The 110,776-nt window shown below is 70.1% G+C and carries 117 protein-coding genes and 2 tRNA genes (2 of these 119 cut by a window edge); 69 read left to right on the top strand and 50 right to left on the bottom strand.

Features of this window, described 5'->3' with window-relative positions; translation table 11 throughout:
• Window positions 1-667, bottom strand: the 5' portion of a protein-coding gene (locus ACTU3I_RS16145) for an AAA family ATPase (RefSeq protein ID WP_442926730.1). It extends 95 nt beyond the left edge of the window; 667 of the gene's 762 nt are visible here — the first part of the coding sequence; it begins with the start codon at window positions 665-667; its stop codon lies beyond the left edge, outside the window.
• 4 nt (window positions 668-671) lie between these two features.
• The gene (locus ACTU3I_RS16140; RefSeq protein ID WP_442926729.1) at window positions 672-2,258 is read right to left on the bottom strand and encodes a dolichyl-phosphate-mannose--protein mannosyltransferase; all 1,587 of its coding nucleotides are present in this window, start codon (window positions 2,256-2,258) and stop codon (window positions 672-674) included.
• Between the two features lie 23 nt (window positions 2,259-2,281).
• Here ACTU3I_RS16140 and rsmI point away from each other — a divergent pair, with 23 nt between their 5' ends.
• From rsmI to ACTU3I_RS16125, 3 genes are all read left to right on the top strand, one after another.
• Complete coding sequence (gene rsmI / locus ACTU3I_RS16135) at window positions 2,282-3,100, top strand: 16S rRNA (cytidine(1402)-2'-O)-methyltransferase (protein WP_442926728.1); 819 nt, start codon at window positions 2,282-2,284, stop codon at window positions 3,098-3,100.
• A gap of 51 nt (window positions 3,101-3,151) precedes the next feature.
• Window positions 3,152-4,729, top strand: a complete 1,578-nt coding sequence (gene metG, locus ACTU3I_RS16130; protein ID WP_442926727.1) for a methionine--tRNA ligase — start codon at window positions 3,152-3,154, stop codon at window positions 4,727-4,729.
• Between the two features lie 73 nt (window positions 4,730-4,802).
• Window positions 4,803-5,681 carry a TatD family hydrolase gene (locus ACTU3I_RS16125; RefSeq protein ID WP_442926726.1) on the top strand — a complete coding sequence of 293 codons (879 nt, stop codon included), beginning with the start codon at window positions 4,803-4,805 and terminating at the stop codon, window positions 5,679-5,681.
• Window positions 5,682-5,777: 96 nt separating this feature from the next.
• On the opposite strand, the gene ACTU3I_RS16120 is transcribed toward ACTU3I_RS16125, so the two are convergent.
• The gene (locus tag ACTU3I_RS16120; protein WP_442926725.1) at window positions 5,778-7,238 is read right to left on the bottom strand and encodes a sugar porter family MFS transporter; all 1,461 of its coding nucleotides are present in this window, start codon (window positions 7,236-7,238) and stop codon (window positions 5,778-5,780) included.
• A gap of 71 nt (window positions 7,239-7,309) precedes the next feature.
• On the opposite strand from ACTU3I_RS16120, the gene rsmA reads away from it, so the two are divergent.
• Window positions 7,310-8,167, top strand: a complete 858-nt coding sequence (rsmA, locus tag ACTU3I_RS16115; protein WP_442926724.1) for a 16S rRNA (adenine(1518)-N(6)/adenine(1519)-N(6))-dimethyltransferase RsmA — start codon at window positions 7,310-7,312, stop codon at window positions 8,165-8,167.
• Between the two features lie 99 nt (window positions 8,168-8,266).
• On the top strand, window positions 8,267-9,202 hold the full coding sequence (locus tag ACTU3I_RS16110; protein ID WP_442926723.1) for a phosphodiesterase: 936 nt from the start codon (window positions 8,267-8,269) through the stop codon (window positions 9,200-9,202).
• On the opposite strand, the gene ACTU3I_RS16105 is transcribed toward ACTU3I_RS16110, so the two are convergent.
• Window positions 9,153-10,736 carry a stealth family protein gene (locus ACTU3I_RS16105; protein WP_442926722.1) on the bottom strand — a complete coding sequence of 528 codons (1,584 nt, stop codon included), beginning with the start codon at window positions 10,734-10,736 and terminating at the stop codon, window positions 9,153-9,155. The two genes, ACTU3I_RS16110 and ACTU3I_RS16105, sit on opposite strands and share 50 nt — an antisense overlap.
• Window positions 10,737-10,865: 129 nt before the next feature.
• On the opposite strand from ACTU3I_RS16105, the gene ACTU3I_RS16100 reads away from it, so the two are divergent.
• Both ACTU3I_RS16100 and ACTU3I_RS16095 read left to right on the top strand, forming a co-directional pair.
• The gene (locus ACTU3I_RS16100; protein ID WP_442926721.1) at window positions 10,866-11,930 is read left to right on the top strand and encodes an aldo/keto reductase; all 1,065 of its coding nucleotides are present in this window, start codon (window positions 10,866-10,868) and stop codon (window positions 11,928-11,930) included.
• Window positions 11,909-12,856 (top strand): 4-(cytidine 5'-diphospho)-2-C-methyl-D-erythritol kinase, encoded by a 948-nt coding sequence (locus tag ACTU3I_RS16095; protein WP_442926720.1) that lies wholly within the window; start codon window positions 11,909-11,911, stop codon window positions 12,854-12,856. Before ACTU3I_RS16100 ends, ACTU3I_RS16095 begins: the two co-directional genes overlap by 22 nt.
• Before the next feature lie 6 nt (window positions 12,857-12,862).
• Here the strand turns inward: ACTU3I_RS16095 and ACTU3I_RS16090 are convergent, their stop codons facing one another.
• Complete coding sequence (locus ACTU3I_RS16090; RefSeq protein WP_442926719.1) at window positions 12,863-13,273, bottom strand: SRPBCC family protein; 411 nt, start codon at window positions 13,271-13,273, stop codon at window positions 12,863-12,865.
• A 64-nt stretch (window positions 13,274-13,337) separates the two neighbouring features.
• Between ACTU3I_RS16090 and ACTU3I_RS16085 the strand changes: the two genes are divergently transcribed.
• The 6 genes from ACTU3I_RS16085 to ACTU3I_RS16060 all read left to right on the top strand — a co-directional run bounded on the left by ACTU3I_RS16085 (window position 13,338) and on the right by ACTU3I_RS16060 (window position 17,811).
• Window positions 13,338-14,138, top strand: coding sequence for a helix-turn-helix domain-containing protein (locus ACTU3I_RS16085; RefSeq protein ID WP_442926718.1), 801 nt, complete (start codon window positions 13,338-13,340; stop codon window positions 14,136-14,138).
• A gap of 136 nt (window positions 14,139-14,274) precedes the next feature.
• Window positions 14,275-14,577, top strand: coding sequence for a DUF427 domain-containing protein (locus tag ACTU3I_RS16080; RefSeq protein WP_442926717.1), 303 nt, complete (start codon window positions 14,275-14,277; stop codon window positions 14,575-14,577).
• A 19-nt stretch (window positions 14,578-14,596) separates the two neighbouring features.
• A complete protein-coding gene (locus tag ACTU3I_RS16075) occupies window positions 14,597-15,421 on the top strand; it encodes an ABC transporter ATP-binding protein (RefSeq protein WP_442926716.1) in 825 nt (274 codons plus the stop codon).
• Complete coding sequence (locus ACTU3I_RS16070) at window positions 15,418-16,107, top strand: ABC transporter permease (protein WP_442926715.1); 690 nt, start codon at window positions 15,418-15,420, stop codon at window positions 16,105-16,107. Before ACTU3I_RS16075 ends, ACTU3I_RS16070 begins: the two co-directional genes overlap by 4 nt.
• Window positions 16,104-16,841 carry an ABC transporter permease gene (locus ACTU3I_RS16065; protein ID WP_442926714.1) on the top strand — a complete coding sequence of 246 codons (738 nt, stop codon included), beginning with the start codon at window positions 16,104-16,106 and terminating at the stop codon, window positions 16,839-16,841. The genes ACTU3I_RS16070 and ACTU3I_RS16065 overlap by 4 nt, the downstream gene beginning before the upstream one ends.
• 46 nt (window positions 16,842-16,887) lie before the next feature.
• Window positions 16,888-17,811, top strand: a complete 924-nt coding sequence (locus tag ACTU3I_RS16060; protein WP_442926713.1) for an ABC transporter substrate-binding protein — start codon at window positions 16,888-16,890, stop codon at window positions 17,809-17,811.
• Between the two features lie 49 nt (window positions 17,812-17,860).
• On the opposite strand, the gene ACTU3I_RS16055 is transcribed toward ACTU3I_RS16060, so the two are convergent.
• Together ACTU3I_RS16055 and ACTU3I_RS16050 are read right to left on the bottom strand one after the other, a co-directional pair.
• Window positions 17,861-18,073, bottom strand: coding sequence for a KTSC domain-containing protein (locus ACTU3I_RS16055; RefSeq protein WP_442926712.1), 213 nt, complete (start codon window positions 18,071-18,073; stop codon window positions 17,861-17,863).
• A gap of 29 nt (window positions 18,074-18,102) precedes the next feature.
• On the bottom strand, window positions 18,103-18,993 hold the full coding sequence (locus tag ACTU3I_RS16050) for an AraC family transcriptional regulator N-terminal domain-containing protein (RefSeq protein WP_442926711.1): 891 nt from the start codon (window positions 18,991-18,993) through the stop codon (window positions 18,103-18,105).
• A 145-nt stretch (window positions 18,994-19,138) separates the two neighbouring features.
• On the opposite strand from ACTU3I_RS16050, the gene ACTU3I_RS16045 reads away from it, so the two are divergent.
• The 6 genes from ACTU3I_RS16045 to ACTU3I_RS16020 all read left to right on the top strand — a co-directional run bounded on the left by ACTU3I_RS16045 (window position 19,139) and on the right by ACTU3I_RS16020 (window position 25,453).
• On the top strand, window positions 19,139-19,897 hold the full coding sequence (locus ACTU3I_RS16045; protein ID WP_442926710.1) for an SDR family NAD(P)-dependent oxidoreductase: 759 nt from the start codon (window positions 19,139-19,141) through the stop codon (window positions 19,895-19,897).
• 59 nt (window positions 19,898-19,956) lie between these two features.
• On the top strand, window positions 19,957-21,789 hold the full coding sequence (locus tag ACTU3I_RS16040; protein WP_442926709.1) for an ABC-F family ATP-binding cassette domain-containing protein: 1,833 nt from the start codon (window positions 19,957-19,959) through the stop codon (window positions 21,787-21,789).
• 105 nt (window positions 21,790-21,894) lie between these two features.
• Window positions 21,895-22,809, top strand: a complete 915-nt coding sequence (locus tag ACTU3I_RS16035; protein WP_442926708.1) for an ABC transporter ATP-binding protein — start codon at window positions 21,895-21,897, stop codon at window positions 22,807-22,809.
• 1 nt (window position 22,810) lies between these two features.
• Window positions 22,811-23,551, top strand: coding sequence for an ABC transporter permease (locus ACTU3I_RS16030; RefSeq protein ID WP_442926707.1), 741 nt, complete (start codon window positions 22,811-22,813; stop codon window positions 23,549-23,551).
• Between the two features lie 4 nt (window positions 23,552-23,555).
• Entirely contained in the window at window positions 23,556-24,827 is a 1,272-nt protein-coding gene (locus ACTU3I_RS16025; protein ID WP_442926706.1) for a sensor histidine kinase, read from the top strand.
• Window positions 24,824-25,453, top strand: coding sequence for a response regulator (locus ACTU3I_RS16020; RefSeq protein WP_442926705.1), 630 nt, complete (start codon window positions 24,824-24,826; stop codon window positions 25,451-25,453). The genes ACTU3I_RS16025 and ACTU3I_RS16020 overlap by 4 nt, the downstream gene beginning before the upstream one ends.
• A 31-nt stretch (window positions 25,454-25,484) precedes the next feature.
• Here ACTU3I_RS16020 and ACTU3I_RS16015 read toward each other — a convergent pair whose 3' ends face one another.
• Window positions 25,485-25,994 (bottom strand): hypothetical protein, encoded by a 510-nt coding sequence (locus ACTU3I_RS16015; RefSeq protein ID WP_442926704.1) that lies wholly within the window; start codon window positions 25,992-25,994, stop codon window positions 25,485-25,487.
• The gene (locus ACTU3I_RS16010; RefSeq protein ID WP_442926703.1) at window positions 25,991-26,488 is read right to left on the bottom strand and encodes a MarR family winged helix-turn-helix transcriptional regulator; all 498 of its coding nucleotides are present in this window, start codon (window positions 26,486-26,488) and stop codon (window positions 25,991-25,993) included. The genes ACTU3I_RS16015 and ACTU3I_RS16010 overlap by 4 nt, the downstream gene beginning before the upstream one ends.
• A gap of 182 nt (window positions 26,489-26,670) precedes the next feature.
• Here ACTU3I_RS16010 and ACTU3I_RS16005 point away from each other — a divergent pair.
• From ACTU3I_RS16005 to ACTU3I_RS15980, 6 genes are all read left to right on the top strand, one after another.
• A tRNA-Gln gene (locus tag ACTU3I_RS16005) sits at window positions 26,671-26,742 on the top strand.
• A gap of 1 nt (window position 26,743) precedes the next feature.
• On the top strand, window positions 26,744-28,204 hold the full coding sequence (glmU, locus tag ACTU3I_RS16000) for a bifunctional UDP-N-acetylglucosamine diphosphorylase/glucosamine-1-phosphate N-acetyltransferase GlmU (protein ID WP_442926702.1): 1,461 nt from the start codon (window positions 26,744-26,746) through the stop codon (window positions 28,202-28,204).
• Window positions 28,179-29,213 carry a ribose-phosphate diphosphokinase gene (locus ACTU3I_RS15995; protein WP_442926701.1) on the top strand — a complete coding sequence of 345 codons (1,035 nt, stop codon included), beginning with the start codon at window positions 28,179-28,181 and terminating at the stop codon, window positions 29,211-29,213. Before glmU ends, ACTU3I_RS15995 begins: the two co-directional genes overlap by 26 nt.
• A gap of 96 nt (window positions 29,214-29,309) precedes the next feature.
• Window positions 29,310-29,759, top strand: a complete 450-nt coding sequence (locus ACTU3I_RS15990; protein WP_442926700.1) for a hypothetical protein — start codon at window positions 29,310-29,312, stop codon at window positions 29,757-29,759.
• Window position 29,760: 1 nt separating this feature from the next.
• Entirely contained in the window at window positions 29,761-30,633 is an 873-nt protein-coding gene (locus ACTU3I_RS15985; protein WP_442926839.1) for an FAD:protein FMN transferase, read from the top strand.
• Window positions 30,630-32,186, top strand: a complete 1,557-nt coding sequence (locus ACTU3I_RS15980) for an FAD-dependent oxidoreductase (RefSeq protein WP_442926699.1) — start codon at window positions 30,630-30,632, stop codon at window positions 32,184-32,186. Before ACTU3I_RS15985 ends, ACTU3I_RS15980 begins: the two co-directional genes overlap by 4 nt.
• On the opposite strand, the gene ACTU3I_RS15975 is transcribed toward ACTU3I_RS15980, so the two are convergent.
• The 3 genes from ACTU3I_RS15975 to ACTU3I_RS15965 form a co-directional block, all read right to left on the bottom strand.
• A complete protein-coding gene (locus tag ACTU3I_RS15975) occupies window positions 32,180-33,583 on the bottom strand; it encodes a sensor histidine kinase (RefSeq protein ID WP_442926698.1) in 1,404 nt (467 codons plus the stop codon). The two genes, ACTU3I_RS15980 and ACTU3I_RS15975, sit on opposite strands and share 7 nt — an antisense overlap.
• 47 nt (window positions 33,584-33,630) lie before the next feature.
• Window positions 33,631-34,359, bottom strand: a complete 729-nt coding sequence (locus tag ACTU3I_RS15970; RefSeq protein ID WP_442926697.1) for a response regulator transcription factor — start codon at window positions 34,357-34,359, stop codon at window positions 33,631-33,633.
• 70 nt (window positions 34,360-34,429) lie between these two features.
• Complete coding sequence (locus ACTU3I_RS15965) at window positions 34,430-34,948, bottom strand: Lrp/AsnC family transcriptional regulator (protein WP_442926696.1); 519 nt, start codon at window positions 34,946-34,948, stop codon at window positions 34,430-34,432.
• 111 nt (window positions 34,949-35,059) lie between these two features.
• Between ACTU3I_RS15965 and ald the strand changes: the two genes are divergently transcribed.
• Window positions 35,060-36,160, top strand: a complete 1,101-nt coding sequence (gene ald, locus ACTU3I_RS15960) for an alanine dehydrogenase (protein ID WP_442926695.1) — start codon at window positions 35,060-35,062, stop codon at window positions 36,158-36,160.
• On the opposite strand, the gene gndA is transcribed toward ald, so the two are convergent.
• On the bottom strand, window positions 36,161-37,597 hold the full coding sequence (gene gndA, locus ACTU3I_RS15955; protein WP_442926838.1) for an NADP-dependent phosphogluconate dehydrogenase: 1,437 nt from the start codon (window positions 37,595-37,597) through the stop codon (window positions 36,161-36,163).
• Between the two features lie 227 nt (window positions 37,598-37,824).
• On the bottom strand, window positions 37,825-37,947 hold the full coding sequence (locus ACTU3I_RS15950; protein ID WP_442926694.1) for a hypothetical protein: 123 nt from the start codon (window positions 37,945-37,947) through the stop codon (window positions 37,825-37,827).
• Window positions 37,948-38,195: 248 nt separating this feature from the next.
• Here ACTU3I_RS15950 and ACTU3I_RS15945 point away from each other — a divergent pair, with 248 nt between their 5' ends.
• Window positions 38,196-38,837, top strand: a complete 642-nt coding sequence (locus ACTU3I_RS15945; protein ID WP_442926693.1) for a 50S ribosomal protein L25/general stress protein Ctc — start codon at window positions 38,196-38,198, stop codon at window positions 38,835-38,837.
• Window positions 38,838-38,915: 78 nt separating this feature from the next.
• Window positions 38,916-39,497, top strand: a complete 582-nt coding sequence (gene pth / locus ACTU3I_RS15940; protein ID WP_442926692.1) for an aminoacyl-tRNA hydrolase — start codon at window positions 38,916-38,918, stop codon at window positions 39,495-39,497.
• A 100-nt stretch (window positions 39,498-39,597) separates the two neighbouring features.
• On the opposite strand, the gene ACTU3I_RS15935 is transcribed toward pth, so the two are convergent.
• Window positions 39,598-40,089, bottom strand: coding sequence for a hypothetical protein (locus ACTU3I_RS15935; RefSeq protein WP_442926691.1), 492 nt, complete (start codon window positions 40,087-40,089; stop codon window positions 39,598-39,600).
• Window positions 40,090-40,192: 103 nt separating this feature from the next.
• Between ACTU3I_RS15935 and mfd the strand changes: the two genes are divergently transcribed.
• Window positions 40,193-43,792: a transcription-repair coupling factor gene (mfd, locus tag ACTU3I_RS15930; protein ID WP_442926690.1), complete on the top strand. Its 3,600-nt coding sequence runs from the start codon at window positions 40,193-40,195 to the stop codon at window positions 43,790-43,792.
• On the opposite strand, the gene gdhA is transcribed toward mfd, so the two are convergent.
• Window positions 43,785-45,143 (bottom strand): NADP-specific glutamate dehydrogenase, encoded by a 1,359-nt coding sequence (gene gdhA, locus ACTU3I_RS15925; protein ID WP_442926689.1) that lies wholly within the window; start codon window positions 45,141-45,143, stop codon window positions 43,785-43,787. The genes mfd and gdhA overlap by 8 nt on opposite strands.
• A gap of 139 nt (window positions 45,144-45,282) precedes the next feature.
• On the opposite strand from gdhA, the gene ACTU3I_RS15920 reads away from it, so the two are divergent.
• Window positions 45,283-45,882 (top strand): gamma carbonic anhydrase family protein, encoded by a 600-nt coding sequence (locus ACTU3I_RS15920; protein ID WP_442926688.1) that lies wholly within the window; start codon window positions 45,283-45,285, stop codon window positions 45,880-45,882.
• Window positions 45,883-46,012: 130 nt separating this feature from the next.
• Here the strand turns inward: ACTU3I_RS15920 and ACTU3I_RS15915 are convergent, their stop codons facing one another.
• Window positions 46,013-48,682, bottom strand: a complete 2,670-nt coding sequence (locus tag ACTU3I_RS15915; protein WP_442926687.1) for a phosphoenolpyruvate carboxylase — start codon at window positions 48,680-48,682, stop codon at window positions 46,013-46,015.
• Between the two features lie 127 nt (window positions 48,683-48,809).
• Here ACTU3I_RS15915 and nhaA point away from each other — a divergent pair, with 127 nt between their 5' ends.
• The 12 genes from nhaA (at window position 48,810) to ACTU3I_RS15855 (ending at window position 59,522) form a co-directional block, all read left to right on the top strand.
• On the top strand, window positions 48,810-49,955 hold the full coding sequence (nhaA, locus tag ACTU3I_RS15910) for a Na+/H+ antiporter NhaA (protein WP_442926686.1): 1,146 nt from the start codon (window positions 48,810-48,812) through the stop codon (window positions 49,953-49,955).
• A complete protein-coding gene (locus ACTU3I_RS15905) occupies window positions 49,919-50,671 on the top strand; it encodes a MazG family protein (protein ID WP_442926685.1) in 753 nt (250 codons plus the stop codon). Before nhaA ends, ACTU3I_RS15905 begins: the two co-directional genes overlap by 37 nt.
• 31 nt (window positions 50,672-50,702) lie before the next feature.
• A complete protein-coding gene (locus ACTU3I_RS15900) occupies window positions 50,703-51,980 on the top strand; it encodes a histidine--tRNA ligase (RefSeq protein ID WP_442926837.1) in 1,278 nt (425 codons plus the stop codon).
• A gap of 83 nt (window positions 51,981-52,063) precedes the next feature.
• Window positions 52,064-52,891 carry an SGNH/GDSL hydrolase family protein gene (locus tag ACTU3I_RS15895; RefSeq protein ID WP_442926836.1) on the top strand — a complete coding sequence of 276 codons (828 nt, stop codon included), beginning with the start codon at window positions 52,064-52,066 and terminating at the stop codon, window positions 52,889-52,891.
• A 31-nt stretch (window positions 52,892-52,922) separates the two neighbouring features.
• On the top strand, window positions 52,923-53,603 hold the full coding sequence (locus tag ACTU3I_RS15890; protein WP_442926684.1) for an O-methyltransferase: 681 nt from the start codon (window positions 52,923-52,925) through the stop codon (window positions 53,601-53,603).
• An 80-nt stretch (window positions 53,604-53,683) separates the two neighbouring features.
• Entirely contained in the window at window positions 53,684-54,964 is a 1,281-nt protein-coding gene (eno, locus tag ACTU3I_RS15885) for a phosphopyruvate hydratase (RefSeq protein ID WP_442926683.1), read from the top strand.
• Between the two features lie 23 nt (window positions 54,965-54,987).
• On the top strand, window positions 54,988-55,473 hold the full coding sequence (locus ACTU3I_RS15880; RefSeq protein WP_442926682.1) for an FtsB family cell division protein: 486 nt from the start codon (window positions 54,988-54,990) through the stop codon (window positions 55,471-55,473).
• 12 nt (window positions 55,474-55,485) lie between these two features.
• Window positions 55,486-56,004 (top strand): DUF501 domain-containing protein, encoded by a 519-nt coding sequence (locus tag ACTU3I_RS15875; protein ID WP_442926681.1) that lies wholly within the window; start codon window positions 55,486-55,488, stop codon window positions 56,002-56,004.
• Window positions 56,001-57,272, top strand: coding sequence for a S8 family serine peptidase (locus tag ACTU3I_RS15870; protein WP_442926680.1), 1,272 nt, complete (start codon window positions 56,001-56,003; stop codon window positions 57,270-57,272). The genes ACTU3I_RS15875 and ACTU3I_RS15870 overlap by 4 nt, the downstream gene beginning before the upstream one ends.
• A 26-nt stretch (window positions 57,273-57,298) precedes the next feature.
• Window positions 57,299-58,702, top strand: coding sequence for an NAD(P)/FAD-dependent oxidoreductase (locus ACTU3I_RS15865; protein ID WP_442926835.1), 1,404 nt, complete (start codon window positions 57,299-57,301; stop codon window positions 58,700-58,702).
• Window positions 58,703-58,727: 25 nt separating this feature from the next.
• A tRNA-Leu gene (locus ACTU3I_RS15860) sits at window positions 58,728-58,800 on the top strand.
• Between the two features lie 179 nt (window positions 58,801-58,979).
• Window positions 58,980-59,522 carry a DUF6790 family protein gene (locus tag ACTU3I_RS15855; RefSeq protein ID WP_442926679.1) on the top strand — a complete coding sequence of 181 codons (543 nt, stop codon included), beginning with the start codon at window positions 58,980-58,982 and terminating at the stop codon, window positions 59,520-59,522.
• On the opposite strand, the gene ACTU3I_RS15850 is transcribed toward ACTU3I_RS15855, so the two are convergent.
• Genes ACTU3I_RS15850 through ACTU3I_RS15840 form a run of 3 tightly spaced genes read right to left on the bottom strand, consistent with a single transcriptional unit; the run spans window position 59,523 to window position 61,107 of the window.
• The gene (locus tag ACTU3I_RS15850) at window positions 59,523-59,795 is read right to left on the bottom strand and encodes a DUF6510 family protein (RefSeq protein ID WP_442926678.1); all 273 of its coding nucleotides are present in this window, start codon (window positions 59,793-59,795) and stop codon (window positions 59,523-59,525) included.
• A complete protein-coding gene (locus tag ACTU3I_RS15845) occupies window positions 59,795-60,517 on the bottom strand; it encodes an FAD-binding oxidoreductase (protein ID WP_442926834.1) in 723 nt (240 codons plus the stop codon). The genes ACTU3I_RS15850 and ACTU3I_RS15845 overlap by 1 nt, the downstream gene beginning before the upstream one ends.
• Window positions 60,514-61,107 (bottom strand): sulfite oxidase-like oxidoreductase, encoded by a 594-nt coding sequence (locus ACTU3I_RS15840; protein WP_442926677.1) that lies wholly within the window; start codon window positions 61,105-61,107, stop codon window positions 60,514-60,516. The genes ACTU3I_RS15845 and ACTU3I_RS15840 overlap by 4 nt, the downstream gene beginning before the upstream one ends.
• Window positions 61,108-61,236: 129 nt before the next feature.
• On the opposite strand from ACTU3I_RS15840, the gene ACTU3I_RS15835 reads away from it, so the two are divergent.
• The 3 genes from ACTU3I_RS15835 to ACTU3I_RS15825 all read left to right on the top strand — a co-directional run bounded on the left by ACTU3I_RS15835 (window position 61,237) and on the right by ACTU3I_RS15825 (window position 64,415).
• Complete coding sequence (locus ACTU3I_RS15835) at window positions 61,237-62,454, top strand: alanine racemase (RefSeq protein ID WP_442926676.1); 1,218 nt, start codon at window positions 61,237-61,239, stop codon at window positions 62,452-62,454.
• Window positions 62,451-63,764, top strand: a complete 1,314-nt coding sequence (locus ACTU3I_RS15830) for a D-arabinono-1,4-lactone oxidase (RefSeq protein ID WP_442926675.1) — start codon at window positions 62,451-62,453, stop codon at window positions 63,762-63,764. Before ACTU3I_RS15835 ends, ACTU3I_RS15830 begins: the two co-directional genes overlap by 4 nt.
• An 81-nt stretch (window positions 63,765-63,845) precedes the next feature.
• Window positions 63,846-64,415 (top strand): LemA family protein, encoded by a 570-nt coding sequence (locus tag ACTU3I_RS15825; RefSeq protein ID WP_442926674.1) that lies wholly within the window; start codon window positions 63,846-63,848, stop codon window positions 64,413-64,415.
• A 9-nt stretch (window positions 64,416-64,424) separates the two neighbouring features.
• Here the strand turns inward: ACTU3I_RS15825 and ACTU3I_RS15820 are convergent, their stop codons facing one another.
• Together ACTU3I_RS15820 and ACTU3I_RS15815 are read right to left on the bottom strand one after the other, a co-directional pair.
• A complete protein-coding gene (locus ACTU3I_RS15820) occupies window positions 64,425-65,333 on the bottom strand; it encodes a hypothetical protein (protein WP_442926673.1) in 909 nt (302 codons plus the stop codon).
• Window positions 65,330-66,574, bottom strand: a complete 1,245-nt coding sequence (locus ACTU3I_RS15815) for a winged helix-turn-helix domain-containing protein (RefSeq protein WP_442926672.1) — start codon at window positions 66,572-66,574, stop codon at window positions 65,330-65,332. The genes ACTU3I_RS15820 and ACTU3I_RS15815 overlap by 4 nt, the downstream gene beginning before the upstream one ends.
• A gap of 140 nt (window positions 66,575-66,714) precedes the next feature.
• On the opposite strand from ACTU3I_RS15815, the gene ACTU3I_RS15810 reads away from it, so the two are divergent.
• Window positions 66,715-67,506, top strand: a complete 792-nt coding sequence (locus ACTU3I_RS15810; RefSeq protein ID WP_442926671.1) for an SDR family NAD(P)-dependent oxidoreductase — start codon at window positions 66,715-66,717, stop codon at window positions 67,504-67,506.
• Complete coding sequence (locus tag ACTU3I_RS15805) at window positions 67,503-68,639, top strand: CaiB/BaiF CoA transferase family protein (RefSeq protein ID WP_442926670.1); 1,137 nt, start codon at window positions 67,503-67,505, stop codon at window positions 68,637-68,639. The genes ACTU3I_RS15810 and ACTU3I_RS15805 overlap by 4 nt, the downstream gene beginning before the upstream one ends.
• Before the next feature lie 35 nt (window positions 68,640-68,674).
• On the opposite strand, the gene ACTU3I_RS15800 is transcribed toward ACTU3I_RS15805, so the two are convergent.
• The 8 genes from ACTU3I_RS15800 to ACTU3I_RS15765 all read right to left on the bottom strand — a co-directional run bounded on the left by ACTU3I_RS15800 (window position 68,675) and on the right by ACTU3I_RS15765 (window position 77,340).
• Complete coding sequence (locus ACTU3I_RS15800) at window positions 68,675-69,430, bottom strand: enoyl-CoA hydratase/isomerase family protein (RefSeq protein WP_442926669.1); 756 nt, start codon at window positions 69,428-69,430, stop codon at window positions 68,675-68,677.
• On the bottom strand, window positions 69,427-70,611 hold the full coding sequence (locus ACTU3I_RS15795; protein ID WP_442926668.1) for a thiolase family protein: 1,185 nt from the start codon (window positions 70,609-70,611) through the stop codon (window positions 69,427-69,429). The genes ACTU3I_RS15800 and ACTU3I_RS15795 overlap by 4 nt, the downstream gene beginning before the upstream one ends.
• Entirely contained in the window at window positions 70,608-71,618 is a 1,011-nt protein-coding gene (locus ACTU3I_RS15790; RefSeq protein WP_442926667.1) for an LLM class flavin-dependent oxidoreductase, read from the bottom strand. The genes ACTU3I_RS15795 and ACTU3I_RS15790 overlap by 4 nt, the downstream gene beginning before the upstream one ends.
• A 34-nt stretch (window positions 71,619-71,652) precedes the next feature.
• Window positions 71,653-72,621 carry an NADPH:quinone oxidoreductase family protein gene (locus ACTU3I_RS15785; RefSeq protein WP_442926666.1) on the bottom strand — a complete coding sequence of 323 codons (969 nt, stop codon included), beginning with the start codon at window positions 72,619-72,621 and terminating at the stop codon, window positions 71,653-71,655.
• 31 nt (window positions 72,622-72,652) lie between these two features.
• Window positions 72,653-74,236, bottom strand: a complete 1,584-nt coding sequence (locus ACTU3I_RS15780; protein ID WP_442926665.1) for an AMP-binding protein — start codon at window positions 74,234-74,236, stop codon at window positions 72,653-72,655.
• An 82-nt stretch (window positions 74,237-74,318) separates the two neighbouring features.
• Window positions 74,319-74,891 carry a TetR/AcrR family transcriptional regulator gene (locus tag ACTU3I_RS15775; protein WP_442926664.1) on the bottom strand — a complete coding sequence of 191 codons (573 nt, stop codon included), beginning with the start codon at window positions 74,889-74,891 and terminating at the stop codon, window positions 74,319-74,321.
• Window positions 74,892-74,939: 48 nt separating this feature from the next.
• Window positions 74,940-75,752, bottom strand: a complete 813-nt coding sequence (locus ACTU3I_RS15770; protein WP_442926663.1) for an enoyl-CoA hydratase/isomerase family protein — start codon at window positions 75,750-75,752, stop codon at window positions 74,940-74,942.
• Window positions 75,753-75,810: 58 nt separating this feature from the next.
• Window positions 75,811-77,340 (bottom strand): aldehyde dehydrogenase family protein, encoded by a 1,530-nt coding sequence (locus ACTU3I_RS15765; RefSeq protein ID WP_442926662.1) that lies wholly within the window; start codon window positions 77,338-77,340, stop codon window positions 75,811-75,813.
• 242 nt (window positions 77,341-77,582) lie between these two features.
• Between ACTU3I_RS15765 and ACTU3I_RS15760 the strand changes: the two genes are divergently transcribed.
• Together ACTU3I_RS15760 and ilvA are read left to right on the top strand one after the other, a co-directional pair.
• Window positions 77,583-78,770: an AI-2E family transporter gene (locus ACTU3I_RS15760; protein WP_442926661.1), complete on the top strand. Its 1,188-nt coding sequence runs from the start codon at window positions 77,583-77,585 to the stop codon at window positions 78,768-78,770.
• Window positions 78,767-80,023, top strand: a complete 1,257-nt coding sequence (ilvA, locus tag ACTU3I_RS15755) for a threonine ammonia-lyase (RefSeq protein ID WP_442926660.1) — start codon at window positions 78,767-78,769, stop codon at window positions 80,021-80,023. Before ACTU3I_RS15760 ends, ilvA begins: the two co-directional genes overlap by 4 nt.
• On the opposite strand, the gene greA is transcribed toward ilvA, so the two are convergent.
• Together greA and ACTU3I_RS15745 are read right to left on the bottom strand one after the other, a co-directional pair.
• Window positions 80,024-80,515 (bottom strand): transcription elongation factor GreA, encoded by a 492-nt coding sequence (greA, locus tag ACTU3I_RS15750; RefSeq protein WP_442926659.1) that lies wholly within the window; start codon window positions 80,513-80,515, stop codon window positions 80,024-80,026.
• 29 nt (window positions 80,516-80,544) lie between these two features.
• Complete coding sequence (locus tag ACTU3I_RS15745; RefSeq protein ID WP_442926658.1) at window positions 80,545-80,940, bottom strand: DUF4307 domain-containing protein; 396 nt, start codon at window positions 80,938-80,940, stop codon at window positions 80,545-80,547.
• A 64-nt stretch (window positions 80,941-81,004) separates the two neighbouring features.
• Here ACTU3I_RS15745 and ACTU3I_RS15740 point away from each other — a divergent pair, with 64 nt between their 5' ends.
• Window positions 81,005-81,280 (top strand): hypothetical protein, encoded by a 276-nt coding sequence (locus tag ACTU3I_RS15740; RefSeq protein ID WP_442926657.1) that lies wholly within the window; start codon window positions 81,005-81,007, stop codon window positions 81,278-81,280.
• Between the two features lie 4 nt (window positions 81,281-81,284).
• Here the strand turns inward: ACTU3I_RS15740 and trhA are convergent, their stop codons facing one another.
• Window positions 81,285-81,977, bottom strand: coding sequence for a PAQR family membrane homeostasis protein TrhA (trhA, locus tag ACTU3I_RS15735; RefSeq protein WP_442926833.1), 693 nt, complete (start codon window positions 81,975-81,977; stop codon window positions 81,285-81,287).
• Between the two features lie 77 nt (window positions 81,978-82,054).
• Here trhA and ACTU3I_RS15730 point away from each other — a divergent pair, with 77 nt between their 5' ends.
• The gene (locus ACTU3I_RS15730; RefSeq protein WP_442926656.1) at window positions 82,055-82,840 is read left to right on the top strand and encodes an isoprenyl transferase; all 786 of its coding nucleotides are present in this window, start codon (window positions 82,055-82,057) and stop codon (window positions 82,838-82,840) included.
• A 179-nt stretch (window positions 82,841-83,019) separates the two neighbouring features.
• Window positions 83,020-84,387: a PhoH family protein gene (locus ACTU3I_RS15725; protein WP_442926655.1), complete on the top strand. Its 1,368-nt coding sequence runs from the start codon at window positions 83,020-83,022 to the stop codon at window positions 84,385-84,387.
• Between the two features lie 279 nt (window positions 84,388-84,666).
• On the opposite strand, the gene ACTU3I_RS15720 is transcribed toward ACTU3I_RS15725, so the two are convergent.
• The 7 genes from ACTU3I_RS15720 to xseA are packed head-to-tail and all read right to left on the bottom strand — an operon-like array spanning window position 84,667 to window position 91,025.
• Window positions 84,667-85,323, bottom strand: a complete 657-nt coding sequence (locus ACTU3I_RS15720; protein WP_442926654.1) for a response regulator transcription factor — start codon at window positions 85,321-85,323, stop codon at window positions 84,667-84,669.
• Window positions 85,320-86,747, bottom strand: coding sequence for an ATP-binding protein (locus ACTU3I_RS15715; protein ID WP_442926653.1), 1,428 nt, complete (start codon window positions 86,745-86,747; stop codon window positions 85,320-85,322). Before ACTU3I_RS15715 ends, ACTU3I_RS15720 begins: the two co-directional genes overlap by 4 nt.
• Before the next feature lie 15 nt (window positions 86,748-86,762).
• On the bottom strand, window positions 86,763-88,157 hold the full coding sequence (locus tag ACTU3I_RS15710) for a class II fumarate hydratase (protein WP_442926652.1): 1,395 nt from the start codon (window positions 88,155-88,157) through the stop codon (window positions 86,763-86,765).
• Window positions 88,158-88,194: 37 nt separating this feature from the next.
• Window positions 88,195-88,857, bottom strand: coding sequence for a carbonic anhydrase (locus ACTU3I_RS15705; protein WP_442926651.1), 663 nt, complete (start codon window positions 88,855-88,857; stop codon window positions 88,195-88,197).
• The gene (locus tag ACTU3I_RS15700; RefSeq protein WP_442926650.1) at window positions 88,854-89,483 is read right to left on the bottom strand and encodes a DUF4245 family protein; all 630 of its coding nucleotides are present in this window, start codon (window positions 89,481-89,483) and stop codon (window positions 88,854-88,856) included. The genes ACTU3I_RS15705 and ACTU3I_RS15700 overlap by 4 nt, the downstream gene beginning before the upstream one ends.
• On the bottom strand, window positions 89,483-89,710 hold the full coding sequence (locus ACTU3I_RS15695; RefSeq protein WP_442926649.1) for an exodeoxyribonuclease VII small subunit: 228 nt from the start codon (window positions 89,708-89,710) through the stop codon (window positions 89,483-89,485). Before ACTU3I_RS15695 ends, ACTU3I_RS15700 begins: the two co-directional genes overlap by 1 nt.
• Window positions 89,711-89,720: 10 nt before the next feature.
• Window positions 89,721-91,025, bottom strand: a complete 1,305-nt coding sequence (xseA, locus tag ACTU3I_RS15690; RefSeq protein ID WP_442926648.1) for an exodeoxyribonuclease VII large subunit — start codon at window positions 91,023-91,025, stop codon at window positions 89,721-89,723.
• 47 nt (window positions 91,026-91,072) lie between these two features.
• On the opposite strand from xseA, the gene ACTU3I_RS15685 reads away from it, so the two are divergent.
• From ACTU3I_RS15685 to ACTU3I_RS15665, 5 genes are read left to right on the top strand one after another with little or no spacing between them, the layout of a single operon-like run.
• Complete coding sequence (locus tag ACTU3I_RS15685) at window positions 91,073-92,134, top strand: 4-hydroxy-3-methylbut-2-enyl diphosphate reductase (RefSeq protein ID WP_442926647.1); 1,062 nt, start codon at window positions 91,073-91,075, stop codon at window positions 92,132-92,134.
• Window positions 92,131-92,685, top strand: a complete 555-nt coding sequence (locus ACTU3I_RS15680; protein WP_442926646.1) for a DUF6264 family protein — start codon at window positions 92,131-92,133, stop codon at window positions 92,683-92,685. Before ACTU3I_RS15685 ends, ACTU3I_RS15680 begins: the two co-directional genes overlap by 4 nt.
• Window positions 92,686-92,726: 41 nt before the next feature.
• Window positions 92,727-93,230, top strand: coding sequence for a sigma-70 family RNA polymerase sigma factor (locus tag ACTU3I_RS15675; protein ID WP_442926645.1), 504 nt, complete (start codon window positions 92,727-92,729; stop codon window positions 93,228-93,230).
• A complete protein-coding gene (locus ACTU3I_RS15670) occupies window positions 93,227-93,910 on the top strand; it encodes an anti-sigma factor family protein (protein ID WP_442926644.1) in 684 nt (227 codons plus the stop codon). The genes ACTU3I_RS15675 and ACTU3I_RS15670 overlap by 4 nt, the downstream gene beginning before the upstream one ends.
• A gap of 23 nt (window positions 93,911-93,933) precedes the next feature.
• Window positions 93,934-94,482 carry an MOSC domain-containing protein gene (locus tag ACTU3I_RS15665; RefSeq protein ID WP_442926643.1) on the top strand — a complete coding sequence of 183 codons (549 nt, stop codon included), beginning with the start codon at window positions 93,934-93,936 and terminating at the stop codon, window positions 94,480-94,482.
• Between the two features lie 77 nt (window positions 94,483-94,559).
• On the opposite strand, the gene fbaA is transcribed toward ACTU3I_RS15665, so the two are convergent.
• Complete coding sequence (fbaA, locus tag ACTU3I_RS15660; RefSeq protein ID WP_442926642.1) at window positions 94,560-95,591, bottom strand: class II fructose-bisphosphate aldolase; 1,032 nt, start codon at window positions 95,589-95,591, stop codon at window positions 94,560-94,562.
• Window positions 95,592-95,777: 186 nt separating this feature from the next.
• Here fbaA and glpX point away from each other — a divergent pair, with 186 nt between their 5' ends.
• Both glpX and ACTU3I_RS15650 read left to right on the top strand, forming a co-directional pair.
• On the top strand, window positions 95,778-96,767 hold the full coding sequence (gene glpX / locus ACTU3I_RS15655) for a class II fructose-bisphosphatase (protein WP_442926641.1): 990 nt from the start codon (window positions 95,778-95,780) through the stop codon (window positions 96,765-96,767).
• Between the two features lie 235 nt (window positions 96,768-97,002).
• The gene (locus tag ACTU3I_RS15650; RefSeq protein ID WP_442926640.1) at window positions 97,003-97,212 is read left to right on the top strand and encodes a UDP-N-acetylmuramyl pentapeptide phosphotransferase; all 210 of its coding nucleotides are present in this window, start codon (window positions 97,003-97,005) and stop codon (window positions 97,210-97,212) included.
• 132 nt (window positions 97,213-97,344) lie between these two features.
• Here the strand turns inward: ACTU3I_RS15650 and ACTU3I_RS15645 are convergent, their stop codons facing one another.
• Together ACTU3I_RS15645 and ACTU3I_RS15640 are read right to left on the bottom strand one after the other, a co-directional pair.
• Window positions 97,345-98,628, bottom strand: a complete 1,284-nt coding sequence (locus ACTU3I_RS15645; RefSeq protein ID WP_442926639.1) for a DNA recombination protein RmuC — start codon at window positions 98,626-98,628, stop codon at window positions 97,345-97,347.
• 33 nt (window positions 98,629-98,661) lie between these two features.
• A complete protein-coding gene (locus tag ACTU3I_RS15640; RefSeq protein ID WP_442926638.1) occupies window positions 98,662-99,261 on the bottom strand; it encodes an exonuclease domain-containing protein in 600 nt (199 codons plus the stop codon).
• A gap of 178 nt (window positions 99,262-99,439) precedes the next feature.
• Between ACTU3I_RS15640 and ACTU3I_RS15635 the strand changes: the two genes are divergently transcribed.
• Entirely contained in the window at window positions 99,440-100,189 is a 750-nt protein-coding gene (locus ACTU3I_RS15635) for a class I SAM-dependent methyltransferase (protein ID WP_442926637.1), read from the top strand.
• 194 nt (window positions 100,190-100,383) lie between these two features.
• Window positions 100,384-101,457, top strand: coding sequence for a redox-regulated ATPase YchF (gene ychF / locus ACTU3I_RS15630; protein WP_442926636.1), 1,074 nt, complete (start codon window positions 100,384-100,386; stop codon window positions 101,455-101,457).
• Window positions 101,458-101,480: 23 nt separating this feature from the next.
• Here the strand turns inward: ychF and ACTU3I_RS15625 are convergent, their stop codons facing one another.
• A complete protein-coding gene (locus ACTU3I_RS15625) occupies window positions 101,481-102,236 on the bottom strand; it encodes an alpha/beta hydrolase (protein WP_442926635.1) in 756 nt (251 codons plus the stop codon).
• 187 nt (window positions 102,237-102,423) lie between these two features.
• Here ACTU3I_RS15625 and ACTU3I_RS15620 point away from each other — a divergent pair, with 187 nt between their 5' ends.
• Window positions 102,424-102,828, top strand: coding sequence for a VOC family protein (locus ACTU3I_RS15620; RefSeq protein ID WP_442926634.1), 405 nt, complete (start codon window positions 102,424-102,426; stop codon window positions 102,826-102,828).
• A complete protein-coding gene (locus ACTU3I_RS15615; RefSeq protein WP_442926633.1) occupies window positions 102,825-103,109 on the top strand; it encodes a winged helix-turn-helix transcriptional regulator in 285 nt (94 codons plus the stop codon). The genes ACTU3I_RS15620 and ACTU3I_RS15615 overlap by 4 nt, the downstream gene beginning before the upstream one ends.
• A 19-nt stretch (window positions 103,110-103,128) precedes the next feature.
• On the opposite strand, the gene ACTU3I_RS15610 is transcribed toward ACTU3I_RS15615, so the two are convergent.
• On the bottom strand, window positions 103,129-103,788 hold the full coding sequence (locus ACTU3I_RS15610) for a Type 1 glutamine amidotransferase-like domain-containing protein (protein ID WP_442926632.1): 660 nt from the start codon (window positions 103,786-103,788) through the stop codon (window positions 103,129-103,131).
• Between the two features lie 31 nt (window positions 103,789-103,819).
• Entirely contained in the window at window positions 103,820-104,233 is a 414-nt protein-coding gene (locus ACTU3I_RS15605; protein WP_442926631.1) for an arsenate reductase ArsC, read from the bottom strand.
• A 144-nt stretch (window positions 104,234-104,377) separates the two neighbouring features.
• Between ACTU3I_RS15605 and ACTU3I_RS15600 the strand changes: the two genes are divergently transcribed.
• Window positions 104,378-104,626 (top strand): DUF4287 domain-containing protein, encoded by a 249-nt coding sequence (locus tag ACTU3I_RS15600; RefSeq protein ID WP_442926630.1) that lies wholly within the window; start codon window positions 104,378-104,380, stop codon window positions 104,624-104,626.
• A 7-nt stretch (window positions 104,627-104,633) separates the two neighbouring features.
• On the opposite strand, the gene ACTU3I_RS15595 is transcribed toward ACTU3I_RS15600, so the two are convergent.
• The gene (locus ACTU3I_RS15595) at window positions 104,634-104,774 is read right to left on the bottom strand and encodes a hypothetical protein (protein WP_442926629.1); all 141 of its coding nucleotides are present in this window, start codon (window positions 104,772-104,774) and stop codon (window positions 104,634-104,636) included.
• A gap of 135 nt (window positions 104,775-104,909) precedes the next feature.
• On the opposite strand from ACTU3I_RS15595, the gene ACTU3I_RS15590 reads away from it, so the two are divergent.
• Together ACTU3I_RS15590 and ACTU3I_RS15585 are read left to right on the top strand one after the other, a co-directional pair.
• Window positions 104,910-105,617 (top strand): haloacid dehalogenase type II, encoded by a 708-nt coding sequence (locus ACTU3I_RS15590; protein WP_442926628.1) that lies wholly within the window; start codon window positions 104,910-104,912, stop codon window positions 105,615-105,617.
• A gap of 52 nt (window positions 105,618-105,669) precedes the next feature.
• Window positions 105,670-106,134 carry an aromatic ring-opening dioxygenase LigA gene (locus tag ACTU3I_RS15585; protein ID WP_442926627.1) on the top strand — a complete coding sequence of 155 codons (465 nt, stop codon included), beginning with the start codon at window positions 105,670-105,672 and terminating at the stop codon, window positions 106,132-106,134.
• 13 nt (window positions 106,135-106,147) lie between these two features.
• On the opposite strand, the gene ACTU3I_RS15580 is transcribed toward ACTU3I_RS15585, so the two are convergent.
• Window positions 106,148-106,723 carry a methyltransferase family protein gene (locus ACTU3I_RS15580; protein ID WP_442926626.1) on the bottom strand — a complete coding sequence of 192 codons (576 nt, stop codon included), beginning with the start codon at window positions 106,721-106,723 and terminating at the stop codon, window positions 106,148-106,150.
• A gap of 24 nt (window positions 106,724-106,747) precedes the next feature.
• Window positions 106,748-107,077, bottom strand: coding sequence for a hypothetical protein (locus tag ACTU3I_RS15575; RefSeq protein WP_442926625.1), 330 nt, complete (start codon window positions 107,075-107,077; stop codon window positions 106,748-106,750).
• 190 nt (window positions 107,078-107,267) lie between these two features.
• Here ACTU3I_RS15575 and ACTU3I_RS15570 point away from each other — a divergent pair, with 190 nt between their 5' ends.
• From ACTU3I_RS15570 to ACTU3I_RS15560, 3 genes are all read left to right on the top strand, one after another.
• A complete protein-coding gene (locus tag ACTU3I_RS15570) occupies window positions 107,268-108,503 on the top strand; it encodes a M23 family metallopeptidase (RefSeq protein WP_442926624.1) in 1,236 nt (411 codons plus the stop codon).
• 34 nt (window positions 108,504-108,537) lie between these two features.
• Window positions 108,538-109,302, top strand: a complete 765-nt coding sequence (locus ACTU3I_RS15565) for an alpha/beta fold hydrolase (protein WP_442926623.1) — start codon at window positions 108,538-108,540, stop codon at window positions 109,300-109,302.
• An 84-nt stretch (window positions 109,303-109,386) separates the two neighbouring features.
• Window positions 109,387-109,605 carry a PLDc N-terminal domain-containing protein gene (locus tag ACTU3I_RS15560; protein WP_442926622.1) on the top strand — a complete coding sequence of 73 codons (219 nt, stop codon included), beginning with the start codon at window positions 109,387-109,389 and terminating at the stop codon, window positions 109,603-109,605.
• Between the two features lie 107 nt (window positions 109,606-109,712).
• Here the strand turns inward: ACTU3I_RS15560 and ACTU3I_RS15555 are convergent, their stop codons facing one another.
• A protein-coding gene (locus ACTU3I_RS15555) for a low temperature requirement protein A (RefSeq protein WP_442926621.1) crosses the window boundary here: on the bottom strand, window positions 109,713-110,776 show its 3' portion. Its footprint extends 127 nt past the window's final position; 1,064 of the gene's 1,191 nt are visible here — the last part of the coding sequence; its start codon lies beyond the right edge, outside the window — the gene reads right to left on this strand; its stop codon occupies window positions 109,713-109,715.

Raw genomic sequence — 110,776 nt, 5'->3', positions numbered from 1 at the left:
TGCCCCACTCGCCGAATTCGAGGATGGTCGCTCCGGGCAGGGCGGCGAGGACCGGGGAGTGTGTGGCGCAGATCACCTGGGTGCCCCGCGCCCGCATCCGATCCAGCGACGCCAGCCACCGCAGCGTCGACGAGAACGACAGTGCCGCCTCCGGCTCGTCCAGGCACGCCAGACCGGTGCGGTACCGCGGATGGTCGAGCTTGTCGTCGAGAAGAGCGTTGAAGGACTCGCCGTGGCTGAGGGTGTGCAGGCTCGGCGGCGACCCGGGCAGGTCGTCGAGGTAGGAGTAGTAGCCGTGCATCGTCTCGGCACGGAGGAAGAAACCCCACCGCGGCGCGCGCGGACTCCGCTCGATCCGCAGCCAGGATGCCAGCGGTGAGACGCTTCGCGCCGTCTCGGTTCCGCCGTTGATCGTGCCGCCCTCGGCGGGGAGCCCGAACGCCTCGGCGATGCCCTCGAGGAGGGTCGACTTCCCCGAGCCGTTCTCGCCGACGAGGAAGGTGACGCCGGGCGCGAACTCCCACCCGCCCCGCCGCGCCTGAGCGAGGAACTGCGCGACGGCGGGCACGGTCGTGGGCCACGTCTGCTCGTCGATCGGAGCGTCGGCGTAGACGCCCACGCGCTGGATCGGCCGCTCGTCGTTCAGCCACTCGTCGGTGCGCGCCACGGAGTCAGACCCAGGTCGGCAGCCAGTTGTGCAGGCGCCAGAACTCGTACGGCACCGGCAGGCCGGTCCACACCGGGTACCAGAAGGCCGAGACGAGGACGACGACGATGAGGAACACCGCGACCACGCGTTGTCCACTGGCGCGGCGGATCGGATCGGGGGAGGCGGGCGCGGCGATGTCCCGCAGCGCGAAGGCGACCGCGAGCACGAGGAACGGCAGGAGCACCACCGTGTAGAACTGGAAGATCGTCCGTTCGGGGTACAACAGCCACGGCACGTAGGTCGCCACGACGCCCGTCAGGACGAGGGCGACGGATGCCCGCCCCTCCGCGCGGCGGACCAGGCGCACGATCAGATAAATCACCGCCGCGACCCCGGCCCACCACAGGATCGGGTTGGGAAGGCTCGAGATCGCTTCGGTGCATCCGCCGGGCAGGGTGCAGCCGTTGTCGCCGACGGCATCCTGATGCCACCACATGGAGGTGGGACGCAGCAGGAGCGGCCACTGCCACGCCGGGCTCTGATAGGCGTGCGGCGTCGTGAGACCCACGTGGAAGTTGTAGATCGACTGGTGGTAGGCCCACAGGTTCTGAAGCGGCAGCGGCACCCACGCCCACACACCCGACGCGGGCGACGCATCCACGACGTGCCGCGAGTACCCGCCGTCGGTGAGCAGCCACCCGCTCCAGGAGACGAGGTACACCGCGGCGGCGACGGGGACGAGGAGCAGGAACGACACCGGACCCTGCCGGAGCACGGCATCCGCGGGCCACTGCCGGATGCCGGCGCGACGGCGTTGGAGCGCGTCGGAGACGACGACGAAGATGCCCAGCGCCGCCAGCACGTACAGGCCCGACCACTTGACGGCCGTCGCCGCGCCCGCGGCGGCACCGGCCGCGATCAGCCAGGGCCGCGCCCACAGCACCGGTCCCCACGACCTGCGATCGCGGTGCACGACGAGCGCGGCGAGCCGGTCGGCCGATCGCCGTCGATCCAGGGCGACGAACCAGAACGCCAGCACCACGAAGAACGTCAGGATCCCGTCGAGCAGGGTGATGCGGCTCATCACGATCGCGAGGCCGTCGATGGCCAGGAGGAACGCGGCGAGTGTCGCGAACGCCCGCGAGCCGGTGAGCGTCCGGGCGAACAGGTACAGCACGAGCACCGTGGCGGTGCCGAACACCGCCACGGCCACGCGCCATCCCGTCAGGGAGTCGGCACCGAACAGCGCCATTCCCGCACCGATGAAGAAACGCGCAAGCGGCGGATGCACGACATAGCTGCCGACCGAGCGGAAGATGTCGCTCTCGCCTGCGAGGAACCGAGGGTCGGCCTCGTCGGGCCACATGGCCGGGTATCCGAGGGCCCACTGGCTCCACGAGTCCTTCACGTAGTAGGTCTCGTCGAACACGATCGCGTGCGGGTGCCCGAGGCCCGCGAAGCGCAGGATCCCCGCGAGGAGCGTCACCAGCGTCGGAGCGAGCCAGCTGTACAGCCGTACGTGGCGGGCGTCGGCGCCCACCCGGGCCCGCCAGCGGTCCCACCGCGTGACGGCCGCCAGCGTCCGCGGGCTCTCGGCGGTCGACGTCACGGCCCCCAGCCTATGCTGGGGCGGTGATCATCCTCGGCGCGACGCCGATCGGCAACCTCGGCGACGCGTCCCGGCGCCTCGTCGAGACGCTCGCCACGGTCGAGGTCGTCGCCTCGGAAGACACCCGGACCACGCAGCGCCTGCTCGCGGGCCTCGGCGTCGCGCATCGGCCGCGCCTGGTCGCCCTGCACGATCACAACGAGAAGGAGCGTGCCGGCGAGATCGTGGAGCTCGCCCGCGAACGCGACGTGCTGGTGCTCAGCGACGCGGGGATGCCGACCGTCAGCGACCCGGGCTACGGCCTCGTGTCCGCCGCGGCAGCCGCCGGCGTGCGCGTCACGGCGCTTCCCGGCCCGAGCGCGGTGCTCACGGCGCTGGCGGTGTCCGGGCTCCCCACCGATCGCTTCGCCTTCGAGGGCTTCCCGCCGCGCAAACCCGGAGAGCGTCGCTCAGCATTCACGGCGCTCGCGGCGGAGCAGCGCACGCTGGTGTTCTTCGAAGCCCCGACGCGGCTGGCTGCGACGCTCGACGACCTGGCGGCGACCTTCGGCGCCGACCGGCCGGCGGCGATCTGCCGCGAGCTGACGAAGCTCCACGAGGAGGTCGTGCGCGGGACGCTGGGCGAACTGGCGGCGTGGGCGAGAAGCGGCGTGCGCGGCGAGATCGCGCTCGTCGTCGGCGGCGCCGCTCCCCGGGTGACGGTGTTCGCGGATGCCGTGGCGCAGGTGCTCGCGCTCGTCGTGAGCGGAGCGCGGCTCAAGGCCGCCGCATCCGAGGTCGCCGGTCAGACCGGCCACTCGTCCCGCGAGCTGTATCAGGCCGCCCTCGCGGCGCGCGCCTAGGCCGGCGTCACACGGCGCGGGAGCGCCCGGCCGCGCCCGTAGAATCCTGGGGTGAGCACCGGCCGATCCTTCTACATCACGACGCCGATCTACTACCCCAGCGACGTGCCCCACATCGGCCACGGGTACACGACCGTGGCCGTGGACACGCTCGCGCGCTGGCACCGCCAGGCCGGTGACGACACCTGGATGCTCACCGGCACCGACGAGCACGGTCAGAAGATGATGCGCGCCGCCTCGGCCAACGGCGCGACGCCGCAGGAGTGGGTCGACAAGCTCGTCAGCGAGTCGTGGTTCCCGCTCCTGACGACCCTCGACGTCGCCAACGACGACTTCATCCGCACGACCCAGGAGCGCCACGAGGAGCGCGTGAAGCAGTTCGTGCAGGCGATCTACGACCGCGGCTACATCTATGCCGGCGAGTTCGAGGCGCTGTACTGCGTCGGTTGCGAGGAGTTCAAGACCGAGGCGGAGATCGTCGACGGCACCGGCCCCTTCGAGGGCCTCAAGGTCTGCGCCATCCACTCCAAGCCGCTGGAGCTGCTGCAGGAGAAGAACTACTTCTTCAAGCTCAGCGAGTTCCAGGACCGCCTCGTCGAGCTGTACACGTCGGTGCCCGACTTCGTGCGGCCAGAGTCGGCGCGCAACGAGGTGCTGTCGTTCGTCAAGAGCGGGCTGAAGGACCTGTCGATCTCCCGGTCGACGTTCGACTGGGGCATCCAGGTGCCGTGGGACGAGAGTCACGTCATCTACGTCTGGGTCGACGCCCTGCTCAACTACGCCACCGCGGTCGGCTACGGCTCCGACCCCGAGCAGTTCGCGCGGCGCTGGCCCGCCTACCACGTGGTCGGAAAGGACATCCTCCGCTTCCACGCCGTCATCTGGCCCGCCATGCTCATGGCCGCGGGCGTCGAGGTGCCCCGCGGGGTCTTCGCGCACGGTTGGCTCCTCGTCGGCGGCGAGAAGATGTCGAAGTCCAAGCTCACCGGCATCGCCCCGACGGAGATCACCGACGTGTTCGGCTCCGACGCGTACCGCTTCTACTTCCTCTCGGCGATCGCCTTCGGGCAGGACGGGTCGTTCTCGTGGGAGGACCTGTCCGCCCGCTACCAGGCCGAGCTCGCGAACGGCTTCGGAAACCTCGCCTCGCGCACCGTCGCGATGGTCGAGCGGTACCTCGAAGGGATCGTGCCCCCGCCGGGGGAGTACACCGAGGCGGACCTGCAGATCCAGCGGACTGTCGCGGATGCGGCATCCGCCGCCGACGCGGCGATCGAGCGGTTCCGGATCGACGAGGCCATCGCGGCGGTCTGGCGGATCGTCGATGAGCTCAACGGCTACATCACCGAGAACGAGCCGTGGAGCCTGGCCAAGGACGACACGCGCCGCGAGCGGCTGAACACCGTGCTGTACACGGCATCCGAGGGCCTGCGCGCCCTCGCGGTGCTGCTGTCGCCGGTCATGCCGATCGCGACCGAGAAGCTGTGGGTCGCCCTCGGCGCCGCCGAGAGCCTCGGTCGCCTCGTCGACCAGCCGATCCGCGAGGCGGGTGCGTGGGGAGCGCTGCGACCGGGAACCTCGGTCAACGGGCTCGCGCCGCTGTTCCCGCGCGTCGAGCAGGACGCGTGACCCCTCGTCACATGCGTGAATCGGCGGGAATTCCGCGCGATATGGCGACCGATTCACGCAAGAGGGGGCGAGGATGACGGGGGATCCGTCGCAATACGTGCGGCAGCGCGAGAAGGGGTCCCGCGACGTCTCCTACCCCGACCCGCCGGAGCCGCTGACCGTTGCGGTCTACGACAACCATGCGCACCTCGAGATCGAGGACGGCGAGGGCCTGCCGCTCGAGGAGCACCTCGAGCGGGCAGCAGCCGTCGGGGTCGCGGGCGTGGTGCAGGCCGGGGGCGACATCGACTCCTCGCGCTGGTCGGCGGAGGCCGCCGCGCAGCATCCGCGGGTTCTCGCCGCGGTGGCGATCCACCCGAACGAGGCGCCGGCGTACGACGCGGCCGGTGAGCTCGATGCCGCCATCGCGGTGATCGACGACCTGGCCGCCCAGCCGCGGGTCCGGGCCATCGGCGAGACCGGCCTGGATTTCTTCCGCACCGACGAGGAGGGCCGCCCCGCGCAGTTCCGCTCCTTCGAGGCGCACATCGCGCTGGCGAAGAAGCACGGCATCGCGATGCAGATCCACGACCGCGACGCCCACGAGGCGGTGCTGGACACGCTGGAGCGGGTCGGTGCTCCGGAGCGGACGGTGTTCCACTGCTTCTCGGGCGACGAGGCGATGGCACGCATCGCCGCCGATCGCGGCTACTACCTCTCGTTCGCCGGGAACGTGACGTTCAAGAACGCGCAGAATCTCCGCGACGCGCTCGCCGTGACCCCGCGCGAGCGGATCCTGGTCGAGACGGATGCCCCGTTCCTCACGCCGACGCCGCTGCGCGGCCGGCCGAACGCGCCTTACCTCGTGCCGGTCACGGTGCGGTTTCTCGCGGCCGAGCTCGGCGAAGACCTCGATGAGCTGTGCGCCCAGCTCGCCGCGAACACCGTCGAGGTGTACGGCTCCTTCGACTGACCCGTTCCCCTGCCGTTTCGGGGCGGCGGATGTGTTTCGGGGCGACCGTTGTGCGCCCCGAAACACATCCAGCGCCCCAAACCCGCTGCGCGGCGGCTAGGAGCGGCTGGGCTCCTTCGGCTTCTGCACGAACAGCGCGCCGGTCTGCTCGAGCTCGACGCCCTTAGTCTCGGGGATCTTCCACCACACGTAGAAGAACGACAGCGCGGCGAACGCGGCGTACATCGCGTAGGTCAGCGGCAGCGACCATCCGGACATCGGCGGGAAGGTCACGGTGATGAGGAAGTTCGCAAGCCACTGCGCGGCGGCGGCGAGCCCCAGTGCCTTGCCCCGGATGCGGCTCGGGAAGATCTCGCCCAGGAGCACCCACACCAGCGGGCCCCACGAGGCGCCGAACCCGACCACGAAGAGGTTCGCGGCGATGAGCGCGATGGTGCCCCAGGGCGCGGGCAGGGTGACGTCCTTGCCGGTCCCCTCGGCGAAGGCGAACGCGAGGGCCATGGTCCCCAGCGACAGCGCCATGATCACCGAACCCGTCAGCAGGATCGGCTTGCGCCCCACCTTGTCGACGAGCCAGATCGCGATGAGGGTCACGACGACGTTCGTCACCGAGGTGATGACGCTCGACAGCAGCGCGTTGCTCTCGTCGAACCCGACCGCGCGCCACAGCGTCGTGGAGTAGTAGAAGATCACGTTGATGCCGACGAACTGCTGGAACACCGACAGGATGATCCCGATCCACACGATCGGCTGCAGCCCGAGGGCCTTTCCGCGGATGCTGGCACCCGCCGACTTGCGGTCCGACTCGATCGCGTCGGTCAGCTCCTTCATCGTGCTGTCGAGGTCGTCCGGCGGCACCAGGCGCGCGAAGATGGCCTTCGCCTCGTCGACGCGCCCCTTCGCGATGAGGTAGCGGGGAGACTCCGGCACCGTGAACGACAGGATGCCGTACACCGCCGCCGGCACGACGCCGATGAGGAACATCCAGCGCCACGCCTCCATGCCGAGCCACAGCACGTCGGACGCGCCGCCCGCGGTGTTCGCCAGCAGCGCGTCGGACAGGAGCGCGGTGAAGATGCCGAGCGTGATCGCCAGCTGCTGGAGCGACGCGAGCGCCCCGCGCACCTGCCGCGGCGCGATCTCGGCGATGTACGCCGGCGCGACGACGGAGGCGATCCCGATCCCGAGGCCGCCGATGACGCGCCACAGGATCAGGTCGGGGACGCTGAAGGTCAGGGCCGAGCCGATCGAGGACACGAGGAACATCACCGCGCCCAGCAGCATGACCCGCAGGCGCCCCCAGCGGTCGGACAGGGCGCCGGCGATCATCGCCCCGACGGCGCATCCGAGCAGCGCGACGGCCACGACGAAGCCCGTCAGGAAGTCGTTCAGTGCGAAGTGCCCCTCGATGGAGTCAACGGCGCCGTTGATCACCGAGGAGTCGAATCCGAAGAGGAAGCCGCCCACGGCGGCGGCCACGGACAGCCCGATCGCCCGGCGCCCGTAGGGGCTGCGAAGCGAGAACGCGTTGTCCGCGGTGGTTCCGGGTGTGCTCATGGGGGACACCGTACCGCTCGCCGCGCCCGCCGCGCAGGAGGCGTGCGCATCGATCTGGCTACAGTGAAAGGATGCCCGTCACCCTCCTCGGCGCCGCCGACATCCGCCGCCTCGCCGCGGAGCTCGACGTGGTCCCCACCAAGAAGCTCGGGCAGAACTTCGTCGTGGATGCCAACAGCGTGCGCAAGATCGTGCAGACGGCGCGGGTGAGCGCGGATGACCGCGTGGTCGAGATCGGCCCGGGCCTGGGCTCGCTCACCCTGGCGGTGCTCGAGACGGGAGCCGACGTCGTCGCCGTCGAGATCGACTCCCGGCTGGCCGCGCGACTGCCGCAGACCGCCGCCGAGCGCGGGGTCCCCGACGGCGCGCTCACGGTCGTCGCCGCCGACGCGCTCCGCGTGACGGAACTGCCCGGCGATCCGGACGTGCTCGTGGCCAATCTGCCCTACAACGTGTCCGTGCCGGTGCTGCTGCACTTCCTTGAGACGTTCCCGGCGCTGACGCGCGGCGTGGTGATGGTGCAGGCTGAAGTGGGGGAGCGGCTCGCCGCCCCGCCCGGCTCGAAGGTGTACGGATCGCCGAGCGCGAAAGCCGCCTGGTACGGCCCGTGGCGCCTGGCGGGCACGATCTCCCGGCAGGTCTTCTGGCCGGTGCCCAATGTCGACTCGGTGCTCGTCGCGTTCTCACGCGACGCTGCGCCGCGCGGCACGGAGGACGAGCGCCTTCGCACCTTCGCGATCGTGGACGCCGCGTTCCAGCAGCGGCGCAAGATGCTCCGGCAGGCGCTGGCAGGAGTGCTGGGCGGATCGGCGGCGGCCTCGGCGGTGCTGGAGCGGGCGGGGGTCGCGCCGACCGCGCGCGGTGAGGAGCTGTCGATCGACGACTTCCAGCGCGTCGCGCGCGTTTCGGCGGATTCCGAGGATTCATGACGAATCTCCGCTCCGTTCACGAAACATGCCGGTAACATTTCTCCCCGGACGCCACACTGGAATATCCATGCGCCGCACCGTGCGGCGCCAGGGAGAGCCATGCGCTACGCGGAATACCCGAAAGCCGAACGCATCATCCTCCATCTGAGCGACACGCACCTCCTCGCTCAGGGGGCACGCCTCTATGACAGCATCGACGCCGAGGCGTACCTCGCTCGCGCGCTCGCGGCGATCGAGTCGTCGGGGGTGACGCCCGACGCACTCATCTTCACGGGCGACCTCGCCGACCACGGCGAGCCGGAGGCGTACGACCGCGTCCGTGGCCTCGTCGAGCCTCTCGCCGAGCGGCTGGGGGCCGCCGTCGTCTGGGTCATGGGAAACCACGACGACCGCGCCGCGTTCCGGGCCGGGCTGCTGCCCGCCGACATCGGCGCGCCCACCGCACCGGTGGACCGGGTCGACGAACTCGACGGCCTCCGTGTCGTGACGCTCGACACGACGGTCCCGGGCGCCCACCACGGCGAGGTCTCCGACGCCCAGCTGACGTGGCTCTCACGGGTGCTCGCGACGCCCGCGCCGCTGGGTACGATCCTCGCGCTTCACCATCCGCCCGTCCCGAGCGTGCTCGACCTGGCCGCCTCCGTCGAGCTGCGCGATCAGAAGCGCCTGGCCGACGTGCTCCGCGGATCGGACGTGCGCGCGATCCTCGGCGGGCACCTCCACTACTCCACGTTCGCGACGTTCGCCGGGATCCCCGTGTCCGTGGCCTCGGCCACCTGCTACACGCAGGACCTCACCGTGCCCATCGGTGGCACGCGCCCGCGTGACGGAGCGCAGGGGTTCAACCTCATCCACGTCTACGACGAGACGATCGTCCACTCCGTCGTGCCACTGGATGCCGCGGCGCCCCTGCAGTACGTCGACGCTGCGGCATCCGCCTCGCGGCTGCGGGACGCCGGCATCGAGGTGCGCGCAGCCGGCGAGATCAGCGCGCGGACTGCGCCGCCGACTGCTCCTCTTCCCATCCTGCACTGACATCGTCGCGCTCCCACGGAGCGCGGATCGGGAACGCGCGCTCCAGGCACGAGCGCAGCGCCCGTACGCGCATCTCCTCCGGCATCTCGGGGACGCTGCCGTCGTTGAGGCAGAACATGTCGGTGTCGCGCCGTCGCACCAGGCGCTCCATGACGCGAAGCGACTCCAGCTGCGTCGTCTGCACGTACTGCACGCGCGGCTCGCGGGTCACGACGGCGCGGCCGGTCAGCAGCGCGTAGTAGTGGTACAGGCTGTTCGTCACCGAGATGTCGGTGGCGGATCGGAAGCGGCTCGCCGCGGTCCGGGCGTAGTCGTCGGCGAACTCCCGTTCGAGCTCGGCGGCGACCGAGCGGCGCATCGGCACGGCGCAGTGTTCCAGGTCGTGCGTGATCGCTCGCCCGAAACGCTCCTGCAGGAGCGCGCGGTTCACCCGCAGGCCGTTGTCGTGACCGGAGCGCCCGACATGGGGCGCGCCGGTGCCGATGCGCACCCCGCTCTCGACGAAGCGACTGACGCCGCCGCCGCTGAAGAACAGCTCGGGCGACACCGGCCGCCCGAAGAACATGTCGTCGTTGCTGTAGAGGAAGTGCTCCGCGAGCCCCGGGATGCGGTGCAGCTGCGCCTCCACGGCGTGCGAATTGTGCGTCGGGAGCGATGCGGTGTCGGCGAAGAACTCCTCGCTCGGAACGATCGTGACGCCGGGATGCTCCGCCAGCCAGTCCGGCCGCGGAGAATCGGTCGCGATGAAGATGCGCCGCACCCACGGCGCGTACATGTGGACGCTCCGCAGCGCGAAGCGCAGCTCGTCCACCTGCCGGAACCGGGCGGGGGAGTCGTCGCCGTCCCCCACGACGTACCCCTTCATCCGGGCCGCCCGCTGCCGCTGGAACTCGCTGGATGACCCGTCGACCCACGAGAAGACCATGTCGATCTCGTCGGTCACCTCGTTGGGGTGCGGGTCGAACATGCCCGCCACCGAGCGCCAGGGGCGTCCGTAGCGCTCCACCGTCGTCGGTGCGAAGTCCTCACGCGGGATCACCCGGCGGGTGAGGACCGTCGGCCGTGGCGCCTCGACGAGCGCCTCCCCGAATCGCCAGAACTCCAGGCGCGGCGCGAGCGATGCGCCGTAGCGGTAGGCGCCGTTGCTGCTCGTGCGAGGGCGGTACACCGTGTAGGAGGCGAGCGCACCGGCCTCGAGTTCCAGGCCGTGCATCGGGATCGGGTCATCGCCCCGGGCCTTGAGATAGAACGGCTCGTCGCTGCGTGCGGACTGGAGGGCGGCGAGTGCGCGAGGGGCGTCATCGGCATCGGCCACCAGGGTGGGGCGGCGGTTGCTGTCGCGGACCAGCATCACGTCGATGCCGGCGTCTTCGAGGGCGGTCGCGACGTCGATCAGGTCTGCGGTCAGAGCCTCGGCGGGGGCGACCTCGTCGGTGATGAGATGCAGGACTCCGTCCACGAGGCGGACGTCCTCGCGGGCCAGCAGGGCCCGCCACGGGTCGATCTCGATGGGGAGGGGAACGATACGGCGCACGGTGCTCTCCTTCCTGGTTTCCGGGGGACCGCCGGATGGCGCGTTCGCCCACGGTAAGGGGTGTTCGTTACGGCGGCATTTCGCCGCGGGGGGAGGTGGACGACAGGACGTGAGCGCTAGGGTCGGAGGGTGACCGACCGACCGCGCTTCCGCCCGGACGTGAAAGACATCCATCGCCCGTACACCGCGTCCGACGATCGCTACGCGGCGGCCGGGTATCGGCAGGTGGGCTCCTCTGGATTGTACCTCCCGCCGATCTCTCTCGGGCTGTGGTGGAACTTCGGCGACAACGTCGCCTTCGATGCGCAGCGCACGCTCCTGCGGCACGCGTTCGACCGCGGCATCACGCACTTCGATCTGGCCAACAACTACGGGCCGCCGTACGGCTCGGCCGAGACGAACTTCGGCCGGATGATGCGTGAGGACTTCGCGCCGTATCGCGACGAACTCATCGTCTCGTCCAAAGCGGGCTGGGACATGTGGCCCGGCCCGTACGGCGATCTCGGCTCGCGCAAATACATCCTCGCGAGCGCCGAGCAGTCGCTGCGGCGGATGAGCCTCGATCATGTCGACATCTTCTACTCCCACCGCCCCGACCCCGTGACGCCCATCGAGGAGACGATCGTGGCGCTGGACACCCTCGTCCGCCAGGGGAAGGCGCTGTACGTCGGGATCTCGCAGTACGACGAGCGCCAGACCGCCGTGGCCGCCGCCGTCGCCCGGTCGCTCGGAACTCCGCTCGTCATCCACCAGCCGTCGTATTCGATCCTCAACCGCTGGATCGAGGACGGTCTCACCCGGGTGCTCGCGCAGGAGGGGATGGGGGCGATCGCCTTCACACCGCTCGCCCAGGGCGTGCTGACGGACAAGTACCTCGGCGACGGCCGGGCTCAGCGCTCCCAGAAGCGTTCGTCGCTGCCGCACACCGCGTTGCCGCACGCCGCCATCACGGCGCTGCGCGGCCTTCACATCGTCGCGAAGGAGCGCGGTCAGTCGCTCGCTCAGATGGCGATCCAATGGGTGCTCCGCGACGCCACCGTCACCTCGGCCCTCATCGGCGCTTCGCGCGTCGAGCAGCTCGACGACAACCTCGCTGCCCTCGGCGGTCCGGCCTTCGACGCCGAGGAGCTGGAGCGGATCGACGCGCTCGCCGAGAGCATCGACCTCGACCGGTGGGCGGAATCGGCCCCGTGAGCCTGGCCGCATCCGACGACGGCGTCCGCGTTCGCGCCCCCGGCAAGATCAACGTCTTCCTCGAGGTGGGCGACGTCGACGACGAGGGCTACCACGAGGTGGCCACCGCATATCAGGCCGTCTCGCTGTACGAGGAGGTCTGGGCGACGGAGGACGACGAGATCACCGTCGAGGTGACCGGCACCGTCGTCCTCGGCGACGTACCGGTCGACGATCGCAACCTCGCCGTCCGGGCGGCGCGTCTGCTCGCGCAGACCACGGGCGTGCGCACCGGCGTCCGCCTGGAGATCCGCAAGACGGTGCCGGTGGCCGGCGGGATGGGCGGGGGATCCGCGGATGCGGCCGCCACCCTCGTCGCGTGCGACGCGCTCTGGGGCACGGGGCTCGGTTCCGCCGAGCTGCAGCGCCTGGCCGCGCGCCTCGGCGCGGATGTACCGTTCGCCCTGCAGGGCGGAACGGCGATCGGCACGGGGCGCGGCGACGAGCTGAGCCCGGCGTTGGCGCGCGGCCGTTTCGACTGGGTGCTCGTGCCGCACGAGGAGGGGATGTCCACGCCGATCGTCTACGGGGCGCTGGATGAGCATCGGCGACGCCACGCGGTCGACATCGCTCCGCGGCGTCGCCAGCCGGCCGTCGACGCGGACGTGCTGCACGCGCTGCGGCAGGGTGACGCCGGGATGCTGGCTGCGGCGCTTCGCAACGATCTGCAGGCTCCGGCGTTGCGGCTGCGCCCCGACCTCGCCGCCATCCTCGAGACCGGCGAGCGCGCCGGTGCGCTGGCGGGCATCGTGTCGGGTTCGGGGCCGACGCTGGCGTTCCTGGCCGCGGACGAGGCATCCGCGATCGATCTGCGGGTGACCCTCAGCGCGGCCGGGCTCCACGCCCTGCACGTGCATGGGCCCGTGCAGGGGGCCCGCACCATCTGACCCGCGTCAGAGCAGTCTCGCCAGGCGCTCGAGCTGCGCGCCGTCCTCCGCGGCGATCGCTCTGCGGATCACCGGGCCCAGAAGGCGCATCGGACCACGAGTCTCGATGTCGGCTGCGAGCTCGACAGCTGTGCCCGCATCGACGGGAGCGAGAGCATATCGATAGTCGGCCCGGACTCCGGGCTGCCGGCTGGTCAAGGTCAGCGTGCGCCCGGGCTCGACCGCGGAGACGGTCGAGGTTCTCGCCCTGCCGCGGGCGGTGAAATGCACGACCGTGCCGACGGCGAGCGGTCCGTCGGCGCGCATGTCACTCACGCCGGGCAGCCACTGCGGCCCGCGCGGCCAATCGGTGAGGAGCTGCCACACCGCATCCGGCGAGGCGGGGAGAAGTCGTCGATCGGAGAAGGCGAGGGTCATGGCGCCACGGTACGGACGGACGAAGGCGCCGTATTGGATATATTCGGCACGATCGGGAGGCGGGATGGAGTACCTCGAACGCGCACCCGCGGCGGCTCTCGCCGATGTCGCGACGGTGTTGTGGGGAGTGCGGGTTGTTCCGCCCCGGCGCACGGAGCGCATCTTCCCGACCCCGGCACTGCACCTCGTGGTCAATGGCGGCGGGGCGTATCGCACCGTCGACGTCGCCCGCGGCACCTCGACCGTCGTCTCGCGGGTCTTCTGCTCGGGCCTGCAGACCTCGGCGTTGCGGAACGAGCTTCCCGAGGCCATCGACAACATCGGCGTGAAGCTGAGTCCGGATGCGGCGGGGGTGCTCGGGCTCGACGCGCGCCTGCTCGCCGGGCGCGTCGTCGAGGTGGGGGAGCAGTTCCCCGAGCTCGCGCGACTCGGTGACGAGCTGCCCGGCCTGTCTCTCGAGACGGCGATCTCCCGCCTCGAATCGGCGTTGACGCGGCGCCGGAGCGGCAGCCCGGATGCCGTGGCCCGCCGTTTCGTCGAGGCCGTGTCCGAGGACCCGGGGCGGCCGGTCCCGGAGCTGGCAGCGCTCGCCGAGGTGTCCCACGACGCGCTGATCTCCGCGGTTCGTGCCGGGATCGGCGTGACGCCGAAGGCGTTCGCCGACCTGGTGCGCTTCGACCGATTCGTCGACCTCGCCGGCCGAGCCGCGGAGGTGGGCTGGGCGGCGCTGGCCGTCGAGGCCGGGTTCTACGACCAGTCCCACCTCATCCGGGTGTTCCGCCGGTTCACCGGGCTCACGCCGGCCGCATATGTCCGAGCCGTGCGGCAGGCTGGGCCGCAGGCCGCGCGATTCCTGCCGGAATGAGCGCGGCGGGAATGTACAGGAGGCCTGCGGTGATGACAACATATGACACCCCCGCGTTCCGTGTCGGAGCGCTCGGGTAGCGTGACAGCCACTGACGGCCGCCGCTGTGCGACGCGCCGACACCCCGGGAGGAACCATGAAGGCAGTACTCGACGGCACCGTGATCGCGGAGGCCGACCGGCAGGATCTCGTCTCGATCGAGGGGAACTGGTACTTCCCTCCGCAGAGCGTGCGTGAGGGTGTGCTCGTCGACAGCCCCACGCCCTACACGTGCCCGTGGAAGGGGGCGTGCCAGTACTACACCGTCAGCGTGGGCGACACATCACTGCCCGACCGCGCGTGGGCCTATCCGGAGCCCTATCCGACGGCGATCGAGCGCGTGGGCAAGGACTTCTCGGGATACGTGGCCTTCTGGAAGGAAGTCGAGGTCGTCGACTGAGTCGCCGGCCCCTCCCGACATGATCGAATTCGACCGCGTCGCGAAGGTCTTCCCCGACGGCACGCACGCGGTGGACGACTTCAGCCTGATTCTCCCGCCGCGCAAGACGACGGTGCTGGTGGGCTCGTCCGGGTGCGGCAAGACCACGCTCCTGCGCATGATCAATCGCATGGTCGACGCCACGGCGGGCACCATCTCGATCGACGGCGACGACATCACCGGGCGCAACCCGGTCGAGTTGCGCCGGAGCATCGGCTACGTCATGCAGAACTCCGGACTGCTGCCGCATTTCACCGTCGCCGACAACATCGCCACCGTCCCCGTGCTGCGCGGCGTCAAGCGCAAGCTCGCTCGCGAACGCGCACTGGAGCTGATGGACACCGTCGGGCTCGACCGGGCCATGGCCGATCGCTACCCCGGTCAGCTCTCCGGCGGGCAGCAGCAGCGGGTGGGTGTCGCGCGCGGGCTCGCGTCCGACCCCAACATCCTCCTCATGGACGAGCCGTTCGGCGCCGTCGACCCGATCGTGCGCGCCGAGCTGCAGCAGGAGCTCCTGCGCCTGCAGCGGGAGATCGGCAAGACGATCGTCTTCGTGACGCACGACATCGACGAGGCCTTCCTCCTCGGCGACCAGGTCGTGATCCTGCAGAAGGGCGCCCGCATCGCCCAGGTCGGCACACCCGAAGAGATCCTCGAGAACCCCGCCGACGACTTCGTCGCGAGCTTCATCGGGGCGGACAAGGGCAGGCGCGCGCTCCACCTCAAGCAGACGGCCACGGGCACCGTCGTCGTCGATGCGGATGGCCGCACGCAGGGGGCGCTCGTCGCGGGGCCGGAGTCGTGAACTGGGTCGGGAACAATCTCGACCTCATCGCGGAGCTGACCCTTGTTCACCTCCGTCAGAGCCTCATCGCGTTGCTGCTGGGATTCGTCGTCGCCGTCCCGCTCGGCTGGGTGGCGTGGCGTTATCGTCTGGTGCGCAGCGGCGTGATCACGATCACCGGTCTGCTCTACACGATTCCTTCGCTCGCGCTGCTGATCCTGCTCCCCAGCGCGACCGGCTGGTACGCGATCACGAGCGAGACGAACCTCATCGTGGCCCTCACGATCTACGCGGTGGCGATCCTGGTGCGCTCCGTCGCTGACGGTCTCGAATCCGTCGACGACGGTGTCCGGCAGGCCTCCACCGCGCTCGGATACGGATCGTTCCGGCGGTTCTGGGCGGTGGAGTTCCCCCTCGCCGGGCCCGTCATCCTCGCGGGACTCCGCGTGGCCTCGGCCAGCACGATCGCGCTGGCCACCGTGGGCATCCTCGTCGGGATCACCAACCTCGGCTACCTCTTCACCAACGGCCTGCAGCGGCGGATCGTTCCCGAGGTCCTCGCCGGCGTCGTCGCCGTCGTCGTCCTCGCCCTCGTGCTGGACCTGTTGCTGGTGCTCGCCGGACGCCTCCTCCTGCCGTGGACGCGACGCGTTCCGCGTTCGCGCGCGCGTCGCAGCGCCGTACTGCCGGTGGAGGCGAGCGCATGAACCTCTTCACCGACGCGCTGGCGTGGCTCTTCTCCGGCGACACCGGACGGATGGACCCCATCCCGGTCGCGATCCTCCAGCAGCTGGTCTACACGGCGGTCTCCGTCGCGTTCGCCGCCGTGGTCGCCGTCCCCCTCGGGTGGTACATCGGGCACACCGGTCGCGGGCGCGAGATCGCCGTCGCCGTGTCCGGCGCGGCGCGCGCCGTCCCCTCCTTCGGTCTCCTCGTCCTGCTGACCCTTCTGCTGGGTGTGCTGCACAAGCCGGAGGCGGCCGTCATCACGTTCGTGGTCCTCGCCATCCCGTCGCTCCTGGCCGGCGCCTACACCGGGCTCGAGGCGATCGACCGTCGGGTGGTCGACGCCGGCCGGGCGATGGGAATGACCGAGTGGCAGATCCTCTGGCGCATCGAGGTGCCGCTCGGGCTGCCCCTGCTGCTCGGCGGGATCCGTGCCGCCACGCTCCAGGTGGTCGCGACGGTCACGATCGCCGCGTACATCGGCCTCGGGGGCCTCGGTCAGTACATCATCGCCGGACTGGCTCTCCGCCGGATCGAGGTCATCATCGCCGGCGCCATCCTCGTCGCGGTGCTCGCCCTCGTGCTCGACGGGCTGTTCGCCCTCGCTCAGCGCGCGTCCGTCCCCCGCGGGGTGCGCCTGGACCCATCCGTCCGCCGCCGCGCGACGAAGACCGTGCGAGCGCCGCGCGCCGAGGCGGCTCCCGCTCCGTCCTGATCTCCCTCCCGAGGCATCCGACTCCCACCAGAAAGAGAAGAATCACATGTTCACAGCACGTATCCGGAAGGGCCTCGTCGGCGTCGCCGGTGTGGCCGTCGCCGCACTCGCACTCGCGGGCTGCGCGTCGAGCAACCCGCTCGAGGACGACAACTCTGCCGGCGGAGAGAACTCCGGCAGCAGCGAGACCATCGTGGTCGGTTCGCAGGCGTACTACTCGAACGAGATCATCGCGGAGATCTACGCGCAGGCGCTCGAGGGTGCCGGGTTCGACGTGGAGCGGCAGTTCAACATCGGTCAGCGCGACGCCTACATCCCGCTGCTCGAAGACGGCTCGGTCGATCTCTTCCCCGAGTACAGCGGCAACCTGCTGCAGTACTTCGACCCGGAGACCGAGGCCCGCACCGCGGAGGACGTCTATGCAGCCCTCCCCGATGCCCTTCCCGAGGGTCTGGAAGTGCTGGACCAGTCCACGGCATCCGACCAGGACTCCTACACCGTGACCGCGGACTTCGCCGAGCAGTACGACCTCACGACGATCGCCGACCTGGCCAACGTCGACGTCCCGCTCACTCTCGGCGGTCCGGCCGAGCTCGCCGAGCGACCCTACGGTCCGCAGGGGCTGCTCGACACGTACGGGGTCGAGGTCGGGTTCTCGCCCACCGGTGACACGACAGTCGAAGACCTCGTCGCCGGCACGGTCAACGTCGCCAACGTGTACACAGCCGACCCGTCCATCCAGACCCAGGACCTCGTCGTCCTCGAGGACCCCGAGGGGCTGTTCCTGGCATCGAACGTCGTGCCGGTGGCCTCCGCCGACGTCGCGGCGGACATCGCCGAGGTGATCAACGCCGTCAGCGCCAAGCTCACTCCCGAGGCGCTCGTCGCCCTCAACGTGCAGAGCACGGTGGACGAGGAATCGCCGGAGGACATCGCCACGCAGTGGCTCGAGGAGAACGGCCTGAGCTGAGTTCTCGCCACCGAAGCGGGTCGCCGGCATCCGGCGGCCCGCTTCTGCGTCACTGCACCTGCTGCATCGGATACACCTCGCGGATGCGGTCGCGGAAGAACCGTCCGGCGCTGTCGGCGGCGAGCAGCCCCCGGTGGATCGACGGCGGCACAGCGAAGTACCGGTAGACGTCGCCGCTGACGAACTCCAGCTCGAGGACGGCGGTCGACGGGTCGTAGCCGGCGGAGGCGATCGCGCTGGAGGGGAGCGGAGTCCGCTTCATGCCGCCACGCTACGCGGTCCTCAGGCACGTCAGACGTCGACAGTCCGAAGCCAGCGGGCATGCTCCCGCGGCGGGGCGCCGAAGCGCGCGCGGTAGTCACGGCTGAACTGGGAGGCGCTCTCGTAGCCGACATCGTGCGCGACGCCCGCGACGTCGGTGCTGTCCACCAGCAGCCGGGCGCGGGCGTGTTGAAGACGCAGCTGCTTCTGAAACTGGATGGGGCTGAGAGCGGTGACCTGCAGGAAGGCCCGGTGGAAGGCGGACGGGCTCATCGCGGACATCCGCGCCAGGTCCTCCACCCGCACGGCCTCGCGGTAGTGATCCTGAAGCCAGCGCACGGTCTCCCCGAGGCGCGTCAAGCGGCTGCCGGCGAGCCCGAGCTGACGCACCAGAGGGCCGGCGGGTCCCCGGAGGAGCAGCCAGTGGATCTCCCGCTCGACGAGCGGGGCGAGCACTGCCTCATCCTGCGGGCGCTCGGCGAGCCCGACCCGACGGGTCGTGGCGTCGACGAGCTCCTCCGAGGCGCGGAAGACGCTCAGCCCCGCCAGCGACGTCGTCGCCGCACGCGGGGACAGCGACGTCTGCGCGGCGGGATCCAGCAGGAGCTCGGCGATGACGGACGACTGAAGCGCCATCGAGAACCCGAGGGACGGAGCCGCCTCGCTCGCCTCGATGAAGCTGCCCGTCGTGGGCAGATCGAGGGGGGCGATGAGGGCGTCGCCGTCACGGTAGGTGTAGGCGCGGTCGCCGAGCACGAGCTCCTTGGCGCCCTGTACGAGCAGGACGAAGAGCGATCCGGTGCTCGAGAACTCCGGCGGTCCGGTGCGGTCGATGCGGGAGATGTGGACGCGGTCGGAGAGCGCGGTGATCTCGCTGCGGGCGTTCCGCTCGATCAGTGTCCGGAGCCGCTCGACCGACATGACGTCAGTCAACCAGACCGATGCCCGCCCGCGACCTGGATCGACAGGAACGGGCAAGAGACGGCGGCGAACGTTCTACCACCACGCTCGTGGGAAGGCTTTGCTGGACGTGCCGGCCACAACGGTCCGGGGGAGGAATGTGACAATGCCTGTTGCCGTCATCATCGGTGGAAGCGCCGGAATCGGACAAGCCGCGGCGATGGATCTCGCCAGGCGCGGCTTCGGTGTGATCGTGACGTACCGCCGTCACCCCGAGGGGGCAGCCGATGTCGTGACGGCTGTCGAGGAGTGGGGCCTGCGGGCCGCCGCGCTGCCGCTGGACCTCGCCGACGCATCCGCTTTCCCGGCGTTCGCCGATCGGGTCCGGGAGGTGCTTTCGGAGGTCTGGGATGCCGGGGCGTTCGAGGTGCTCGTGCACAACGCGGGTGTGGGCGGGGCGGAGATGCTCGGGGAGATCACGCAGGAGCGCTACGAGCTGCTCCACCGTGTCCTGCTCAAGGGGCCGGTGTTCCTGACACAGGCGCTCGTCCCGATGCTGGCCGACGGCGGGTCCGTGATCTACACCACGAGCACGTCGACCAATGCCGCGGGGATCTCCCCGGGATACGCCGTGTACGGCGCGATGAAAGGCGGCTTGGTCGTGCTGACCCGGTACTTCGCGAAGGAGCTCGCGCCCCGCGGGATCCGCGTGAACTCCGTCTCGCCGGGTCCCACCAGGACGAGGTTCGGAGATGACGCCTACGAGCGCTTCCCGGAGGTTGTCGCCCCGCTCGCGGAGCGCTCGGTGTTCGGGCGACTCGGGGAGCCCGACGACGTCGGCGCCGTCATCGCCTTCCTCGCCGGCCGCGAGAGCCGGTGGATCACCGGACAGGACATCGACGCCTCCGGCGGATACGACCTCTGACCGGGTCCGGAGCTCGCGCGTCCCGTCGACGCGCCCGCGCCCCGTAGCCTGGAAAGGACATGGCGCATCTTCTCGGGGCCGAGGCCCTGCATCTGGAATACCCGACGACCGTCGTCTTCGACTCCGTCTCTCTCGGCGTGAACGAGGGAGATCGCATCGGCATCGTGGGGCGAAACGGCGACGGCAAGTCGAGCCTCCTCGCGCTGCTCGCGGGCAGGCGGCAACCCGACTCGGGGCGCGTGACCGTGCGAGGCGGAGTGACAGTCGGCGTGCTCGATCAGGCGGACACTCTGGACGATGCGGACACGATCGGGCACGCGGTCGTCGGTGACCGGCCCGAGCACGAGTGGGCGGGCGACCCACGCGTGCGGGACGTTCTCGCCGGGCTCCTCGGCGACCTGCCGTGGGATGCCGAGCTTCGCACCCTCTCCGGCGGTCAGCGTCGCCGTGTCGCGCTGGCGCGTCTTCTCGCGGGGGACTGGGACGTGCTGTTCCTCGACGAGCCGACCAATCACCTCGACGTCGAGGCCATCACCTGGCTCGCCGAGCACCTGAAACGCCGCTGGGCGCCGAACGACGGGGGGCTCCTCGTCGTCACCCACGACCGGTGGTTCCTCGACGAGGTGTGCACGATGACGTGGGAGGTGCACGATCGCATCGTCGAGCCGTTCGAGGGTGGCTACGCCGCGTACATCCTTCAGCGGGTGGAACGTGATCGGCAGTCCGCGGCGATCGAGGCGCGGCGACAGAATCTCGCGCGGAAGGAGCTCGCGTGGCTTCGCCGGGGTGCGCCGGCGCGTACCTCGAAGCCGAAGTTCCGTATCGACGCCGCCAATGCCCTCATCGCCGATGTCCCCGACATTCGTGACCGCGTCGCGCTGCAGTCCCTCGCCGTGACCCGCCTGGGAAAGGATGTCGTCGACCTCCTCGACGCCTCCGTGAGCTACCCCTCGCCGAGTCCCGGGTCGGGGTCGACCGCCGCGGTCGGGACCAGGGAGGTGCTCCACCGCGTCGAGTGGCGCATCGCGCCGGGGGAGCGGACGGGGATCCTCGGGGTCAACGGTGCCGGGAAGTCCACCCTCCTCGGTCTGGTCGACGGAAGCGTGCACCCCACAGAAGGACGGGTGAAGCGCGGGAAGACCGTGCGTGTCGCCACGCTCACGCAGCGTCTCGACGAGCTCGAAGAGCATCTGGACGACCCCGTGCGCGTGGTGATCTCGGGTCTTCGTACGAGCTATACGCTCGGCAGCGGCTCGAAAGCGCAAGAGCTGACCCCCGGCCAGCTGCTCGAGCGGCTGGGATTCTCCAGCGCCCAACTGTCCACGCCGGTCAAAGACCTCTCCGGTGGTCAGAAGCGCCGGCTGCAACTGCTGCTCATCCTGCTCGACCAGCCCAACGTGCTGATCCTCGACGAGCCGACCAACGATCTCGACACCGACATGCTCGCGGCGATGGAGGATCTGCTGGACTCCTGGGCCGGGACGCTCCTCGTCGTCTCGCACGATCGGTACTTCCTCGAGCGCGTCACGGACCAGCAGTACGCCATCCTCGACGGCAGGCTCCGGCATCTGCCCGGCGGTGTCGATGAGTACCTGCGGCTGCGGCAGCTTGAGCAGCGGTCACCCCGACCCGCGGCATCCGCGGCGGACGCACCGGCCGAGGCGGGTCTGAGCGGCGCCGACCTGCGAGCCGCCCAGAAGGAGGCTGCCGCGCTGGAGCGGCGGATCGCGCGACTGGAATCGGAGATCGCGACGGCACGGGCCGCGCTGGTGGACCACGACCAGTCGGACTATGAAGGGCTCGGCTCCGAGATGCAGCGCATCGGCGGTCTCGAAAGCGAGCGCGACGACCTCGAGCTGCGGTGGTACGAGCTGGGCGAGCGCATCGGCTGAGGCAGCGCATCCACCGATCGGTGGATCGGAGCATCCTCCGGATGCGTGCGCCGGTGTCGCCGTGCGGTCGATGACGCCCGAGCGTCGCTCGGCGACGCTGGAGGCATGACGATCATCGAGGTGGAAGACCTCGTCAAACGCTATGGCGAACGCACCGTGGTTCACGATGTCAGCTTCACCGTCGCGGAAGGCGAGATCTTCGGGATTCTGGGACCCAACGGGGCGGGTAAGACCACGACGGTCGAGAGCATCGAGGGATTGCGGCGGCCCGACGGCGGCCGCATCCGCGTCGACGGGCTCGATCCGGTGCGCGACCGCACCACCCTGCCGTACCGGCTCGGCGTCCAGCTCCAGTCGAGCGAGCTGCCCGGCAAGCTGACCGTGCGCGAGGCTCTGCGGCTCTACGGATCGTTCTACCCGGCACCGGCCGACGCGGCGGACCTGATCGAGTCGCTCCGGCTGGCCGACACCGTCGCCCGGCAGTACCGCCGGCTGTCGGGTGGGCAGAAACAGCGATTGTCGATCGCCCTTGCGCTCATCGGGAATCCGCGCGTCGTGGTGTTGGACGAACTGACGACCGGACTGGACCCGCAGGCGCGACGCGACGTGTGGGACCTCATCGAGAGGGTCCGCGATCGAGGCGTCACCGTGCTCCTGGTGACACATTCCATGGAGGAGGCGGAGCGGCTCTGCGATCGTCTCGCCGTCATCGATTCCGGCCGCGTGGTGGCGATAGACACGCCCGCTGGGCTGGTCTCCCGGGTATCCGACGGCACCCGGTTGCGGTTCCGGGCCGCCGCCCCGCTCGATCGTGCCGCGCTGGCGGCGATGCCCGAGGTGCGCGAGCTTCGCGCATCCGGCGAGGACCTCGTGGTCACCGGATCGGAGAACGTCGTGGCAGCGGTGACGGGATACCTCGCCGCGCGTGGCATCGTCGCCGAGAACCTCCGCATCGAGCGTGCCACTCTCGACGACGCGTTCGTGGCACTCACCGGTCGCCTTCTTCACGAGGAGGACTGACATGTCGGCCCTGTCCTCGCTCACGACGACCGAGATGAAGCTGTTCTTCCGCGAGCCGACGATCTGGGTGTTCGCGCTCGTCGTGCCGCCTTTGCTGCTCATCGTCTTCGGCAGCATCCCTCCCTTCCGCGAATCCGACCCCGATATCGGAGGCGTACGCGTCATCGATCTGTACGCACCGATCCTCGTGGCGATCGGGGTCGCGATCCTCGCGGTCAACACGGTTCCGGCGCAGTTCGCCGCGTACCGCGAAAGGGGAGTGCTGCGCAGAATGCGTACGACGCCGGTGCAGCCCGCCCTGCTTCTCGGCGCACAACTGATCATGTTCGCGGTGCTCTCGGCGGGCGTCAGCATCCTGGTGCTGGCGATCGGCCGCATCGCGTTCGCGGTGCCCCTTCCGGCGAACCCGCTGGGTTATCTCATCGCGTACACGCTCAGCACGCTGGCCATGCTCGCGATCGGACTGCTCGTCGCCGCCGTCGCGCCCACCGCGGCCGGCGCCAGTGCTCTCGGGTTGGTGCTGTTCTTCCCGCTGGTCTTCTTCGCAGGGCTGTGGATCCCGCGGGAGTCGATGCCGGAGGTCCTGCGCACCGTCAGCGACTTCACCCCGCTCGGCCCCGCCGTGCAATCATTGCAAGACGCCGCGGCGGGCGGCTGGCCGTCCTTCTTCTCCCTCGCCGTCCTTGCCGGATGGACGGTCGTGGCGGGGGGATTGGCGGCCCGGTACTTCCGCTGGGAGTAGGCGAATGAGCATCGAAACCGACCTCCGAGTGGAGCTTGCCCGCGGGGAGCGCCGAGAGCATCTGTTCTACGCGGTCCTCCCCTACGTGCTCCTCGCCGCCAGCACGGTCATCACCCTCTCTCAACCCATTCGCGACACCCCGGTCAGCATCCCCGGCGTCCTCGCTCTGTCGCTGGCCACCGCGCTATGGCTCTCCTGGATGTCCTTGCTGCCCGTGCAGCGCCGGAGCGGCGTCGTCGTGGGGCTGTACTACGCGGGGCTCATGGCCGCGGCGGCGGGGTTGGTCATCCTGGCGCCGTGGTACGGGATCTTCGCCTTCGTCGGCTACATCTCCGCGTTCCTGCTGTTGTCGGGAGGGTGGCAGTACCTCGGGGTGGCGCTCACCTCGTGGATCATGGCCGTCTCCTACGTCGGCGGGTGGAGCCAGGTCACCGGCGGCGAGTGGGGCCTGTGGGTCGTGATCGCCTCCGTGACGATGCTCTTGGCCGCCGCATCGTTCTACTTCGCTCAGTCGACCCGGTGGCAGGGTGATCGACAGAAGCGGGCGCTGACCGAGCTGCACGAGGTCAACCTCAAGCTGGAGAGTGCGCTCGAGGAGAACGCGGCGCTGCACGCACGGCTCCTCGTCCAGGCGCGCGAGGCCGGCGTCCTCGACGAGCGCCAGCGCATCGCCCGCGACATCCACGACACCCTGGCCCAGAGCCTCGCCGGTATCCTCACCCAACTGCAGGCCGCCGAGGAGACAGCGGACGAAAGCACTCGCCGCCGCAGACTCGAGGTCGCTGTCTCGCTCGCCCGCGACAGCCTGATCGAGGCACGGCGGACCATACACGCTGTCGCACCCTCCGTGCTTGCCGAGAGCTCCCTGCCGGAGGCTCTCCGCGACGTCGCCCACCGATGGTCGCAGGACGCCCGCATCGACGCGGAGCTGGCCGTCACCGGCGACGCCCGGCCGCTCCACCCGGATGTAGAGGGGACGCTGGTGCGTGCCGCGCAGGAGGCGCTGACCAACGTCTCAAAGCACGCGCGCGCCCGTCGCGTCGGGCTGACCCTTTCGTACATGGGCGATCTCGTCACCCTCGATGTGCGGGACGACGGCATCGGATTCGCGCCCGACGCGCCCCGTGTCCCCTCCGCGACCGGCGGGTTCGGACTGACCGGCATGCGGCAGCGGGTGCAGCGACTGGCGGGTCGCCTGGTGGTCGAGTCCGAACCCGGCGGTGGCACGGCTCTGTCGGCATCCCTCCCCGCGATCCCCGCCGGAGGGCGGTCGTGATCTCGGTGCTTGTCGTCGACGATCACCCCGTCGTGCGGGACGGACTGCGCGGCATGTTCAGCGCGGACCCGCGATTCACCGTCGTCGGGGAGGCGGCCGACGGCGCGGCGGCGATCGCCGCCGGTGAGGCACTGCGTCCGGACGTCATCCTCATGGACCTGCGGATGCCGGGCACCGACGGCGTCGCTGCCCTTCGCGGCCTCCAGGAGCGGGGCGTGCCCTCGCGCGTCCTCGTGCTGACCACTTATGACACCGATGTCGACGTCCTCCCCGCCATCGACGCGGGGGCGGCCGGCTACCTGCTCAAAGACGTGGCCAGGGAGGAGCTGTTCCGCGCCGTCGAGGCTGCCGCCTCCGGTCAGCCCGTCCTGGCACCGACGGTCACCTCCCGGCTGATGGGGCGGATGCGCGCGCCAGCGGCCGAGCCGTTGTCGCCGCGTGAGCTCGAAGTCCTCACGCTCGTCTCGCGCGGAGCGACCAATCGTGAGGCGGCCAGAGAGCTCTTCGTCAGCGAGGCGACCGTCAAGACCCACCTTCTCCACGCTTACGCCAAGCTCGGGGTGAATGACCGCGCGGCCGCGGTCGCGACCGCCTACGCGCGCGGCTATCTGCGCGTCGACGGATGAGGTCGCGCGACGCGGGCTGTGCTGCGCCTTGTTAGTGGATGGAATACTCCAGCGCCACGATGATGAGGCCGAGGACGGCTGTTCCGAGCGCTCCCAGCAGACGCACGACGAGGTGCGCTCCGCGACGCCAGTAGGCGACATAGCCGAGGATGGCCAGCACGACGAGCGTCACCCACGTGGTGGCCTCGTACACGTCATCCGCCGGTGCACCCTGGATGCCGCCGATGATGAGCACGATCGTGGAGGGGATCGCGGCGTACAGCATCCCGGCCGAGTGCTGTATCGAGTGCCACGTCGCGGGACCGAGTCCGCGCGCCCCGTGATCGGTGAGCGTGTGCGCGAAGACGTGGGCGAGAAAGAACACCACGAGGCTCCACGCCGAGGTGTCGAGCATGTCCCACGCGTCTTCGGCGTGGTCGGAGCTGATGGCCAGGAAGGCGGAGAAGACGATGAGGCCGTAGATGGCCGCCGCGCTTGCGAACCGAGCGTTCAGCCACGCGGTGAAGCCGTGCATCCGTCCGCCGGTCTCGGGGGCGCTCACGCGTCGAACCCGAGGCTCAGCTTGCGCAGCAGACCGGCCAGGCGTTCGCGGTCCGCCCGGGAGAGGGTGTCCAGCAGCAGGGCTTCGGCATCGACCAGGCGCGTGATGGCGGCATCGACGCGCGTACGACCGTCGGCGGTGAGGGTCACCAGGACGCTGCGTCCGTCCCCCGGGTCGGCCTCGCGGCGCACCAGCCGGCGCCCGACGAGACGGTCGATGCGGTTCGTCATCGTTCCGCTCGAGACGAGCGTCTGCTGCAGCAGCTGCTTCGGGCTCAGCTGGAACGGCTCGCCCGCGCGCCGGAGCGCCGACAGCACGTCCCACTCCCAGGGCTCGAGGTCGCTGCGCCGGAAGGCCTCCTTGCGGGCGCGGTCGAGGTGCCGCGACAGCCGATCGACGCGCGAGAGCACCTCGAGAGGAGAGAAGTCGAGATCGGGGCGCTGCCGGATCCACGCTTCGACGATACGATCCACCTCGTCGTTTCCCGGGCTCACGGGTCCATTATCGCGGGCGGGCGCGCGCTCACCCGCACGCCCCGACACAACTCCTCAGGATCGGGCCGTATGCCGAGTCACAACAGCCCGAAGGCCGGAAGGTGAGGAGTTGTGTCTGGGGTGGTCCGAGTGCGGTCGGCGGGGGACGCGTCTGGCAGACTGAAGCGGCGCCTCGGGCGCGGTCCGCCGTGGTGTAACGGCAGCACGACAGCCTTTGGAGCTGTGAGGTTCAGGTTCGAATCCTGGCGGCGGAGCATGAGTACTCCTGATCTCGCCGTCGTCATCCTCGCCGCAGGGCAGGGGACCCGCATGCGCTCGCGGCTGCCCAAGGTCCTGCACGCCGTCGGGGGGCGCCCCCTGGTGGGCCATGTGCTGGACACCGCCACCGCGCTCAACCCCGTGCGCATCGAGGTGGTCGTCCGTCATGAGCGCGATCGTGTCGTCGAGGCGGTGCAGCACCTCGCGCCCGACGCTCGAGTCGTCGACCAGGACGAGATCCCCGGCACCGGGCGCGCCGTGCAGGTGGCCCTCGACGACCTCGGCGACTTCGGTGGCGACGTGCTCGTCCTGAGCGCCGATGTGCCTCTTCTGGAGGCGACGACCCTCGCCGACCTTCTCGCCGCCCACCGCGCGAGCGGCGCGGCCGCCACGGTGCTGAGCGCGCGCGTGGATGACCCGCACGGCTACGGCCGCGTCATCCGCGACGCCTCCGGCACGGTGCAGCGCATCGTCGAGCAGAAGGACGCCACCGAGGACGAGGCCGCCGTCGCGGAGATCAACGTCGGCGTGTACGTCTTCCAGGCAGCGCCCCTGCGCACCCACCTCGACCTCATCGGCACGGCCAATGCCCAGGGCGAGCGCTACCTCACCGACGTGGTCGGACTGCTCCGCGACTCGCGCCACATGGTCGCCGCATCCGAAGCCCCCGACGCCACCGCCGCCCTCGGGGTCAACGACCGGGTGCAGCTGTCGGAGGCGGCGCGCACGCTGAACGCCCGCACGGTCCGCAAGTGGCAGCTGGCCGGGGTGACGATCGTCGATCCCGCGACCACGTGGATCGACGTCGACGCGACGCTCGCCCCGGATGTCACCGTGCTGCCCAACACCCACATCCTGCGCGCCACGACCGTCGCCACCGGCGCCACCGTCGGGCCCGACACGAGCCTCGTCGGCTGCGAGGTGGGGGAGGACGCGACAGTCACCCGCACCGACGCCACCTTCGCCGTCATCGGCCCGCGGGCGACGGTGGGGCCGTTCGCCTACCTCCGCGCCGGGGCGACGCTGGCCGAGGGCGCCAAGGTCGGCACCTACGTCGAAGTGAAAAACTCGACGATCGGCGCCGGGAGCAAGGTGCCGCACCTGTCCTACGTCGGCGACACGACGATCGGACAGGGCGTGAACCTCGGCGCCGGAGCGATCACCGCCAACTACGACGACCTGACCAAGCACCGCACCGAGATCGGCGACGAGGTGCACACCGGCTCGCACAACGTGTTCGTGGCGCCCGTTAGGATCGGAGACGGTGCCAAGACCGGTGCGGGTGCGGTCATCCGTAAAGACGTGCCCCCGGGTGCGCTGGCGCTGAGCGTTGCCCCCCAGCGAAACGTCGAGGGGTGGGTCGAGAAGAACCGACCGGGCACGAAAGCCGCGGATGCCGCGGCGCGGGCTCGGACTGCACAGGAAGCGGGCGATGGGTCGCAAGAAGAACACGGTTGATCTCGACAGGGACAACGGCATCGCCCCAGGTCTCGTGGCCAAGACGAAGAAGCGCCTCGTCGTCGCCGCAGGACGGTCGCACCCCGAACTCGCCGCGCAGGTCGCCGCGCAGCTGGGCACGGAGCTCGCTCCGACCGAGCACCGCACCTTCGCATCCGGCGAGATCTACACCCGTTTCGAGGTGTCGATCCGCGGATGCGACGTCTTCGTCGTGCAGTCCTTCGGGCCGCCGGTCAACGAGTGGCTGATGGAGCTGCTCATCATGCTCGACGCGCTCAAGCGCGCCTCGGCCAAGCGCATCACCGTGGTGGCGCCGTACTTCCCCTACTCGCGTCAGGACAAGAAGGGCCGGGGTCGCGAGCCGATCAGCGCGCGGCTCGTCACGGACCTCCTCACCACGGCCGGTGCCGATCGGATCATGAGCGTCGACCTCCACGCGGCGCAGATCCAGGGCTTCTTCGACGGTCCCGTCGACCACCTGTTCGCCAAGCCGGTTCTGCTGGAGCACTTCGAGCAGAACCTCGACCCGGTCGACCGGGAGACCCTGACCGTGGTCTCGCCGGACATGGGGCGGGTGCGCGTCGCCGACACGTGGTCGGACAGTCTGGGCGCGCCGCTGGCGATCATCCACAAGCGCCGCGATCCGAAGGTGGCGAACCAGGTCACCGTCCATGAGATCGTCGGCGAGGTGGCGGGGCGCACCTGCCTCCTGGTGGACGACATGATCGACACAGGCGGCACGATCGTGAAGGCCGCGCAGGCTCTGAAGGATGCCGGCGCCCGCAAGGTCATCGTCGCCGCGACACACGCCATCTTCAGCCCCCCGGCCACCGAGCGGCTGCAGAACATCGCCATCGACGAGGTGGTGGTCACCGATACCGTGCCCATCCCCGCCGACGAGAGGTTCGACAAGCTCACCGTGCTTCCCATCGCACCCCTGCTGGCGCGCGCCATCCACGAGGTCTTCCAGGACGGGTCGGTCACGAGCATGTTCGGCGGCGAGGCCTGATTCCGACGCGGTCGTCGTGTCGGTGAACCGGACGGCGTGCGCGCTCGTGTCACTCGAGATGACACCCCGTCCGGGCACAGCCGAAGGAGGACCCTCATGATCCGCACCACCGCCGTACCCCGCCCGCTTCGCATCGGCGCCGCCCTCGCGGGCGTCGCCGGAATGATCACGCTCGCCGGGTGCGCCGGCACCGATGCCGCGACGGGAGGGTCGTCGGGCACCGATGAGGCCGCCTCGTCGGGCGAGGCGTCGTACGCCGACGGCTCGTACACCGCCGAGGGCACGTACCAGACCCCGGAGACGACGGAGACCATCGAGGTGACCGTCACGCTCGAGAACGACGTCGTCACCGCCGTCGAGGTGGCCGGAGACCCGCAGGCGCCGCAGACGGAGCAGTATCAGGGCCGGTTCATCGGCGGAATCTCGGACGAGGTCGTCGGACGGGACATCGACGAGATCTCGGTGAGCCGGGTGGCCGGGTCGTCGCTGACGAGCGGCGGGTTCAACGCCGCCCTCGAGACGATCAAGTCCGAAGCCGCGGCCTGACATCGTGACGACGCGCACGAGCGCGGCGTGGACGTTCGAGGCGATCGGGACGACCTGGACCGTCGAGACGGAAGCGCCGCTTCCTGACACGGTGCGAGGCGACATCGCGGGGCTGATCGACGACTTCGACCGCGCGTGGTCGCGATTCCGAGACGACTCCGCCGTAACGCGTCTCGCATCCTCGGGCGGCAGGGTCCCCTCGCCACCGGATGCCGAGGCCATGCTGTCGCTCTATGACGAACTCGACCGCGCGACCGGCGGCGCAGTGAACCCCCTCGTGGGAGACTCCCTCGCCCGGCTGGGATACGACGCTCGATACTCGCTCGTCGCCGGCGTGCCGCAGGGCGCGCCCGAGCAGTGGCGCAAGATCCTCGCCTGGACCGACGAGACGATGACGCTGCGCGAGCCGGCGTCGATCGACGTCGGGGCGCTGGGCAAAGGGCGGCTGGTCGACCTCGTGTTCCACCGCATCCGGGGCCGGGTGCCCGGCGACATCACCGTCGATGCGAGCGGAGACCTCGTCGCGCACGGTGCGACGCAGCGTGTGGGTCTGGAACACCCGTTCCGGCCCGGTCAGGCGATCGGCGTCATCGAGGTTACGGACGCAGCCCTCTGCGCGTCGGCCGTGACCCGGCGGGCGTGGGGCGACGGGCTGCACCACGTGCTCGATGCGCGCACCGGCATGCCGGTCGAGGCATACGTGGCGACGTGGGTGACGGCACCCACGGCGATGCTGGCCGACGGCCTGGCTACGGCGCTCTTCTTCGACGGGGGCCCGGAGCTGGCCGCGGCGAAAGCCGCGCAGTGGGTGCGGATGCGCACCGACGGGCGCGTGGAGTGGTCACCCGGCTGTACGGCAGAGTTGTTCTCGTGATCGGCGCACTCACCGCGGGCTCCACCCGCGTCCTCGGCGTTCTCGGACACTTCTCGATGTACCGCCTGGCGATGATGTCGCTGGCGGCTCTCGCCGTCATCGCCGTCATCCTGTCGCTGTTCTCCCTCGTCGGCCCCGGCCCGCTGGAGCTTGTCGCCACCGCCGCCGTGCTGGCGGTGGTGTGCGTGGCCGCCGACGTGCTCGCGCAGAGCGTGCTGCGGCTCCCGCGACGTATCGAGTCGTCCTTCATCACGGCCGCCATCCTGCTCTTCGTCCTCTTCCCCACGACCGATCCGCGGGGCCTCGCCGGCATCGCGGTGGCGGCCGTTGTGGCCTCGTGGTCGAAGTACCTCCTGGCCTGGCGCGGGCGGCACATCTTCAACCCCGCCGCCGTCGGCGCGGCCGTGTTGACGCTGATCAGCATCGCCGTGCCGGCACTCGGCGCCTCGGCGTGGTGGGTGGGCACGCCGGCGATGGCCCTCCCGGTCTTCGTTCTGGGGCTGGCGGTGCTGTGGCGCACCGAGAAGCTGCGGATGGTCGCCGGCTTCTGGGTCATCGCCGTCGGGATCGCCTTCCTGCGCGCGGCCGCGTCGACCAGCGCGGCGGGGCTCGAGGTCGACGCGGCGGGAATCCTCGGCCAGGTCGCGCTGAGCTCGCCCTATCTCTTCCTCGGGGCGTTCATGCTGTCCGAGCCGTTGACGATGCCGCCGCGACGCTGGCAGCAGTTCGCCGTCGCCGTCGTGGTCGGTGTGCTCGCGGCATGGCCGATCCACGTCGGGGCCTTCACCCTGGGGCAGGAGTTCGCGCTGCTCCTGGGGAACCTGCTGGCCTTCGCCTTCACCGCGCGCTCGGCGGTGAGGCTGGTCCTGGAGGACAGCGCCGAGGTCACTCCGACGGTGCGGGAGCTCACCTTCCGGGCCCGGCGCGCCTTCCCCTTCCGGCCCGGTCAGTATCTCGAGCTCGATGTGCCGCATCGGCATCCGGATGCCCGCGGCACCCGGCGGGAGTTCTCTCTCGTCTCGGCGCCGGAGGATCTGCCGCGGGTGCGCATCGCGTTCAAGAGCGGGTCCTCGTCGTCCTACAAGCGGGCGCTGGCCGAGGTGCCCGTGGGGGGAACGCTGGCCGTCACCGGTGTGTGGGGGGATTTCCTCCTGCCGGCGAAGACCACCGCGCCGCTGCTGCTCGTGGCGGCCGGGATCGGGGTCACGCCGTTCGTGTCGCAGCTTCGTCACCTGGTCGCCACGGATCAGGATCGCGACATCGTGCTGGTGTACGTCGCGAGCGATTCGTCGGAGCTGGCGTTCCGCGACGACCTCGCCGCCGCGGGCATCCGAGTCCTGATCTTCACCCGGGACGAGCCGGACGGCCTTCCGTCGAACTGGGCGTGGGCCGGTCGCGGGGTGCGGCTGGACGCGGACGGGCTGGTGCGGACGGTGCCCGACCTCGCTGCCCGTCACGCCTACATCTCGGGCCCGCCAGCGCTGATCGCCGACCTCACCCCCGCACTCGAGCGCGCGCGATCGCTGACCACCGACGCTTTCGCGGGCTACTGAGCAGCCATTTCCGGATCGGCCGGACGCGCGGGCAGTCGCACCTCGAACGTGGTGTCGCCGGGCGTGCTCTGCACCGTGAGGGCGCCGCGATGCGCCTGGACGATGGCGCGGGCGATGGAGAGCCCGAGTCCGGTCCCGCCCGTACGGCGAGCGCGGGAGGCGTCGCCGCGCGAGAACCTCTCGAACAATTCCTCGGCGATCGCCGGATCCACGCCCGGACCGTCGTCGTGCACGCGGAGCTCCGCCTCGTCGCCGTCGCGTCGCACCGAGACCGTCACGGTCGTTCCCCCCGGGGTGTGCGTTCGGGCGTTGGCGAGGAGATTCGCTATCACCTGCTGCAGACGCGACGCGTCGCCGGCGAGGACGACCGGATCGTCGTCGACATCGAGAACCCACCGGTGCTCGAGACCCGCCGGTCGCGCGTCGCCCACGGCCTCGATGACGAGCTGGGTCAGATCGACCGACCCGTAGACGAGCTCGGTGCCCTCCTCCAGCCGCGCCAGCAGCAGCAGATCCTCCACGAGCGCCGTCATCCGCAGCGACTGCGCTTGGATCCGCTCCAGCGCGGCGTGGGTGTTCTCGCCCAGCGTGGCGTCCCGCAGCGACAGCTCGGAGTACCCCCGGATGGAGGCGAGGGGGGTGCGCAGCTCGTGGCTGGCATCCGCCACGAAACGCCGCATGAGCTCTTCGTTACGCTGGCGGGCCGACAGCGACGCGTCGACGTGCTCGAGCAGCGAGTTCAGCGCCGCCCCCACCTGCCCGATCTCGGTGCTCTCGTCGGTCTGGTCCGCCGGGACCCGCTGGGTGATCGAGACGTCGCCGGAGTCCATGCGCACGTTCGCCACGCGCGTGGCCGTGTCGGCGACCGCCCGCAGTGGCCGCAACCCGATCCGTACGACGATGGCGATGATCGACGACAGCAGGAGCAACCCGCCGGTCGTGACGAGGGCCACGGTGATGAGGATCTGCGAGATGGTGCTGGTGATCTCGCTGAGGGGAAGCCCCAGGACGGCCACGGCCTCCTGGCCCGAGACCGTCAGACTCTGGATGCGGTAGTCGCCGAGCTCGGGGATCTCCACCGTGTCGGAGGAGCTGTCTCGCACCGACGTGATGATCGCGCTGATCTCGTCGTCGGTGAGCGTGCGGACGGTGTTCCCGTCGACGTAGGCGCCGGTGGTGCCGCCGATCACCGTCTGGGTGACCAGGAGTGTTCCGTCCGCGAAAGGACCCGACCCCAACACGCCCTGCGCAGTGCTGTCGAGACCGAGCCGCACGTACGACACGGCCTCGCGGACGCTCTTGTCGAGGTTGTCCTGCAGGACCTGTCCGAGGATGGCGCCGGTGGACAGCGCGATGATCGCGAGGATGACCGCGACCATCCCGATGATCGCGGTCATCAGGCGGGCTTGAAGACTCCACGCGCGGCGGCGGAGGGAGGGAGCGGTCACTGTGGCGCTTTGATGAGGTAGCCGACGCCGCGGACCGTGTGGATGAGCGGTTCGCGACCGGCGTCGATCTTCTTGCGGAGATAGGAGATGTAGAGCTCGACGACGCTCGAGCGCCCCCCGAAGTCGTAGTTCCACACGCGGTCGAGGATCTGGGCCTTCGAGACGACGCGCCGCTGATTTCGCATGAGGTAGCGCAGGAGCTCGAACTCGGTCGCGGTCAGTTCGATGGAGTCGCTGCCGCGGAAGACCTCGTGGCTGTCTTCGTTCAGGGAGAGGTCTCCCACGCGGAGGATCGGCTCGGCCTCGCCCGTCATCGCGGTACCCGCGCGGCGCATGAGGCCTCGCAGCCGGGCGACCACCTCCTCGAGACTGAAGGGTTTCGTGACGTAGTCGTCGCCGCCCGCGGTCAGCCCCGCCACGCGGTCTCCGACGGCGTCCTTCGCCGTGAGGAAGAGCACGGGGACGTCGTTGCCGGAGGAGCGCAGCCGCTGCAGCACCGCCATGCCGTCGAGGTCGGGCATCATGATGTCGAGCACCATCGCGTCGGGTTCGAAGTCGCGTGCGGCCTGCAGGGCCTGGAGACCGGACGACGCGGCGCGCACGTCCCAGCCCTCCATGCGCAGGGCCATGGACAGCAGGTCCGTGAGCATCTGCTCGTCGTCGACGACGAGCACCCGCACCGGCGTGCCGTCGGGTCGGGTGAGAGCGGGAGCGGGCGTGGTCATGGAACTCATTCTGATCCGTCAGCTATGAAGTTCCTATGGTGCCGGCTATGCGCCCGCTGTGAGCGACGCCTCAGCCGAACGACGACGCCACGCCGTTGCGGTGGTACTCGAAGATGATGCTCGTCCGAGTGGAGGCGACGTTGCGATGCGCCGAGAGGTTGTCGACGACGAATTGGCGCAGCGCCGAGGAGTCGGGCACCGACACGTGAAGGAGGAAGTCCTCCGTACCGCCGACGAAGAAGAGCTGGAGCACGGCGGGGAGGCGCCTCATCTCCCCGGCGAAGTCGCTGATGCTCTCCTGTCGGGCGGCGGGACGCAGCATGACGCCGATCATCGCCTGCAAGCCGTGCCCCACGGCCGCCTGGTTCACGGCCGCGTGGAAGCCGCTCACCACACCCGCGCGCACGAGGGCGCGGAGACGCCCGTGCGCCGTGGAGGGTGCGACGCCCGCCCGCGCGGCGAGCTCGGCGTTGGTCATCCGCGCATCCGCCGCCAGCAGGTCGATGATGCGACGGTCCAGATCGTCCCACGGACGCGGAAGATCGTTCGGCGCGGCCGTTCGCGGGCTCGGATCGATCGAACCTGTCATCGACTTCTCCTTCTCTCGCCGAAGGATCTTCGGAGTACTGCCGAAAACGACGACGTTCGTGCAAACTTATCGCGTTCCGCAACCCTGTCGACGATCCGCGAGGAGGATCTCATGACCCGCATCGGTGTCCCTCTGGAGATCAAGAACAACGAGGGCCGCGTGGCCGTCACCCCGGCGGGGGTCGACGCCCTCGTCGCCCGGGGGCACGAGGTGCGCGTCGAGCGCGGCGCCGGCGCCGGCTCGGGCATCGCCGACGACGCGTACGCTCGGGCGGGCGCCATCCTGGTCACGGATGCGGCAGAGGTGTGGGCGGAGTCGGACCTGGTCGTGAAGGTCAAAGAGCCGATCGCCTCGGAGTACGGGCATTTCCGGGACGGCCTCACGCTGTTCACGTACCTGCACCTCGCCGCGGCGCACGATCTGACCGCGGCGCTGGTCGACTCCGGCACGACGGCGGTGGCGTACGAGACGGTGCGGGCGGCCGACGGTTCGCTTCCGCTGCTGACTCCCATGAGCGAGGTCGCCGGCCGCTTGTCGATCACCGTCGGCTCCTACTTCCTGCTCAGCGCGAGCGGCGGCCGCGGAAAGCTCCTCGGCGGGATCGCCGGCACCGACAAGGCCAAGGTCGTCGTGATCGGCGGCGGTGTCGCGGGCGAGCACGCGGCCGCGAACGCCCTCGGCATGGGGGCGCGGGTGACCGTGCTGGACATCTCCCTGCCGCGACTGCGCGAACTCGAGCATCGCTACGGCGGCGCGCTGCAGACACGATCGTCCACGCGGTGGGAGATCGCCGAGCAGGTGGCCGACGCCGACCTCGTCATCGGGTCGGTGCTGATCCCCGGGGCGAGCGCGCCCAAGCTCGTGACCGACGCGATGGTGGCCACGATGAAGCCGGGCGCCGTTCTCGTGGACATCGCGATCGACCAGGGTGGATGCTTCGAGGGGTCCCGACCGACCACGCACGACGCGCCGACCTTCGCCGTCCACGACACGGTCTACTACTGCGTCGCCAACATGCCCGGCGCGGTCCCCGACACGTCCACGCCGGCGCTCACGAACGCGACCCTTCCCTACGTGACCGCGATCGCCGACAGGGGCTGGGATGCGGCGGCAGAGGCCGACCCGGGTCTCGCGGCGGGGCTCAACATCCGCGGCGGCGAGATCGTCAACGCCGGCGTCGCGGCGGCGTTCGCCGCGCGCCCGGGCGCCTGATCAGTGGGTGTCTTCTGCTTCGATCTCACTCCGGTCGCCTGACCACAGCGTGTGAAAGGTGCCGGGCTTGTCCACCCGCCGGTACGTGTGGGCGCCGAAGAAGTCGCGCTGGCCCTGGATGAGCGCGGCAGGGAGCCGCTCGGCACGGAGACCGTCGTAATAGGCCAGCGAGGACGAGAACGCCGGGGCGGGGATCCCCGCGCCGGCGGAGGTCGCGACGACGTCGCGCCACGACGACTGCGCACGCTGGAGGGCCTCGACGAAGTACGGCGCGGTCAGCAGCACCGGCAGGTCGGGCTCGGACGCATAGGCGTCGGTGATGCGGTTGAGGAACTGTGCACGGATGATGCAGCCGCCGCGCCAGATCGCGGCGACCTTGCCGAGGTCGATGTTCCAGCCGTACTCCGCCGCGCCCGCGCGGATCTCGTCGAATCCCTGCGAGTACGCGACGATCTTCGACGCGTAGAGGGCGAGGCGGATCTTCTCGATGAAGGCGTCGGGGTCCGCCACGGTCAGCGATTCCGCGGGGCCGGGCAGTCCGCCGGAGACCTCCCGCTGCTCCGGATGCGACGACAGGGACCGCGCGAACGTCGCCTCCGCGATGCCCGACACCGGAACTCCGAGCGAGAGGGCCGTCTGCACCGTCCACGCGCCGGTGCCCTTGGCGCCTGCCTGGTCGACGATGACGTCGACGAGCGGCTGCCCGGTGGCAGCATCCGTCTGGCGGAGCACCTCCGCGGTGATCTCGATGAGATACGACTCCAGCTCGCCGCGGTTCCAGTCCGCGAACACGTCGGCGATCTCGGCGGGAGTCTTGCCGGTTCCGCGGCGGATCAGGTCGTAGGCCTCCGCGATGAGCTGCATGTCGGCGTACTCGATGCCGTTGTGCACCATCTTCACGAAGTGGCCGGCGCCGTCGGAGCCGACGTGCGTCACGCACGCCTCACCCTCGGCCACAGCCGCGATCGAGCGGAGGATCGGACCGAGCGTCACCCACGACTCATCCGACCCGCCCGGCATGAGCGACGGGCCGTTCAACGCGCCCTCTTCGCCCCCGGACACGCCCATCCCGACGAAGTTGATGCCGGTCTCTCGCACCGCCTTCTCGCGCCGGATGGTGTCGGTGAACAGCGCGTTCCCGCCGTCGACGATGATGTCTCCCGGCTCGAACACCTGCACGAGCTCGTCGATGACGGCGTCGGTGGCGCCGCCGGCTTTGACCATGATGATCGCCGTCCGCGGCACCGTGAGGGCCGCCGCGAACTCCTGATACGAGAAGGCGGGGACGAACTCGGCCTCCGGGTGGGTCCCGACCAGCTCATCGGTCTTCGAGCGCGACCGGTTGAACACCGCGACGGTGTTCCCCTCCCGGCTCGCGAGGTTGCGGGCGAGGTTCGATCCCATGACCGCCAGGCCCACGATGCCGATGTTCGCCACACCGCCGCGCGCGTCAGGGCTGGAGATGCCGGGCTCCGTCGTCGGTCGTGACACGTCTTCGGCGCCGGGGGCCCCTTCGTGCTCGACGGTGGCCTCGTGCGGAGCCTGGGACTGATCGGTGGAAACGCCGGTGGTGGTGGGCGGGTTCGAAGACACGGAGAAGCTCCTTCGGGCGACGGGTCGCCTTCAGGCTATCGCGTGCGGGGAGGCGAGCTGTGGCGGCCGCTTCAGTCCTTGCGGTAGCCGGCGCGGCCCATCGACCAGACCGCCCCCACCGTGCCGATGAGCCCGACCGCGGCGATGGCGCCGGCGATCCACAGCATGAGGTGTGAGAAGAATTCGGCGGGCATGGCTCCTCCTAGTCGACGGCGTCTTCATCGTATCCGCGGCGCTGGTAGACTTCGAAACCGTAACTTCGGCGAGGGATGCGCACGCTCCGGCGGGACATCCGTGATCGACGCGGTGGCAGGCTCCCGGCTTTCCTCACGCGCTCGCGTTCGAGTCGAATCCAGACCCCACGGCGAGCGGCCTCCGCTCGCCGCACAGCACGCGGGCCCCGCCCGCCGACAGTACGGGCCGTGTGCCCGCAAGGAGAATCATGTCGGAAGACAACAAGGTCCACGCCGAGGTGCGTGAGAGCTTCGGCAAGGGCCACGCCCGTCGCCTCCGCGCCGCAGGCAAGATCCCCGCCGTCATCTACGGCCACGGGGCCGAGCCGCAGCACGTGGCACTCCCCGGTCACCAGGTGTCGCTGCTCATCCGCCGCGCCAACGCGCTGCTCGACCTCGACATCTCGGGCACCTCGCAGCTCGCGCTCGTCAAGGACGTGCAGAAGGACCCGGTGCACCAGGTCATCGAGCACATCGACCTGCTCGTCGTACGCAAGGGCGAGAAGGTCTCCGTCGACGTCCCGATCGTCGTCGTCGGTGAGCCCGCGCCCGGCACGCTGGCCAATCTCGACGCCACGACTGTCGCGATCGAGGCGGACGCGACCGCGCTGCCCGAGTCGATCGAGGTCGACGTCGAAGGCCTCGAGGAGGGCACGCACATCACCGCGGCCGACCTGAAGCTGCCGAGCGGATCCGTCCTTCTCGCCGACCCCGAGACCCTCGTGGTCGCCGTGTCGGTTCCCGCTTCGACGCTGGCTGCCGAGGACGAGATCGCCGAGGCCGACGCCGCCACCGCCGAGGAGCAGTCCGAGGAATCGGCCGAGGCTGCGGGCGCATCCGACTCGGAGTGATCCCGCTCCGCACTTCCCCGAAGGGGCGCCCCGTGCGCCCCTTCGGCGTCTGCGGGCCCGATCGGCAGGAGAGGGGCCATGGCTGAGACGTGGCTGGTGGTGGGCCTCGGCAATCCGGGCCCCCGGTACGAGGCGACGCGCCACAACGTGGGGCAGATGGTGGTCGATGAGCTCGCCGCACGGCGTGGCGAGCGGTTCGCCGCGCACAAGGCGCACGCGCGGGTCGCGGAGACGTGGCTGAGGCCGGGGGCGGCCAAGCTCGTGCTCGCGAAGCCGAACAGCTTCATGAATGTCTCGGGCGGCCCGGTGGCCAACCTCGCGAAGTACTACGGCGTCGAGCCCGAGCGCGTGATCGTCGTGCACGACGAGCTCGACATCCCGTTCGACACCCTCAAGCTCAAGACGGGCGGCGGGCACGGCGGCCACAACGGCGTGCGCGATGTGGCCAAGGCGCTGGGCACGGCCGACTTCCCGCGGGTGCGGGTGGGGATCGGGCGACCGCCGGGCCGCCAGGACCCGGCGGACTGGGTCCTCGACCCGTTCGCAGCGACCGAGCGCGCCACGCTCCCGAGCCTCCTCGGCGACGCGGCGGATGCGGCAGAGCTGCTGGTGAGCGATGGTCTCGTGGCCGCGCAGCAGCGCTTCCACGCCCCCCGCTGACACGCCGACCCGACCGGGAACAGGAATAACGCCGGAAACAGGCCGGCCGGGGATGCAGCGGCGTGTTTCCGGCGATCCTCCTGACTTCGGGCGCCCCGTGTCAGGAGGCGTACGGCGCGATGCCGACGACGATCCCGGCGCCATACAGCACCGACACGGCGATGACGCCCAGGACCGCGAGGACGAGGGCGAAGATGCCCCACACCCGGCCGCGGTTCTTCACGATCGCGACGATCCCCTGGATGAACGCCCACAGCGCCAGCACGCCCCAGACGGCGAATGCCGCGAGGGTGAGCGCGCCACCGAGGATGAGGATCTGCTGACCCTCGGGCGGCAGGGAGTCGGCCGTGATGCTCACCGAGTTGCCTTCGGTGGTCGTCTCGGCGAACTGGGCGAGACTGCCGATCTGCACGCCGGCGATGTAGGCGAGCACACCGCCCGCGATCCCGCCGACCAGGGCCACCACGAACGCGACGACGCCGAGACCGGCCGGACCCTTCTCGCGCCGCGCGGGGCGGTCCTCACCCGGCGGGGGAGAGTAGGCGGGAGGGGGAGTGGGCTGGTGCTGCGGTTCCGGCGGGGTGGTGCTCATGGCGTCTCCTTCGCTGTTCCGGCGATGAGCGCCTCAGTCTAGAGCGGGCCTCCCAAGCGGTCCACCGGGCCGTGGTGTCCGACGCCGCACGTAGACTCGTTCGGTGACAGTTCCCGGGATCGTGCGCGCCCTCGAGCAGGCTGAGTCGTTCCAGGATGCGGCGTCGCTGGCGATCGCCGACGTGGACCTGTCTGCCGTCGACGGTGTCGACGCGGCGGTGCTCGCAGGCCTCGTGGCCCGCCGCCAGGCGGGCGGCAAGCCCGCCGCGCTGCTGATCGTCGCCCCGACCGGGCGGCGCGCGGAGAGCATCGGGCCGGCGGTGTCGGCCGTGCTCCCCGACGCGCGCGTACTGCACTTCCCGGCGTGGGAGACCCTCCCGCACGAGCGCCTCAGCCCGAGCGCCGAGACCGTGGGCCGTCGCATCGCGGTGCTGCGCGAGCTCGCCACCTGGCGCGGCGAGCACCCGCTCGTCATCACCGCGTCGGTGCGCAGCGCCCTGCAGCCGATCGCTCGGGGACTCGGTGAAGCCGAGCCCATCGAGCTGTCCGTCGGAGGACGCGGCTACGACCTGGAGCGGGTCGCGGTGCGACTGGTCGAGCTGGCATACCACCGCGTGGACATGGTGTCGCGCCGCGGCGAGTTCGCCGTTCGCGGCGGCATCCTCGACGTCTTCCCGCCGACGGCCGACCACCCCTTCCGCGTGGAGTTCTTCGGCGACGAGATCGACGCCATCCGCGCCTTCTCCGTCGCCGATCAGCGCTCGCTGCCCGGCGACGTCCCGGCGGTGTCGCTCGTCCCCAGCCGCGAGCTCCTGCTCACCGACGACGTCCGGGCGCGCGCTGCAGGGCTGCGTGACGAGCTCCCCGGCCTGCGGTCGATGCTCGAGCGGATGGCCGAGGGCATCCCCGTCGAGGGCATGGAATCACTCCTTCCGGTCCTCGTCGACGGCCTCACGCCGCTCGTCGGGTTCTTCCCGGCGGAGTCGGCCGTCGCTCTCGTCGATCCCGAGCGCGCCGCCACGCGGGCGGCCACGCTGGGGGAGACCAACCGCGAGTTCCTGGATGCGGCGTGGTCGGCGGCGACCGCCGGCGCGCACATGCCGATCGACCTGGGAGCCGGCGACTTCCTCACTCTGGCCGAGCTGCGCGACGCCGCCCATGAGCGCGACAGCGTGTGGTGGACCCTGTCCTCGTTCGACTCCGGAGCTGCTGACGCGTCGGCGGAGGGCCTGGACGTCGGCGACGACGCCGTCGTCCGCATCCGCGCCGATGCCGTGCCGTCGTTCCAGGGGAACGTCGAGGGAGCCACGGCGCACGTCGGAGCGCTCGTCGCCGAGGGATGGAGCGTCGTGGTCGCCGCATCCGGCGCCGGACTCGTCGACCGTGCGCGGGACGTCCTCGCCGACCGCGGCATCGCCGCGAGGCGCGAGGACGATCTTCCCGACGCGCCGGAAGGCGGCGTCGTGCACCTGGTGATCGCGCCGCTGGAGCGCGGGTTCCAGCTTCCCGAGGTCCGGCTCGCCGTGCTGACCGAGACCGAGTTCTACGGGCGCACCATCGGCGGCGATTCGCGCGTCGTGAAGAAGCTCGCCTCGCGGCGGCGCAACGTCGTCGATCCGCTGCAGCTCAAGCCCGGCGACTTCGTCGTGCACGCCACGCACGGCATCGGGAAGTTCACCGAGCTCGCCCAGCGCGAGGTCTCCAGTGGCGGACGCAACCCCGTCAAGACGACGCGCGAGTACGTCGTGCTGGAGTACGCGCCCTCCAAGCGCGGCTATCCCGGCGACAAGCTGTTCGTGCCCACTGATCAGCTCGATCTGCTCTCGAAGTACGTGGGCGGGGAAGCGCCCACGCTGTCCAAGATGGGCGGCAGTGACTGGGCGCAGGCCAAGGGCCGGGCGCGCAAGGCGGTGCGCGACATCGCCGTCGAGCTCGTGAAGCTCTACTCGGCGCGGATGGCGTCGAGAGGCCATGCCTTCGGCCCCGACACGCCGTGGCAGCGGGAGCTGGAAGAGGCGTTCCCGTTCGCCGAGACCCCGGATCAGCTGCAGACCATCGACGAGATCAAGGCCGACATGGAGAAGCCGATCCCGATGGACCGGTTGCTCTCCGGCGACGTCGGCTTCGGCAAGACCGAGGTCGCGGTGCGCGCGGCGTTCAAGGCCATCCAGGACGGCAAGCAGGTCGCCATGCTCGTGCCGACGACGCTACTGGTCAAGCAGCACCTCGACACCTTCGCCGAGCGTTTCGCCGGCTTCCCGGTGCAGGTGCGCCCCCTGTCGCGGTTCCAGACCGACAAGGAGGCGCGCGAGACGCTCGCCGGCGTCGCGGACGGCACGGTCGACATGGTCATCGGCACGCACCGCATCCTGACCGAGAAGGTGGCGTTCAAGGACCTCGGGCTCATGATCATCGACGAAGAGCAGCGCTTCGGGGTCGAGCACAAGGACTCGCTGAAGAAGCTCAAGACGAACGTCGACATCCTCGCGATGAGCGCGACGCCCATTCCGCGGACGCTGGAGATGGCCGTCACCGGCATCCGAGAGATGTCGACCCTGCAGACCCCGCCCGAGGACCGGCACCCGATCCTCTCCTACGTCGGGCCGCGCAACGACAAGCAGATCGCCGCCGCCATCCGTCGCGAGCTCCTGCGCGAGGGGCAAGTGTTCTTCGTGCACAACCGGGTGTCGTCCATCCAGCGCGTCGCCGCGCAGCTGGCGGAGCTGGTCCCCGAGGCCCGCATCGCCGTGGCGCACGGCCAGATGGGGGAGAACGCGCTCGAGCACGTCGTCGACGACTTCTGGGAGCGGCGCGCCGACGTGCTGGTGTGCACCACGATCGTGGAGACCGGGCTCGACATCTCCAACGCGAACACGATCATCATCGACCGCGCCGACAAGTACGGGCTCTCGCAGCTGCATCAGCTGCGCGGGCGCGTCGGCCGGGCGCGCGAGCGGGCCTACGCCTACTTCCTGTACGACGAGAACAAGCCGCTGTCGGAGACGGCCGCCGATCGCCTGGAGACGATCGCGGTGAACAACGACCTCGGAAGCGGGATGCAGGTGGCGCTGAAGGACCTCGAGCTGCGAGGCGCGGGCAACCTCCTCGGCGCCGAGCAGGCCGGGCACATCGCCGGCGTCGGATTCGACCTCTATCTGCGCATGATCGGGGAGGCCGTGGCGACCTTCCGCGGCGAGGAGGCGGAGGGGCCGGCGGAGCTGCGTCTGGAGCTTCCCGTGGACGCGCGGCTTCCGGAGTCGTACATCGACAGCGAGCGCCTGCGGCTGGAGGCCTACCAGAAGCTCTCCGCCGCGGCATCCGCGACGGCGAAGGACGACGCCATCGACGCCGTGGTCGAAGAGCTCACCGACCGCTACGGCGAACCGCCACGCGAGGTCGAAGGCCTCATCGCGGTAGCGCGCCTGCGCCGGCGGGCGGCCCGTGCGGGCCTTGCGGACGTGGTGGCCATGGGACCGAATCTGCGGGTCGCGCCGGCGAACCTGCCCGATTCGATGCGGGTGCGCCTGCAGCGGCTGCATCCGAAGGCCAAGGTCGTCGCCGGCGGCGACGCGCTGGTCGTGCCGCTACCCGCTGTCGACTCCGACGCGGAGCTGATCGCGTGGGTGGCGCAGCTGCTCGACCAGCTGTGGCCCGCGCCCGTGGCGGATGCCGAGGCGGCGACCGAGGCCGCCGCGGCTAGATGACCCCCTGCGCGAGCATCGCGTGCGCGACGCGCTCGAACCCTGCCGCATTGGCCCCGACGACGTAGTCTCCGGGGTGGCCGTAGCGTTCTGCGGCACGGAACGCCGCGTCGTGCACGTCGCCCATGATCGAGCGCAGCTTGTCTTCGCTGTCGGCGAAGCTCCACCGCTGGCGTGACGCGTTCTGACTCATCTCCAGCGCCGACGTCGCGACACCGCCGGCGTTGGCGGCTTTGCCGGGCCCGAAGAGGACGCCCGCGTCCCGGAACGCCGCGACAGCGGCCGGAGTGGAGGGCATGTTGGCCCCCTCGGCGACCGCGCGCACGCCGCTCGCGATGAGCGCCGCCGCATCCTGCTCGTCGAGTTCGTTCTGCGTGGCCGACGGGAGGGCGATGTCCACCGGCACGGCCCACGGGCGCGCCCCCTCGACGAACCGGGCGGAGCGTCGCCGCGTCACGTACTCCGAGATGCGGGCGCGCTGCACCTCCTTCACCTCGCGGAGGAGGTCGACGTCGATGCCGGCGTCATCGACGATGTAGCCGGAGGAATCGGATGCGGTGACGGGGATCCCGCCCAGCTGCCGCACCTTGTCGATCGCGTAGGTGGCGACATTGCCGGAGCCGGAGACGGCTACCCGCCGCCCGTCGAGGGACTCGCCGTGCACGGCGAGCATGTTCTCGACGAAGAACACCGCGCCGTATCCGGTCGCCTCGGTGCGCACCTCGGCGCCGCCCCATTGCACGCCCTTGCCGGTGAACATCCCCGACTCGTGGCGGTTCGTGATCTTGCGGTACTGCCCGAACAGGAACCCGATCTCGCGCGCACCGACGCCGATGTCGCCGGCGGGCACGTCGGTGTGCTCGCCGAGGTGACGATAGAGCTCGCTCATGAAGGACTGGCAGAACCGCATGACCTCGGCATCCGACTTGCCGTGCGGGTCGAAGTCGCTGCCGCCTTTCGCGCCGCCGATGCCTTGACCGGTGAGCGCGTTCTTGAAGATCTGCTCGAAGCCCAGGAACTTCACGATCGACAGGTTGACCGTCGGATGGAAGCGCAGTCCGCCCTTGTAGGGGCCCAGGACCGACGAGAACTGCACGCGGAATCCGCGGTTGACCCGGAGCCGTCCCGAGTCATCGACCCACGGCACCCGGAAGACGATCTGGCGCTCGGGTTCGACGATGCGCTCGACGATCCCGCCCTCGACGAAGGCGGGATGGCGCTCCAGGACCGGGACGATCGCGGAGAGCACCTCGTGCACAGCCTGCTGGAACTCCGGCTCGTGGGGGTCACGAGCCCGCACGGTGTCGAAGGTCCCACGGACGGCGGACGGGAGGGCAGCGAAGGCATCGGTCACGGCGGTGGAGCTCTCTTGCCGGTGCGCGCGACGGAGCGCCGCACGACGGGATCGGGAGTTTTCAGCCTAACGCGCGCGGATGCCCGGCTCCGGCCGTGCGCGGACACCGCGCTACGCTGGCGCCAGTCGAGGAGGACCCATGAGATTCGAGCACCTCGGGGCAGCGCCCCGCATCCATCCGGATGCCGTCGTGGCGTCGACGGCCGTGATCAGCGGCGACGTCGAGATCGGCGCCGACTGCCAGATCCTGCACGGCGCGGTGATCACGTCCGAAGGCGGGCCGGTGACGCTGGGGTCCTCGGTGATCGTGATGGAGAACGCGCTCGTGCGGGCGACGTCGACCAACCCCGTGCACATCGCCGATCACGTGCTGGTCGGTCCGATGGCGAGCGTCTCGGGCGCGACGATCGAGGAGGAGGTGTTCCTCGCGACGGGGACGCGCGTGTTCAACGGCGCGCGCGTGGGGGCCCGGAGCGAGGTGCGCATCAACGCCGTCGTCCATCTGCGGACGACGCTTCCTCGTGACAGCGTCGTGCCGATCGGCTGGGTCGCCGTCGGCGATCCGCTGCAGATTCTCTCGCCCGACCGGCAGGAGGAGATCTGGGCAGCCCAGCGGGAGCTCGACTTCCCCGGATACGTCTTCGGTCTCGACCGCGAGACCCCCGACCTTCTGGTGCAGCTCACCGAGCGATACGGGCGCTCGCTCGCGCGGCACGCCGACGATCGCCGCGTCGACTGACCCTCCGGCCGGCCCGGTGGACACAACTCCTCAAGATTCGTGGCGCACGGGCCCGGGGAGCGGGGTTACGGGCCGATCGTGAGGAGTTGTGCACGGTAAGGGCGGGCGGTGGGGCACCGAGCGCGACCGCTCAGCCGGTGTTCTGAAGGCCCGCCGCCACGCCGCTCACCGACAGGAGCAGCAGCCGCTCGTGTTCGGCGTCGCGCGGGGCCTTCGCATCGGCATCCCGCAGAGCTCGCAGCGCGCGCAACTGCAGGAGCGACAGGGCGTCGACATAGGGGCTTCGCATCTTCACCGCGCGCTGCAGCACCGGCTTCGTCGCGAGCAGTTCGTCTCCGCCGGTCACACGGATGGTCCACTCCCGGGTGAGACGCATCTCGGCCATCACGAGATCGGCGAGGTCGTCGCGGTCGCCGAGGTCGAGGTAGTGGCGTGCGATCCGCTCGTCGGCCTTCGCCAGGCTCATCGCGACATTGTCGATGAGGGTGCGAAGGAGCGGCCACTCCCGATAGCCCGCGCGCAGGCGCTCCTCGTCGCCCACGGCATCCAGCGCGGTGCCGAGCCCGAACCAGCCGGCGAGGTTGATGCGCGCCTGCGTCCACGCGAACACCCAGGGGATGGCACGGAGGTCGGCGAGCGACTCGACCGAGAGGCCCCGTCGCGCCGGGCGGGAGCCGAGCGCGAGGGCGCCGATCTCCTCCATGGGCGTGACCCGCGCGAACCACGGCGCGAACCCTGGCGCCTTCACGAGCGAGAAGAAGCGCTCGCGGGAGGCGGTGTCCATGGTCGCCGCGACGTCGGCGTAGCGCTCGGCGGCTGATCTGTTGCGCTCCTCGTTGGAGGGCGAGGAGGCCAGGAGGATCGCCGCGCCGACCTGATCGATGTGGCGCATCGCGATGGCGGGATCTGCGTACCGGGCGAAGATCACCTCGCCCTGTTCGGTGAGTTTGAATCGTCCGTCGACCGAGTGGGGCGGCTGGGCGAGGATGGCGGAGTTCGCCGGTCCGCCGCCGCGCCCGAGCGCCCCGCCCCGGCCGTGGAACAGCGTCAGCTCGATGCCCACGCGCTGCGCCCACGCGGCGATCTCCGCCTGCGCCTCGTACAGGGCGAGGTTCGCCGCGACGGGGCCGACGTCCTTCGAGGAGTCGGAGTACCCCAGCATCACCTCGAGGCGCCGCCCGGTGGCATCCAGGCGGGCGGCGAAGTCGGGATGATCGACGATCTCCGCGAGGATCCCCGGCGCCGCCCGCAGGTCGGCGAACGTCTCGAACAGGGGGATCACGTCGAGGACGGGGGGTGTGCCGTCCTCGCCGACGGCGTACCTCGCGAGGCGATGGACAGCGGCGAGGTCGTCGGCGGACTGGGTGAAGGAGACGATGTAGCGCCCCGCCGCACGCGGGCCGAAGCGCTCCTGGATGAACGCGATCGCCCGGAACACCTCCAGCACCTCCTCGGCGCGCTCGCTGCTGGTGCCCGCGTCGAGCTCCGCAAGCACGGCGGCGTGCACGGCCGAATGCTGGCGCACCTCGAGCTCGGCGAGGTGGAATCCGTAGGTCTCGACCTGCCAGAGAAGCTGCTGCAGGTGCCCGTAGGCCTGCCGGGCCGCGCCGGCGGATGCGAGCGAGTCCTGCACGATCCGCAGGTCGTCTCGCAGATGCTCCGGGTCGCGGTAGGCGAGGTCGGCGTCGCGCGTGCGGGTCGCGGCGATCTTCCTCGCGAGAAGCAGCAGGATGCGGCGGTGCTGTTCGTCCGGCGACCGTTGGGCGATCTCGGCGGCTGCCTCCTCGTCCGCGGCGCGCAGACGCTGCCACAGCGACACCAGTGCTCTGCTCGGGGGAGTGGAGGCGGCGTCGAGGGTCAACCCGCGCCCGATCCGCAGCGCCGTGCGCTCGAGTCCGCGGAGAACGTGGTCGCTCGCGATCGCCGCGGCCTTACGGGTCACTGTGGCGGTGACGAACGGGTTGCCGTCGCGGTCGCCGCCCACCCACGAGCCGACGCGTACGAAGGGGCGCACCAGCGGAGGCCGCGCGCCGCGACCCTCCTCCTGAAGCGCATCGTCGACCCGGCGGTACACGTGCGGCACGGCGGTGTAGAGCGTCTCGTCGAACACCGCCATCACCGCCCGCACCTCGTCGGTGGGCGACGGCTTCTCGGCGCGCAGCGGCGCGGTGCGCCACAGCACGTCGATCTCCTCGAGCATGCGGCGCTCGGCCCGCCGCTGGGCGGTTCCGGCACGCTCCGACGCGTCGTACTCGTCAAGCAGCTCGGACAGGCGACGGATGCTGGACGACACGGCCCGACGACGCGCCTCGGTGGGGTGAGCGGTGAAGACGGGGTGGAAGCGCAGACCTTGCAGGCGGGCGAGGGCGGTGTCGTGCCCGACCTCGTCGGCCAAGCGGGAGAAAGCTGCCGCGATCGAGTCCGTCGCATCCTGCGAACCGGGGCGGCCCTCCCGCTCGCGCAGCGTCCGCACCCGCTGGTGCTCCTCGGCGAGGTTCACCAGGTGGAAGTAGCACGTGAACGCCCGCGCGACCTCGTCGGCGCGGGCGATCGTGAACCCGTCGGCGATGCGGGCCGCTCGTGCGAACGCCTCGGCGGTCTCGTCGGTGTACGCGTGGATCGTCGCGGTGCGGAGGCGCTCGACGTCTTCGTAGAGTCCGGGGGAGCCGCTCTCCTGCAGGACGCGGCCCAGGAGCGCCCCGAGGAGGCGGACATCCGCGCGCATCTTCTCGGGGAGTTCCTGCCCGGCTTCGAAGCGTCCGACGAGGTCGAGCGCCTCTGTCTGAGTGAATTCCTGCACCCAGACAAACTATCGGCGCGCGCCGGCTTCCCTCGCCACACCGGATGCGGCGGCGTGACACCGTAGGCTGTGTCCCGGGTGTGCCGGGAAGTCTGGTCGGCGTCTGTCCGACGACCCCGAAGGTGCCATGTCTCTCCTGCGATCCGCTCGTTTCCCCGCTCTCGTGCTGCTGACCGCCGCAGCTCTCGGCCTCTTCATCGCCAACTCGCCGGCCGGACCGCTGGTCGAGGAGATCTCACACTTCCCCATCGGCATCCCAGGGGTGTTCGAGCTGTCCGTCGACCACTGGATCGCGGACGGTCTGCTGGCGGTGTTCTTCTTCGTCGTCGCCGTGGAACTGCAGTACGAGTTGACGAACGGTCAGCTGAACTCGGCGCGCCGGGCCCTTCAACCGGCGATCGCCGCCGCTGGCGGGGTGGTGGTGCCGATCGGCATCTTCCTGTTCTTCGCGGCAGGTTCCGACAGCGCACGGGGATGGCCGATCCCCACCGCGACCGACATCGCCTTCGCCCTGGGCGTCCTCGCCGTCTTCGGCCGGGGCCTGCCGCCGGCAGTGCGCGTTTTCCTCCTGGCGCTGGCGATCCTCGACGACATCGTGGGGATCGTCTTCATCGCCGTGCTCTTCACGCAGGAGGTGAACGTGCTCCTTCTCGTGGCCGCGGTCGTCGCCGTGCTCGTCTTCGCCCTGGTCAGTCGCCGTCTCGGCGAGGGCCGCGACGGGCCACGCGTCATCGTGCTGGTGCTCCTGGCTCTGACGACCTGGGTGCTGGTCTATCTCTCGGGCGTGCATGCGACGATCGCCGGCGTGGGGTTGGGGCTGGTGATGGCCCAGCAGCCTGCCCTCCGGATGCGCCACCTGCTGGAGCCGTGGGTCAACGGTGTCGTGCTGCCTCTGTTCGCGTTCGCCGCGGCGCTGGTGGTCGTGCCAGCCGTCTCCCCGACGCAGCTCTCGCCCGCGTACTGGGGCGTCCTGGTGGCGCTCCCCGTGGGGAAGATCATCGGCATCACTCTGTTCGGGTGGATCGCGCAGCGTGTGGCCGGCACCGGTGTCCGGCTGCCGGTCGCCGACGTGCTGGCCGCGGGCGCCCTGGGTGGGATCGGGTTCACCGTCTCGCTCCTGCTCTCGGAACTGGCGTTCGGCGGTTCGCCCGAGCTTCGCGACCAGGCGACGCTGGGCGTTCTCGCCGGCTCCGTGTCGTCGCTCGTCCTGGCCGCACTCCTCGTATCGTGGCGGGCATGGCACTACCGGCGAACGGCTCGCGCGACGACGTAGGCGACGGCCCCGACCCTCTCCGAGAGGCGGCGCTGACGATGCGGACGGTCCGTGACCGGTGCGTGTGGACGCAGCAGATCGATCACCGCGACCTGGTGCCGTACCTCGTGGAGGAGAGCGCTGAGGTGATCGACGCTGTCGAGGCGGGATCGCGCGCCGAGCTGCGGGAGGAGCTCGGCGATCTGCTGTGGCAGGTGCTCTTCCACGCCGAGATCGCCTCCCGCGACCTCGACGACCCCTTCGACATCGACGACGTCGCGCGCGGGCTCACGGAGAAGATGGTCCGGCGGCATCCGCACGTCTTCGGCGACGCAATCGCCACGACGCCGGAGGAGGTTCTCGTCCACTGGAACGCCGCCAAGGCGGCGGAGAAGCACGCTCGTCGAAGCGTGCTCGACGGCGTCTCGGATCATATGCCCTCCCTCGCGCTCGCTCAGAAGCTCGTGGGCAAGGCCGCGCAGGTGGGCGTTCCCGCGGGACGCGGCGACACCGACGAGATTCCCGGCGGTGTCGTCCGTGTCGTCCGGGCAGCCGTGTCGCGCGACGGGGACGACGCACTCACCAGCGAAGCCGAACTCGGCGAGGCGCTGCTCCAGCTCGTCGCGGGCGCGGCGCGGAACGGGTGGGACGCGGAGCGGGCGCTGCGCGAACGGCTGCGGATGCTGACGGCCGACATCCGCTCGACCGAAGCCGCCGCGCGCGGACTGGAACAATAGTCCCGTGCCCTCCGTCACCCCACCGCGCGGCATGCGCGACTTCCTGCCCGCCGACAAGGCCCGTCGCGAGCGTGTGCTCGCCGTCATCCGTGAGCGCTACCGCGCGCACGGGTTCGACGAGATCGAGACCCCCGTCATGGAGGAGTACGCGCGGCTGCACGCCGGCATCGGCGGCGACAACGAGAAGCTCGCCTTCAACGTGCTCAAGCGCGGGCTCGATGCCGACGCCGTCCGCGCCGCCGCCGACGACCCGGCGGCGCTCACCGACCTCGGGCTCCGCTACGACCTCACGGTGCCGCTCGCCCGCTTCTACGCCAGCCACCGCGCCGAGCTGCCCGCGGTGTTCCGTGCCGTGCAGATCGCCCCGGTGTGGCGCGCCGAGCGTCCGCAGAAGGGCCGCTACCGCCAGTTCGTGCAGTGCGACATCGACATCATCGGCGACGCGACCGCCCGTGCCGAGGCCGAGCTCATCGTCGCCACCCTCGACGCCGTGGACGCGCTGGGGCTGGAGGGCGGCAGCATCCGGATCAACGACCGGCGAGTGCTGGACTGGATGCTCGACGCCTTCGGCGTGGACCCGGGCGCCCGCCCGGGCGTGCTCATCACGCTCGACAAGCTCGACAAGAAGGGTCGCGCCGGCGTCGTCGAGGAACTGGCCGACAACGGACTCGACGCCGCGGTCGTCGGACGCATCGACGACTATCTCGGGGGTCTCCTCACCGACCGCGACGGTGTCGAGTCGACGTCCGCGTCGATCCCCCTCGACATCGGCGCCATGCGCGAGGCCCTCCCCGCCGCGGCGACGCCGGCGCCGCTGGACTCGCTCGTCGCCATCGCCGCGGCGGTCGCCGCCGCACGCTCCGGACCCCTCCCGCTCGTCTTCGACCCCTTCCTCGTGCGAGGGATGGGGTACTACACCGGCACGATCTTCGAGCTCGCCCACCCGTCGGTGCCGTATTCGCTCGGCGGCGGGGGACGCTACGACGGCATGATCGGGCGCTTCCTCGGCACCGACGTCCCGGCCGTCGGCTTCTCGATCGGGTTCGAGCGCATCGCCGATCTGGTCGCCGGACGCGAAGACGCGGCATCCGCAGCGATCGTGCTCGTGCACGATCGCGACATGCCCGTGGCCGAGCTGGTGGCGATCAAGGCGGCCCTGGTCGCCTCGGGAACGCGGGTACGCCTCGAGCAGCGCACGAAGAACCTCAAGGCTCTGCTGGAGCGGGCGGCGGCCGACGGCTACACCTCGTTCGCGACGGTGTCCGCCGGTGCGGATGCCGCCGCGCTGGAGGTCCGCCCCCTCGACTGACCTCGAGCACGCGGCCGGTGATTCACCGCGGGTTCACCTGGACCCGCTGGAGTCGGGGCGTGCAGAAGCGGCCAGCTCGGGCGATGCGCGTGCCCCTCGTCGTGAGCGGCGCGGTCGCGGGGGCGGCACTCCTCCTCGCCGGAGGACGAAGCGTGCTCCAGCGCCAGGCGGCACTCGCGCGACAGCGCATCGGCAAGCCGCTCGGTGAGACAGCGGTGGACGCCGACCGGGTGTGGCGCCGACGCGAAAGCGGTACGCCGCTGAACCTGCTGATCCTGGGCGACTCCATCGCGGCGGGTCTCGGGGCGGACAGGCGCAAGGACACGCTCGGCGCCCGGCTCGCCAAGGGTCTCGGACGTCAGGCGCGGCGCCCGGTGCGCCTGCGCACCGCCGCCGTCGTCGGGTCGGAGTCCGCCGCGCTCGCCGCGCAGATCGACGGGCTCCCCGACGGCTACCGTCCGGATGTCGCGGTGGTGGTCGTCGGAGGCAACGACGTCACGCACCGGATCCCCGTGGCCGTCGCCACGGCGCACCTGGCCACCGCCATCACGCGACTGCGAGAAAGGGGCGCCGCCGTCGTGGTCGGCACGTGCCCCGACCTCGGAGCGCTTCGCGCCGTGCCGCAACCGCTGCGCTCTCTCGGCTCGCGCATGTCCCGGACGCTCGCGGACGCGCAGGCGCAGACTGCCGAACGGCTCGGCGCGTTCGCGGTCTCGCTGCGCCGAGCCGTCGGCCCGTTCTTCGCCGCGGCTCCGGAGGAGATGTTCAGCCTCGACCGGTTCCATCCGAGCGCCCTCGGATACCGGCGCACGGCGGAGGCTCTGCTGCCGGCGATCCTCACCGCTCTGTCGGCGGGGACTCCGTCCGTCGGCAGCGAAGCATCCGGATATCGCAGCGAAGCGACGCCTTGACGGCGGAAGCGGGCGCCGATTAGCTGAGGCGGTGCCCGAACTGACGCCGGAGTCCTCCCTCGCCCTCGACCGCTACCTCACCGACACGCTCATCGGGTCGGACCCTGCCCTCGACCAGGCGGTCGCCGACCAGGCTGCGGCAGGCCTCCCCGCCATCGAGGTGGCACCCCTCAACGGCAAGCTGCTGTCTCTTCTGGCACGCATCGCCGGCGCCCGCCGGGTGCTGGAGATCGGGACCCTTGGCGGCTACTCCACGATCTGGCTCGCGCGGGCGGTCGGGGCCACCGGTGCGGTCGTGACGATCGAGGCCGAGCCCGCGCACGCCGCGGTCGCCCGACGCAACCTCGAACGCGCCGGCGTCGCCGATCGCGTCGAGATCCTCCAGGGCATCGCCGCCGACCTCCTTCCCGCTCTGGCCGGCGGCGACCCCTTCGACTTCGTCTTCATCGACGCCGACAAGGAGTCCAACACCGTATACCTCGACTGGGCCGCGCGCCTGGGCCGACCGGGCACGGTCGTCGTGATCGACAACATCGGGCGCTCGGGCGCCGTCGCCGAGGCCGACAGCACCAGCGCGCAGGTGCAGGGTGTGCGGCGCGGGCTCGAGATGCTCGCGTCCGACGCGCGCTTCGACGCCACCGCGCTGCAGACACTGGACCGCAAGGGCTGGGACGGGATCGCGGTGGCGCTGGTGACCGATCCGGCCCTGTGATCGCGACCACGCTTCACTAGACTCGACGCGGACCGACGACGCTCCGCACACCTCACACCCAGCAACCGAGGGAGTCCTTCGTGGCACTTATCGAGGCCGTCAACGCACGCGAGATCTTGGATTCGCGCGGCAACCCGACCGTCGAGGTGGAGGTGCTCCTCGACGACGGCATCGTCCAGCGGGCGGCAGTCCCGTCTGGCGCATCCACGGGCGCCTTCGAAGCGTACGAACTGCGCGACGGCGACAAGTCGCGCTACGGGGGCAAAGGCGTGCTCAAGGCCGTCGCCGCGGTCGTCGACGAGCTCGGCCCGGCCCTCGAGGGTGTCGAGGCGAGCGAGCAGCGCATCGTGGACGAGATCCTCATCGAGACCGACGGCACGGAGAACAAGTCGCGCACGGGCGCGAACGCGATCCTCGGCGTGAGCCTGGCCGTCGCCAAGGCGGCCGCCGACAGCGCCGACCTCCCGCTGTTCCGGTACCTCGGCGGCCCGAACGCGCACCTGCTGCCCGTGCCGCTGTTCAACGTCATCAACGGCGGCGAGCACGCCGACAACGGCATCGATTTCCAGGAGTTCTTCCTCGCGCCGATCGGCGCGGACACCTACGGCGAGTCGCTTCGCTGGGGAACCGAGGTCTATCACGTTCTCAAGGGCGAGCTGAAGGCGGCCGGGTTCGCAACGGGTCTGGGCGACGAGGGCGGTTTCGCTCCCGATCTGCCCAGCAACCGCGAGGGCCTGGACTTCCTCGTCCGCGCGATCGAGAAGGCTGGCTTCACCCCCGGTCGCGACATCGCCGTGGGACTCGACGTCGCCGCGACGGAGTTCTACTCCGACGGCGTCTACACCGTCGAGGGCAAGCCCTGGAGCGTCGACGACCTCATCGGATACTTCACCGACCTCGTCGCGAACTACCCGATCGTCACGATCGAAGACGCGCTCGCCGAAGACGACTGGGACGGCTGGAAGTCGCTGACCGACGCCATCGGCTCGAAGGTGCAGCTCGTCGGCGATGATCTGTTCGTCACCAACCCGACGCGCCTGGCACAGGGCATCCAGCGGGGGGTGGCCAACGCGCTCCTGGTGAAGGTCAACCAGATCGGCACGCTCTCCGAGACGCTGGACGCCATCGCGCTCGCCACGCGCTCGGGCTACGCCTCGATGCTGTCCCACCGCTCCGGCGAGACCGAGGACACCACGATCGCCGACCTCGCCGTCGCGGTCAACGCCGGTCAGATCAAGACCGGCGCGCCCGCTCGCAGCGAGCGCGTCGCGAAATACAATCAGCTTCTGCGCATCGAGGAAGAACTGGGCGACGCGGCGGAATTCGCCGGCCGCTCGGCGTTCCCGCGATACACCGCGTAACAGCTCGACGAGAGGGGGGAACCGTGGCCAGACCGACGGTTCCCCCCTCTCGCACGTCCGGCCGCCCCGACCGCGTCGACGTGCGCGGCTGGCTCGGCGGCATCCGCCTGTCGGGTTTCATGGTCATCATGCTCGGCCTCGTGGTGCTGGCGGCGTTCGTGCTGGTGCCCACCGTCGGCACCTACGTCGATCAGCGTCAGCAGATCGCCGCGCTCGAGCAGGCCGTGACGGTCAGCGAAGACCAGGTCGCCGAGCTGGAGTCGCAGCGGGAACGGTGGAGCGACCCGGCGTACATCACGACGCAGGCGCGGGAGCGGCTGTATTACGTGCGCCCCGGTGAGGTGGTGTACCTCGTCGACAACGACCTGCCGGCCTCGCAGCAGCCGCAGGAGGAGGCGCCCGTCAGTGACGAGGTCGCACAGACCCGCACCGATTGGATGTCGCAGCTCGTGCGCTCGGTCGCCACGGCCGGCCTCGCCCAGACGGCGACTCCCAGCCCGGGCGGGTAGCCTGGCACGGTCATGAGCACGCCTCCTTTGCCCTCCGCGACCGATGCCGATCTGGCGGTTCTCCGGGAGCAGCTCGGGCGTTCGCCCCGCGGCGTGGTCGGGATCGCGGCCCGCTGTATCTGCGGCAACCCGGTGGTCGTCGCGACCGCGCCGCGCCTGGATGACGGCTCGCCCTTCCCCACGTTCTACTACCTCACTCACCCCGGTGCGACCGCCGCGATGTCGACGCTCGAGGCCGACCACGTCATGCGTGAGCTCTCCGACGAACTCGAAGCCGACGCAGAGCTTCGAGAGGCCTATCACCGCGCCCACGAGGCGTATCTGCGCGATCGCGCCGCGTACGGCGAGCCGGAGGAGATCGCCGGGATATCCGCTGGCGGCATGCCGACGCGCGTGAAGTGCCTGCATGCGCTCGCCGGTCACGCGCTGGCGGCCGGCCCCGGAGTGAACCCCATCGGCGACCGCGCTCTGGCGCGGTCGAGCTGGTCGATCACGCGCTGCGCGTGCGCCTCCCCCGGGACGGCCGGATGAGGCGGATCATCGCGGCGACAGCGGCACTCGCCCTCACGGCCGTGCTGAGCGGTGCGGCGGTGGTTGCCGACGACCCGACCGATCCCGTGCGAGCGGGGGAGTACTGGCTCGACCAGTACGGGATCCGTGAGGCCTGGAACACCACGCGCGGAGCGGGCGTGCGGATCGCCGTCATCGACACCGGGATCGGGCGCAACCCCGTCGAATTCGCCGGCGTGGTGGACGGAACCGATGTGTCGGGGCTCGGCAGCCCCGACGGCCGGAGCCCCGTCGGCGGCGGGAACGGCAACCACGGCAGTTGGGTCAGCTCGCTGGCCGCCGCGCGGGGGACCACGCCCGGCCGCGGAATGATCGGGGTCGCACCGGAGGCCGAGCTGATGTCGATCTCGATCGACATCGAAGGCACCGTCGTCCCGGTGAAGGATCAGATCGTCCAGGCGATCCACTGGGCCGTCGATCACGGCGCCGGCGTGATCAACATGTCGTTGACGACGAACACGCTGGAGTGGGACCCGTCCTGGGACGAGGCGTTCTCGTACGCGTTCGCGCACGATGTCGTCATCGTCGTGGCCGCCGGCAATCGGGGGAGCGGCACCACGCGCGTCGGAGCACCTGCCACGATCCCCGGCGTGCTGACGGTGGGCGGGGTGGACCCCGACGGGGTGGCCAGCGTCGGGGCCTCCACGCAGGGCATCACGATCGGTGTCTCCGCGCCCAGCGAACGTCTCATCGGCGTGTCGGCGGACGGCACGCTCGTGCAATGGAACGGCACCAGCGGGGCGGCCCCGATCGTCGCCGGGATCGCCGCGCTGGTGAGGTCGGCGCATCCGGACCTCGACGCCAACAATGTGCTGAACCGCATCATCCGCACGGCCAAGCCCGCGCCGGGCGCCGGTTCTGGACAGGACCTGCTGTACGGATACGGCCTCGTCGACGCCGCGGGCGCGGTGAACGCGCAGGTCTCCGCCGTCACCGCGAATCCGATGGGAGACCTCGCCGAGTGGATCCGGTTGTACCGACGCGCCGACACCGTGCCGGTGCCGCAGCCGTCGTCGGCCCCCGTTGAGATCGAGGCTCTCCCGCCGGCAGACGCCGTCACGGAGGCCGGAAGTCCCCTTCTTCCGTCCGCCGATACGCTCCGCTTCGGCACCCTCCCGCTGACCGCCGCCACGGTGGCGGCTATAATGGTGATGCTCGGCCTCACCGCTGCTGCCAGGCGAATCCGATTGGCCCGCGAGTCTCGCACGCCGAGTAGCCCATCCACCTAGGAGCCCGTCCCACCGTGACCACCACCGTGCCCCGAATTCTCATCGTCGGCGGCGGCTACGCGGGTTTCTACACCGCGTGGAAGCTCGAGAAGCTCCTCCGCCGCGGCGAGGCCGAAGTCACGATCGTCGACCCGCTGCCGTACATGACGTACCAGCCGTTCCTCCCCGAGGTCGCCGCCGGGTCGATCGAGGCCCGCCACTCGGTGGTTGCCCTCCGTCGTCACCTCGAGCGTACGTCGGTGCTCGCGGCCAAGGTCACGGGCATCGATCACGCACGCAAGGTCGCCACGCTCACCCCCGTCGCCGGCGAGCCGTGGGAGCAGGAATACGACCAGATCGTCGTGACCGCCGGCGCCGTCTCGCGCACCTTCCCGATTCCGGGCATCGCCGACAATGCGGTGGGACTGAAGACGATCGAAGAGGCCGTTTACATCCGCGACCAGCTGCTCACGAACTTCGACAAGGCCTCGGTGCTGCCCCCCGGGCCGGAGCGCGAGCGCCTCCTGACCGTCGTCGTCGTGGGCGGCGGTTTCGCCGGCATCGAGGTGTTCGCAGAGCTCCGCTCGTTCGCTTCGTCGCTGCTGAACAAGTACCCGTCGCTGTCTTTCGACGAGACGCACTTCCACCTCATCGAGGCGATGGGGCGCATCATGCCCGAGGTGTCCCTCAAGACCAGCGAGTGGGTCCTGAGGGATCTCGCCAAGCGCGGCGCCTACGTGCACCTCGACACGCAGGTCACCGGAGCCGTCGGCGGCAACATCGAGCTGTCCACCGGCGAGACCATTCCCAGCGATCTCATCGTCTGGACCGCCGGGGTGATGGCGAACCCGACCGTGGTGCGCGGCAGCGACCTGCCGGTCGAGGAGCGCGGGCGCATCCGTACCCGCCCCGACCTGCGCGTGGGAACGGCCGAGGAATTCGTGGCGGGCGCCTGGGCCGCGGGCGACGTCTCGGCCGTCCCGGACCTCACCGGCGGTGGTGTCGGCGGGTACTGCGTGCCGAACGCGCAGCACGCGGTGCGCCAGGGGAAGCTCCTGGCGAAGAACATCGTCGCCGTGCTCCGGGGCGAGGAGCCGAAGGAGTACGTCCACAAGAATCTCGGCGCCGTCGCCGGACTGGGCCTTTACAACGGTGTCTTCCAGTCGGGGAACCTTGCGCTCAAGGGGCTCATCGCCTGGTTCGCCCACCGTGGCTACCACGGCCTGGCCATGCCGACGTGGGAGCGCAAGCTTCGCGTGGTCGGCGGATGGGTGGCGAACTTCTTCCTCGGACGTGACATCGTGAACCTCGAGGCCGTCCAGACGCCGCGCTACGTGTTCGAGGAATTCGCGGCCCGCCCGCGGCCGCCGCAGCCCGCCTCCGTCGAGGCGAAGAAGCCCGCCGCGAAAGCGACGAAACCGAAGGTGCCGAAGGTCGCTGCCGGGGGCTGACCGCTACGGTGGGAGCGGAGCATCCGCCCCCGTAGCCCAATGGCAGAGGCAGGCGACTTAAAATCGCTTCAGTGTCGGTTCGAGTCCGACCGGGGGTACCGCGGATCACTGCCCGATGCGTGTGAGCATCACATCGGCCAGGACCGCCTGGCGACGGCGAGCGTGGCCCCTGAACCGTCCCCGCTCGCGCGGCGTGGCGGACCCTCCCGCTCGGCACGCGTGGCGATAGCGTTCTGCCCGAGCGTCATACGCGCGATCGGCGGTCGGAGGGGGCGGCATGGAATCGATCATCTCGGGCGTGCTATGGGTGGTGATTGGCGATTCGCTCATGACGTTCGCCGTGATCGGCCTGATCATCGGGCTCATCACGTCGGCCGTGCACCGACGGCGCGGGGTGCACGATCCTTGGCAGACGCTGCTGGACTGGTTCACTCTGTGGGGACTCGGCATCTCGTTCGTCTATAACTTCATCATGCACAGCGTGTTCGGCGACTTCACCGCCCAGACGATCGGATGGGCGCAGTCGCCGTTTCAGCTCGAACTGGCCTTCGCCAGCCTGGGTATCGGCATCGTCGGGGTGATCGCCTTCCCGAGACGCACGGGGATGCTGGCGAAAGTGCTCGCACTGATCGCCCCGGCGGTATTCCTCTGGGGCGCGGCAGGCGGCCATATCTACCAGAGCATCGCCAACGACGACTTCGCGTTCTCCAATGCCGGTCCGATCCTTTACACCGACATCCTGCTGCCGGTGGTCGGCATCGTTCTGCTGGTCCTGGCGTCTCAGGAGCGACGTCGCGCGGTGGAGCCAGAGGTGCGCTGACTACCGCGGGAAGCGCAGTTCGACGGAGCCCACGCGCAGCACAAGCGCGTCGGGCAGATCGGTGACCGTCAAGATCGTGTGGGTGCAGTCCCGGCAGCGCACGATGGCCGATGCCGGTTCCCGCTCAACGACGGTCTCGGCGAGCACTGCGGCGTCGCCGCAGAATCCACACGTCACGGTGACCGTCGTGGCGTCGACAGTGAGCACGTCGGCGAGCATTCCGGCCAGCGCGTTGCCGTCGACGCGCGAGACGGGAGTGTTGTGCGTGCTCATCAGGCTCCTCCGAATCTCTCCGTGCGTACGCGTCCCGGGTCGTGCCCGAGCGCGACGAGCGCAGATGCCACGGTCTCGACGAATCCCGTCGGTCCGCACACGAACACCGCGGGGCGCTCCTGCGGAGCGAACGCCGCCGCCCGGAGCGTCTCCTCGGTGAGCCGCCCCACTCGGCCGTCCCATCCCTCGGGCGCCGATCGCGTGTACGCCCACGTCAGCGCGACGCCCGCCGCATCCAGCGCCGCCACCTCGTCGCGGTAGAGGGCGTCGGCGGGGGAGCGGACCGAGTACAGCAGCCGGAAGGGGGCGACGGATGCGGCGCGGGCACGGGCGCGGGCCATCGCCAGCAGCGGCACGATCCCCGACCCGCCCGCGATCAGCTGCACGGCCGACGGGTCGTCATCCCGCCACACGAAGTACCCGCCGAGGGGTCCCTTGACCTCGAGCTCGTCGCCCGGCTGCACGTCGCGCACGAGATACGAGGACACCTCGCCGTCGGGCACCTCGTCGACGGCGAGCTCGACCGTCTCCCCGGGGCCGGACGACGCGATCGAGTACGAGCGCACGGCCTGGTATCCGTCCTCGGCCGTCAGGCGCAGGTCGAGATGCTGGCCGGGGAGGTTCCCGGGCCAACCCGGAACGGCCACGCGCAGCACCCGCGCGGTCGGGGTGGCCGGGATCACGTCGGCGACCCGCGCCGGCGCCCAGCCGCGCACGATCACCAATAGCGCTCCTCGCGCCACGGGTCGCCGTGCAGGTGATAGCCGTTCTGCTCCCAGAAACCGGGATCGTCGTGGTCCTGCATCACCAGCCCCCGTACCCACTTCGCGCTCTTCCAGAAGTACAGGTGCGGTACCAGCAGCCGTGCGGGACCGCCGTGCTCGGGATCGAGCGGCTCGCCGTCGAACTCGAAGGCCACCCACGCCTGCCCGTCGGTGAGGTCTTCCAACGGCAGATTGGTGGTGTACCCGCCGTAGGAGTGCACCATCGCGTAGTCCAGGTCGGTGTCCACGTCCGCCAGCAGCGTGTCCAGCGACACGCCGCGCCACGAGGTGCCGAGCTTCGACCAGCGCGTCACGCAGTGGATGTCGGTGGAGACGTCCTCGATCGGCAGTGCCTGGAACTCGTTCCACGACCACGAGACCGTGGAGCCCTTCTCGGTGCGGATGCTGAAGGCCCACTCGTCGGTGTCGATCCGCGGCGTCGGCCCCGCCGAGAGCACGGGGAAATCCTCGGTGAGGTATTGGCCGGGGGGAAGGTTCGGATCCGATTCCCGACGACGCGCGCCGAATCCGCGTGAGAACACCGCCATGGAAACCCCCGGGATCGATCGGGACCACATCGTGGCCTCAGCGTAGGGGAAAGACGCCCCGTGCAGCAGACCCGCATCGTCACCGGCCCGCCGCTAGGCTGACGGCATGCGTGCCCCCGAGAGCATCCGGTGACCCTCGATCTGCTGGCCGGGCCGGCATCGGCCGACGCAGGACCGGCGTACTGGCGGGCGCTGACCACGGCGACGGCCGACCTTCCCGGCGCGGTCGCGGTGATCGGGGTCGAAGCGCTCAGGCACAACGCCGCCGACATGCTGGTGCGCGCCGGCGGCGTCCCGATCCGCGTCGCGAGCAAGTCAGTGCGGGTCCGTGCCGTGCTCGACGCCGTGCTCGCCCTTCCCGGCTACCGCGGGGTGCTCGCGTTCACCCTGGCCGAGGCCCTGTGGCTCGCCGAAGACCACGACGACATCGTGCTCGGGTATCCCACCGTCGATCGCGACGCGCTCCGCATGCTCGCGGCGGACGAGCGTGCCGCTGCACGCGTGACGCTGATGGTCGACGACATCGCCCAGCTCGACATCGTCGACGCCGTCGCCCCGCCGGAGGGGCGCCCCTCCATCCGAGTCGCCATCGACGCGGATGCGTCGTGGCGGGGTCCGCTCGGGCACATCGGCGTGCGCCGGTCACCGGTGCACGAGCCGGCCGAGGTGTCGCAGCTGGCCCGGCGCATCGTGGCTCGTCGCGGCTTCTCCCTGGTGGGACTCATGATGTACGAGGCGCAGATCGCGGGTCAGGGTGATGCGACGGGCTCGGGTGACGCCGTCGTGCGATGGATGCAGCGGCGCTCGGTCGCCGAGCTGGCCGATCGTCGCGCCGCCGTCGTGGCGGCCGTGCGGGGTGTCTCCGATCTGGAGTGGGTGAACGGCGGGGGCACCGGCTCGCTCGAGCGCACCGCGGGGGAGTCCGCCGTGACGGAGCTGACCGCCGGGAGCGGGCTGCTCGCCGGCCACCTCTTCGACGGCTACCGTGCGTTCACGCCGGCGCCGGCGGCGGCGTTCGGCCTCGACGTGGTCCGCAAGCCGGTCGCGGACATCGCCACCGTGCTGGGCGGCGGATGGATCGCCTCCGGGCCTCCGGTGGCGTCGCGCCAGCCGTTGCCGGTGTGGCCGACGGGCCTGCGCACCCTCGCCCGCGAGGGAGCCGGCGAGGTGCAGACTCCGCTTCAGGGACCGGCCGCGCGGGAGCTCGCCGTCGGCGATCGGGTGTGGTTCCGTCACGCCAAGAGCGGCGAGCTCGCCGAGCGGACCGATCGGTATCACCTCGTGGAAGCCGGAGCGCTCCGCGGTGACGTGCCGACCTACCGCGGCGAGGGCAAGACGTTCCTATGACCCGCCCGGGCGGAGTGTGGCGCAACTGGGGGCGCAGCGAGTCGGTGCGGCCGCGGTGGGTGGAGCGCCCGGGGAGCGCGGACGCCGTGCGTCGCGCCGTCAGCGCCGCCGCATCCCGCTCGCTCCGGCTGAAGGCCGTCGGCGCGGGCCACAGCTTCTCCGGTATCGCGGTGGCTCCCGACGTGCTCGTCGACCTGTCCGATCTGCGGGGCCTCGTCTCCGTCGACCGCGAGCGCTCCCGCGTCACGCTGCGCGCAGGGACGTTCCTGTGGGAGGTGCCCCGGCTCCTCGCGCCCTACGGGCTGGCGATGACCAACCTCGGGGACATCGATCGGCAGACGATCGCCGGCGCGATCAGCACGGGCACGCACGGCACCGGCGCGACGTTCGGGGGCATCGCGACGCAGGTGGTGGGCGTGACCCTCGTCACCGGTGACGGCTCGCTCCTCACTGTCGACGAGGAACACGACGCCGACCTCCTTCCCGCCGTGGCGCTCGGACTGGGTGCTCTCGGCGTGATCGTCGAGGTGACGCTGCAATGCGTCCCGGCTTTCCTCCTCGCCGCGGTCGAGAGTCCAGAGCCCCTCGAGGAGACCCTCGCGGACTGGGAGCGGCGGATCGCCGCGACCGATCACCTCGAGTTCTACTGGTTCCCCGGCACCGAGGTCGCCGTGACGAAGGCGAACACCCGGCTGCCCGAGAGCGCCGTGCGCCGCCCGATCCCGCCGGTGCGGCGCTGGGTGGATGAGACGCTCCTCAACAACACCGTGTATCGCGTGACGTGCGCAGCGTGTGCGGTCGTCCCGCCGCTGGTCCGGCCGATCAACGCGATCGCGGGACGCGCGTTCGGGAACCGCACCTACACCGACGCCTCTGCGCGCGTGTTCACCCAGCGGCGTGCCGTGCGATTCCGCGAGATGGAGTACGCCGTCCCTGCGGAACACCTGATGTCGGCCTTCCGGGCCGTGCGCGACCTCATCGCCGAGCGCCGGTGGCATATCTCGTTCCCGCTCGAGGTGCGCGTCGCTGCGGGCGACGATCGATGGATGTCGACCGCATCCGCAAGGGACACCGGCTACATCGCGGTGCACCGCTACTGGCGCGAGAATCCGGCGGAGTATTTCACGGCGGTGGAGGAGGTGCTGGCGAGCTTCGACGGCAGGCCGCACTGGGGCAAGGAGCACAGCCTGGATGCGGCGGCCCTGCGAACGCGGTATCCGCGGTTCGACGACTTCGTGTCGCTGCGCGATCGCCTGGATCCGCGGCGGGTGTTCGCCAACGCCTACCTCGACCGCGTCCTGGGTGAGTAAGAACTGGGAGATGCCCGTCTGCCTTAGCCGTCGGGAAACCCCCGGTTAGGATGAGGGAAATCGTCGAACGGAGACCCGGACATGTGGGAATGGCTCATTCCTGTCCTCATCGTTGTCGCCATCATCGTGATCGGCGGCATCTACCTCTGGGCGACGTACAACTCGCTCGTGCAGCTGAATGTGCGCGTCGACGAGGCGTGGAGCGACATCACGGTGCAGCTCAAACGGCGTGCCGATCTGTTGCCGAACCTCATCGAGACGGTGAAGGGGTACGCCGCGCACGAGAAAGCCGTGTTCGAGAACGTCACGCGCGCGCGGGCGGAGACACTGTCCGCGGAGGGGCCGGCCGAAGCGGGCGTGGCCGAGGGGCACATGCAGCAGGCGCTGAAGTCGATCTTCGCGGTCGCCGAGGCGTACCCGCAGTTGCAGGCCAGCCAGAACTTCCTGCAACTTCAGCAGTCGATCGTCGACACCGAGGACAAGATCCAGGCCTCGCGCCGCTTCTATAACGGCGGAGTGCGCGAGCTCAACACGAAGATCAAGGTCTTCCCGAACAACCTCTTCGCCCGGAATCTCGGGTTCTCCGAGCGCGACTTCTTCGAGGTCGTCGACGGCGCGGCCATCTCGGAGCCCCCGCGCGTGCAGTTCTGACGGGGCGGGTCAGTTCACGGCGAGAGTCAGCGAATCCCGTGTCAGGGCGACCGATCCGCGCAGGGTCCAGTCGTCCGAGCGGTAGGTGAAGGACGCGGGCGCGCCGGCACGCGTGAGCCCGGTGACGGTGGCGATCACGACCCCGCCGTCGGCGACGAAGGTCCGGGCGTCGGCGGAGACGCACACCGTCGGCATCCGCTCCACGCGGTAGCGGAAGCCGGATGCGGTGGCGAGGTCGGCGGGCCATGGGATGCGCAGGCCGCACGCCTCGGGGACTGTCACGGCGGGCGCCGTGCACGCGCGCGCATAGGAGTCCAGCTCCGCTTGCGCCCGCGCCAGCGCCTCCGCGCTGAGGGTGCTGTCCAGCGTCGCCGACGCCGGCTCGTCATTGCTCAGCGCCACGGTGACGACGCCGTCGACGAGCCCCTTCGGCGCCCCGGCGATCTCGTACACGGCGGGAAGCAGGAAGACCTCGTCGGCGGGCAGGACGGTCTCCCCGACGCGGATGGCCTCGCCCACCGTCGGGGTCACCTCCACGACGGCGAGGAAGTCGTGGGACACCAGCCATCGACCGTCGGCGCGGTCCAGGCCGAAGAACACCTCGCGCCGGGAGCCCGCCAGTTCGGCATGGGCGCGGGCGCTCGCCGTGTCGCCGGAGACGCTGATGTCGTCGAGTCGGGCCCCGTCGAGATTCTCCGCCGCATCCTCGAACGCGGTCACGGCATCCGCGTGCTCGCCGTCACCGCCGTCGATCAGGTCGCGCACAGCGGCGGCGTCGCCGCTTTCGAGCGCCGCCAGGTAAGCGCGCGCCGCCTCCTCGGGGCCGATCGGGCGCGTGAGCGCCCACACCGCCACCGTCGCCGCTGCGGCGACCACGACGCCGCCGATCACGGCGGCGATCTTCGTCCGCCGCCTCATGCTGCGCTGTCGTGTTCGTGGCGCGTCGCGGAGGGGAGGGCAGCGGCCAGATCGTCGACGGCGTCGCCCCACCGCGAGACAGACACGGTTTCCAGGCCCTGCCAGTCGGCGGCACGGCGCAGCTCGGCCGCGAGGGACTCCGGCGCCGAGGCGGGACGGTCGTGCTCCCACCAGGCCGACTGCACCCGCAGCGTGCCCGCGGCCCGGTCGGCCTTCAGATCGACGCGAGCGACGACGTCATCGCCGAGGAGAACGGGGAGCGAGTAGTAGCCGTACTTCCGCTGCGGGCCGGGAGTGTAGATCTCGATGCGGTACTCGAAGTCGAACAGGCGCTGCGCGCGATCGCGGAACCACACGAGCGGATCGAACGGCGTGAGCAGAGCCGCGGCATCGACGGCGCGGGGGAGGACGGCCTCGCGGTGCATCCAGGCCGGCGCCGGCCTTCCGCCGACCTGCCACCCCTCGACGGTGACGGGCACGAGCTCGCCGGATGCGACGAGATCGGCCACCGCGGCCAGAATCGCCCGGCGGTCGCGGATACGCCAGTAGTCGGCGAGATCAGAGGCGGTTGCCACACCGTACGCGCGGGAAGCGCGCCGCACGAGCTCGCGAACCGCCTCGGCGCGCGGCGCGGGGGAGGCGAGCACCTCGGCGGACACGACGTGCTCGGCCAGGGCGTACCGGCGCTCGAACCCTCGGCGTCCGGCGATCGCCACCTCGCCGCTCAGCCACATCAGCTCCAGGGCGCGTTTGACGTCGCTCCACTCCCACCACCCGCCGCGGCGGCCGCGGGCGAGGTCCCCCTCCAGTTCTGCCGGGCGCGACGGGCCGCGCTCGGCCAGCTCGCTGCGCACCCACGCCAACGTGTCGGCGTGTGCCTGCCCCCAGGAGTCGTCGGCCGTGAGGTACTTGGCGCGGAGCTCCTGCATCCGAAAGTCGAACAGCCGCCAATCCGTCGCGGCGATGAGAGAGGCGACGTGCGCCCAGTATTCGACGTAGGGCGCGCGCCGGGCGAACAGCAGCCGGTCCAGCGCAGCGGTGTCATAGGCCCCGACGCGGGAGAACAGGGGCAAATAATGAGAGCGCGCGAAGACGTTGACGGAGTCGATCTGCAGGGTCGCCATTCGGGTGAGAGCGCCGTTCAACTGCCGCGTGCCGGCCACGTCGGGGCGCGGCTTGGCGAAGCCCTGCGCGGCAACCGCGATGCGCCGCGCCTCGCCGGCGCTGAGGGTCGATCTCACCCGGTCAGCCTAACCAGGGCCGCCGACACGCACGCTCGCGCGCGGGGTGCGCAGGTGCTAATTGATCAGTTAGTATTGATAGAAATCATTCCATCGACAGCGCTCCGGTAGTTCCGGCGCCGACCCACGCGGGAGCACCGATGACCACTGACGTACTCGATCTGGAGGGACGAAGCGTCCTCGTCACGGGCGCCGGCCAGGGCGTCGGGCGGCAAGTCGCTCTCGACGCGGCGGCTCACGGCGCGAGGGTGGCAGTGAACGACTTCCACCTGTCCCGCGCGCGGGCAACTGCCGACGAGATCGTCGCACTCGGGGGGAACGCGCGGGCGTATGCCTGCGACGTCACCGACTTCGACGCGGTCCGGTCGATGGTCGAATCAGCCGCATCGGACCTGGGCTCGATCGATGTCCTGGTCAACAACGCGGGAAACGCCGGACCGTCCATCGAATCCCTCGACGCCCCCCTCCCCTTCTGGGAGACGGCGCCCGAGCAGTGGGAACCTTGGATCCGCACGAACTTCTACGGGGTGCTCCACGCCTCCCGCGCGGTTCTCCCCGACATGGTCAAGTCTGAACACGGTCGAATCATCTCCGTGATCTCCGATGCCGGCCGCGTCGGTGAGCCTCATCTTGCCGTCTATGGCGGCGCAAAGGCCGGCGTCGCGGGCTTTTCCCGCGGTCTCGCGAAGGCCGTCGGACGCTTCAACATCACCGTCAACTGCGTCTCGCTCTCTGCGATCATGACCCCCGCCGTCGCTGACGCGTTGAGCAACCCCGAGTTCGCCCAGCGTGCGCTGCGCGCCTACCCGATCCGCCGATTCGGCCAGCCCGCCGACCCTTCCCGCCTCATCCTCTTCCTCGCGTCCGCCGCGGGTGAGTGGATCACCGGCCAGACGTACCCCGTCAACGGTGGATACGCGATCTCCTCGTGAACGCGCCCACCACTTCTTCGCTTCCGCTTGCCGGCATCCGCATCGTCTCCGTGGCGGAGCAGTTCCCGGGCCCTTACGCGACCCTCATCCTCGGCGATCTCGGCGCTGAGGTGATCCAGGTGGAGCGCCCCGGGTACGGCGATCCCTCTCGCGCGTTCGAGAACCTGTACGCCGCGCTCAATCGCGGCAAGCGATCGATCGTGCTCGACCTGAAGGATCCCGAGCAGTCGCAGACGTTTCGTGATCTCATCGCGCAATCGGATGCCCTCATCGAGGGTTTCCGACCCGGAGTCATGGATCGACTCGGCTTCGGAGCGCAGGATATGGCCGCGGCGAACCCTCGTCTGGTCTACGTCTCGATCTCCGGGTTCGGCCAGGACGGGCCGTATCGCGACCGCCCCGCCCACGACCTCACGCTGCAAGGGCTTGCCGGGCTGATCCCGCGTGATGGCGATGCCACGCCCACGGTTCCCCAGCTGACGCTCGCGGACGTATCGGCGGGAACCTTCGGCGCCCTCGCGGTGCTCGCCGGTCTCGCATCCCGAAGCGGGACGGGACGAGGAGGGCGCTGGGACGTCTCGATGTTCGACAGTCTCTTGTCGCTCGGGACTGTTCCGCTGGCTCTGGGCGCGGCCGGACTCGACGCCGGCGGTCTGGGGGAGGACCCGGGCTACGGCTGTTATCGAGCGTCCGATGACCGCTGGTTGGCGATGAGCATCGCTTTCGAAGATCACTTCTGGCACGCACTGTGCGGCGTGCTGGAGCTACCGGATCTCGCCGGCGTGGGCAGTGGCGAGCGACTTCGACGTCGCGAGGAGATTCGAGCGACGGTCGGATCCGTCATCGCCACGGCGCCGGCCGGTCATTGGGATGCTCGATTCGCCGCCGCCGGCATTCCGTGCGGGATCGTGCAGTCCATGCCGGAGGTGGCGCGGGATCCGCATGTCGCGGCACGCGACGTGCTGACGCCGTTGGACGACGGCTCCCTCGTCGTTCGTCAACCACTGGTCGTGGACGGTCAGCGGCTGGGACCGCGCCGGGGCGTCCCTCGCCTCGGCGAACACACCGACGAGGTCCTCGCCGAGATCGTTGCACGCCGAATGTCCGGGCAGGATGCGCCGCCGACGCCATAGCATCCGTCGGCGGGACGATAGGGCCCCGTCGACGCTCAGACGCCCCGTCCGAACACATCCTTCACGCACTCCGCCTGTGCGCGAGCGGCATAGGCCAGATTCGCGACAGGATCGGTCTCCCGTGTCGCCGACTTGGCCTTGCCCAACGCCAGCCTCGAGTGCTGTGCGAGCGCGGTGGCGTAGCCCAGTGCTGCCTCCTCGAGCTCGGCGGCGGGCACTGAACGCAGCGCGAGGCCGAGTTCCACGGCCTCTCTCCCGTTGAAACGTCGACCCGTCAGGATCAGATCGAGAGCCCGCTCCAGGCCGACCAGTCGGGGAAGATCCACCGAAGCCCCCAAGTCGGGGATCAAGCCCAGGCTGACCTCGGGGATGCTGAGAACAGCTTCGTTCGCGACGAACCTGATGTCGGCGGACAGTGCCAGCTGAAGGCCCGCGCCGATCGTCGTCCCGTGGACTGCCGCCACAACGGGTACGGGCGCCTCGCACCACCTGCGGAAGTTCGCCTGGTGCTCCTTGATGGCGTCGGTGGCCGCGTCGATGTCGGATGTCGCGGTCTCATGCAGCAATCCGCCCGGCAGCCGTTCGTCGAGGTCGAGGCCGGAGCTGAAAGAAGGCCCCGCGCCCGTCACGAGCAGGACCCTCACATCCGGATCCGACACGAGCTCGTCGACGGCCTCCCGCAGCTCCCGCCACATCTGAGGCGTCTGAGCGTTGTGCCGATGCGGCCGGTTCAGCACGATCCTTCCGACGCGACCGTCCAGACCGATGACAACGCTCCTGTCGGCGGTCATGACATCGCTCCGACGATCGTGACGGTTGCTGCCGCGACATCAGGCCCCAGGTAGCCTCCGGCGTTCTCGGCCAAGCCGATGCGCGCGCCTTCGACCTGTCGGTGGCCGCATCGGCCGCGGAGCTGGTCTGCCAACTCCACCAACTGGGCGATGCCCGTCGCTCCGACGGGGTGACCCTTGCTGCCCAGACCTCCGCTCGGATTGACGGGCAGCCGGCCACCGAGAGTCGTCGCCCCCTGCCGGAGCAGAGCCGTGGCGTCGCCCGGGGCGCACAGCCCCAGCTCTTCGAGGGCGATGAGTTCGGCGGGCGATGCGCCGTCGTGGATTTCGACGACATCGATGTCTTCCGGGCCGAGGCCGGCCATCTCGTAGGCGCGCCGGGCTGATTCGGGCACGACCTCCCCGTAGACGCCGGCCCGACCGGCTCCTACGACGGTCGCGAGAAGGCGAACGGGCTCGGCTCCCCAGCGTGCAGCGATCTCCGGGGTCGTGATAATCGCCGCCGCCGCGCCGTCGGACATCGGGGAACACATCGGCAGGGTGAGATCTCCGCTGATCCGACGGGCCGCGAGAACCTCCTCGACGGTGAGCAGGCCGCCGTACTGAGCCTTGGGATTCATCGCGCCATGCGCGTGATTTTTCACGGCGACCTGCGCGAAGTCCTCCGGCGTCGCGTCGCTGCGCTCGCGATACCACCGCGCCCAACGTGCGTAGATGTCCATGAACACCGAGCCGTTGCCCTCGCTGCCGAGTTCAGCCCGGATCTCGTCCAGGCGATCCTGATCGAGCGCGGAAGTCATCGCTGCGAACGCTCGAGTCTTGTCTTCGTGGGTGAGCTTCTCCGCGCCGATCGCGATCGCCACGTCGACGTGGCCCGAGGCCACCGCCAGCCACGCTTGATTGATGGCCGTCGATCCCGAGGCGCAGGCGTTCTCCACGTTGATCAGCGGAGTGCCGTCGAGTCCGGTGCCTCTGATCGCGTGCTGCCCCCGGACTGCTTCCTGTCCCTGGACGATGCCGGCACCGCTGTTGCTGTAATAGATCAGCTCGACGTCCGACGCGGCACACCCCGCGTCGGACGCGGCGGCCGATACCGCCTCACCGACGAGAGACGGAAAGGGGCGCTGGAGAAACTTGCCGAACGAGGTCATCCCCACGCCGGCGACAACGACCGCCCTCATGCCGTCACCCGCGCAAGGGCCTCGAGAACTGCCGGACGATCCCCGAACGGCACCGCGACCAGCGTGTCAACGCCCGCATCTGCAAACCGTTGAACCTTCCTCTCGAGGGTCGCCGGCGTCGCGGCGATGGAGATCAGATCGATCAGCTCCGGCGTCAGCGCCGCCGCGGCACCTCTGCGGTCTCCGGCCAGGAAACGGTCCTGACACTCCACAGCACTGTCGGCGTGTCCGTATCGGATCGCGAGCTCGGTGTAGAAGTTCTTGTCCTTCGCCCCCATCCCGCCGATGTAGAAGGCGAGGATGGGTCGCAAGAGGTCGCGGGCGGCGTCCACGTCGTCATCCACGGCGACCGGGAGAGCGGCGGCGATGGTCATCTCCGAACGATCGCGACCTGCTCGCGACATCCCCGCGAAGAGCGGCTCGGTCAGCATCTCGGCATGGTCCGGGCTGAAGAGGAACGGGAACCAGCCATCGGCGATCTCCCCGCACTGCTGAATGGTTCTCGCACCGGTGACGCCCAGGTAGATGGGAATCCGCTCCTGGACCGGTCCACCGCCCAGTATCTTCAGGGGTTTCCCGAGGCCCGTTCCGCCTTCGGAGGGGATGGTCCACTGCTCTCCCGAGTACTTCAGCGCCTGTCCGCTCGTCGCCAGCCGGATGATCTCGACATACTCCCGGGTCCGCTTGAGCGGCGACGTGAACGGCACGCCATACCAGCCCTCCGAGACCTGAGGACCGGACAGGCCGAGTCCCAGCAGAAGCCGGCCGTTCGAGATGCGATCCAAGGTGGCCGCTGCGCTGGCCGCCGTGGCGGGCTGTCGTGCGGGGATCTGCATGATCCCGGTGCCGAGCTTGATCTGCTCCGTCACCGCCGACATCGCGCCGAGGACGGCGACGACCTCCTGACCGTACGACTCGGCAACCCATACGGAGTCGTAGCCGAGTTCGTCGGCCTGTCGGGCCAGGGCGATCTGCTCCGGGAACGAAAACCAGGGCCAGTAGGCCACGAATACACCTAGTCGCATGACGCAACTCCGATCGTCAGGGGATGAGAACGAGCTTGCCGAGCACATGACGCTCGTCGATTGCCGTCAGTGCGTCGGCCGCCGAGTCGAGCGGTCGGGAATCGATCAGTGGTGGAGCGATCCGGTGCTCTCGAAGCAGCGGCATCAACGCCCGCCACTGCTCGCTGACGAAACCGGGGACGCGGAAGGCCGGGTCGCCCCAGCCGACGCCACGAACGTCGGTGTTGGTCAGCAGCAGACGGTTGACCTTGACGGTGGGGATGGAACCGCCCGCGAATCCGACGACCATCAACCGGCCCGTTCGGGGCCGAAGCGTGCGCAGCGAGTCGGTGAATCTGTCACCGCCTACCGGATCGACCACCATGTCGACTCCTCGCCCGTCGGTGAGCAGTTGCGCCTGTTCGCGGAATTCGTCGACGGCTACGACATGGTGCGCGCCTGCGGTGCGGGCGATCTCCGCCTTCTCAGGCGACGAGGTCACCGCGATCACCCGAGCGCCTCGGGCCACGGCGACTTGCACCATCGCCGTTCCGATGCCGCCGGCCGCCCCATGGACCAGCACCACTTCGTCGGGAACCAGCCTGCCCCGCGCCCCGAGCGTGTACTCGGCCGTCAGGTAGTTGACCGGGAGGCAGGCGCCCTCCTCGAAGGAGAGTTCCGTCGGCAACGGCTGGACGAGGAACTCGGGCACGGCCACCATCTCCGCGAACGCGCCGCGCAGCATCACCGCCGCAACCCGGTCGCCCTCGCGGAAGCGAGATCCCTCGGGGGCGCTCACAACCACTCCCGCGCATTCGCCCCCGAGCACGAACGGCGGCTCGAAGCGCACCTGATAGGCGCCGCGGGTGTGGAGAACGTCGGGAAACGCGATCCCCGCAGCCCTGACGGAGATCAGAACCTCGTCGGCGGCGGGTTCGGGGCTGGGTTCCTGACCGACCTCCACCGCTCCCGGGCCGTGGTACGAGGCGACCCTCACCGCGCGCATTCGACCCTCCCGGCCGACCTCGGCGGGAACGTCACTGCGCGTGCCCGCCGAGGTCGATGGCGCGGAGGGCCTTCTTGTCGATCTTTCCCACGGTGGTGGTGGGGAGCGCGGATACGAACTGCACCGCCTTCGGCGCATGGTGAGCGCCCTTCTTGTCCCGTACCAGGCTCGTGAGCTCTCGGTCGAAACCGTCCGCGGGTTCGTATCCCTCCCGGGTCACGACGAACGCTGTGACAGCTTCTCCCCACTTGTCGTCGGGCATCCCGACGACGGCCGCCGTGACGACGTCGGGATGCGAAGACAAGACATCCTCCACCTCGCGCGGGTACACGTTGAAACCGCCGGAGATGATCATGTCCTTCGCGCGGTCGACGATATGCAGGTATCCGCGGTCGTCGAACCGCGCGAGATCGCCGCTGTGCAGCCAGCCGCCCCGCAAGGCCTTCGCCGTCTCCTCCGGCTGCTTTATGTAGCCGTTCATGACCAAGGGGGACCGGACGCAGATCTCTCCGACCTCTCCGGTCGGGGTCTCGGCGCCGTCTTCGTCCTGGATCGAGACGCGTACCCCCAGCACCGGCTTGCCGCAGGAGGTGAGGAGGTCGGGCTGGTGCTCCTCGGGACGTAGCGTCGCAATGCCCGATGCCTCGGTCATGGCGTATCCCTGGAGCAGAACCGGTCCGAACACCTCCAGGGCTTCGCCGATACGCGACGGGGACATCGGCGCGGCTCCGTAGGCGAAGGTTCGTAACGACGAGACGTCGAACGAGTGCTTGCCCATGACTTCGAGCAGTGCGTAGACCATGGTCGGAACCCCGAAGGTGTACGTGATCCGCTCGTCCTGGATCGTTCGTGCGAACTTCTCGGGGTCGAACGCATCGTGAAGGACGATGGTGCCTCCGCGCAACAGGGTCGGCATGACGGGCAGCGAAGCGGCGTGTGTGATCGGCGCGGCGGCGAGGTATCGCGGATTGTCGGGCAGCCCGAATGAAGCGGTGACGGTCTGCGCCTGCTGCACCATCGCACGGTGAGAGTTCATGACGCCTTTCGGCCGTCCCGTCGTCCCGCCGGTGTACTGGAGCCAGGCGACGTCGGAGGGATCGATCGAGGGGTCGCGGTGCAGCCGGCCATTGGCCTGCCGGGCGCAGACCTCCGCCACGTCCTGAGCAAGATCGGACGGGCCGATGCTCAGCACCGTCTGGATGGTGCTGGACTTTTCGGCGACGGCGGCTCCGACGTCGGCGAACCTCGGATGCACCAGCAGAAAGCTCACCTCTGCTTCGTCGCAGAGCCGAACGTGGTCGTCGATGGAGCCGAGCGGATGCAGGCCGCTGTAGCTCGCACCGACCAGGTAGGCCGCCAGCTGCAGGAGGTATGCCTCGACGGCGTTGACGCTCAGGGCGGCGACCGCGCCCCCGCGCTGAACCCCCGCGGCCCTCAGCGCTCGGGCGAGGCGCCCGGTGAAATCGGATGCCTCGGCGTAGGTCACGCGGCGATCACCCTGCACGAATGCTTCGCGATCCGGGGTGCGGCCGAGCGCCCCGATGATCACGTCTGCATAGGTCGGAGCGGATCCTGCCGCGAGGACGTCGGGGTCGAGATCGGTGACAGACAACATTGGCTCTCCCGGTAATACTTACTGACTAGTTAAGTCACAGGAAATGTAGCTCACGTCACCCCTCCCTGTCGAGGCCTAGGTCTCACACACGCAGGAATGGGCCGAGCAGCGCTTCGATCTGTGCGGCGAGCTGATCCTTGCTCACGGGTCCCTGCGGGTCGTACCAGCGATAGAGCGTGGCGAGCATGGAAAGCACCAGGTTGGCCGCGATATGGCTGTCGATCGCCGCGTCGGCGGGAAGGCACTCATCGAGCAGCGCCTGGAAGTCGCGAGTCTGCTCGTGTGCCCACGCGCGGAAGTTCGCACGGGTGGAGTCCGACAGCTCGACTTCTTCGCTGAAGACGATCGAGTAGAAGGTCTGCTTCGTGGAAGCCACCTCGATGTGGTGAGCGATGACGCGCCGCAGTCGCGTCTGCGGGGGAGCGTCGCCGTGCAACAACTCCTTGAGTCGCCGCGCGAGATCACTGGTCACTTCGTCGACCATCAGGTCCAGCAGCTGCTGCTTGCTCCTGGTGTACTTGTACACGGTCGGTCGCGAGATACCCGCCGCCTCCGCGATGTCGTCGATCGTCGCGTTGCGATAGCCCTTCACACGGAATGTCTCGGCGGCGGCTGCCACCAGTGCTTCAGTGTCCGTTGCTCGTTCACGCGCCATGCGAGAAATACTAGGTGGTCAGTCAAATATGGCGGCGCCGCCGAGCGGTCATCGCCCGAGGAAGGTCGGCGTTCGCTTGTGGGCGAAAGCGTCGATACCCTCTTTCCAATCCTCGGTCTGCCGGTGGAGTTCGAGAGCCTCGAGCTCGCGGGTGAGCGCAACCGCACCCACGGTGTCGTGAGCGTCGTTCGCGAGCGATTTCATCGCCCGCAATCCGAGGGGGCTGCGGGATGCGAGGGTGTCCACGAGGCGTTCGACGGCAGTGTCCAGCTCTTCGGGGTCGACCACGTCGACCAAGAGGTCTGTTCCCCCGAACCACTCGGCGGGGTGCATGTCACCGGTGAACATGAGGTGCTTCGCGGTGCCCAGGCCGAGCCTTCGCACGAGTCGCAGCGAGGCGCCGCCCCCGGGAATCTGACCGTAGACGGCGTGACCGTCACCGATCATCGCCGATCGAGCGGCGATGGCCAGGTCGCACACGAGAATCAGCTCGAGGCCTCCGCCCACGGCGACGCCGTTGACGGCAGCGACGACGGGCTTGCCGAACGACTCGATTCGATCGAGCAGAGTCCGGGCTCGCTTGAGGAACGCGTCGCTTCCGCTCGTCCCATCCGCGGCCCGCTGGTCGGCGACCGAACGGACGTACTCCAGATCGGCGCCGGCGCAGAAGACTCGGCCAGTCGAGCCGATGACCACCGCGCGCACCTCTCTATCTGCTGCCGCGGCGTCGAGACCGGCATGCAGCGCGTCGACGGTGTCTTGATTCAGACTGTTCAGCGCTCGAGGGCGATTGAGGCGTAACCACAATCCGTGGCCGCGCTTCTCCTGAACGACGGTCGCGTCCTCGACGTGTGAACTCATGGTGTCCTTCCTCGGGGGTTCGGAGGGGTGCGGAAGACGGAGGGGCTCCTACGGATGGTCAGGCTCGAAAGCGCCGTCGACCCCTCGCGACCACGAACCTCATGACCGTGGCCACGAGGTGGCTGCGCCGTTCCGAGTACGGGTACCAGGGCAGCTCAGAACGGGGCGAGAGCCGCGCACGGGTGATCGCCTGCGTGCGGCAGTACCGCAGCAGCCCCGCCGCACCACCGAGCCGGAAGCCGATCCCCGACTCACCCCAGCCCGACATGGGCACGGGGGGACTGAACACGTTCGCATACATGTCGTTGACGTTCACCGCTCCCGCCTCGATCGTGCGCGCGATTCGTTCCCCCTTGGCGCGGTCCTTCGTCCACACCGTCGCCGACAGGCCATAGGGCGAGTCGTTGGCCAGCCGGACGGCCTCGTCCGGATCATCGACCTTCATGATGGGAAGCGTCGGGCCGAAGGTCTCCTCGCGCATGCAACGCATCGTGTGGTCGACGTCGACGAGAACCGTCGGTTGGAACCAGGAACCTTCGTCACGTCCGCGTTCGCCTCCGGTCAGGACTCTCGCTCCCCGCGCCACCGCGTCCGCGATATGCGATTCCACGATCTCGACCTGAGCATTGTTGGCCATCGCTCCCACTTCCATGACCCCCGCGGTGTCGTCAGGCCCGTGCCGCAGTTCGGATGTCGCCTTCACCAGACGCTCCAAGAATCGGTCGTAGACGCCGGATTCCACGTAGACGCGTTCGACTGACGTGCACACTTGGCCCGAGTTGAAGAAGCCGCCCCAGAGCGCACCGTTCACGGCCCTGTCGAGGTCGGCATCGTCGAGGACGATCATGGCGTCTTTGCCGCCGAGTTCGAGCGATACCGGGATGAGGCGTTCGGCTGCTCGAGCGGCGATTTTCCGCCCCGTGCGGGTCGAGCCGGTGAACTGCACATAATCCGCCTGATCGACGAGGGCAGCGCCTGTGGCCCCGGTTCCGGTGACCACACGGAAGACGTCGGGTGCGCCGGTCTCCTTCCAGCCGCGAGCCAACTCGACCGCCGTCAGAGGCGTGACCTCCGACGGTTTCAGCAACACCGCCGCACCGGCCATCAACGCGGGGGCCACGTCGATCACCGGAACCAGCGCGGGGAAGTTCCATGGCGTGATGACGCCGACGAGAGGATAGGGGCGGCGAGTCACCGTCAGCGCGGTCGCGAGGCGCCACAGACTGTGGGGGCGCGGGTGCTGATCGGCGAGGAACCGCTTCCCGTTCTTGGCGTAGTACCGGATGGCGTCTACGGCTCCGCTGAGTTCCAGCGCGGCTTCGTGCCGCACCTTGCCCGACTCCGCCTGCATCACGTCCACGAGGTGCTGCTCGTTGTCCAGGATCCAGTCCCGCCACTTCAGCACGACTGCGGCGCGCGCTCGGGGTCCGATCCTTTCCCATTCCTTCTGCGCGGAGCGCACCTCGTCGCCGGCGCGCTCGACGTCGGCAGCGCTGTGGTCGATCTGGGTGGTGAGAGTGGACCCGTCGATCGGTGACGTGATCTCGAACATCGTCCGCTCGTCAATGGTGGCGGTCGTCTTCGACATGCGGTGCTCCTCACTTCCCGATGCCCACGCGACGCGTGCCGAGAGATTCGTGGCCGACGGGCGGCATTGCCCGCCGGCGCGAGGCCCGTGCAGAAGAGCACGAAGCAATACTAATTGACTAGTTCAGAATCACGATAGCGTCCTGAACTGACGTGTCAAGGCCTCATCCGCGGGCCTCGAACTCGCGGTCGCTGCGCGCGTAGGCCCCGAGTCGGACCTCTCAGAGCGCCTAGACTGGCCAGATGAGCGGCCTCGATCCCGAACCTCGCGGCTCGTTCTTCGATGCGTTGCGGCGGCGCACGATAGCCCCCGATGAGAACACCGCCGTGCCGCGCGCGCTGCGCGTCCTCACGTCGTACGCGTGGCGATTCCTCGTGTTGGCAGCGGCCGTCGGCGTCGCCATCTGGGTCGTCATCCAACTCAAGCTCCTCGTCATTCCGCTTCTGATCGCGATCCTCGTCGCCGCGCTCCTGCATCCCGCTTTCACGTGGATGCTGCGGCATCGGTGGCCGCGCTGGCTTGCGATCGTCCTCTCCGTGCTCGGCACGATCGCGATCGTGACCGGCCTCCTGTGGCTCGCAGTGTGGCAGATCACGCGCGAGTGGGCCGAGGTGCGCGAGCGCACGGTCGGTTCCGTGGCGGCGTTGCGGCAGTACCTCATCGATGGTCCGCTGCACCTGACGGCGGGGCAAATCGACGACGGTCTCGCGCAGGCGTTCGACTTCCTCCGTCAGCAGGCGGAGCTCCTGTGGAGTGGGGCGCTCGCGGTCGGGAGCACCGTGGGACACGTCGTCACCGGTCTCTTGCTGACCCTGTTCATCCTCCTGTGCATCCTCGCCGACGGCGCGGGCATCTGGCGGTGGATCACGCGCCTGTTTCCGCGACGGGCTCGCGTCGCCGTGGACGGGGCGGGCCGTGCCGGCTGGGCGACGGTGGTGACCTACGCCCGGACCCAGCTGCTCGTCGCCACGATCGACGCCGTCGGCATCGGACTGGGCGCGTTCCTCCTCGGAGTGCCGCTGGCGATTCCGATCGGCGTGCTGGTGTTCCTGGGCGCGTTCATCCCCTTCGTGGGCGCGGTGGTCACCGGAGCGGTGGCAGTCTTCATCGCGCTGGTCTACAACGGCCCGTGGATCGCGCTGTGGATGCTGGTGGTCGTGCTCGGCGTGCAGCAACTGGAGAGCCACGTGCTGCAGCCGATCCTCATGGGCTCCGCCGTCAAGGTGCATCCTCTCGCGGTCGTGCTGGTGGTCGCCGGGGGAGCCATGGTCGGCGGCATCGCCGGGGCCCTCTTCGCGGTGCCGCTGGCCGCTTTCGTGAACGTCGTCGCCGTGTACCTGTCTCGTCGCAGCTGGGACACCGGAGGTCCGCCCGTCCCGGCGGATCTGATCTGGAGCACCGTGCCACGACGAAGAGGGAGAACCGTATGACCGTGCCCGCATCCACCGCCGCTCCGGCCGCCGCGCCGACCCTCGCCGGGTTCGAAGACGCCGCGCAGACCCTCCGCGGAATCATCACCCGCACGCCGCTGGAGGAATCTCAGCACCTCAGCGACGTTCTCGGCGTGCCCGTCCACCTCAAGCTCGAGAACCTGCAGCGCACCGGCTCCTTCAAGATCCGCGGGGCGGCCTACCGGCTGTCGCGACTCACCGCGGAGGAGCGTGCGCGAGGCGTGGTCGCGGCATCCGCGGGCAATCACGCCCAGGGGGTCGCGCTCGCCGCGCAGCAGCTCGGCATCCCCGCCACCATCTTCATGCCGCTGGGCGTCCCGGTGCCGAAGCTCCTCGCCACACGCGGCTACGGCGCCGAAGTGATCCTCGAGGGCGCCACGGTGGAGACCCCGCTGCGGCTCGCCGCCGAGTACGCCGCCCGCACCGGCGCGGTGCTCATCCCGCCGTTCGACCACCCCGACATCGTGCTCGGGCAGGGAACGCTCGGGCTCGAGCTGTTCGACGAGCTGCCGGATCTCGACACGATCGTCGTCGGCATCGGCGGTGGCGGGCTCATCGCCGGAGTCGCCGCTGCCGTCAAGCTGCGCGCCGCCGCCGTCGGCCGTCGAGTGCGCGTGATCGGCGTGCAGGCGGAGAACTCGGCCGCCTTTCCGCCGTCCCTCACCGCCGGGAGGCCGCTGGAGGTGCAGACCCGCCCCACGATCGCCGACGGCATCGCCGTGGCGCGACCCGGCGATCTCACGTTCGAGCTCGTGCGCGAGTTCGTCGACGACGTCGTCACCGTCAGCGAGGACGACATCGCCCGCGCGATCCTCGCGATGCTCGAGCGTGCCAAGCAGGTCGTGGAGCCCGCCGGCGCAGCGGGTGTGGCGGCGATCCTCGCCGGCAAGGTGACCGGTACCGGGCCGACGGTGTCGATCCTGTCAGGGGGGAACATCGACCCGCTCCTGCTCCAGCGCGTCGTCGCCCACGGTCTGGCGGCCTCCGGCCGCTACATGAGCCTGCGCATCCCTCTTCCCGACCGCCCCGGCCAGCTGGCGCGGGTGTCGGAGCTGCTGGCCCAAGCGGGCGCGAACGTCATCGAGGTGCTTCACACCCGCCACGGGCAGGGACTCCAGATCAGCGAGGTCATCCTCCAGCTGAGCGTCGAGACGCGCGGTGAGGAGCACCGCGCTCTCGTCATCGAGACGCTGGAGCGCGCCGGATTCGCCCCGACCGTCGTCCCCGACTGATCACTGACCGGAGTAGGTCTCGACCTTCACGATCTCGACAGTGATCTCGCGCCCGTTGGGCGCCGTGTACGAGCGCGTGTCGCCTTCGCGAAGGCCCAGGATCGCGGCTCCGAGAGGCGAGGCCTCGCTGTACACGTCGAGTTCGGAGTCGGCCGCGATTTCGCGGTTCCCGAGGAGGAAGACCTCCTCTCCGCCGGCCACCACGGCCGTCACGACGGTGCCGGGCTCGACGACGCCGGTGCTCTCGGGGGCCTCTCCGACCTTGGCGTCCTTCAGAAGGCTCTGCAGAGTGCGGATGCGGGCCTCCTGCTTGCCCTGCTCGTCCTTGGCCGCGTGATAGCCGCCGTTCTCCTTGAGGTCGCCCTCTTCGCGGGCCGCCTCGATGCGCTTGGCGATCTCTTCGCGTCCCGTGGTCGACAGGTGCTCGAGCTCGGCGTGCAGACGGTCGTACGCCTCCTGGGTGAGGAACGTCACCGGTGCATCGTTGGACACGTCGCCCTCCTTCTTTCGAAGGTGCGAGCCTACGGGAGCCAGCAGCTGTTCACCAAACCGGTCGTGGCCAGGGAGACGGTGGGCACCGACTCCTCGTACGCCTGCGCGTGGGTGTCGGTCGCGGGGTAGGTGACGACCCGCCATCCGACGATTCCGTGCTCCTCGTCCTGCGCCTCGACCACGCAGGCGATCTCGCGTCCGCGGGGGGCCGTCAGCTGGAAACTGACCGTGACGGTGCGTTCATCGACGACGTCGTAGCCCAGTCCGTCGACGTTCACCGACTCGATCGAGCGTTGCACCGTCGTCCACCCGAGGGCGACGACAGCGGCCACCGCGAGGATGCCGACGACGCTCCATCCCACGACCCGCCGGCGGCCGAGACGGCGTCGTCCGTAGCGCTCGTCGAGCATCTCCTGCGTCGTCATGGCTCCCCGCGTCGTTCTAGGCTGGAGCTTCCAGGCTATGCGCTCGCGCGCGAAACGAGGATTCATGTACGACCTGCTTCTGGCTGCCGCCACGCCCGGGCCGTCGTCGCCGCCGGCGGAGCTGGTCACCCCGGGGCCCTGGGGGTTCGCGGTCATCGCCTTCCTCGCGCTGGCCGTCGCGCTCCTCGTGTTCGACATGCTCCGCCGCGTGCGCCGCGGACGCTACCGCGCCGAGGTCGCCGCCGAGCTGGATGCCGAAGAGCAGGCGCGCGCAGCGGTGCGGGAGAGCAACGTCGACGACCAGGACATCGACCCCGACGAGGATCCCGCCCGCCGATGACGGCTCAGCCGATGTGGTCCGCCGGCGCCAGCACGATCAGCAGGATCGCCGTCCAGTGGCAGACGTATGCCAGCGCCGTGCACACGTGGAAGATCTCGTGGAACCCGAAGTGGCCGGGCCAGGGGTTCGGGCGCTTGAGCGCATAGACGATCGCCCCTGCGGTGTAGAGCAGACCGCCGATGAGGACGAGGGTCATCATGGCGGCGTTGGCCGCGAACAGGTCGACGATGTACATCACCGCCGCCCATCCGAGCGCGAGGTACAGCGCGACGTACAGCCAGCGCGGCGCGTTGAGCCAGAAGATGCGGAAGAAGATCCCGACGATCGCCCCGCCCCACACGATCGAGAGCAGGATGATCGCCTTGTCTGTCGGGAGGGCGAGCACCGCCATCGGCGTGTAGGTGCCCGCGATCAGCAAGAGGATGTTGGCGTGATCGATCCGCTTGAGGACGGCCTTGGTCCTCGGCTTCCAGTTCAGCCGGTGATAAAGCGCGGAGTTCCCGAAGAGCAGCATCGAGGTGACGAGGAAGACGACGGTCGACCATTTCGCCGCGGCACCCTGCGCGACGCTGATGAGCACGATGCCGCCGATGATCGCGACGGGGAAGGTGCCGGCGTGGATCCAGCCGCGCCACGTCGGCTTGATCTCTGCCTGCGCGCCGACGGCGGCGGCGTCGATGAGGGGAAGCTCGGGCATCTCAGCGCCGTCTTCGTCCACGCGGGAGGAGGGTGGGCGTCGGGTCACACGAAGAGCCTAAGCGGTAGCGTAGGGACGTGACGACGAGCCGGGGCAACGAGGGGCGGGGGCCCCTCTACCGGCTCTACGCGAATCGTCTGCGTCGCCGGCTGACCCCCGACCGCGTGCCGCATCACGTCGCGATGATGATCGACGGCAACCGGCGGTGGGCTCGGCAGCTGGGGTACGACTCCGCGGCGCACGGTCATCGCGCCGGCGCGGCGAAGATGCGGGAGTTCCTCCGGTGGTGCGACGACCTCGGGATCTCGGTCGTGTCGCTGTACCTGCTCTCCACCGACAACCTCCGCAAGCGGGACTCGCGCGAGCTGGCCGACCTCATCGAGATCATCGCGGAGCTCGCCGAAGAGCTCGCGGCGGAGCCCAACTGGCGCGTGCAGCATGTCGGGCGCCCCGATCAGCTTCCCGCCGACCTCGCGCGCGTGCTCGCGTCCGCCCAGGAGCGCACGCGCGACCACACCGGACTGCACGTGAACCTCGCCGTCGGCTACGGCGGTCGCAGCGAGATCGTGGACGCCGTCCGCAGCATCATCGCCCAGCACGACCGCGACGGCGGTTCGCTCGAGGAGCTGGCCGCGAGCCTCACGCCCGAGCAGATCGGCGAGCACCTCTACACCGGCGGCCAGGCAGACCCGGACCTCGTCATCCGCACGTCGGGCGAGCAACGGCTGAGCGACTTCCTGCTCTGGCAGTCCGCGCACAGCGAGTTCTACTTCGTGGAGGCGCTCGGACCGGATCTGCGCGAGGTCGATTTCCTGCGCGCCATCCGCGACTACGGCGATCGCGACCGCCGCTACGGCGGCTGACGGAATTCACCGTCTCGTAACATCCTCGTGCGGGCGTGTCGCTGCGGCGCCGGTCGTGCGCAGTCCTACGGTGATCGCATCGGGCAAGGCGCCCGGTCGGGTCGGCCATCAGGATCGCGACTCGGAACCCGCGGTCGACTCGGAACTGCCGGGACATCGTCCCGGGTCGGGAGTGGGTTGTGACCGCACGAGCACCACAGAAGCAGCGCCGCACGATCGCCGAGGACCTCGCCGCCGAAGACCTGTCTGTGGAGGAGCAACTCCGCACCTACGTCCTCGACACGTCGGTCCTCCTCAGCGACCCGCGCGCCTTCTTCCGCTTCGCCGAGCATTCCGTCGTGATCCCCGTCGTGGTGATCACCGAGCTCGAGGGGAAGCGTCACGACCCGGAGATCGGATACTTCGCGCGTCAGGCGCTGCGTCACCTCGACGAGCTCCGCGTCGAGCACGGGCGCCTCGACTTCCCGGTCCCGGTGGGGGAGGGCGGGACCCTGCGGGTCGAGCTCAACAACACCGATGCCAGCGTGCTGCCCTCGGGCATCCGCCTCGGTGACAACGACAGCCGCATCCTCGCTGTGGCGATGCACCTGGCGCAGGACGGCACGGAGGTCACGATCGTCTCCAAGGACCTGCCGATGCGCGTCAAGGCGGCCTCGCTCGGTCTCATCGCCGAGGAATACCTCGCCGAGCAGGCGGTCGATTCGGGGTGGACCGGCATCGCCGACCTCGATGTCAGCGGCGACGACATGAGCGATCTCTACGAGTCGGAAGTCGCCACCAGCGACCAGGTCCGGGGGCTGCCGGTGAACACCGGGCTGATCATCCACTCCGAGCGTGGCTCGGCACTCGGTCGCGTCACCGGGCAGGGATCGTTCCGTCTGGTGCGCGGCGATCGCGAGGTGTTCGGCCTGCACGGGCGCTCCGCCGAGCAGCGGATCGCGATCGATCTGCTGCTGGATCCCGAGGTGGGAATCGTCTCGCTGGGCGGTCGGGCGGGGACGGGGAAGTCAGCTCTCGCCCTGTGCGCGGGGCTCGAGGCCATCCTGGAGCGGCAGCAGCAGAAGAAGATCATCGTCTTCCGCCCGCTGTTCGCCGTCGGCGGGCAGGAGCTCGGATACCTCCCGGGCGACCAGCAGGAGAAGATGGGTCCATGGGGCCAGGCGGTGTTCGACACGCTCGGATCCGTCGTCTCGGGCAACGTCCTCGAGGAGGTGATGGCGCGCGGGATGCTCGAGGTGCTCCCGCTCACGCATATCCGCGGGCGCTCGCTTCACGACGCGTTCGTGATCGTGGACGAGGCGCAGTCCCTGGAGCGGAACGTCCTGCTGACCGTCCTCAGCCGCATTGGCCAGAACTCGCGCGTCGTGCTCACCCACGACGTGGGTCAGCGCGACAACCTGAGGGTGGGGCGTCACGACGGCGTCGCATCCGTCATCGAGACGCTCAAGGGCCATGGCCTGTTCGGGCATGTCACCCTCACCCGATCGGAGCGTTCCGCGATCGCCGCGCTGGTGACCGACCTCCTGGAGGCCGGAGAACTCTCCTAGAGAAGGCGCAGATGAGAGCACTCTCACGTTGAAGTCACCCCAGCTCTCACGAATCCGTCGCAGGATAGAGGCAGCGCGAGAGAGATACTCGCACCGCCCCTGCGGCGGATTCCCCCCGTAGTAGTACAACTACACAAAATGTGCGGATCGGTTCCGGTCCGCAGTGAGAAGGAGAGTCGACGCGTTTCGGGTGACGCGAAGATGACCGGAGTTTCCCCCAAATCTCCGGGCCTCCTCTTAGCCCCCGGTGTTCCCCCAACGCCGGGGGCTCTCTCATGCCTACTCCCAGCGGTAGCCGGCGCCGCGGACGGTACTGATGCGGTCGTGTCCGAACTTGCCGCGCAGGTAGCGCACGTACACGTCGACGACGTTCGATCCCGGGTCGAAGTCGAGTCCCCAGACGCGGCTGAGCAGCTGCTCGCGGCTGAGGACCTGCCCCGGATGACGGAGGAACTGCTCGGTCAGGGCGAACTCTCGGGCGCTCAGGTCGACCTCGCGCCCAGCGACGGTCGCCCGGCGGGTGAGGACGTCGAGGCTCACGTCGGCGTGGACCAGGGCGATCGTCCCGGTCTGCACGTTCTCGCGCAGCCGCGAGCGCACGCGGGCGAGCAGCTCGTCGAACTTGAACGGCTTCGCGACGTAGTCGTTGGCGCCGGCGTCGAGTCCGTCGACGGTGTCGCGCGTGCTGGAACGGGCGGTGAGCATGATGACCGGCATCGTGGAGCCCTGCCCGCGGAGGTTGCGCAGCACCTCGAAGCCATCCAGGGAGGGCAGCCCCACGTCCAGGAGCATCAGGTCGGCGTCGCCCGATAGCGCGACGTCCAGCGCCTCGGCGCCGTCGTCGACGATTCTCGTGCGATAGCCGGCCGACTCGAGCCCTCGGCTGATGAACGCCGAGATGCGGCTCTCGTCTTCGGCGATGAGGATGAGCGTCATCCGGAGGCCTCTCGCTGTTGTACGACGTCGCCGGCGCGGATCGGCGCCGGCAGGTCCGCGGCGGCTCGACCGAGTCCGGGCGGGATGTGGATGGTGAGGGTGGCGCCGCCGCCCGGAGTGTCCGACACCGAGCAGTGGCCGTTGTGGCCCTTCGCGATCGCATCGACGATTGCGAGGCCGAGACCCGAGCCTCCGACGGTGCGCCGCCCCTCGGCGCGGTCGAATCGGCGGAAGATGCGGTGGCGGGATGCCGGGGGGATTCCGGGGCCGTGATCGCGCACCCACAACGCGGCGCCCTCTTCACCGAAACTGCTGCCGATCTCGATGGGGGAACCCTCGGGGGTGTACTTCGCGGCGTTGTCGGCCAGCTGCAGCCACGCCTGGAGAAGCCTGTCGTAATCGCCGTCCACACGCCCGAAGCCGCGCGTCTCCACACTCCACCGGTGGCCGGGGATGACGGCCACGAGTTCTCCCACGCGCGCCGTCAGCGCGTCGACGTCCACCACGCTCATCGCGAAGGAGTCGCCCTCCACCGTGGCGAGCAGATCGATGTCGTCGACGAGGCGCGTCATGCGATCGAGCTCGGCGATGCCGATGTCGCGCGTGGAGGCGACATCGGTCGGGTCTGACACGTTCATCGTCTCGAGGTGCCCGCGGACGATGGTGATGGGGGTCTTCAACTCGTGGCGGACGTCGTCGAGCAGTTGCCGCTGCACGTCGACCGACCCCTCGATGCGGTCCAGCATCGAGTTGACCGTGCGGGACAGGTCGGAGATCTCGTCGTCGCCGTCCTCGGGCATGCGGGTGCCGAGATCGGTGATCGTGATCGCGTCGGCCGTGGCCCGCAGATTCCGCAGCGGCGAGAGGAGCCGGCCGATCACGAACCACCCGACGACGCCGATCGCCAGCAGCATCCCGGCCCCGGCGATCGCGTACGTGCCCACGCCCAGGCGGACGAGCTCCAGCCGCGCGTCGAGCAGGATCGCGTGCACCACCACGGTGTCGCCGAGCGGCACCGCGACGTAGCGCAGTCGCCCGAGGTCGCCGGTCATCGTGCCGTAGCCGATCGTCGTCGGATCCTCCGCGCTGACGGCGCGCACGAAGGCGTCGTCGTGGGCGAGGTCCAGCCCGGAGGACGCGGGGGCCGTGGCGACGACCTGCCCGTCGGCGATCGCGATCGTGCCGTCGGAGCGTCCCGGAACCACCTGACCGACCGCGGCCACGACGGAGTCGCGCCCGCGCGCCGTCTCGGCCGAGAAGGTCGCGGCGAACCCCCGCAGCTGCGTCTCGGCGTTGTCGAGGGCGCGGTCGCGCTGCACCCAGAACGTGATCCCGCCCACGACGACGAGCCCGACGCACGCGACGGCGAGGACGGCCCCCAATACCCGCGCGCGCGCCGAGAGCATTCTCGGCGAGCGGCTCACCGTTCGATTATGGCGTCAACCGGGGTGGGTCATCGAAAGCAGGTCGAGCTTGGAGTCGAGGATGTCCTCGGTGATCTCGCCGCGCTCCACGTAGCCGAGGTCGAGGACGGCCTCCCGCACGGTGATGCCCTTCGCCACCGAGTGCTTGGCGATCTTGGCCGCCGCCTCGTAGCCGATGAGCTTGTTCAGCGGCGTCACGATCGAGGGCGACATGCCGGCGTAGGCGGCGGCGCGCTCGACGTTGGCCTCGAGGCCGGCGATCGTCTTGTCGGCGAGCACGCGGACGGTGTTGGAGAGGAGTCGGATCGACTCCAGCAGCGCCGTCCCCATCACCGGGATCGCGACGTTCAGCTCGAAGGAGCCGGATGCCCCGGACCAGGCGATGGTGGCGTCGTTGCCGATGACGCGCGCGCACACCATGAGCGTCGCCTCCGGCACGACCGGGTTCACCTTTCCGGGCATGATCGACGATCCCGGCTGCAGGTCGGGGATGTGGAGTTCGCCGAGGCCGGTGTTCGGGCCCGAGCCCATCCAGCGCAGGTCGTTGTTGATCTTCGTGAGCGACACCGCGATGGTGCGAAGGGCGCCAGAGGCTTCGACGAGGCCGTCACGGTTGGCCTGCGCCTCGAAGTGGTCCTTGGCCTCGGTGATCGGCAGATCGGTCTCGGCGACGATGAGCTCGAGCACCTTCTGGGGGAATCCCGGCGGGGTGTTGATGCCGGTGCCGACGGCGGTGCCGCCGAGCGGGACTTCGGCGACGTGGGGGAGGACCGCCTGGACGCGCTCGATGCCGAGGCGGATCTGGCGGGCGTACCCGCCGAACTCCTGCCCGAGGGTCACCGGCGTCGCATCCATGAGGTGGGTGCGCCCCGACTTCACGACGTCCTTCCAGGCCTCGGCCTTTTCTTCGAAGGCGACCGCGAGGTGGTCCAGCGAGGGGATCAGGTCGTCGATCAGGGCCTGCGTCGCGGCGATGTGCACCGACGTCGGGAACACATCGTTGGACGACTGCGAGGCGTTGACGTGATCGTTCGGGTGCACCGGTGAGCCGAGGTCGCGCGTGGCGAGAGTCGCGAGCACCTCGTTGATGTTCATGTTCGACGACGTGCCGCTGCCGGTCTGGTACACGTCGATGGGGAACTGGTCGGCGAACTCACCGGCGATGATCCGGTCGGCGGCGCGAGCGATCGCATCGGCGATGGTGCCGTCGAGGGTGCCGAGCTCCTTGTTCGCGAGCGCAGCGGCCTTCTTGATGCGGGCGAGCGCGACGATCTGCGCCGGATCGAGCGGGTCGCCGGAGATGGGGAAGTTCTCCACGGCACGCTGCGTCTGCGCGGCGTACAGTGCGTCCTTCGGGACCCGCACCTCTCCCATCGTGTCGTGCTCGATGCGGTATTCGGTCTCGGTCACGTCGTCGTCCTCCTGTTGCCGGTTGGGTGAGAGATCTTCACAGCTGCGAGTCGCCGGCGTCGCCGACGATGACGACGGGGGATGCCGTCCCCTCGGCGAGGCGGTAGTTGGCCCCGACGACGGCGAGCCGCCCCTCGGCGACGGCCTGACTAATGAGCTCGGAGGCGTGCAGCAGCTGGCCGACCGTGTCGCGCAGGTGCTCGCGTCCGACGTCTTCGGGATCGACCGTGGCCGTGGTCACCCCGGCGTCCGCGCCGGAGCGGATGACGCGGCGCACGGCCGGGACGATGGGCGCGATCTGCCGCCAGATGAGCGGGGGAAGGGAGGGTGCGTCCACGCCGACGCTGTCGATCGCGGCTGCGACCGCCCCGCACGCGTCATGGGCAAGGACGACGATGAGCGGCACCTCGAGCACCGCGACGGCGTACTCCAGGCTGCCGATCACCGAGTCGGAGATGACCTGCCCGGCGTTGCGCACGACGAACAGATCGCCCAGGCCCTCGTCGAAGATGATCTCGGCCGCCAGACGCGAGTCGGAGCATCCGAACAGGGCCGCGCGCGGACGCTGACCGCCCGCCAGCTCGGCGCGGCGTTCGACGTCCTGGCGCGGATGACGCGGCGCTCCGCTCACGAATCGGCTGTTGCCCTCCGACATCTCGTCCCAGACGGAGCGCGGCGTGCGAGCGGGAGCAGCGGTCATGACGCCTTCCTGAGGTCGCGGATCCCGTCGGCCATCGCCTCGGCGACGAGGGCGGCGGTCTCGGGGGAGGAGGATCCGTAAATCACGATGCGGTCCGCTCCAGCGGTCGTGGCCAGGGCGTAGGAGACGTTGCCGGCGTCGGCCGGATCGGCGATGCGGTACTCGTCCCACGCGATCCCGTCGATCGTGGCCGTCCCCACGGAGCGGTTCCCGGCGACGAGTTCGGCCGTCCAGGCCTCGTCGGCGTCGAAGCCCTGCGCGACGCGGAGGAATCCCTTGCTGCCCGTGGGGACGTATCCCACCGTCCAGGCGTCGACAGCCTCGCTTTCGAACGAGGCCACGTTCACGCCCCAGTCCTCGGGGACGTCGGCGATGAGAACCGGGCGAGCCAGGGTCTCGCTGAGCGCGGTCGCCTCCGCCGCGACGTCGATGCGGGGGCGCTCGGCCGGCTCGCCGCGCGGCACGCCGAAGACGATGACGGCGACGACCACGAGTGTGACGATCAGCGCGGCGATCAGGCTCCGGAAGTTCTGGCTCGCGCGGTACACCCGCGAGGACTCCGCCTTGCGTGCGGCGGTCTCATCCGGAGTCTCCGGGCGCCCGAGTTCGGCGACGACGCGAGCCATCACTCCTCCGTCACGCCGGCGCGGGCGGCATCGAGGCGGCGCTTGGCCCCGAGGAGCCACTCCTCGCAGCGGGCGGCAAGCGCCTCGCCGCGCTCCCACAGCGCGAGGGACTCCTCCAGCGTCGGGGCTCCCTGCTCCAACTCGGCGACGACGCGCACGAGCTCGTCACGGGCCTGCTCGAACGACAATGTCGCGACATCGGCGGGGCCGGGATGCGACGCGGTCATGGGTTCCATCCTAGTTCGGCCCCCCTGACGTGCTCGCCGCCGGCGGCTCCGCCACCTCGCCCTCCGACCGCGCGGCGATGGTGCCCTCGGCGAGCGTCACGAGCAGGCCGGCGCCGGCGGGGGCCTGAGAGGCCTCTCGCACGATCACGCCGTTCGCGAGATGAGCGATGGCGTACCCGCGTGTGAGGGTGGCCAGGGGCGACAGGGCGCGCAGGGACGCGCGGAGTTCACGGGTGCGCCGATCGGAGTCGGCGACGCGACGGTCGACGATGTCGCGCCCGCGGTTGACGAGAACCCACGTCTCCTGGGCCCGCCCGGTCAGCAAGCCCTCCGGCGAGCGGAGCACCGGGCGCGAGCGAAGCTGCTCGAGCTGGGCGATGTCGTGGGAGATGCGCTGCGTGAACCGCCCCGTCAGCCGGGCGCGCAGCTGTCCGACGAGCGCGCGCTGCTCGCTGACATCCGGAACGACGCGCTTGGCGGCGTCGGTCGGTGTCGACGCGCGGAGGTCGGCGACGTCGTCGAGCAGCGGATGGTCGTTCTCGTGGCCGATCGCGCTCACGACGGGCGTCGATGCGGCGGCCACGGCGCGCAGCAGCCGTTCGTCGCTGAACCCGAGGAGGGTCTGCGGGTCGCCGCCGCCGCGGGCGATGATGATGACGTCGACATCAGGGTCGGCGTCGAGCGCCTTCAGCGCCGCGATGGTCTCGGGGACGCAGCGATCGCCCTGCACGGCGGCGTGCTTCGTGCGGATGTTCACGTGGGGCCAGCGCAACTCGGCGTTGCGGTGCACATCCTTCTCGGCGTCGGAGTTCTCGCCCGTGATGAGACCGATGAGGTGGGGGAGGAAGGGGACCGGCTGCTTCCGTGACGCGTCGAAGAGGCCCTCCTTGCGCAGGGTCGCGCGCAGGAGTTCCAGCTTCTCCAGCTGGTCGCCGAGGCCGACGTGGCGCATCGCCGAGACGGAGAAGCTGAAGTCACCAGTGCGCGGGAAGTAGTCGGCCTTCACGCACGCGATGACGTGGTCGCCGACCTTGAGGTCTTTCGGGAGCCGCTGCAGGGTGCTCGACCAGATGCGGAACGAGATCGTCGCATCGGTCGCGAGGTCTTTCATCCGCCCGAAGACATTGCCCCCGCGGGCGTTCCAGGACGTGATCTCCCCCTCGACCCACACCGACCCCCATCGATCCACGAAACCGCGGATGGTGTCGTTCAGTCGCGCGACCGACGTCGGCGCGTTCGTCGTCGAGTCGCGGGGAGGCACCGAATCGGGAGGCGGGGGCTGCCCGGGCACCGTGTCTGGTTGGAAAGTCGTCATGGGTCTCATTCGGCCGTCGTCCAGGGGCGCCCTCGTAGACTCAGAGGGTGAGCACTCCCGTCGTTTCGCTGCCCGTCCCCCGGATCCCGGGGCGTCGCGGGCGGCTCCAGGATATCCCGGTGGACGGACGCAAGAGGGTGCTCCTGGCCGCCCCGCGTGGATACTGCGCGGGTGTGGATCGTGCCGTGATCGCCGTGGAGAAGGCTCTCGAGCGCTTCGGCTCGCCCGTCTACGTGCGCAAGCAGATCGTGCACAACATCCACGTGGTGACCGAGCTCGAAGCGAAAGGTGCCGTGTTCGTGGACGAGGTCGACGAGGTGCCCGAGGGTGCGCACGTCGTCTTCAGCGCGCACGGGGTCTCGCCCGCTGTCGTGTCGGCGGCGGCAGACCGCGGGCTGCAGGCCATCGACGCCACCTGCCCGCTCGTGACGAAGGTGCACCGCGAGGCGGTGCGCTTCGCGCGCGACGACCACGAGATCCTCCTCATCGGCCACCTCGGCCACGAGGAGGTCGAAGGCACGGCAGGCGAGGCGCCCGACCACGTCACGATCGTGAACTCGCCCGACGAGGCCGACACCGTCGAGGTGCGCGACCCGTCGAAGGTCGTCTGGCTGTCGCAGACGACACTCTCGGTCGACGAGACGATGGAGACGGTGCGGCGCCTGCGGGCACGGTTCCCGCAGCTGCAGGACCCGCCCTCTGACGACATCTGCTACGCGACCCAGAACCGCCAGGTCGCGATCAAGAAGGTCGCGAAGGGCGCGGATCTGGTCATCGTCGTCGGCTCCGCCAACTCCTCCAACAGCGTGCGCCTGGTCGAGGTCGCCCTCGAGCACGGTGCGAAGGCCGCCTACCGGGTCGACTACGTCGACGAGGTGCGGCAGGAGTGGCTCGACGGCGTGGAGACGGTCGGGGTCACCAGCGGAGCATCCGTTCCCGAGGTGCTCGTGCAGGAGGTCCTCGCAGAGCTCGCCGGTGCCGGCTACCGCGACGTCGAAGAGGTGCGCACCGCAGAGGAGGACCTGATGTTCTCCCTGCCCAAGGAGCTGCGCTCGGATGCGGCGGGCCGCCGCGACGCGCGGGCCCTGGGCGGGCGGGGCAGACCGTGAGCGAGTCCGAGCCGCGTCCCCGTCCGCAGTTCGGCGAATACGCGAGCGCGGAGGAGCAGCGCGCGCGGATCGCGCGACCCGAGGTCACCGACGCGCTCAGCGCGGGGATGCGACCTCCCGGATCCGGTGCGCCCGCGCCCGCGGGGAGGCCCGCTCGCGTCCCCGCGGCATCCGGCGCCCGACGCGCGGATCGCGTCGGGACGATCGCGCTGCTGCTCTACGGGCTGTTCAATGTCCTGCTCACGGTGCCGCGGCTGTTCGACTTCCCCACCTTCGCGAACGAGTACCTCGAGCTCCTCGGCGCCGACGGGACGTTCACCAACACCGCGGCGGCGGATGTCTGGGGTCCGGTGGCGGCGGTCGTCTACATCGCCGGGTGGGTGGCGACCGCGCTGGTGTCCTGGAGGATGCTGCAGCGGGGGCGGATCGCCTTCTGGGTACCGCTCGTCGGTGCCGTGGTGACGACGAGCATCGTCGCGGCCTGTGTCGCGGTGCCGCTGTCGGCCGACCCGGCGTTCCTCGCCCTCATCGAAGGTTTCGCCCCGCGGTGAACCGATCGGCCACGCGTCTCGTGTCCTGATCGGGAGGAGTCATGCGCGGGCGGACCGAAGTGCAGCTGGGAACGCTCTACGACGCGCACGCCGGCCCGGTGTGGCGCTACGTCGTGAGCCTCACCGGCGACCGCGCGGGCGCGGACGACATCGTGCAGGAGACGCTGGTGCGTGCGTGGCGCAATCCGAAGATCCTCGACGACCCGGCCTCCGCGCGCGCCTGGCTCATGACCGTCGCGCGGAACCTCGTGATCGACGAGGCGCGCAGCGCGCGGCGCCGGCATGAGGCATCGGTCGCCGAGCCGCCCGAGCGCGCCGCGGGCGATGACGCGGACGCGCTCTTCGACGCCCTGCTCATCGAAGACGCCCTCGCGACCCTGAGTGCCGACCATCGCGCGGTGATCGTCTCGGCCTACTACGGCGGCCGCAGCACCGCACAGGCCGCCGAGGAGCTGGGGATACCCGAGGGCACCGTGAAGTCACGGCTGCATTACGCGGTGCGAGCATTGCGGCTCGCACTGCAGGAGAGGGGGGTGACGCGATGAACGATGACCACGATCGCGTCGCGGAGTGGGATGCGGCGTACGTGCTGGGAGCCCTGTCGCCGACCGACCGGCGCATCTTCGAAGATCATCTGGCTCAGTGCCCCTCCTGCCGTGCGGCCGTGGCCGAGCTGGCTCCCACCGTCGGGTTGCTCTCGCGCGTCCCCGCGGAGCGTGCCCGCGCCCTGGAGGCCGTGCCGGAGGAGCCCGCGGCGACGGTGCGGGACGGCACGTTCGCGCGCGTCCGACGCGCACGGACGAGGCGCCGCACCGCCTGGATCCTGGCGGCGGCCGTCGCGCTGGTGCTCGGCGGCATCGCGGTGCCGGTCTCGGTCGGCCTGACGATGCCGCAGGGGAGCGTGCACGCCCTCTCCGATCTGGCCGGGACGCCCATCGAGGCCTCGGTGCGGTTGACGGATGTGGCCTGGGGCACCCGGATCGACCTGGAGTGCAGCTACCGCAGCGGCGGAAAGGACGTTCCGGAGGACGGGTGGCCGTACGCGCTGGCCGTCGTCGGAACGGACGGCACGGCCACGACGGTGTCGACGTGGCGCGCAGCACCCGGTGCCACGACGCGTCTGAGCGCAGGGACCGACCTCGCCCTCGGCGACATCGGCGCCGTGGAGATCCGCACGCTCGACGGCGCGGATGTGCTTCTGCGCTACGACGCCGCGGAGGAGTGACGTCGGTGACGTAGCATTCCCGGATGCCCCGTCTCCGCGCCGTCTGCATCGTGCATCAGCTTCGCCCCGACACCGGATTCCTCGGGGTGACGGCGATCGACAAGCGCCCCGTGACGGGCGCCGTGCGCGTGGGGCAGTTCGGACTCCGTGGTGACGTGCAGGCCAGCCGCAAGCACCACGGCGGGCTGCAGAAGGCGGTGTACGCCTACGGGCAGGACGACGCCGCGTTCTGGGAGGAGCAGCTGGGACGCCCGCTCGCGCCCGGGTGGTTCGGAGAGAACCTCCGCGTCGAGGGGATGGACGTCAACGCGGCGCGCATCGGCGAGGTGTGGCGCATCGGCCGGACGGTCGAACTCGAGGTGACGATGCCGCGCACGCCGTGCGGGACCTTCGCCCGGTGGGTCGGTGGCGCGGACGAGCGGGGCTGGGTCAAGCGGTTCGCCGAGGCGGGGCGTCTCGGTCCCTATCTGCGGGTGCGCCGGGTCGGCAGCATCCGCGCCGGCGACGAGATCGACGTGCTGTCGGTGCCCGACGCCGCGCCCACGGTGGCGGAGGTCTTCCGCGCGCTGTAGAGACGGCTCACCCGCACCGTTCGGCTGCTTCGGGGGCCGGAGAACCGCGAAACGGTGCGGGTGAGCGATACCGGGGGTCAGACGGACTGCGACTTGCCGTGTGAGCCGAGCTGCTGGGTCGCCTCGACGACGCGGGCGGCCATCGCCGATTCGGCGACCTTGCCCCACGCGCGCGGGTCGTACTGCTTCTTGTTGCCGACCTCGCCGTCGACCTTGAGCACGCCGTCGTAGTTGCCGAACATGTAGCCGGCCACCGACCGCGTGAAGGCGTACTGCGTGTCGGTGTCGATGTTCATCTTCACCACGCCGTTGGCCACGGCCAGGGCGATCTCCTCGTCGGTCGAGCCGCTGCCGCCGTGGAAGACGAGCTCGAGCGGCTTCGGCCCGTGCCCGAACCGCTCGGCGATGCCGGCCTGGATCTCGCCGAGGAGCTCGGGGCGGAGCTTGACGTTGCCCGGCTTGTAGACGCCGTGCACGTTGCCGAAGGTGAGGGCGGCGATGTAGCGGCCGTTCTCGCCCAGACCCAGCGCCTCGACCGCCTTCGTCACGTCTCCGACTGTCGTGTACAGCGCCTCGTTCGAACCCTCGTGCTGAACGCCGTCCTCTTCGCCGCCCACGACCCCGACCTCGATCTCGAGGATCGCATTGATGTTCTTCATGCGGGGGAGGAGGTCCTTCGCGATCTGGATGTTCTCATCCAGGGGCACCGCCGAGCCGTCCCACATGTGCGACTGGAAGATGGGGTTGCGACCGGCCCGCACCTCCTCCTCGGAGGCCTCGATGAGAGGCAGGACGAAGCCGGGAAGGGCCTCTTTGGGGCAGTGGTCGGTGTGCAGGGCGACGGTGATCGGGTAGTTCTTGGCGACCTCGGTGGCGAACCTCGCGAACGCGAGAGCCCCGGATGCCCGCGCCTTGACGCTCTGGCCGGCGAAGTAGTCGGCACCGCCGGTCGTGACCTGGATGATCCCGTCGGAGCCCGCCTCGGTCAGGCCCTGCAGCACCGCGTTGATGGTCTGCGAGCTGGAGACGTTGATCGCGGGGTACGCGAAGCCGCCGGCCTTGGCGCGGTCGAGCATCTCTGCGTACTGGTCGGGGGTGGCGACGGGCATGGTGGCTCCTCGTTTCGTGGAGTGGGGTTCGTGGGTCAGCCTAGCGAAGGCGCTCTGCGGTCACGCAGGCCGAGGCGAGAGCGTATTGCCGGCGGCATCTTCGCGGATCGAAAGATTCGCCATTCCTTCACGGCTCCGGGTCGCTGGCGAGGGCGGTCCTTTCGGTCCGCTGGATAGGCTGGCCGAATGGTGAGCCTTACCGCCGACATGAGCCCCCTCCACCCCGACCGCAACCTTGCTCTCGAGCTGGTCCGCGCGACGGAGGCCGCAGCCATCCGCGCTGTGCCCTTCATCGGCCGCGGCGACAAGGAGGCAGCCGACGGCGCCGCCGTCGACGCGATGCGCGCGTTCTTCACCACGGTGAACTTCGACGGCAGGATCGTCATCGGAGAGGGCGAGAAGGACGAAGCGCCGATGCTGTACAACGGCGAGAAGGTCGGCAACGGCCGCGGCCCGCAGTGCGACGTCGCCGTCGACCCGATCGACGGCACGTCTCTCACTGCCGCGGGCCGTCAGAACGCACTGTCGGTCATCGCCGTGTCGGACGCCGGCACGATGCTTGATGCCTCCAGCGTCTTCTACATGGACAAGCTCGTCACCGGCCCCGCGGGGGTCGGCGTCGTCGACATCCGCCTCCCCGTCGGCGAGAACATCCGGCGTCTGGCGAAGGCCCTCGGCAAGCCCGTCGACGAGATCGTCGTGTCGGTGCTGAACCGGCCGCGTCACGAGAAGCTCATCCAGGACATCCGCGAAGCCGGCGCCGGCACGCGCTTGATGAGCGACGGAGACGTGGCCGGCGGAATCAACGCCGCGCGTCACAACGCCCGCACCGACATGTGCGTCGGCATCGGCGGCAGCCCCGAGGGGATCGTCACCGCGTGCGCCATCAAGGCGCTCGGCGGTCACATCCAGGGCCGGCTGTGGCCGCAGAAGGACGACGAGAAGCAGCGGGGCCTCGACGCGGGGCTCAAGTTCGACGACTTTGTGTACGAGGCCGATGACCTCGTGAAGGGCAACAACACGATCTTCGTCGGCACCGGAGTGACCGACGGTCAGCTCGTCGCGGGGGTGCGTCGGGAGCGGGACTACGTCTACACCGAGAGCGTCGTCCTGCGCGGGGCATCCGGGACGCTCCGCCGCGTGTCTTCGGAGCACCTGACCTCGAAGTGGCTCTGAGCCCGCGCCCGCACGGCAGCTGACCGCGCCTCGGGCGTGTCGAGCGGTGCGGACCAGAACGCGGCCGGATGCGCAAGGGGCTGCAGCGGGGGATGCCTCGATGGCAGCGTCGAGATCGACGCGCCGGCGGCATCGTGATCGAGTCGTGACGGCCCTTCCCAGGGTTCGTCTGGCAAAATCGATAGCGGTGTCGACGGGGACGCTCTGTTTCAGACCGACCACCGAGGGGAACGCAATGTCCGCTCCGACGAGCACGAACGCGCCGAGGACCGGCGCGCAAGCCGTCATCGCAGATGCCGTCGATCCCGCGCGTCGCCCGGACGTGCTGTTCCGCGTCCGCCGGGAAGAGGGTCAGCAGGTCAGTGCGTGGTGGATGGTCGGGGGGTTCGTCCTGGTGTCCACCGCCGTCATCGCGCTGCTGGGCTTCGTCCCCGGCGGCGCCTAACCCACTCTGCCGGCTCGCTCGCCGAGGCCGCTCCGACCGTGACGTCGGACAATCCCCTCTCCGTCGGACGATCTGCCGCGAATCCTCCGACGTCGGCAGCATTCTCCGACGATGCGACGTCGGATGCAGGGGCTACTCGGCCGCGTCGATGCGGCGGCGGAGGTCGCCCACGTCGGCCGTGACGCCGGCATCCGGGCTCACCAGCTCGGGGGCGCTCCAGCGTCGCAGCGGCTGCTCGACCGCCGCCGGTGCCGCCACCGCGTCGAGTTTCGTGTCGTCGATGCCCGGGAAGCGTCGGGCGCTGGCGAGCACGCGCGACTCGAGCGACCCGGCGAAGCGGTTGTAACTGTCGACGGTGCGCTCGATCGCGCGGCGCAGGTCGTCGGCGTGGCCGGCCAGAGTGCCGATGCGCTCGTAGAGCTCGGTGCCGAGGGCGAAGAGCCGCTGCGCCTCGTGCGACACGTCTTGCTGCGTCCACGTGTAGGCGACCGTCTTCAGCACCGCCCACAGGTTCACCGGTGACGCCAGCGCGACCCGCTTCGTGAAGGCGTAGTCGAGCAGGCCCGGATCTTCTTCGAGCGCCGCCGCGAGCAACGACTCGCTCGGGATGAAGCAGATGACGAACTCCGGACTCGTCGGAAGAGCGGCCCAGTACGCCTTCTTGGCGAGGGCGTCGACGTGCCCGCGCACGGCGCGCAGGTGACGGTCGAGCAACGTCTTGCGACGTGCGGCCTCGGCGCCCTGGGCGGTGAGCGGAATGGCGCTGGCCTCGAGATAGGCGTCGAGCGGCGCCTTGGCGTCGACGGCGAGGGTCTTGCCGCCGGGGAGGCGCACGATCATGTCGGGGCGCGCCGTGCCGCCGCCGTCGGTCGCGATGGTCGCCTGCGTGTCGAAGTCGACGTAGCGCGTGAGGCCCGCAGCCTCGACGACACGGCGCAGCTGCGTCTCGCCCCACACCCCGCGGGTGCTCCCGGAGCGGAGAGCGGATGCGAGCGACTCGGTGGTCAGCCGCAGCGACTCGTCGGTCTCGTGGGCACGGCGCAGCTGCTCGCTGAGGGTGGCGAACTGCGTGCCGCGCTCGCGTTCGAGGTCTTCCACTTTGCGCTGCATCGAGCCGAGCGTCTCGCGGACCGGCTCCAGCGCGCGGAGCACCGTCTGCTCGCGTCGTTCTCGTTCTTCGCGGGCGGCCTGGTCGGCCCGCGCCTGCCCGGCGAGTTCGCGGTACAGCAGGTGCTGGTGATCGAGCTGCGCCTGCACGCCGGCACGCCCGGCTTCGCTCGCGGCCAGGCGCGCCGTGAGGTCGGCGCGCTCGCGCGAGGCCCGGGCCGTGGCCCGCGCGCCACCGACGGCGAATCCGGCCAGTGCGCCCACGATCACGCAGACGATCGCCACGAGGGGGAGTGCCAGTGCGTCCATGCCGCTCAGGATGCTCCCGGCCTCCGACATCGCTCAGGCGACGGCGAGGACCGCGGGCGCCGTGCGAACGGGGATCTGCGAGATGCGCACGCCTGCCGCCGTCGCCAAGCCGTCCACGTCGGCCGCGCCGGTGCGAGCTGCCGCGTCGACGACGATGTGCGCGCACGCCAGGGCGTCGGCGAGTGCGTCATGGTGCGCGAAGTCGCCGTATCCGGCGGCCGCGGCCGCCAGTGGAAGGCGGTAGGAGGCGAGTTCGTAGGTGCGGCGCGCGAGCTGTAGGGAGCAGAGATAGCGGTACGGCGGGCAGTCGTCGCCGGTGACCTCGCACGCGGCGCGAAGCACTGCCATGTCGAACCCGGCATTGTGCGCCACGAGCACATCCGAACCGGCGAAGGCCGTGAGACGGCTCAGCTGCGCGGCCCATCCGGGTGCCCTCGCCACGTCCTTCGGGCGGATGCCGTGGATGCCGATGTTGAAGTCGTAGAACACGTCGTGCCCGGCGGGCGGGCGGATGAGCCAGCTCGCGGTGGCGACGACGCGCCCGTCGCGCACCCGGGCCATGCCCACGGCGCAGGCCGAGGCGTTGCTGGGGTTCGCCGTCTCGAAGTCGATGGCGGTGAAGTCCAGGGGCACGTGCTCAGCGTCGTGGCGGCATCGGCGTGTCGTCGGCAGGCGCGCCGACGCATCCCGATTCCCTCGTCGCACATCCCTCACGTGCCGTCCTGCGTTTCTCGCTTCCCGCGGCGTCGGCCCTCCTCGAGCCCGCGTGAGGGGAGGCCCGGCGCCCGGGGGGACGGCGTAGGGTCGGGGCATGGCGGACCGGGAGGAGCTGCGCACCTCGTTCGGGGCCGCTGCATCCACGTACGAAGCGGGGCGTCCGGACTATCCGGTTGCCGCCGTGGAGTGGATGCTGGCGCCGGCGCGGCTCGGGGATCACGCGCTCCGTGTCGCCGATGTCGGAGCGGGCACGGGCAAGCTCACGCGCGTCGTGCGCGACCTCGGGGCGCAGGTCGTCGCGATCGATCCGGATGCGGCGATGCTCCGGACCCTGCGCGAGAACGTCGTCGGCGTGCCGACTTACCGGGGCACCGCCGAGGCCGTGCCGCTGCCGGATGCCGGGATGGATGCTGTCGTGTTCGGCCAAGCGTGGCACTGGGTCAAGATCGAGGCCGCATGCGCCGAGGCCGGCCGCGTGCTGCGGCCGGGCGGAGTGCTCGCGCTCGTCTGGAACATCCGCGACGATCGCGAGGACTGGGTGGCGCGCCTCACCGCCGTCATGCACGGGAGCCACGCCGAGGAGATGCTCGCCGGCGACGGCCCGGCGGTGGCCCCTCCGTTCGCCGGGCTGGAGGCGGCGACGTGGGCGTGGTCGCGGCCGATGACCCGCGACGACCTCTTCGCGCTGGCGCGCTCCCGCAGCTACGTTCTCAGGGCCGAGCCGGCCGAGCGTGCCCGCATCGAGCGCGACCTCGCCTCCCTGTGCGACGACATCGGCGCGGTGGCCGGCGCCGTCGTGCCGCTGCCGTACGTCACGCACGCGTTCCGCAGCATCCGCCCGTAGCTCCACCCCGCGGTCACGGGTCGCTTCCACGCGCCCACCCCGAACCCACGCATCCGTGCACGAGCCAACGCTCCCGCGCAGCGCCCGGTCGTTGTCTCGCGCGTGGATGCGTGGGCTCGGGATTCAGGTGCGAAGCTCGGCCGGGGGCGCGGCCCGGCCGGGCCGCCGCATCCGCCCGCCTAGACTGGACTCCCGTGGCTCTTACCATCGGAATCGTCGGTCTCCCCAACGTCGGCAAGTCGACGCTGTTCAACGCGCTGACCAAGAACCAGGTGCTCGCGGCGAACTACCCGTTCGCCACGATCGAGCCCAACATCGGTGTCGTGAACCTCCCCGACCAGCGGCTGGACAAGCTCGCCGAGGTCTTCGGCTCCGAGCGCATCGTCCCCGCTGTCGTCTCGTTCGTCGACATCGCCGGCATCGTCCGTGGCGCGAGCGAGGGCGAGGGCCTCGGCAACCAGTTCCTCGCCAACATCCGCGAGGCGGATGCCATCGCGCAGGTGGTGCGCGGATTCGCCGACGACGACGTCGTCCACGTCGAGGGCGAGGTCGATCCCGCGAGCGACATGGAGACGATCAACGCCGAGCTGCAGCTGGCCGACCTCCAGACCCTCGAGAAGGCGATCACCCGGTACGAGAAGGAGGTCAGGGGCCGCAAGCTCGACCCCTCCGTGCTCGCGACCGCCCAGGAGGCGCTCGAAGCCCTGCAGAAGGGCCAGCTGCTCTCGGCATCCGGCATCGACCTCACCCCGATCAAGGAGCTGGGACTTCTCACCGCGAAGCCCTTCATCTTCGTCTTCAACGTCGATGAGGCAGTGCTGACGGATGCGGCGCGCAAGGCGGAACTCGCCGCTCTCGTCGCTCCCGCCCAAGCGGTTTTCCTCGACGCCAAGATCGAATCGGAGCTGATCGACCTCGACCCCGAGGACGCCGCCGAGCTGCTGGCATCCACCGGCCAGGACGAGTCGGGGCTCGACCAGCTCGCCCGCATCGGCTTCGACACGCTCGGACTGCAGACGTACCTGACGGCCGGCCCGAAGGAGGCCCGGGCGTGGACGATCGGCAAGGGCTGGAAGGCCCCGCAAGCGGCCGGGGTGATCCACACCGACTTCGAGAAGGGCTTCATCAAGGCCGAGGTCATCTCGTTCGACGACCTCATCTCGCTCGGCTCGGTCGCCGAGGCCCGCGCGAAAGGCAAGGCGCGCCTCGAGGGCAAGGACTACGTCATGCAGGACGGCGACGTCGTGGAGTTCCGCTTCAACAACTAGGCACCCGGCGCCGCCCGCGCTCCTCACGCCACCGTCCCGCCGAGATGACGGGCGAAGAAATTCGCGGCATCCTCACCCGCGAAGGCCGGGATGCCGGTGTGACCGCCCATGTTGGCGGAGAGCGTCTTCTCCCGTGACCCGAAGGCGTCGAAGAGGTCGAGCGCCCTCTGCCTGTCGTTGCCCTCGTCGTCCCACTGCAGAAGGACGTGCAGCGGGATCGTGAGCCGGCGCGCCTCGTCCAGGGTTCTGCGCGGAATGTAGCTGCCGGCGAAGAGCCCCGCCGCGACGATGCGCGGGTCGATCACAGCCAGATGCACGGCGATCGCGATCACGCCACCGGAGACCGCGACCCGATCGCCGATCTCGGGAAGAGGGAGCAGCTCGTCGAGCGCGGCCAGCGACTCGGGCACCGCCTGGTCGACCAGTGGGAGGATGAGGCGGTCGATCACGTCTTCTCCGGGGCGCTCGCCCGCGGAGATCGCGCGCTGAAGCTCCGCGCGCGCGTGCTCGACATCGGGGAGAGGGGCCCGGTCTCCGGCGCCGGGCATCTCGATGGCGGCGGCGGCGAAGCCGTGGGCCGCCGCGCTGCGCGCGCGGGCGACGAGTCGGGGATGCATCCGTCGGAGCCCGAACCCGCCGGGCTGGCCCAGCAGGATGAGGGGGACCGGCGCTGACGGTGTCGCGGATGCCGGAGTCCACAGGAGGCCCGGGATGTCGCTGAGGACGAACTCACGCTCGAGGGTGCCGTCGTCCAAAGTGTGAGAGGTGGTGAGATGCACGGTCGTGCCTTTCGGAAGCGCTCGCGGGACGGGCGCTCCCGGACGACCTATCGCCCGACCGTGCCTCCGCAGCGGAGCACCCACGTCGATTCATTCACGGGTACCACCTCCTCAGCTGCTGCACGGAGCCGTCACGTTACCATCGGACTCCTTGACGCCGTGCTTGCTTTTTGCAAGTATGGTGCGCATGAGCCTTTTCATCACCTGCCCGGTCCAGGACGTCGAGCGTGCGACAGCCTTCTACACCGCCCTCGGCTGGACCCTCAACGCGGAGATGTCGGACCACAACGTCTCATGCTTCGCGATCGCGCCCGAGCAGTACGTAATGCTCGGCAGCCGCGAGATGTACGCCAGCGTGGGTGGCGTCGAGGAGGTCATCGGCGGGCCTGACACGCCTTCGAAGGTCACGGTCTCGTTCGACCTCCCGAGCCGTGAGGCCGTCGACGCCCTGGTCGAGCGTGCCGGCGCGGCCGGAGGCCGGGTCGGCGACACCGACGACTACCCCTTCATGTACCAGCGCCAGTTCGACGACCCGGATGGCTACCACTACTCGCCGTTCTGGATGAAGCCGGACGCCGATCCGATCGCGTGAGCGAGCTGGCCGCGGCCCTCGACATCGTCGGTTCCCGGTGGGCGCTGCTCATCGTGGAGCGCCTCCTGGACGGGCCGCAGCGGTACGGTGACCTGCAGCGCGACCTCGGGGCGCCGACGAACATCCTCGCGACTCGCCTGCGCGAGCTCGAAGCCGCCGGTGTGCTCTCGCGCCTGCCCCTGCGGCACAACACCCGGGCTTACGCACTGACCGATCGAGGTCTGGCACTGCGCGAGTCGATCGATGCTCTCGGACGCTGGGCTGCCGCGACCGGCCGGTGACGCGCCGGCGGCGGCGAGGTCAGCCGAGCCGGGCCCAGCGCCCCTCGGAGACGACCTCCGCCCTTCCCTCCACCACCCGGATCGCACTCTCGTCGTCGAGCGCGTAGGCGGGGCCGCCGATCTGCTCGGCCCAGCGCTCGGCGGCGGCCATCGTGTTGGTCGGGAAGACGTCGAGGTGCGGGAAGATCGAGAAGTCGACGACGCCGAGGGCCGTGTCATCGGGTGCGGCCCGCCATTCCCGGAAGAACTCGCCGATTCTCGGCGTCAGCACCATGCTGCCGGCACTCACGCCGACCCATACCGCGTCGGAGAGCTCCGGCAGCAGGTCGGCGAGGCCGGATCGCCGCATCCAATGCGCGAGATAGGTCGCGTCACCCCCGTCGACGAGAAGGGCGTCTGCGTCACGCACCCACTCCTCCCAGCGGGCGCGGTCGATCGTCGGCAGCGCGGTGAGTTCGAGAAGACCCAGTGAGGCCCACGGCAGCGCCGTCATGGAGCCGGACCGCGGTCTGCCGGCGACGAAATCGCGGGCGGACTCGGGTCCGCACAGGGGGTGGCCCCACTGCGCCGTCGGGATGCACAGGGCCGACGACTGCTCGATCGGCTTGCCGAGCAGGTCGACGAGAGCGTCGCGGATGCCGGCGTTCGTCACGCCGCCCGACGTGAGTAGCAGCTTCATCGCACCTCCAGGGAAGGGAAACATCCCGATGCTATGGCAGCGGCCCGGCGTCCAGCTCCCTGACAAGCGCCTCGACCCGGGCCCGGATGTCGTTGCGGATTCCGCGGACGGCGTCGATGCCCTGGCCGGCGGGGTCGTCCAGCTCCCAGTCCTCGTACCGCTTGCCGGGGAAGATCGGGCAGGCGTCCCCGCATCCCATCGTGATGACGACGTCCGCCTGTTCGACGTCGTCCACCTTCAGCAGCTGCGGCGTGTTCGCGGTGATATCGATGCCCTCCTCGCGCATGGCGTCGACCGCGACCGGGTTGACGCTCTCGGCGGGCTCCGATCCGGCGGAGCGGACGTCGACGCGGCCGCCGGCGAGCTGCTGCAGGTAGCCGGCGGCCATCTGCGAGCGGCCGGCGTTGTGGACGCAGACGAACAGGACGGTGGGCTTATCGGTCATGGCAGGTCTCCGATGCCATCGTAGGCGTCAGCTTCACCGCCCTGGCCGCCGGCACGTCGCCGGCGAGGCGGGGGCTTCCGTCGAGCATGCTCATCGTGACGCCGGACATCGGTCGGACTCGAGGCCGCCGCTACCATGAGCGCCATGTCGCAACACCGCGTGACCGCACCCACACCGCCGGCCGACGGAAAACTCAAGGGGCCCGCCTCCTACTTCCCGAGCATCGAGAAGACGTACGGTCGTCCGATCCAGGAGTGGCTCGACCTCGTTGCGGACCGGCTCGACTCGCAGCGCCACATGGAGGTCGTCGAGTGGCTCAAGACCGATCACGGACTCGGCCACGGCCACGCCAACGCGATCGTCGCGTACGTCAAAGCCCAGCTGCCGAGCTGACCTCGCCCTACGCGGGCTCGGTCGTCCGCACCAGCCCGCAGGTCAGGCACGACCACACGACGAGGAACCGCTCGTCGTCGAGGATCTCGAATCGCAGCGGATCGCCGCACGTCGGGCACGCCCGCGGGTCGGGGCGAGTCGGTGTCATGCGTCCAGCCTACGAATCGGCGCAGCCGCCGGGGCCGCTGAACCGGCCACACGCGGCTCATGGCCGTTGCCCTGCCGGTCCGGAGTCGCCGCCGCCCGCGGCCTCGCGAGCCCGGAGGTCTGCTTGAGTGGGGGGATGGACGCGGCCACGCTGATGCTTCCCCGGATCGATGCCGTCGTGTTCGACGTGATCGGAACGCTCGTCGACGAGGATCCGACGTGGGAGGCCGCCGCGAGACGCCTGGCCGCGGCATCCGGGATCGCGGATGCCGGCGGCTTGCGGGAGAGGTGGGTCGCCGACCTCGACCGGCGGATGGCCGCGGTCGTGGCCGGTGCGGAGCCCTGGCGCCCGCACGGCGCACTCGTCGTCGAAGCCGCGGAGGAGGCGGTCGCGAGTGCCGGCGGCGCCGCGGCGCCGGACGACCTGGAGGCTCTCGCGATGCTCGACGGCGAGTATCCCGCGTGGCCGGAGGTCGCGGACGCGATGGCGGCGCTCCGCCGAGATCGGCTCGTCGCGGGGGTCAGCAACGGCGACCTGGACGCGCTCGCGCGGCTCGCGAACGTCAACGCACTGAGCTGGGACGTCGTGCTGTCCACCTCCGCTGTCGGCACCTACAAGCCGGCGCCCACGGCGTATCGGTACGCGATCGAGGCGCTGCGGATCGATCCGGCACGCACGCTCTTCGTCGCCGCGCATCCGTGGGACCTCCGCGCCGCAGCGGAGCACGGCTTTCGAACCGCCTACATCGCCCGTCCGGGCGCCCAGCGACCGGGGGATGACGACCGGTTCGATCTCGAGACCGGCGACCTCTCGGGGTTGCGGGAGCGCCTCGGCGCGCGCTGAGCGCGGCAGCCTGTCAGAATCCCTTCACACCTTCCCGTCGAAAGGGCTCCCGATGACTTCACTGCCACCCGCATCCGTGCTTCGTCGCATCGGAGGGCTGACCCTCGCGGCGGGGTCGGTGTTCCTGGCCGGCGGCGCCGGAGCGTGGCTGACTGTCGCGAAGCAGTTGCGCGCGGAGAACATCACCGTGCCGGGGAACGCCCCCGCGCTCGCCGGCCGACCCGTTCGCGGTCCGGTCACGGCGTACGTCGAGGCGCTCGTGATCAAGGGCAACGCCGAACGCGGTGCCGGCGGGCGCACGTTCGCCGAGATCAGCGACGCACTGCGCGCCGTCGAGAAGGGAAGCGACGAGGAGCGGGAACTGCGCGCGCAGAGCGCGGCCCTGTCGACGGCGGCGTCCTTGCGGACAGCGCTGCTGACGTCGGTGCTGGCCTACGGCGTGAGCGCCCTCGTCACGGGACTCGGCGCCTTCTTCGTCGTCACGGGATCGCTGCTGCGCCGATCCGACGGTCGGTGACCCGGGCGCGACGCTACGCGAGCCCGTTCGTCCCGGAGATGAACGCGGGCACGGGGTGCACGCGCGGCCACCAGCACCGCACCCTCGCCCGGTAGAGCCGGTGCGGCTCTCCGAATCGTGTCTCGAGGTCCTGCTCCTCGAGCGGTCGCACCGCGTAGTTCCACACCAGCGACCCGCACAGCGCGTACGCCACCACGAGCCACGACGACAGCATCGCGCCGACGGCGAGCCCCTGCACGATCCCGGCCACCGCCATCGGGTTGCGAACGAACCGGTACGGCCCGGCGATCACGAACCTCGTCGCCGTGCGGGAGGGAAGCGGCGTTCCCGCGCCGAGGGCCGACATGACGGCGGCCGACCACAGCCCGAGTGCGGTGGCCACAGCGAACACGACGGCGCCTGCCGCGACGACGGCGAGCGGGAACGTCATCGACAGCATCCATCGTCGCTCCAGGGCGGTGATGAGCAGCGGCAGCACTCCCAGGAACAGGCCCCAGAAGAGCACGATCTGCACCGCCGTCGCACAGATGTGCCGCGCTCGGGAGGCCGAGGCGTCGGCCAATCCGAAGCGGAGCGGGCCGAAAAGCACGTGCTCGACGGCGATCCTCCCGCTCTACAGCAGCGACAGAGCGACCACGGATGCCGCTGCTGCGGCCGCCATGAGGACCACGCCCAGGCCTGCGAGGGAGGTCAGCGTCGCGTAGGCGGCGAGTGCGACAGCGACGAGGAGAGTCCACCCTGTCGCGATCAGGGCCGCGATCCGGCTGCCGAAAGCGGCGGTCCCCGACGTGAGGACGAACAGCGGCACGTCGAAGAGGGCGATCACAACGGGGTCGAGGTGCCCCAGGGTCGCGTGGCGGACCGGCGGAAGGGTGAACACCGCCACCCACCACGCCGCTCCCAGGACGGCCTGGAGGGCGAAGTACGCTCGTCCCCACCTCACCGCTGCACGATAACAGCGGCGGCAGGCACGGCAGCGCATCGGCGCTCCCGACAACGCGCCCCGGTTCCCGCGGGCGCTGCGGTCCCGCAGCGAGATCGCCCACGACCCTGGGCTCGGAGCGCGCGTCGTGCCACTATCGGAGCCAGGCGGCGCCCCGTCGCCCCCATCGCACCGCGGAGGTGACCCACCCGTGCGCACTCGACGATCGGTGACGGCCGCGCTCGCCGCGGCTGTGGCGATTCCGGCGCTGGCTGCCTGCACCGCGACACCGGTAGACCGCGCGACCACGACCACCGCACCTCCGACCCCGGACGGGGGAGCGGTCGAGGAGAAGTACACGCCCGTCGTCATGGACGTGATGTCGACGCCCCGCTGGTTCACCGGCACCGACGAGCTCGTCCACGTCGTCTACGAGCTCCGGCTCACCAACGCCTTCCCCGTCGACGCGACGATCGAGCGGGTCGTGGTGCGCGACGCCGCCGACGGAGCGGTCGTCGAGACGCTCGAGGACGACACCCTCGCGGCCGCCTTCTCTCTCCAGCCGCTCGGGCTGCCGGATGTCACGGCGCTCGCGCCCTCGACCGTCGGCGTCGTGTGGCTCGACGTCGCGTTCGACGATCCCGCCGCGATTCCGGCCGAGATCGATCATCAGCTGACGGTGCGCGTTGCGCCGGGACTCCCCGTCCCCGAGCAGATCACCTCGACCGGCGCCCGCGCCGAGGTCGACGCCGATCCGCCGACGACGATCGGACCGCCGCTGGTCGGAGAGGGGTGGGTCGCCGTCGGCAGCTGCTGCGACGGCCCGCACCGCCGAGCGCTGCAGCCGGTGAACGACGCGCTGTGGCTCGCTCAGCGATTCGCCATCGATTTCAACCGCGTCGACGGCGACGACTACTTCGCGACCGGCGATCCGGGGCTCAACGAGAGCTGGCCGACCTACGACCAGCCCGTCATCGCCGTCGCGGATGCGGAGGTCGTCGCATCCGCCGATCGCTTTCCCGATCAGGTGTCGCTCGCGCCCGAACCGGTCACGCTGGACGAGGCCGACGGCAATTATGTGATCCTGCGGATCGCCGAGGGCGTATACGCCTTCTACGCGCACTTGAAGCCCGGCACGGTCGCGGTGGTGCCGGGTGACACGGTCGCGAAGGGCGAGGAGATCGGTCGCACGGGAAACTCGGGCAGCTCGACCGGACCGCACCTGCATTTCCAGATGATGGACCGCCCGTCCGCGCTCCTGGCCGACGGCGTGCCCTACGTGTTCGACCGCTTCACACTCGAAGGTCGGACCCCGCCCCTCGCGGAGGTCATGGCCGCCGACCCGCAGACGACGCCGGTGGAGATCGACGACGCGACGACCGGCGACCGCACCGACGAGCTTCCCCTCGGGCGCGACGTCGTGGCGTTCGCCGACCTGGGGCGGTGACAGGCCGCACGCCGGCATCCGGGACAATGGACGAGTGACTCCTTCGCCGCTGCAGACCTTCGAGCCCGACGCCCGCGCCATCCCCTTCGCCGATGAGGGGGAGGGGCCCGTTCTCGTGCTCCTCCCGGGGCGGGGCCTCGGCATCGCCTCGCTCGGGACACTCGCGCACGTGCTCGAAGAGGAAGGGTTCCGCGTCGTCCGCGTCGGCGTCCGGCGTTCGTCGGAGGAAGGCCTCACGCTGCACGATCTCGCCCGAGACGTCGTCGATGTCCTCGACGCTCTCAGCATCGAGTCGGCGTTCGTCGGCGGACACGGCTTCGGCGGCGCGCTGGCGCGCACCATCGCGCTGGACGAGCCCGACCGCGCGGAGGGCGTGCTGCTGCTGGGCGTCGAGAGCGCTGAGCCGGTGAGCGACGATGCCGAGCAGGCGCTGCGTGCCGCGTTCGAGGAGGAGCAGCCACTCGAGGCCATGCGGATGCTGGCGGGAGAGTCGGTCGATCCGGCCTTCGCGTGGAGCGTCTTCTCCCACGTGCGCGACGTCCATGCCGAGCCGGTGCAGCGCGCGGCGATCGCCAACACCCCGGTCCAGGAGTGGTCGCCGCTGGCCCCGAGCCTCCCGGCGCTCATCCTGCAGGGGTCGGACGACAGGGTGACCGTTCCGGCGAACGGCGACGCGCTGCAGGCTTCGGCGGCCGACCGCGCCAGTGCCGCGCGGATCGACGGGGGCGGCTATCTGTTCATCCTGACCCACCCGGGCGAGATCGGGATGCAGGTCGAGGACTACCTGGCGTGGGACTGAGCGAGGAGCATCCGCCGCCGAATGCAAGCCCGTGCGCTCCGCGGACGCGGCGGGCAGGATGGATCGCGTAGGGGAAGGATCGACATGACCGAGATCAAGACTGCGCTGTCGCCGCGGGCCAGGACCGGATTGGGCCTTCTGGGCCTCGTGCAGGTCGTCTTCGCGTTTCTGGCGTATTGGGACCTGTGGTTGCGCAACAGCCGGGAGGTGCGCGGCCCCAAGCCGGTGTGGATCCCCGTGATCCTCGTGAACTGGCTCGGGCCGCTGGCCTACTTCGCGTTCGGGATCCGCCACACGCGCTGACGCCGGGGCTCACCCGTCCGGTCGCGTCGCCGCCGGCTACTCACCGAGGCGGCTCCTCGACGTCCGGGGCGCTCAGCGCTCGGACGGTGTGGCGGTAGCCGACGGCCTCATGCCCCACCACCTCGACCACTCCCGCGAGCGCGACGAGCACGATGACGGCCACGAGGGCCGGCACGCGCATCGATTCCGCGGACTCGGGCGGCGCTGCTGACGCGAACAGGGCGACCACGACCGCCGCCGCGAGCGGCACGAGCGACAACAGCAGGAGAGGGATGTGGGACGCGTCGTACGACCTCAGCAGCACGCTCCAGGTGAGAAAGACCGTGAGCACGACGACGGCGACCGGAACGACCAGCGACCAGGCGACCAGCATCACCGGGATGCCCTCGTCCTCGACCGCGTGCGCGGCCACGCGAAGTCCCGCGCCGACAGCGGCGATGGCGCCGAACATCGGCAGATGCGCTGTACCGCCACCGGAAGATCCGGCGGGGCCACCTCTCCAGCACCAGTCGTGACGGGATCAGGAAGTACGCCCACCACACCGCAGCGGCGAGGACCAGCCCCGCCGACGCCACCGTCACAGCGCCGACCGACCACCCCTGCTCCTGGGACAGCGCGCCGACGGTCGCGGTCGTCGACGCGATCACCTCGCCGATGGTGATGATCGTCAGCAGCGTGAACCGTTCTGCGACGTGACCGGGATTCCAGGGGGCCCGCCCGACGACCGTCTCGATGACGACGGGAGCGATGAGCTCCGCCAGTGCCAGGGCTGCCAGAACGATGACGGTGGCCGGGAGGGGCAGAGGCAGGAGGGCCGCGAGGACCCAGCCGACCTGTGCGAGGGCGATCGTCAGCGCGTAGAGGCGGGCGGTGCGGCGGTTCGCCGCATCCTGGTGCGCCGCCCGGAGCCACAGCAGGACGAGAGGCACTCGCATGACGACGTATCCGACGACGAGGAGCGCGTTGTTCGGATTCGCCGCGTGGGCCGCCTCCGCGAAGCTGCCGGGGATGCCGAAGATGAGGATGACGACGCCGATCATCTGGACGATCGTGGCGACACGGAAGAGGGCGTCGTCGTTTCCGTACGCCGAGGAGAACCACGTGAAGTTCATCCACGCCCAGCTCACGGCGAAGATGGCGAAGACGTACGCGCCGACGGCGGAGGTGATCT

Source organism: Microbacterium sp. RD1, assembly GCF_052220165.1.
Taxonomy (GTDB): domain Bacteria; phylum Actinomycetota; class Actinomycetes; order Actinomycetales; family Microbacteriaceae; genus Microbacterium.
Note: the sequence above shows the minus strand (reverse complement) of the source record. Positions and strands in the feature narration are given on the sequence as shown.

Bases quoted from the DNA above. Each gene is read 5' to 3' on its own strand.
- ACTU3I_RS15945 (WP_442926693.1), top strand. From the start codon at position 38,196: ATGTCGGAAGACAACAAGGTCCACGCCGAGGTGCGTGAGAGCTTCGGC.
- ACTU3I_RS15695 (WP_442926649.1), bottom strand. From the start codon at position 89,710: ATGACCGCGTCGCATCCCGGCCCCGCCGATGTCGCGACATTGTCGTTC.
- ACTU3I_RS15950 (WP_442926694.1), bottom strand. From the start codon at position 37,947: ATGCCCGCCGAATTCTTCTCACACCTCATGCTGTGGATCGCCGGCGCC.
- ACTU3I_RS15600 (WP_442926630.1), top strand. From the start codon at position 104,378: ATGTCGCAACACCGCGTGACCGCACCCACACCGCCGGCCGACGGAAAA.
- ACTU3I_RS15970 (WP_442926697.1), bottom strand. From the start codon at position 34,359: ATGACCACGCCCGCTCCCGCTCTCACCCGACCCGACGGCACGCCGGTG.
- ACTU3I_RS16075 (WP_442926716.1), top strand. From the start codon at position 14,597: ATGATCGAATTCGACCGCGTCGCGAAGGTCTTCCCCGACGGCACGCAC.
- ACTU3I_RS15675 (WP_442926645.1), top strand. From the start codon at position 92,727: ATGCGCGGGCGGACCGAAGTGCAGCTGGGAACGCTCTACGACGCGCAC.
- ACTU3I_RS15560 (WP_442926622.1), top strand. From the start codon at position 109,387: ATGACCGAGATCAAGACTGCGCTGTCGCCGCGGGCCAGGACCGGATTG.
- ACTU3I_RS16110 (WP_442926723.1), top strand. From the start codon at position 8,267: ATGCGCTACGCGGAATACCCGAAAGCCGAACGCATCATCCTCCATCTG.
- xseA (WP_442926648.1), bottom strand. From the start codon at position 91,025: ATGACGACTTTCCAACCAGACACGGTGCCCGGGCAGCCCCCGCCTCCC.
- ACTU3I_RS15920 (WP_442926688.1), top strand. From the start codon at position 45,283: ATGAGATTCGAGCACCTCGGGGCAGCGCCCCGCATCCATCCGGATGCC.
- ACTU3I_RS15810 (WP_442926671.1), top strand. From the start codon at position 66,715: ATGACCACTGACGTACTCGATCTGGAGGGACGAAGCGTCCTCGTCACG.
- ACTU3I_RS15935 (WP_442926691.1), bottom strand. From the start codon at position 40,089: ATGAGCACCACCCCGCCGGAACCGCAGCACCAGCCCACTCCCCCTCCC.
- ACTU3I_RS15995 (WP_442926701.1), top strand. From the start codon at position 28,179: ATGGGTCGCAAGAAGAACACGGTTGATCTCGACAGGGACAACGGCATC.
- ACTU3I_RS15830 (WP_442926675.1), top strand. From the start codon at position 62,451: ATGACCCGCCCGGGCGGAGTGTGGCGCAACTGGGGGCGCAGCGAGTCG.
- ACTU3I_RS15765 (WP_442926662.1), bottom strand. From the start codon at position 77,340: ATGTCGAAGACGACCGCCACCATTGACGAGCGGACGATGTTCGAGATC.
- ACTU3I_RS15770 (WP_442926663.1), bottom strand. From the start codon at position 75,752: ATGAGTTCACACGTCGAGGACGCGACCGTCGTTCAGGAGAAGCGCGGC.
- ACTU3I_RS15745 (WP_442926658.1), bottom strand. From the start codon at position 80,940: ATGACGACGCAGGAGATGCTCGACGAGCGCTACGGACGACGCCGTCTC.
- ACTU3I_RS15585 (WP_442926627.1), top strand. From the start codon at position 105,670: ATGACTTCACTGCCACCCGCATCCGTGCTTCGTCGCATCGGAGGGCTG.
- ACTU3I_RS15785 (WP_442926666.1), bottom strand. From the start codon at position 72,621: ATGCGCGCGGTGAGGGTCGCCTCGTACCACGGCCCGGGAGCGGTGGAG.
- ACTU3I_RS15665 (WP_442926643.1), top strand. From the start codon at position 93,934: ATGCCCCGTCTCCGCGCCGTCTGCATCGTGCATCAGCTTCGCCCCGAC.
- ACTU3I_RS16085 (WP_442926718.1), top strand. From the start codon at position 13,338: ATGGAGTACCTCGAACGCGCACCCGCGGCGGCTCTCGCCGATGTCGCG.
- ald (WP_442926695.1), top strand. From the start codon at position 35,060: ATGACCCGCATCGGTGTCCCTCTGGAGATCAAGAACAACGAGGGCCGC.
- pth (WP_442926692.1), top strand. From the start codon at position 38,916: ATGGCTGAGACGTGGCTGGTGGTGGGCCTCGGCAATCCGGGCCCCCGG.
- ACTU3I_RS16055 (WP_442926712.1), bottom strand. From the start codon at position 18,073: ATGAAGCGGACTCCGCTCCCCTCCAGCGCGATCGCCTCCGCCGGCTAC.
- ACTU3I_RS16030 (WP_442926707.1), top strand. From the start codon at position 22,811: ATGTCGGCCCTGTCCTCGCTCACGACGACCGAGATGAAGCTGTTCTTC.
- ACTU3I_RS15605 (WP_442926631.1), bottom strand. From the start codon at position 104,233: ATGACCGATAAGCCCACCGTCCTGTTCGTCTGCGTCCACAACGCCGGC.
- ACTU3I_RS15610 (WP_442926632.1), bottom strand. From the start codon at position 103,788: ATGAAGCTGCTACTCACGTCGGGCGGCGTGACGAACGCCGGCATCCGC.
- ACTU3I_RS15905 (WP_442926685.1), top strand. From the start codon at position 49,919: ATGGCACTACCGGCGAACGGCTCGCGCGACGACGTAGGCGACGGCCCC.
- ACTU3I_RS15720 (WP_442926654.1), bottom strand. From the start codon at position 85,323: ATGACGCTCATCCTCATCGCCGAAGACGAGAGCCGCATCTCGGCGTTC.
- ACTU3I_RS15870 (WP_442926680.1), top strand. From the start codon at position 56,001: ATGAGGCGGATCATCGCGGCGACAGCGGCACTCGCCCTCACGGCCGTG.
- ACTU3I_RS16045 (WP_442926710.1), top strand. From the start codon at position 19,139: ATGCCTGTTGCCGTCATCATCGGTGGAAGCGCCGGAATCGGACAAGCC.
- ACTU3I_RS15820 (WP_442926673.1), bottom strand. From the start codon at position 65,333: ATGAGGCGGCGGACGAAGATCGCCGCCGTGATCGGCGGCGTCGTGGTC.
- ACTU3I_RS15645 (WP_442926639.1), bottom strand. From the start codon at position 98,628: ATGGACGCACTGGCACTCCCCCTCGTGGCGATCGTCTGCGTGATCGTG.
- ilvA (WP_442926660.1), top strand. From the start codon at position 78,767: ATGACCGTGCCCGCATCCACCGCCGCTCCGGCCGCCGCGCCGACCCTC.
- ACTU3I_RS15795 (WP_442926668.1), bottom strand. From the start codon at position 70,611: ATGAGGGCGGTCGTTGTCGCCGGCGTGGGGATGACCTCGTTCGGCAAG.
- ACTU3I_RS15780 (WP_442926665.1), bottom strand. From the start codon at position 74,236: ATGTTGTCTGTCACCGATCTCGACCCCGACGTCCTCGCGGCAGGATCC.
- ACTU3I_RS15825 (WP_442926674.1), top strand. From the start codon at position 63,846: ATGTGGGAATGGCTCATTCCTGTCCTCATCGTTGTCGCCATCATCGTG.
- ACTU3I_RS16035 (WP_442926708.1), top strand. From the start codon at position 21,895: ATGACGATCATCGAGGTGGAAGACCTCGTCAAACGCTATGGCGAACGC.
- ACTU3I_RS15670 (WP_442926644.1), top strand. From the start codon at position 93,227: ATGAACGATGACCACGATCGCGTCGCGGAGTGGGATGCGGCGTACGTG.
- ACTU3I_RS15760 (WP_442926661.1), top strand. From the start codon at position 77,583: ATGAGCGGCCTCGATCCCGAACCTCGCGGCTCGTTCTTCGATGCGTTG.
- ACTU3I_RS15965 (WP_442926696.1), bottom strand. From the start codon at position 34,948: ATGACAGGTTCGATCGATCCGAGCCCGCGAACGGCCGCGCCGAACGAT.
- ACTU3I_RS16090 (WP_442926719.1), bottom strand. From the start codon at position 13,273: ATGACCCTCGCCTTCTCCGATCGACGACTTCTCCCCGCCTCGCCGGAT.
- ACTU3I_RS16025 (WP_442926706.1), top strand. From the start codon at position 23,556: ATGAGCATCGAAACCGACCTCCGAGTGGAGCTTGCCCGCGGGGAGCGC.
- ACTU3I_RS16060 (WP_442926713.1), top strand. From the start codon at position 16,888: ATGTTCACAGCACGTATCCGGAAGGGCCTCGTCGGCGTCGCCGGTGTG.
- ACTU3I_RS15840 (WP_442926677.1), bottom strand. From the start codon at position 61,107: ATGGCGGTGTTCTCACGCGGATTCGGCGCGCGTCGTCGGGAATCGGAT.
- ACTU3I_RS16125 (WP_442926726.1), top strand. From the start codon at position 4,803: ATGACGGGGGATCCGTCGCAATACGTGCGGCAGCGCGAGAAGGGGTCC.
- ACTU3I_RS15620 (WP_442926634.1), top strand. From the start codon at position 102,424: ATGAGCCTTTTCATCACCTGCCCGGTCCAGGACGTCGAGCGTGCGACA.
- glmU (WP_442926702.1), top strand. From the start codon at position 26,744: ATGAGTACTCCTGATCTCGCCGTCGTCATCCTCGCCGCAGGGCAGGGG.
- ACTU3I_RS15595 (WP_442926629.1), bottom strand. From the start codon at position 104,774: ATGACACCGACTCGCCCCGACCCGCGGGCGTGCCCGACGTGCGGCGAT.
- glpX (WP_442926641.1), top strand. From the start codon at position 95,778: ATGGTGAGCCTTACCGCCGACATGAGCCCCCTCCACCCCGACCGCAAC.
- ACTU3I_RS16120 (WP_442926725.1), bottom strand. From the start codon at position 7,238: ATGAGCACACCCGGAACCACCGCGGACAACGCGTTCTCGCTTCGCAGC.
- ACTU3I_RS15895 (WP_442926836.1), top strand. From the start codon at position 52,064: ATGCGCGTGCCCCTCGTCGTGAGCGGCGCGGTCGCGGGGGCGGCACTC.
- ACTU3I_RS15800 (WP_442926669.1), bottom strand. From the start codon at position 69,430: ATGACCGCCGACAGGAGCGTTGTCATCGGTCTGGACGGTCGCGTCGGA.
- ACTU3I_RS15850 (WP_442926678.1), bottom strand. From the start codon at position 59,795: ATGAGCACGCACAACACTCCCGTCTCGCGCGTCGACGGCAACGCGCTG.
- ACTU3I_RS15990 (WP_442926700.1), top strand. From the start codon at position 29,310: ATGATCCGCACCACCGCCGTACCCCGCCCGCTTCGCATCGGCGCCGCC.
- ACTU3I_RS15590 (WP_442926628.1), top strand. From the start codon at position 104,910: ATGGACGCGGCCACGCTGATGCTTCCCCGGATCGATGCCGTCGTGTTC.
- ACTU3I_RS15705 (WP_442926651.1), bottom strand. From the start codon at position 88,857: ATGACCGCTGCTCCCGCTCGCACGCCGCGCTCCGTCTGGGACGAGATG.
- ACTU3I_RS15650 (WP_442926640.1), top strand. From the start codon at position 97,003: ATGTCCGCTCCGACGAGCACGAACGCGCCGAGGACCGGCGCGCAAGCC.
- ACTU3I_RS15740 (WP_442926657.1), top strand. From the start codon at position 81,005: ATGTACGACCTGCTTCTGGCTGCCGCCACGCCCGGGCCGTCGTCGCCG.
- ACTU3I_RS15700 (WP_442926650.1), bottom strand. From the start codon at position 89,483: ATGGCTCGCGTCGTCGCCGAACTCGGGCGCCCGGAGACTCCGGATGAG.
- ACTU3I_RS15855 (WP_442926679.1), top strand. From the start codon at position 58,980: ATGGAATCGATCATCTCGGGCGTGCTATGGGTGGTGATTGGCGATTCG.
- trhA (WP_442926833.1), bottom strand. From the start codon at position 81,977: ATGCCCGAGCTTCCCCTCATCGACGCCGCCGCCGTCGGCGCGCAGGCA.
- nhaA (WP_442926686.1), top strand. From the start codon at position 48,810: ATGTCTCTCCTGCGATCCGCTCGTTTCCCCGCTCTCGTGCTGCTGACC.
- fbaA (WP_442926642.1), bottom strand. From the start codon at position 95,591: ATGCCCGTCGCCACCCCCGACCAGTACGCAGAGATGCTCGACCGCGCC.
- ACTU3I_RS15775 (WP_442926664.1), bottom strand. From the start codon at position 74,891: ATGGCGCGTGAACGAGCAACGGACACTGAAGCACTGGTGGCAGCCGCC.
- ACTU3I_RS15875 (WP_442926681.1), top strand. From the start codon at position 55,486: ATGAGCACGCCTCCTTTGCCCTCCGCGACCGATGCCGATCTGGCGGTT.
- ACTU3I_RS15900 (WP_442926837.1), top strand. From the start codon at position 50,703: ATGCGCGACTTCCTGCCCGCCGACAAGGCCCGTCGCGAGCGTGTGCTC.
- ACTU3I_RS16040 (WP_442926709.1), top strand. From the start codon at position 19,957: ATGGCGCATCTTCTCGGGGCCGAGGCCCTGCATCTGGAATACCCGACG.
- ACTU3I_RS16065 (WP_442926714.1), top strand. From the start codon at position 16,104: ATGAACCTCTTCACCGACGCGCTGGCGTGGCTCTTCTCCGGCGACACC.
- ACTU3I_RS15635 (WP_442926637.1), top strand. From the start codon at position 99,440: ATGGCGGACCGGGAGGAGCTGCGCACCTCGTTCGGGGCCGCTGCATCC.
- ACTU3I_RS16050 (WP_442926711.1), bottom strand. From the start codon at position 18,993: ATGTCGGTCGAGCGGCTCCGGACACTGATCGAGCGGAACGCCCGCAGC.
- ACTU3I_RS15975 (WP_442926698.1), bottom strand. From the start codon at position 33,583: ATGACCGCGATCATCGGGATGGTCGCGGTCATCCTCGCGATCATCGCG.
- rsmA (WP_442926724.1), top strand. From the start codon at position 7,310: ATGCCCGTCACCCTCCTCGGCGCCGCCGACATCCGCCGCCTCGCCGCG.
- ACTU3I_RS16080 (WP_442926717.1), top strand. From the start codon at position 14,275: ATGAAGGCAGTACTCGACGGCACCGTGATCGCGGAGGCCGACCGGCAG.